Origin of the sequence: Rhizobium favelukesii (genome assembly GCF_000577275.2) — a bacterium.
Taxonomy (GTDB): Bacteria; Pseudomonadota; Alphaproteobacteria; order Rhizobiales; family Rhizobiaceae; genus Rhizobium; species Rhizobium favelukesii.
On the sequence record NZ_HG916852.1, the window covers coordinates 2,301,316 to 2,415,117 of the forward strand.

A 113,802-nucleotide genomic window follows, 5' to 3' on the forward strand; every position below is an offset into this window, starting at 1 on the left:
ATTCTGACCGATGCATGGCCGAACATGCGGTAAGCGGCCATATGGCCCAGCTCGTGCAGCGCTATGACGAGCGTCAGGAAAGTCGAGAGCATAAGGCCACTCGCATTGAGCCCGAAGAACGGCCAGAGCAGCAGAGTCGACAAAACCGCAAGACCGCCCTGGACCAGCGGTCGCTCGAAGTAACCCTGCGGCAGGGATTCGCCCGTCTTCAACCATCCGTCCAGCGCCTGCAATTCACGGCGCAGGAAAAAATAGCGAAACATGAGGAAAGCCAGTCCGCGATAGCGGTCAGTCTGCTCCACCTCCAGCAAGGCACCATCTGATGTCGGTCGAATGATGCGCCGCTCGCGGTAGTCATTCCAGAACGCGGGGTCCAGCGTGCTGTCATCAATGATGCGAGACTGGAACCCGTGGGCGTTCTTCGCGACGTATGGCAGCGGTTCAAGTGCGAGAAGTCTGCGTGACGGCGCGCCGGTCTTGTCGAGATGCCGGTAGGTTTGCTCCACAATGCCCCGGCGATTGGCGAGCGCGCGACTGCTGACGACAGAGTGGTGCCAGGATGCATCGGGACCGGCGGGATTCATCGCCTTCCAGAGTATATCGGGGGAGCATCGATAGATCCGGCGAAGGCAGATGGTTCTACGCCCCAGCGGAGCGCGCATCAAAAGCCAGAGAAGGCCAAGATTTATGATCAGCAAGAGGACCGCCGATTGCAGCGCCGTCATTTGCTACCTCCATCCAGAATCCGACCGGGGAGGCGCAACGATAGGCAATCAGCGGTTAACAAAACCTAACCGCCGCGACTGTTAGCAGCATCGGCGTTCGTCAGGCAAACTCGAGTATCACGGCATCGACAGCTAGGCTCTCTCCCGGCTTGGCGTTTATTTTGCTGACGACGAGATCGCGTTCGGCGCGGAGAACATTCTCCATTTTCATGGCCTCGACGACGGCAAGCGTTTCACCGGCTTTGACTTCCTGCCCCTCGACTACGGCGATGGAAACGACGAGACCGGGCATCGGGCAGAGCAGCAGCTTCGACGTATCCGGTGGAAGCTTGACCGGCATCAATCTCTCGAGCTCGGCATGACGCTGCGTCAGCACCTTGGCTTTCAGGGATATTCCTTGCCAGTCCAGCCGAAGACCGTTGAGAATAGGGCGGATTTGCGCAACCACGCTCTGGCCCGCGACATTGCCGCGCCACACGGCGTCGCCAGGTCTCCAGTCGGTGACGACGTTAAAAGTCTTGCCGCCGATCTCGATGTCCATGTCGAACGGGATCGTCACGAGCCCGTCCACCAAACGTGCATCCACGTAGCTGTCACCGAGCCTGACGGTCCATTCCTCCCGGCTCGCGCCGGACGGGGGGCGCAACCTGTCGGCGAAACGCTCCCTGCGGTTGGCTTCAATGAGAGACGCTGAAAGAGCGACTGCCGCCAGAAGGGCCTCCTGACCCGCATTCGGCGCCACCGGGGCAAAGCCGTCCGGATACTCTTCGGCGATGAAACCGGTCGACAGACGCCCTTCGCGCCAGCGAGGATGCTTCATCAGTGCAGCAAGGAAGGGGACGTTGTGTTCGATTCCATCGACAACGAAGCCGTCGAGTGCCTCGCCCATCGCTTCGATCGCCTCCAGGCGCGTCGGCGCCCAGGTGCAGAGCTTTGCGATCATCGGATCGTAATACATCGAAATCTCGGCACCCTCGAAGACGCCGGTGTCATTGCGCACAATGGCGCTCGCGGATTTGCCTTCAGCGGGCGGCCGGTATCGCGTCAGGCGCCCGATAGACGGCAGGAAATTGCGGTAGGGATCCTCGGCGTACAAACGGCTCTCGACGGCCCAGCCGTTCAGCTTTATGTCGCTTTGCGCAAACGGAAGCCTCTCACCGGCAGCAACGCGGATCATTTGCTCGACCAGATCGATACCGGTGACCAGTTCGGTGACTGGATGCTCGACCTGCAGGCGGGTGTTCATTTCCAGAAAATAGAAATTGCGGTCACGATCGACGATGAACTCCACGGTGCCGGCGCTTTGGTATTCCACAGCGCGGGCGAGTGCGACGGATTGCTCACCCATCGCCGTGCGGGTCTTAGTATCGAGGAAGGGCGAGGGTGCCTCTTCGGCAACTTTCTGGTTGCGGCGCTGGATCGAGCACTCACGCTCACCGAGATAGACCACATTGCCATGTGCGTCCGCGAGTACCTGGATCTCGATGTGACGGGGCTCGACAACATATTTCTCGATGAAGACGCGGTCGTCGCCGAACGAGCTCTTCGCCTCCGAACGAGCCCGATCGAAACCGTCGCGTACTTCCGCCTCGTTCCAGGCAATGCGCATGCCCTTGCCGCCGCCGCCGGCCGACGCCTTGATCATGACGGGATAACCGATCTCGGCTGCGATCTTTTCCGCGTGCGATGCGTCCTCGATCACGCCGAGGTAGCCAGGGACGGTGGAGACCTCGGCGGCGTTGGCAAACTTCTTCGACTCGATCTTGTCGCCCATCGCCATGATGGCCTTCGGCTTTGGACCGATGAAGACAATGCCTTCCTTCTCGAGTGCCTCGCAAAACGATGCCCGTTCGGACAGAAAGCCGTAGCCGGGATGGACGGCTTCCGCACCCGTCTGCTTGCAGGCAGCGATGATCTTATCCGCCACGAGATAGCTTTCGGCGGCCGTCGCAGGACCGATATGAACGGCCTCATCAGCCATTTCCACGTGGAGTGCATCCCGATCCGCATCCGAATAGACCGCGACCGTCGCAATTCCCATGCGGCGCGCGGTCTTGATAACGCGGCAAGCGATCTCGCCGCGATTCGCGATCAGAATTTTCTTGAACATGGAGACTCCACCCAAAACATGCGTTCCGGAGTTTTACGCATAAACACCGGAACGCACAATCAGCCGAAAAAATATCGGCGGGTGTCAGGCGACCGCGGTTTCGTTTCCGAAGCTATCATCCACGATCCTGAGCCAGCGGCTGCGGCGTGGGGGCTCGGCATAGTCAACGAGTTGTAGCGCCGAGAGAATGTCGGCCCAACGCGGGTGATTACCGACGGGCAGCGTCTCCTCTGCGATCTGCATCAGGACGCTCCAGGTGAGGGGCGGTGCCTTGATGACGCCGGCATCGCTTACGCTCCGCAGAACCCGCATCACGTAGTCGATGTCCTGGCGGGTGATGCCCTTTCGATCGATCGCACGAGATAGCGTGTAGCCGCCGATGTTTTCCACCAGGGCAAGACGCAACTGGTCGAGCGCGAAGGCGCGCAGCTCATCCGGCACGTTGGCCGAGATCTCCATTGCGTGCAGAACCAATTCGAGCTCGATCGCCGAATTGACCACGCCGTCGGTTGCGACCATGCGCATGAGCCAGGTCACATTGATCTCATCGAGAGACCCTTGAGGGTAGGTGTGGTTGACAATGAAACCGGCGAGCTGCTCCACAAAGAAGGCGTTCCACTCCGGGCATTTTTCGGGGCAGGAATTATTCAGGGCCAGCATGGCGACCACGTCGTGCGCGGTCCGGATGCCTTCCGGGAAGGTGTGCTTGCGCAGCAGACTTATGTCTTCGGCCGTCAGCCGATGCTTCCCGGCAATCACACATGCCGGAAAAGCAAGACGGAATTCGCTCATCTTTTGTCTCCAAACCTCATCATGAGGCCGAAGGGCCTTCTACCGCGAGCGAATTGATGATCCCTCAAGAAGCAGTGTTAACGGCGCGCTCAATCAGTCACGACGTTTTTAATGATCGCGCCTGCACGCGCTCCCGCCAGATGATGAAGAGACCGGAAGCGACGATGATCAGGATACCGATCCACTTCGAAAAGTTCGGAAAATCGCCGAAGAGCGCGTAGCCGAGCACCGTTGCGGAAATGATTTCGAAATACTGGAAGGGTGCGAGCAGCGACAGCGGTGCCAGCCGGAAAGCTCGTACGATGACCATATGAGCATAGCCCGAAATCGTCCCAAGGATCAGCAGCAAAGCAAGCGCCAACGCAGAGGAAGGCAAGGAGGGATGGAAATCGCCGACGCCGAGCCCATTGCCCACGGTCAATGCGGCGGCCATGAAGGCGGTGCCGCCGATGCCTGCCATCGTCTGCATTGTCAGCGGTGAATCGGCATCGCCGATCGCCCGATTCAGAAAAAGATAAAGCGAGTAGAGGAAGGCACAGAAAACGGGCAGGAGCGCTTTCAGGCCAAAAATCTCGTAGCTCGGCTGGATGACGATCATTGCGCCACCGAAACCGACGGCGATCGCCATCCACCGACGCCAGCCGACCTTGTCGCCGAGGAAGATCGCCGACAGCGCGGTGAGCATGAGCGGCTCGACGAAATAGATCGCGAAGACGTCCGCGAGAGGCATGTATTTCACGGCAACGAAGAAGAGGAGACTGGCTGCTCCGTGGAGGACCCCGCGCAAAAGATTCATCCAGGGCCGCTTTGCATGCAGCGCCTTACGGCCGAAGATCAAGAACAGGAACGGCAGCGTGCAGACGAGCTGGAAAAAGAACCGGTAGAATGTCACCTGGCCGGGCGACATTGCCTCGAAGGTCGCCATGTATTTGGCGATTGCGTCCATCGCCGGCAGCACGAGCATCGCGCCCACCATCAGGGCCATTCCCTGAAGAGGATTTTGGTGTTCCGGAGGATTGCGCATCGCTGAGGTTCTACATTCGGTTCAGGCGGCTATACCGAAAGTCACCCGCTTGGTGAAGGGGCGGAATCAGCCGAAGGGACCGAAGCCGGGTGCATAGTCCCCCTTCGGATGTCGGGTGGAGCCTTCCCGGAGCGACAAAAACAAACGCCTGATGGAGCATCGAAGCATCGGCTTGGTTAGGGCCTCGATGCAAACGGAGGAAAATTCCATGCAAGTCAGTCGAACCATGACACACACTGCGACCGGGAACGAGTTCGACACATATCAGGGGCATCGACTTGTAACGCCCGTTGCAGATAGGTCGGACCCTGCCAGTCTCGAGGATCGACAGCCTCCCTTTCTCGCGGGATTGAAGACGGGCGACCACGTCGCCTGAGCCCGAGGGCGTTTCAAACCACGTCGCCTTTTGCCGCACCTGGGCACTATGCGCTCTCGGGAGACGTCGTTTCCCCTAAATATTCGGCGTGGATTTGCATGCGAGACTGAGTAGCGTGACGTCGCTCACATCGGCGATGCTGCGGCCCGTGACCGCTTCGATACGCTGAAGGCGTTGATAGAGGGTGTTCGGGTGAATGCCCAAAGCCTGAGCGCTACGCGTTACCGACTTTCCCTCCTGAACGTAACGCAAAAGGGTTTCACGAAGGACGCGATGCCTCGGGTCCTGAACGAGGGCTCCTAGGATGTTGTGGACGAAGGCAAGGTCGTCCTGCCGTGCCTGTCCTTTCAGAAGTAGCTCCAGTCCCATTTCGCGGTATCGGAGATGTCCTGCACGGCCACGGGGTGAAAGCCCTTCGGCGGCCTGCGAGGCGAGGTCCCGCGAATTGAAATGATGCTCGTTTGCGTCATAGATCTCACTCGCTCCAATGGAGATCGACAGCCCGGTCGCCACGTTCGCGATCACGTTGAGATTGCGTTCGAGCGCTGCGGTGGTGGACGCGGAGACAAGCATGATCACCTGTTCGTTCTCGTGGAAGATCAGCGCATTCGGTGTGGTCATCGCCTGCTGCAGATCGGATTCCAGCTTGTACAAGGATAAGACGGCGTTGGTCGGATCCGTTATTCGAGGCCGGAGCGACGAAGATCTGGTGGAGGCAGTCAAGCCTGAACCCGAAATGAGTCCCGCGTCCCTCGGACTCCAACCGAGTCGACAGCGCCTCGAAGTGCGCTTTCTTGCGCGCGTTCAAAACGTCCATCCGCGACATGTCCCGCAATCGGGAGCCTCGATTCAACTTTCTCGATCCGTGGGGACACCATGTCGAGCTCTTGGAATACCGGGACGTACAGTTCACGAAATCGACGACTGTCCTCAACGCCTCGGCGTTTGGCCGGAGAGCGACGAGGCGAGGGCACAAATGGCCGCAAAGGGATTCCTTTGATCCACGTGGTAGAGGACGCGGCGACGGCAAGCGCGCCGCGCCCGGTGCTTGTCATTGCCCCGAGGTCAGGGTCGGCTCCCATTTGAAGCGGTCGCCGTCCGACTGGATATGGCCGACGCCTGGGAACGGAAAGTGTGGGGCGAAGATGAGCTCGTTTGTTTGCGCGAGCTTCTTCAACGTATCGATTCGGTTCCTTTCGCCGTCGGCCACGTCGTTGTCAAAGCTGACCGGCCATTCCGGTTTGGCAAGCGAAATGATCGAGCTGTGGACGGTGTCGCCGATGTCGAACAGCTTCTCTTTGCCGGATACGATCTGAAAGCCGACATGGCCCGGCGTATGCCCTTTCAATCCGACCGAGGTAATGCCGGAGGCGACATTGGCGCCCGGCTTGAAGGTCTTCACATGGCCGTCGATTGTCTTGACGATATCTTCGAGCTGGCCGTTCTTCTTGGCGAACGCCCACTCGGCCGACGACATGCGGATGGCGGCCTTGGGAAAGGCAAGCTTGCCGTCCTTGACGAGGCCGCCGATGTGATCGGGATGCGAATGCGTGATCAGCACGTCCGTGACGTCCTCCGGCTTGTAGCCAGCCTGAGCGAGAGACTGTTGAAGCGCACCGCCCACGCCGGTGTCGATGAGGATCAGCCGCTTCGGCCCCTTGACCAACAGCGCGTCGACGCTGAGCGTCACAGTATCCGTGGGCGCACCAGCCGCCTTCAACACTTCTCCGACTTCTTCAGGGCTGTGGCCAACGCCGAATATCTTGCTGTCGTTCGGTCTAACAAACTGAGCGTCATGCAAGGCCACAATGTCGAATGAGCCGAGTTTGAACGCTTTTGCATCTGGCTGCTGCGGAGGCATCTGCGCTGATGCGGTCGTGGCCAGTGCGGTGGTGAGGGCGAAACAAACGGCGAAGGAAGCTCTGGGAGTGAGCATGACCAATTCCTTTTCATCACGTGAGGGTTTTAGGCAGCCGTATTCTTACGCGCAGATTCCGACTGCAGTCACCTCGATTTCTCGTGAAGACAATGTCGTGCGTGAACGGGGTTTCGATGATCCCACGGTGAATGAAGGAGCGGCAGAGATCTGCCCGATAGAAGGGCTGGTCCTTGAACGCCAGAATGTCGTCTCGTAGACACCAGGACCTTCACCATTGCCGAACCGGACGACGTTCACTGACGAGGGGTGGCGGAATTTTCAGTTCCGATGGCGCTCAGGCCGGGGTGGCAACAGACGAAGCCATAGCAACCGTGCGCGCATTCACGGAACGAACCAGTCAGCCCTAAACTGATTTCAGGCCCCCGATCTCAAGAATGAAGTCGAACTCCGGGGCAAGCCCCGGAGAGTAAGCCACGACAGGTCCGCCTTCCGACAAAAGCTGTGTTAACTTCGGCATGGCCACAATCGCTCCCGCCTCTGAGGCGATCAGAGCGCCGGCCAGCATGTCCCAAGCGTTCAGATGCCGTTCGTAAAAGAGGTCTGACGCTCCCTCGGCGACGCGCACGAGGTCGATTGCGGCGGCGCCCATGCGGCGATAGTCCATGCCTCGTTCGTGCAGACGGTTTAGAAGGACGAGATGCTCGTCGAAGCTTGTCTTGCGAGAGTGCCCGAGGACACAGATCGCATTGGTTGGATCGACGGTCGCAGCGGCCTGCAATGAGACGCCTTCACGAAATGCGCCCCTGCCACGGATTGCCGATACGACCGAGTCCTTGGCGGCGTCATACACGACACCTAGCTCCACCCGGCCTTCGAAACAGAAGGCGATCGAGACGCCCCAATGACTGAATCCGCGGATATAGTTGGTGGTGCCGTCGATAGGGTCGACTATCCAGGCTCCGGCCGCGCCAGCTTTCCCGCCAGTTTCTTCTCCGACGAACGTATCGTGCGGAAACAGCGAAAGCAGTTCCTTGTAGATCGTCTGCTCGGCATTGCGATCCGCAATCGTTACAAAATCCTGGAGACCTTTGTTCTCCACATTCAATCGCGGCCCCATTTCTGCGCGAAAACGGGCAGCCTCACGACCCACGCGACGAGCGATTTCTATCGCGGCGGCACCGCGGGCTTCAAGCGTAACTGGATCGAACTTAGAGCTCATCAGGAAGTCTTTCTTTTAATCAACTCGACGGGAGTGAACTCGACACGCGCCGTCATATCGGAATTCGCCATCCGGCTGACCAGCATTTCGACTGTCTGCTCTGCCTGCAGGTCGCAGGGCTGCAGGATCGTCGTCAGTCCATAGGCATCCCATTGCGCCTGCGGAATATCATCATGGCCGACAATGCGAATAGGAGGCACATCAGGGCTGCCGCGATTTGCCGCTAGCCTGTCGATCACACCACAGGCCATGTAGTCATTCACGCAGAAGACCCCGTCCGCCGACAAGGCGCCGAGCTCGGGAGCCGACTCGAAGCCGCATCGATAGTCATTCACTCGAACTGTAATGAGCTGCGCTTCGACACCTCGTTGACGGCTGCGTGAAAGAAACACATCGCTGCGCCGGCGGGCCGTGTAGGACACGCTCGAAGCCGCCATGACTGCCAATCTCTTACAACCAATGTCGATCAGGTGGTCGGCGGCCAGATGGCCTGCGGTGCGGTCATCGGAAATGATACGGTCGACGAAGGGAATATCGTCGCCCTTATTGATCAAGACGATTGGCACGCCCTCTGCGGCGCACTGTTCGCAGATTTCCGTCGGAGGGGCGTCCGACGTCACAATAACCCCCGAAACTGGGTAGTGAAGAAGCTGGCCGATCACGGCTGAAGTGTCCGCTTCCTTTGACGTCGGCAACAGGATCGGCCGAAAGTTGCGTAAAAGCAGCGCCCGCGCCAAATATTCGATCTGGAGACTTCGAAATGGATTGTCTAGGCCGGCAACGACGAGGCCTACGAGATCGGAACGTTGGTTCGTCAAGCTGCGCGCCACATAATTGACACGGTAGCCAAGCTCCTTGGCCGCCTGGTAGATCTTTTCGCGCGTCTTCGGTGAAACACTTGCATCAGGAGTGAAAGCGCGCGAAACCGCCGCGCGTGAAACGCCTGCCACGCGCGCCACGTCGAAGGAGGTCGCTCTGCGCTGTGGCTTATCCTTGTTTGACACTGGATCTTTCCGAACTCTCCACCGTTCGCATCAAGTCCGGCAAATCTGTGCAGATACCGAGAACTGGCAGCTTCATTATATCATCCAGGACCAACCGCCTTTCCTCGTGCCAAAGGACGATTTCGCGGCCTTCGGCAAACGCACGGTCTGTCAGCGCCGGGGTGACGAGATCCTGCGGCTGATCGTTGGCGCGTTCCCAGCAGAGATGCAAGATATCCGCACGCGCCTCGTCACCCTTGGCATGCGGATCGTCGCCGAGGCGGACAAGAACCGAGAGCGGATACTCGCAGCCCGCCTCGCGAAGCTCGCGGACTTGTGCTGTGTCGAATGAACCGATGCAGGCGAAACGCTGATCGTGTTCCCTAAGATGATGCCAGCAGCGTAGACCACTTCCCGGCGCCTTCAGCTCGATATAGAGACCTGTTCCGGTCTCACGCGCGAGAGCTGCGACAGCTTCGAAGGTCGGCACCTCCACGTCCAATGCCGCAAGTTCCGCCGCGGTTATTTCCGAGATCAGGCGGTTCACACCGAAGACGCGCTCGAGGTGGTCGTCATGAGAGACGACGACAACGCCATCTTTCGTGATCTGGGTATCGAGTTCCCACATCTCGGCTCCAAGCTCGGCCGCAAGGCGGAAGGCGGCAAGCGTGTTCTCGCGGACATGCCCGCTCGCGCCGCGGTGTCCGATGCAGAAGGGGATCTGGCCCTTGTCTGTCGGCCAGTGGTAGCGCTCGAAGAAGATCGAGAAATCGCGCCGCATCAGAGCCTCCTTCCGCTTTCATCGAAGACCAGCACGTTGCGACTATCGATAGCCCACGTCACCTCGTCGCCGACCGCGATGTCTTGGCGCACCGGCTGGATAGACCGCAACAGCGGGCCACCTACCAGCCGCACGTCATAGAGATTTTCGCGGCCCTGGGTTTCGGCAAAGTTTATGGTTCCGGTCACATGAACGTCGCCCGTCGGACTATAGTGTTCCGGCCGCACGCCGAGCATCAGCGTTGTACCTTCGCCGGCGTTTACCGAGGCCGGCAACGGAACTTCGATCTGGCTGCCGGGAACAGAGAAGGCGCCGTTAGACGCCACCCCGTGTAGGAATGTGATTGGGGGGTTGCCGAGGAAACCGGCGACGAAGGCAGTGCGCGGATCGTTATACATCTCGGCCGGTGTTGCTATCTGGACGATCTCGCCTTCTTTCATGATAGCGATCCGGTCGCACATGCTCATCGCTTCGACTTGGTCGTGTGTCACCAGGATCGCCGTGATCCCTGTCTCGCGTTGGATGCGGCGGATTTCCGAGCGCATCTCCAGCCGGAGCTTCGCGTCGAGGTTAGCGAGTGGCTCATCGAGAAGCAGGACGTCGGGCTTGCGGATGAGCGCGCGGGCGAGCGCCACGCGCTGCTGCTGGCCGCCGGAAAGCTCGGAAGGGCGGCGGCCCATCAGATTGCCGATTTGTACGAGGCCAGCGATGCTGTCCACTTCCTTTCGGATATCAGCGGAGGCCGTTCCCTTGACCTTCAACGGAAAGCCGATGTTTTCGGCCACCGTCATGTGCGGGTAGAGTGCGTAGGACTGGAAAACCACGCCGACATTGCGCGCCTGGCTCGGAAGATCGGTCACGTCGCGGTCGCCGAAAAGAATGCGGCCCCCGGTCGGGCGATGGATGCCGCACACCGCGAAAAGCGTCGTCGATTTGCCGCAGCCCGAAGGGCCGAGCAGCGCCAGCATCTCGCCATGCGCCACTTCGAGATTCATGTTCTCGATCACCTTTGTGGAGCCGAAGCTTTTCGAGAAGTTGTCGAGGAGGATACGCATCAGCCTTTGTTCCCGCCGCCATAGATGTTCATGAGATATTTGTGGAAGAATCCGTAGAGCAGCAGGACCGGGATCACGTAAAACACGCCGACTGCTTTGAAAGTGCCGAAGTTGAAATTGTTGTCGTCGGCGATTAGCCCCGAAAGATAGACCGACAGCACCTGGACCTGGCTACCTGGGGCAAGCACCTGCGGCAGGATGAACTCGCCCCAGCTCGACAGGAACGAAAAGAGCGCTAGCGCCATGATCGCCGGACGCACCTGTGGAAGCACTAGACTGCGCCATACACGGAACCGCGAAGCACCGTCGACGACACCGGCCATTTCGATCTCCCAGGGGACAGCGTCGTAGAAGCCCTTCATCAGCCAAATGCCGAGCGGCAGATCGATGGCTGCCTTTACCAGGATGACGCCGATGAGAGAATTGTAGAGCCCGACCATCTGCAGCACGATGAAGATCGCAATGATGAGCGTCACCGACGGGAAGGCGTGCAATACCATGACACCGGCGAGGAAGAAACCGCGGGCGGGGACGTTCAGCCGCGAGAGCACGTAGCCCGCCATCGACGAGACAAGCAGCACGACGGCGGTGGTGTTTGCCGTAAAAATCAGCGTGTTCAGCGTCACCAACCAGATGTTGGGCCTGGCGGGCGGCGTCTGCCAGAGGAACGACCAGTGTCGAAATGTGATCGAATCCGGAATCAGCGACGCAGGCTGCTTGTCGGTGATCGTGTCGATGAAGAGATAGGCATACATCAGCACCAGCGGCAGACTGACGATCGCCAGCGCCACGATAACAGGCCAGGTGCGGTAGTTTGCAGAGGGTGGCGATTTTTCCGCCATGGATCAGTCCTCGATGAGCGGCCGCGCAACCAGCGTGGCGTAGTTGAAGACGCGCAGATAGGCGAGCGACAGAATGATGCCGATGACCACGAGGACCAGCGCCATTGCTGCGCCAAGCCCGTATTCCAGGTTGCCGGCGTAGTTGTTGAGTGCTGTGTGATAGGCGGCAAGCGACCAGACTTCGGTCGCCTTGCCCGGTCCGCCGCGCGTCGAAAGCAGGATTTCGTTGAAGGAGGCGAGCAGCGACAGCGTCTGGTAGCAGGTGACGAAGAGGATGGGCCAGCGCATCTGCGGCAGGATGATGTAGCGGATTTGTTGCCAGCGGCTGGCACCATCCACCTCGCTTGCAAAGAACTGGCTCTTGGGAATCCCCCGCAACGCGGACGAAAAGACGAGCATGCCCATGGAGGCGCCGATGAAGCCATTGATCAGCACCACGAAGAACCAGGCGTGGTAGGCGCTATCGAGAAGATAGTTCCTCGGCGGGAAGCCGAACTTGCCCATCAACACCGAAATGAAGCCGGTGTCCCATGCCAGCCACTTCCACATCAGTACGTAGATGACGACAGGCGTGATGCGGGGCAAGAGCCAGATTGACCGGAAGATCGTCGCCGGCATGTCCGGCATGTAGTGCGTCCAGATCGCGAGCGCCATCGCGTAGGTCGTGTTGAACAACACGAGCACAAGGGCGACGTAGAGAAGCGTGTTGAGGAGTATCTGCGCCATATCCGGAGAAGAGGCGATGCGCGAGAAGTTCTCCGTCGTCCAGTTCCAGCCGGTATAGGTTGCCTTTGCCAGGCCCTCCTTCTGCTCCGCCGTCAGCTTGAAGCCGAACTTGTCGAGAGAGGCGAACAGATCGTCCTTGCTCGCAAAACGCAGGTTGGCCGCGGAGCGGTTGAACTGTTCGGAAATCTGCTTGACGTCTCTTGTCGAGGGCCGGTCCTGGAGATCCTTAATCATGCGCTCAGCGTCGCGCCGGGATTGGAAGACCTCGCCGAGATGCTTCTCGCGCAGTTCCCGGGGTATGCCGGGATCAAGTCCGAGGCCTTCAACGCTCTTGATGCCTTCCTCGTCGATCGCGTAGCGCGGCTCTGTCAGTTGTTGCGCGACATCCGGCATTTCGCGCCTAAGCGCATCAAGCGTATTCGGCGCGATCTGAAAGGCGCCGCCCGAAATGCCCGTGGCCGTCGTCATGTTCGTGAAGGAGAAGACGGCAGTCAGGACGACCGGCATCAGGAAAAACAGCACGATCATCACCGCTGCAGGCGCAATCATCACCAGTCCGAGCGTTCTGGACGTTCTCATCGAAAGTCTCCGCAAAGTATCCGGGCGGACTGGCCCGCCCGGAAGTTGCCTGGGTGCTTAGCGGATGACGATCTTGTCGCCGAGCGTGCTCTTCAGCTCGCTCTCGACGTCGTTGACGGCGGCATCTGGGGTCTTGGCGCCCGTCCAGGATGCTTCGAGGCCCTTCCACATGATGTTCCAGTAAGTGCCAAAATCGGCGTTGTTGGGCATCGCGTTGGCGTAGGGCAGCAGACGCTCGGTGGCTTCGCGCGTCCAGCGATCGGAGGAGTAGAGCTCTATCTCGGTTTCGGCTTTCGAAATACCGAGGTGCGCAGACTTGACCGCATGCAGCACATTGATCCGCGGCTCTGAAGCGATCTTGATCAACTGGGCGGCAACGTCGGTCGAATCCTTGTCGTGACCGGAGGTCAGGAGGTAGACGAGCGGATGCGTCAGCGTGTTTGCCTTGCCGCCGTCACCGGCCGGGATCAGCGTGAATACGACGTTGCCAAAGAAGTCCTTCAGGCCTTCCTGGTTCACGTAGCGAGCATAGTGCCATGTGCCGCCGTGCCAGATGCCGGCCTTGCCGGAGGCCACTTCCTTCCACCACTGGTCGCCGGGCATGCCGATATGGTTCTTCTTGGTAACGCCATCCTTCACGGCGTCGGCGAAGAACTGGTAGGTGCGCTGCATCGCCGCCTTGTCGAAGACGAGTTTGCCGCCTTCTTCCATCGTGCCGCCGAAGCTGGTGTAGAACTGCCAGTAATCAGGGCCGTTGGAGTTGCGCGGGTAGAAGCCGTAACCCGCCTGGACGAGGCCCTTGTCCTGCATCTTTTTGGCGTCTTCCAGCACGTTTTTCATCGTGTAGCCGCCGTCCTGAACCTTCTTCGGCAGCGCGTCGAGATCGGCATCGCTGTAGCCGATGGCCTTCATATAGGGCTTCCAGAAGAACATTGGTCGGGATTCGGCATCCTGCGGAATCCCGTAGACCGTGCCATTGAAGGAGGCGATATCCAGCAGGTTCTGATAGATGTCGTTGAGCGGCCAGGAGTCGAGATCGACGTAGTCCTCGATCGGCACGATCAGGCCCGACTGCGCCCATGGGCCGATGTCCTCGTGGCCGGTAACGACGATATTCGGAGCAGTCTTGGCTTCGGCGGCAAGCGTCATCGCCTGCTTGAAGTCCTCCCAACCGCTATAGGCCTTCTTCTCCACCTTGATCTTGAGGTCTTCGCCCTTGATTGCAGCTTCACGCTGAAGCTGCTGGGCGGCGATATCGATTGCATCGAGGCGATAGACGTCGTTGGGACCCGTGCCGCCGGCCCAGACGGTGATGGTGACATCCTTGGCAAAGCACAGGGCGGTGGTCGAGGCCAGGATGGCGGCGGCAATAGTCATGCACTTCAATGTCGGCAGAATAGTCATTTCTTCGTCTCCCTAGAAGAGCGGCGTGAGCCTCTTGGCGGGCCATCACCTGATGATGACCGCTTCGCAAGCTCCGTGAAAAGCGAACGAGCGCCGCTTTAGGGGGACAACGTAACGGCCGAATGACAAAATTGAGCACGTGTGCAAAAATGTGTATGGCGACACAGAAAAGATTGCAACCCACTCTATTGAATACCTTGGACCAGCTCCAGCACGGCGGCCGCGCTCTCTGTGTCCTGCTGCGTGGTGACGTTGCCGCGCTGGAGCCGGCCGTCGGCCTTCTGCGAGGCGAGCTTCTGGGCCGCCCTGGCCCTGAACGGCGCGGGATCGATCTGGTAGGGGACGTCTCCTTGCTTCACGTTTGAACCCTGCTGGAAGATCCGCTCAGCACGATCCCCGTTACCCGTGGCCGGACGTCGGCCATCGTTATCGGCGCGATGCGGCCGGAAGCTTGCTGACGAAAGGCATTGTCTCGGGCCTCACCTCGACGGTCGAAACCTGCGTGGGCGCCGTCTGCCGCGCGGCGGACCTCGGCGCCCGTCGCTGCATGCGGCGAGAAAGATCGCGCCGAAAACTATCGTCCAGCGCGATATGGTTCTTGCCGTCGCGGCGACGGGCGCCGAGACGACAGCATAGCGCTGCTTGAGCACCTCGGCGAACTTGCCTGCATGGTGGCTGAAAGCTTCTGGCGGTCGTCTTCCACCGGCTTGCCGAACTGGGCGTCCTTGCCGTGGTAGACCGCGACCGGCTCTACGATGACCTTGTTGTGCTGTCTCTGGGTTCGCTAGCTGTACGGGCTGAGTCCCGACCTGTCCGTCGCCCGTTCTGGACGTCCGGTAGTGAACCCGGGCAGCAAGGACGCAGACGAGGCCCGCCTTAGCGAATAGCTATGCCGGCGTTTTTCTAACTAACGTCGAGGGTGAAATTGGGTGCCGACTGGGACTCAAAACTGGGCACAAACGATTCGTTGCCATCAAAAATAGCAACCACAATCAATTCCCCTAGGAGGGGTTGGTGCGGTCGAGAAGACTCGAACTTCCACGGGTTGCCCCACAGCGACCTCAACGCTGCGCGTCTACCAATTCCGCCACGACCGCATCGTGGTAGGTGCCGATTTTTGCCGGCGGGGCAGCATGTAGCAAAAGCGTTTGGGGTACACAAGGGCGATGTGACAGATTTTTTCAAAACAAATCACAGCATTTGAATCGCCCGTGAAACGAGGCCATATAGGCCCCAGCGATGCTGTCTCCCGAGCAGCAGCGACAAGGGATAGCCATGCTGCGCACAGATCTTCAATTCTCAATGTTGCCCCGTAAAGGCTCGCGGCCGGTCCGATGGCGCATCGCCGATGGCTTCGTGCCCTATGAGGAGGCTGTGGAAAACATGGAGCGCCAGGTCGCGGCGATTGCAGACGGCGGCGACGAGCTCGTCTGGCTCGTGGAACATCCGCCTCTCTATACGGCCGGAACCAGCGCCGATGCCAAGGATCTGGTGCAACCCGATCGCTTCCCAGTCTTCGCGACGGGACGCGGCGGCGAATATACCTATCACGGGCCGGGCCAGCGCGTCGCTTATGTGATGCTGGACCTGAAGCGCAGGCGCCAGGACGTGCGCGCCTTTGTCGCCGCGCTCGAAGAGGTGGTCATTCGTACGCTTGATTTGATGAACATCCGCGGCGAACGGCGTGAGGACCGTGTTGGCGTCTGGGTGCGCAGGCCGGACAAAGCGGCTTTACCAGATGGCACGATGGCGGAAGACAAGATTGCAGCACTGGGTATCCGGCTGCGGAAATGGGTGACATTTCACGGGCTGTCGCTGAACGTCGAACCGGATCTCGATCACTTCAGCGGGATCATTCCGTGCGGGATTTCGGCATATGGGGTGACAAGCCTTGTCGACCTCGGCCTGCCTGTCATGATGGCCGATGTCGATATTCTCCTTCGACAGGCATTCGAATCGGTCTTCGGCGAGACCGTCGGCGACAGGTGACGCAAAGCCCTCACGAGGAAAAGGGCCGGATGACCGGCCCTCAGCAATCGCTCGCTATTTATCGCCGACGTCGCGGCAAGCGTCCGAATGTGAAGCTCCGCTGTCCCCGCCGGCCGTATGCACCTTGGAGTTCGTCTTCATGTAGTCGCAGTCGGGCAGGGGCTTGATGCTGGCAGTGGTCGTCCTGTCGACGGGCGATGACATCCGGGCCGGCGCGAATCCATCGCTGTCAGTCGTGTAATCGGACGAGTATTCCGGTGCCTTGCGGTTGGCATAGTGAACCGGCTTTTTCGGTGCCATCTGGCCCGGCGCAAACCCGTCACTGTCGTTCGTGTAGTCGTTCGAGTACTGCGGTTGGGCGAAGGCCGCACTTGCAAGGCCGAGGGCGAGAATGGAAGCGGCGGCAGCAAATTTGAAGCGCATGGGAAATATCCTCAATTCTTCGTTGCAAACCAAACCCTCGGCAAGAGTGACTTCGCGCTCAAATTGCGGCAAGAATGTGGGCGAAAAATCACGCAAGCACTGCCGCTTTATCAAATGAAATCACAGATCCGCGACCGGATTTGACAGGGTTGTGATGGAACATTGCCTCCTGTTCGCAAGGCGGGTGGCGGGAACATCTTCACAATCAAAAGATGTGACATTGAGGGCTTAACTTGGGGTGCTACCGTCGGTCCAGGCCGTCGCTAGTCGCGCAACTTCTCCCAGCGTTTGACCAGGCGCTCGCGCTTGAGCCTGGAGAGGCGCTGTATCCAAAAGATACCGTCGAGCTGATCGATCTCGTGCTGGATGCAGACTGCGAGGAAGCCCTGCGCTTCTTTCTCGTGCTCGGCGCCATTCAGATCACTGTATCGAACCCGGATTGCCTTCGGCCTCACGACCTCGTCGGTCACTCCGGGCATGGAGACGCTTCCTTCGACATGGCGAGCCGTTTCGTCGGATGCAAACATGATCTCCGGATTGACGAAATGGCGTGCGCCTTCGTCACGGCTGAGCTCTATCACGACGACGCGAAGGAAGACGCCGATGTGAGCAGCGGTGATGCCGACGCCGGGAGCGGCCCGCACCGTCTCCAGCAAATCATCCGCGAGTTCTCGTAGCCTCTGGTCAAAGACGTCGACGGGCTGGCAGACGGTTCTGAGGCCAACGTCGGGGAAGCGCAATATGGGGCGAACAGCCACGGGCAGGGTCCTGATTTCAGATGCGCGGAACCTATCGCCGCGCACGCGCATTGTCATCCACGCGAGGCGTTTGCGGCTGGACGGGCTTCGAGGTTTCAGCTAGCACGAAGCTACATGTTTCGGCGCTTAGTCGTTGAACTTCAAACGAGATGCGAGGGCGGCAAACCATGACGAACGACGCAGAAGAGCTCGTCCGCCCGCGGTCAGACAGCGGCGATGCCGACATCTATGACGAAAACGGCAACGTCCGAGGCGATTTCCTCGCGCTGGTGGGCGCTGCCATCGCCGATCGCGATACGATCTTCCTGCGCCAGCACGTCGCCCGCCTGCACGAATCCGAAATAGGCGACCTTCTCGAGTCGCTGCAGCCAGACCAACGACTCGCGCTCGTTCGCCTGCTGGGCGACGAATTCGACATGACGGCGCTGACCGAGGTCGACGAAACGATTCGCCGCGAGATCGTCGACCAGCTGCCGAACGAGCAGATTGCAGCTGCAATCGGCGAACTCGATTCGGACGACGCTGTTTACATCCTTGAGGACCTCGACAGCGAGGACCGCGAGGAGATCCTTGCGCAGCTTCCGTTTACCGAACGCGTGCGATTACGGCGTGCGCTCGACTATCCCGAAAGCTCGGCGGGACGCCGCATGCAGACGGAATTCGTCGCGGTGCCACCGTTCTGGACGGTCGGCCAGACAATCGACTACATGCGCGACGAGGAAGACCTGCCATATTCCTTCTCGCAGATCTTCGTCATCGACCCGACATTCAAGCTGTTAGGCGCCGTCGATCTGGACAAGATCCTGCGCACAAAGCGACAGAGCAAGATCGAATCGATCATGCGGGAGACGAACCATCCAATCCCCGCAGAGATGGACCAGGAAGAGGCAGCTCAGCTTTTCGAGCAGTACGACCTTCTCTCCGCCGCCGTCGTCGACGAGAACGACAGGCTGGTGGGCGTGCTGACGATCGATGACGTGGTCGACGTTATTCACGAGGAAGCCGACGAGGACATCAAGCGCCTGGGTGGCGTCGGCGACGAAGAGCTGTCCGACAATGTCTTCTCGACCGTGCGCTCGCGCTTTCTCTGGCTGGTGATTAATCTCGGAACGGCTTTGCTGTCTGCAAGCGTCATTGGACTATTCGACGAATCGATCGAGAAGATGATCGCGCTCGCGGTGCTAATGCCGATCGTGGCGTCCATGGGCGGCAACGCGGGGACACAGACGATGACGGTCACTGTCCGCGCGTTGGCAACGGGCGACATCGACATCTACAACGCCGGGCGTATCATCCGCAGAGAGGCGGGGGTCGGTATTGCCAACGGTCTACTCTTCTCGGTCATCATGGGCATGATTGCCGCAACATGGTTCCACAATTATCAGCTGGGCTTCGTGATCGGCTCGGCAATGATCATCAACCTCTTTGCGGCCGCGCTTGCGGGAATTCTGCTGCCATTGCTGCTGGATAAGGTTGGCGCGGACCCCGCCATTGCGTCATCCGTTTTCGTCACGACCGTGACCGATTGCACGGGCTTCTTTGCCTTTCTCGGCATCGCCACATGGTGGTTCGGAATTTAGACGGCTCGAATTTCCCTGCAGAAATTGACTATTACGTAAAAGTCAATATTATCGGTTCCTTCAATGGTGGGGAACCCATGCCGGTCAGCAAATACTATAGCATAACCGAATTGACGCGCGAGTTTGGAGTATCGACGCGTACGCTCAGGTTCTACGAAGACGAAGGATTGATCCATCCCGAGCGGCGTGGACGCACGCGGCTGTTCCGTCCCGCGGATCGTCGTCTGATCCAGGAAATCCTGCGTGGCCGGCGGATCGGCTTCACCATCGCGGAGATCCGCGAGATCATCCAGGTGTATAAGGAACCGCCGGGCGAATTGGGCCAGTTGAAGCTCCTGATGAAGCGCGTCGATGAGAAGCGCGAGGACCTGCGCCAGAAGCGCAAGGATATCGACGACACTCTGACCGAACTCGACAACATCGAAGAGGCGTGCCTCGGTCGTCTGGCCGACATCGGTGTCGGCACCTGATTATTGCGCGTTCGCGTTGCACTCGCTCGCCAGCGCCATTATCCGCCCGTCATCCGGCTTGAGGGCGCCGGACTGGAATTCCGTGAACAGATTTTCCGTCTGGAGCTTGTCGAGCGTGCATCGGCAGAAGCTGCGGCATAGCGCTTCGCCTTCCTGCATCATGCACGAAGCATTGCATTGCTTCAGGTAGCTTTCGACGGGATCCGGTTTCGCGGGTGGAACGACCGCGGACAGCCCGTAGGCAATGGCGATCAGCACCGGCTGGTGAATCAGGTAGAAGGCGAGGCTATGCCGCCCGGCTTTCGCCGGCAGGCTTGAGCCCGTACCAAGCGCTGCAAGCCTCTCGAGCAGCCGCGTCCTCATGGCAAGCAGGGTCGCCGTCATGCCAAGCAGGAAAGGCACTGCCCAGGGGAAGATTGGAACGTAGTCGTTCGATCGTTGCGGCATTTCCGCTAGGCCGATCCAGGCGAGGTAACGCGGATTGAAGATCGGCGAGCGCAGCAGATTCGGCGCAACCCAGGTATCCACAACCCATGCGGCGGTCACAGCGGCGGTCACAGCGATGGTCACAGGCAACGGCAGGCGGAGGAAGACAAGGCCGAGCAGGCTGACGACAGCGATGCAATGCAGAATACCGAAGAATATCCATTCGCCAGGGAAGACGAAGCGCGTCACCACAGAGATCGCAAGGGCCGCCGCGGCGATCATCGCAAACCGTTTCCAGAACGATTGCCAGCGAATCTCTGGCTTGTTGGCGAGGACCAGACTGATTCCGACGATGAACAGAAAGGTCGACGCGATCGCGCGGGCATAGAGCTTCAGCCAGCCGGTTTCAGCGGTGCCTGGGGCAAGGTAGCCCATGAACTCCATATCCCAAGTGAAATGATAGGTCGCCATCGCCAGCAGAGCGACACCGCGCGCCGTATCCAGCAAGCCGATGCGAGGCGGCTTGACGCTCGCATATGTTTCCGTCGCCGTCGCCGTCATTCACAATCCCTCGGATGAGTCGTTGCCATCGGTCGACGGCTTGGCGCGGGGAATAGGAGAAAGGTGGAGATTTGATGGCAGATGGGCGTCCATGATTGCCAGCCTCGCCTCGGAGAAGAACTGCCGCCTCGTCAGGACGACGATGACGATCGTCGTCGTCAGAATGAAGACATAGGGATTGATGAACCAACCAAGGTAGCCAATCGAGAGGAAGATGGCGCGCAGCCCTTCATTGAAATGACCCGCCGCAATGATATTCATGCGGATGACACGTTCCGCAGCCCGCTCGGCGGCAATCACATCCTGTTCGGTGTCACGCATCATCGGGATCGAGCCGAAAAGGATGGTGCAGTAGTTGAAGAGGCGATACGACCAGCCGAACTTAAAAAAGGCATATCCGAAAAGCGCTGCAAGGCCGCCGACCTTCATTTCGAAGACGGCATGCCCGCTATGAAAGACGAAAGGCAGATCGGCAAAGACGGCGTCAACCTTCTCCGTTGCGCCCAGCAGCGCAAAGCAGCTGCCGATGGCGAAGATCGACGTCGAGGCGAAGAATGCGGTGCCGTTCTGCAAGCCGGCCATGATCTGGGTATCGATCATCTTCAAATCGCGCCGCAACGAATTGTAGATCCACTCGCGCCGGCGCTCCCGCATGGCATGGGTGAGGCTGGTCCTGCCGAAGAAACTCGAGCTTTGCAGCAGGCGCGCGTAGCAAAACCAGATCGCCGCAAAGAACACCAGTGCAATGTAATCCGCTGTAGTCATCATTATATTGAATCAGGTTCCCGTCGACGCGCCACTCTACAGATGCGGACGCATGCTGCAATGACTGGCAAGCCGCCGCGCTTCGTTTTACAGATGTCGCACACGTGAAATGCCATGTCGGTCCATCGCAGGGATCGCGAGAGCCGGTAGCGTAGGTTTGCGCAGCAACTTTACAGGACGCAGTCATGTTCCTTTCCGTTTTCGACGTATTCAAAATCGGCGTCGGGCCTTCCAGCTCTCACACGATGGGTCCGATGACCGCGGCCAATCGCTTCCTCGATCTGATTCTGTCCAACGATTGGCCGCGCCCGACCTCTGGCGCTCAGGTCGCGTCTATGAAGGTTAGCCTGCACGGTTCGCTGGCGCATACCGGGATCGGACATGGAACGGGCCGGGCCGTCATTCTCGGGCTGATGGGAGAGCAGCCTGACAGCGTCGATCCGGACGTGATGGACGGCATCATCGATCAGGTGGAGCGCTCCGGCCGCATCACGCCGCCCGGCCACCCGAGTTATGCCTTTCAACCGAGGAACGACCTGATCTTCGACAAGAAGCAGCCGCTACCCGGCCACGCGAACGGTATGTCCTTCTCCGCCTACGACAATGACGGTCGGATGCTTATCAAGCGTATCTACTATTCCGTCGGCGGCGGCTTCGTCGTGACCGACACCGAACTTGAGCAGATGCGCGCAAAGAAGAAGACGCCCTCCGATTCACTCAAGGTTCCGTATCCTTTTGCCTCAGCCAAGCAGATGCTCGATATGGCTGCGCGCTCCGGCCTCTCGATCGCGCAGATGAAGCGTGCAAACGAGGAAACGCAGCGCAGCCGCGAGGAACTGGACGCCGGTCTCGATCGCATCTGGGAAGCGATGCGCTCGTGCATCGAACGTGGCCTCAAGGTCGACGGCATAATGCCGGGCGGGCTGAATGTACGCCGCCGCGCCCGTGCGATCCACGACAAGCTCCAGGAGGAGTGGCGCAGCAACCGTATCAACCCGCTGCTCGCCAACGACTGGCTCAGCGTCTACGCGATGGCCGTCAACGAAGAGAATGCTGCCGGTGGACGCGTCGTGACTGCCCCGACGAATGGCGCCGCGGGGGTTATCCCCGCAACGATCCGCTACTACGAGCACTTTCACGACGATTGGGACCAGAACGGTATCCGCGACTATCTGCTCACCGCTGGCGCCGTCGGCGGGATTATCAAGCACAATGCCTCTATTTCCGGCGCAGAGGTCGGCTGTCAGGGCGAGGTGGGATCTGCGGCCGCCATGGCAGCTGCCGGCCTTGCCGCGGTCATGGGCGGCACGCCGGAGCAGATCGAGAACGCCGCCGAAATCGCGCTGGAACATCATCTGGGCATGAGCTGCGACCCCGTCGCGGGCCTCGTACAGGTTCCCTGCATCGAACGAAATGCTCTTGGCGCAGTCAAGGCGGTTACGGCCGCTTCGCTGGCGATCAAGGGAGACGGTAAGCACTTCGTTCCCTTGGATGCCTGCATCGAGACCATGCGCCAGACCGGCAACGACATGAGCGAGAAGTACAAGGAGACATCCACCGGCGGGCTTGCCGTCAACGTCGTGGAATGCTGACTTTGTGGACATACGACTTGCCGCTTGACGCTGCCCGATAAAAGGATTTCAACGGCGGCATGGCATTGCATCTCATTAAATTGTGCGTAGGCGCGGACTCGATCGACGATCTGCGCGAATGGGTCGCCGAACGCGCGCTCCGGGCGATCGCGGCCGGGCTTGAGCCTCATTCCGTGCATACGACGAGGATGGTCCCGAAGCGTATCGAGGAATTACTCGACGACGGCTCGCTTTATTGGGTGATCAAAGGGCAGGTTCAGGCGCGCCAGAAACTGCTCGACATCCAGACCTTTACCGATGGCGAAGGAATCTCGCGATGCCATCTTGTCCTGGGGCCCGAGGTCATCGAAACGGCCGTGCAGCCGAAGCGGCCTTTCCAGGGTTGGCGCTATTATCCGCAAGACGACGTGCCGCGCGATCTGAACAGCCTGGGCGAGGGAATTGCGGAAATGCCCGCGGACCTTCGCCGCGAGCTTTCTGAACTCGGCCTGCTCTGATCAGCGTAGACGGAGTGTGACCGGTGCCCGGCCTTCCGGGCAGGTGACGTGAAGATGGATGCTGGCTTCGGCCTGCGAGCAACGCCATGCCCGCGCACCATGGCACAGCAGCAAGTTAATCAGGTCTTTGGTCTTTGCGGATTTTGGCTTCTGCCGCTGCAATCCTACCTCTGCCAGTCGCAAGGCCGCTTCGTGTAGCGGGTGCAAACCGGCTCGCGGATTCTTGCCGGTCACCCGGCCGTGTGGCGGAAACTCCGGAGCATTCTCGTTGATCGCCATTCTCATCCCCGTACGCTTTACAAACCGAGTCTCAGAACTCCGTCGGGATCAAACACAACAGATCACGACGTTTTTGGACTGCCGCCCGTGCATATCAGGCGGCAGACCCGCTGATCACTGGGCGGTGGCCCAGCACTTCACACCAGCCCGTTTCAGGGCGTTGCAGGCGTTCACAGCAGCACGCTGGTCATCAAAACCGCCGAAGCGTGCACGATAGCTTCCGGCGTTTGCGACCGCGAGAGGCTTCGCGGAGCGCAGAGCCTTGCCAGCCTTGTTCTTGGCGTTGTCGAGCAGATCCATTGCGCCTTCCTTGCTGCCGGAAACGCCAATCTGGACAGCCCAGCCAGTCTGCTGCGGCTCCTTCGTCGACGCGGTCGTCAGTTCGTCGACAGACGTGTCGCCCTGTTCCGGCGGCATATAGGCGGGTGCAGGCGTCGGCGTGGCGACAGATGCCTGTTTGACAGCCGGCGTCTTGACCTTCGTCGGCGCCGGTATTTCCTGCTGGAGCAACGGATTGTCGGACGTCGACTTGGCAACATCGGCATAGGCAACCTGCGCGGAGGCCGGCTGATAGCGGGTGTCCGGGGTCGGCGCGGGGCGCGGCGGGCTGACTTCAGGCGCAGCTGAAGCGACGCGCGTTTCGGCGACAGGAGCTGCGGGTCGCGGCGCGGTCTGGGCGATCAGATCGGAGGAGCCGCCACGGCTGGACGCTTTCGGTAGATAGGCTGCGATCAGCTTGCGCATCTGATTGTCGCGGGCAGGGGTCGAGGCGCCGCCGAGAACAACACCGACGATCGACTTGCCATCGACCTGAACGGAGCTCACCAGGTTGAAACCGGCCGCACGCGTATAGCCGGTCTTGATGCCGTCGACGCCGCGCACAGAACCAACGAGACGGTTGTGGCTACGGATAACACGGTTGCCGAACTTAAAGCTCTGCGTGGAGAAATAGCCGTAATACTGCGGAAAATGCTGGCGAAGTGCGATGCCGAGGCGTGCCTGATCGCGCGCGGTCGTCATCTGGGCGGTATTCGGCAAGCCGTTGGCATTGCGATAGGTCGTGCGCGTCATGCCGAGCGCGTGCGCCTTTGCGGTCATCACCTGCGCAAAGCGATCCTCCGTGCCGGCAAGCAATTCACCAAGAGCCGTCGATGCGTCGTTGGCTGAAAGCGTCACAAGGCCGAGGACCGCCTGTTCGACCGTGATCGTGCCGCCTGGACGCACACCGAGCTTGGTCGGGGCCTGGGCGGAAGCGTGTGCGGAGAAGGGAACCGACGTATCCAGACGGATGCGGCCCTGTTCCAAGGCTTCGAAGGTCAGGTAGAGCGTCATCATCTTCGTGAGAGATGCCGGATACTGCAGGCGATCCGCGTTCTCACTGTAGAGAACATTGCCGGTCTTCGTATCGACGACGATGCCCGCATATTTCGAGTTGGCGGCCTCTGCATCGGCATTGACCGAGTCGACCATGACGATACCGACAGCCAAAGAAAGCGCCGCGATCGCCTTTACCAAAGAACTGCGGGATAGCGATGAAAATACGGAGGAGACTGACCTTGACACTATTCTACTCTTCGCTTGCATTTCGGACATTGGAGAGATCGCCCGCCCTCCCGGCACGATCGTTCTCTCGGCAAATTATCTGTCCGGGGTTACCAATCCGTTTATGATTAATCGTTTCTTTCGCCACATCGGATCATTCTAGCGACGTGGCCCAGAAGCGTTCACAAGTCGCGCCTCCACAAAATGGCGAATAGCGGCATCAATATGGTCCCAATCAGGCAGGTGCCGGCTCGAGAACCGGTAAAGCACAGTTAAATCGCGGCCGACTTTGATGTCGCGCTGGCAATCGCCGCTAGTCGCCGCCTGCGGTGTCGACGGCAGGGCGCAACGCACGACGTAGTCAGGGGCACCGGCGCGTGGCGCGGTCAACAGAACCTCGTCGGCATAGCCTGCGTCCGCGCGCAGGCGATGCAGCGTCATTCCATTGGCGAAAGGCACGCCGTCGCCCTCCATCAGATGCGAGTAGATCGGCTCGAGGCGCCCGGACATATCCCGCGACATCGTGCTCTGCGCGATCTGGAGGAAGATCAGTCCTGACGACTGGGCCACATCGTCGAAACGCTCGCGATGCTCCGTGCTGTAGCCCTGCATCTCAGGCCAAGTGAGGTAGAGGTCCGCGCGTTCCGACAGGCCGTCTCTCCGCTGACTGGGGAACCGCAGTGTGTTTTCAGAAAGACGCAGCGTATCGCGGCCGATCGTTAGGGTTATCGCTGCCGTTGAGGCGGTATTGCCAGCGAGCGATATCCGCGCCCCGAACCAGCGACCGCCAAAACTGATGAAAAGCGTCAACGCCGCAAGACAGGCGATGATGACCGTAAGGCGGATGACGAAACCCGTCGAAAGGAGAGGCGTTTCCTGGATCTCGTGGGCAGTGCGCACGGTATGGTTCATGGCGGCTTTCGGATATCAGACCGCCGCGATAGGAACAGGGGTCGCCGGTGTCGATGGTCAATGTGCCGATGATCTGGCCACCATGGTTAACGAACAATTAAGCCTCGCGCTAATGCGCCCCAAAAAACGAACCGCTCCCGGGACAGCGGAAGCGGCTCTATGGCGCCGGTCAGGTACGGGGATGCGGGGGACGACCGGAGCCGTATGGGGTGGTCGCCATTCGATCCGGCGACAGCTTACTTGACGCTGCCGACCGCCACTGCGCGACCGTCCTGCAGCTTGACCCAGCGGGTCGGATCGTCAGCGGACTGGCGCTTCAGGAACGTGTATTCGGTATCGGCCCAAAGCATCACTTTGTTGCGCATGTTGTCGAGAATGAAATCGCCGCGGTCGGTGCGCACGGTCAGCACCGCATGGCCTTCGCCGTTCGGCTGCAGCACGACGGTCATGAGCAGATCGGAAGGTGAAAAACCGGCATCGATCAGCGTTTTCCGCTTCAGGAGCGCATAGTCCTCGCAGTCGCCAACGGTGCGCGGATAGGCCCAGCGCTCTTCGACGCCGTAGATTTCCTTGTCGGTGAGTGGCGTAATGGTCGAGTTGACCTGGTAATTGACCTTGAGGATCGTCTTCCAGCGGTCTTCCGTCAAAAGGAGCTCGCCCTGATCGCCGGCTGCATTGGCGCAATCGGTAGGCAGTTCCTTGCAGAATTGATAGGCGCCGATCGGCGGGCTCGCGTTGCCGAGGACCGTCATGTTGAGGGGGGTCGCTTGTCCCGAACCCACCATCGCGATCAACATCGCACCGGCCGCTAGACCGCCTTTGATGAAAGTTGCTACCGTCATTTATCGTCTCCCCGTTGTGAGGAGAACCTGACACAGACGTTTTTATTCAGCGCAAAATTACGCAGTTAAATTAAAGACTTAGTTGATTCAAACACGCAGAGAAATCGACTAAAAACAGAATCAAATGCACCTAAAATTCGAAGCGCTTTCGCGCTAATTTCTATTAAAATTGTCACGTCCTCGGAAAGACGTCCGGTCGATGATCGCCGCATTTTGGGACAAGTTATTAACGGGGCGGCCAGGTCCGGAATTTTGGGAAGCCTTTATTTACTATCCGAGCTGGCCGCCACGCCGGCGCTCGCTTCGATTGAAACCGAGGAACTGGCTGTGAAATTGGCCGATTGGAACGCCAGTTTTGGTTGCGGTAGCAGAATTATTTTTGAGGAATTTTGCGAAAAGTGTCTGTTGCGTCGACAATTGTGCCTGCCAAACCCTCGTGCGACGCCGAATGGGCGGCATTCTCCACGATAACAAGCCTGCTTTGCGGCCAGGCTTTCGACAATTCCCATGCCGTCACGAGTGGCGCCTCAAGGTCCAGCCGCCCCTGGACAAGCACGCCCGGTATGTCCGCCAGTCTTCCTACATTGCGTAGCAGGACGCCGTCGTCCAGCCAGGCGAGATTGCGGAAGTAATGCGTGATGATCCGAGCCCGCATCAGCAGGTAGCGAGGATCTTGCCAGCGACGAGGAAGCCCCATCGGATCAGCGAGGAGGATAGAAGCCGCTTCCCAATCGTGCCAATTGCAAGCGGCCTCAAGACGGATGCCGAGGTCGGGCGAGTTGAGAAGACGGTGATAGCCCTCAAGTACGCCGAGCTGCCTGACATCCCCGGGAAGCGCGTTCAGCAGACGGTCCCGTTCCATCGGAAAGAGGCTGGCCATTCCATGTGTGAGCCACTCGATTTCCGACCGGCGCGTGGTGGTGACGGCGGCAAGCACGATCTCGCGAATGCACGCTGGATATGTCTGTGCGTAGGCAAGCGCCAACGTCGAACCCCACGAGGTGCCGAGCAGCAACCAATTCGTCACCTGCAGATGACGTCTCAGTTTCTCGATGTCTTCGACGAGATGCCAGGTCGTGTTGGTCCCAAGCTCGGTCGCCATGTCGGCAGCGTTCGGCAGGCTGCGACCGCAATTGCGCTGATCGAAGAGGACGATGCGGTAAACAGACGGGTCAAAATAACGGCGAGCAAATGTTGAACAGCCGGAACCCGGTCCACCATGAAGATACAGTGCCGGCAGGCCATCGGGATTGCCGCAGGTTTCCCAATAGAGTTGCTGCCCGTCGCCCACATCGAGGAAGCCGTGCTCGTAAGGTTCAATTTCCGGATAGATAATCGTCATACGCCACCTGTTGCGGCAGCCTCATGCATTACGCGCGCGACGCGACTGTGACAGCGATCAGAGAAATTCGCGGAGCGTTTCCCGCGATTGGATCGACAGGAACTCGATCGCCACACCTTCCACGAAATGGCGCACAACGCGGCCGCGCATATTGCCGAGACGGAGAGGCGTCCCAATCGGCGGACGCACCTCGACATCGACTGCGGCGCCGGAAAGCGACAAGTCCATGATGCGGCAGTTGTAGCGGGCGCCGTCTTCCAAGGTGATTTCGGTCTTGGTCTCACGCGGCGTCAGGCGGTCGTGGCGGCGGTCTTCCGGAAGGCCGAGCTCATGCTTGTTTGCGAGCCAGGTGAGCTGAGCCGCGAGCTTCTCGCGCTTACGTTCGGTCGCGTGGATCGACATGGAGAAACCACGACCGTCGACCGTCTGCACATAGCCTTCGACGCGCCCGAGGTGGTCGATGTAGGCCACGACACGCTCATTGGCGCGAGGACGCCCCTGGCAAGTCACGTACATGTCACCCGGCGACATGTCGATCACCAGGCACTCAAATTCCTCGTAGTTCGCCAGCATCAGCCGGCCCTGCATGTTAATGGGTACGCGTTGAAAGGCACCTTGTTCGAGGCGAGGCGCAGTCCGTTGCGTCTGAACTTGCTGGAACGCGTGCATCAAAGGGCTTCTTCATAAAATACAACCGGCCGATCATTACCCGCAATCCCTTAACAGAAGGTTGTTCAGGTTCGTCCTCTACGCACGCAAGCGGTTGTGTCGAACCGGAACACCGGGAGCGTCGGCCTCAACAAATAGACTTGACATGACGCGTCGCATTGTATCGGCGATCGAGGGTGGGCGCGCGTACAGCGTGTGCTGGTCGTCGAACTCCGTGTCATTCGGCTCCTCATCGCCGCCAAGCCGTTCGTGCAGCAATCGGCTGCGATCGAGAGCGAGGAACTGGAGCGGCACGACTTCGAGCCAGCTTACCGCGGCCGCGGGAGCGATGGCGCCCAGCAGCTTGTCGCATTCGCCGTCGTCGGCGCGTAGCGGCAGCAGGATAATTTCGAAGCAGGCACGATGACCGGCCGCAGTGAAACCCGTGGCGTTGAGCAACGCGGGGATCGCGTGCGTCATGACGCCGGCCGCTGTGTGTTCGATATCGTCATTCCCATGCGCCCAGAGTTCGGAAAACGGGGCGCCACCGAGATCGCGACCAAAGAGATCGCAAATGCGCGTTCCGGCAAGACGGAACGCGACGCGACCCGTGTCGCTTGTTTCGAGGAGAAACACACTCGACAGAACCTGCCGCAAATCCGTTGGCTCGACCTGCGATCTCAGCGGCGCAAGGTCTTGTCCGCGGAGGCGATTCCAATATTCGAATAGGTCGATCGTGGTTTTGAGACGCATTACGGCACCGGCTGTTTCACTTTGGATCAAAACACAGCCGTCATGGCCGTGCAAACTGATGCCGTGCGTATTTCGTGCCAACGCGCGGCAGTTAAGGTTAAGGAAGGGTTTCGATTGAGCCGCCAGGCGTGCCGTGGCAGTGTTTCCTCATAGCTTCCTGCCTTCGGGAAGTTCAACACGGACTGGCGGGCGCGGGTCTATCCCTAGACGCTCGAAGGCCGTCCGGTCTTTGCCGGACGGCTTTTTTTTTGACCTTTCGTCCTGTAAGGCTGTGCCGCAATCAAGCGAGGACGAAGATGAACGAGCACTCGGTCGAGCCGCAAGCGGCGATGGAGCCTCCGGCGCCGCCGCCATCGCCCATCTTCAATCTTCCGGGCCCGGTGCTCGCAGCACTTGCGCTATTGGGGCTGATATACGCCGTTCAATCACTGTTTCTATCTGGCAACGGTCTCGACTGGCTGTTCTTCAATTTCGGCTTCATTCCGTTGCGGTACATCACGCCGTTGTCGGAGCAGGGCCCGCAACTTCTCTGGACGCCGATCACCTATTCGTTCCTTCACGGCAGCATAGAGCATATCGTTTTCAACGGGCTATGGCTGATGGCCTTTGGCACGCCGGTGGCGCGCCGAATTGGCGCGTTCCGATTTGTCACCTTCTGGGTGCTATCCGCGATCGCGTCGGCCGCTCTCCATGCGGCGTTGAATTGGGGAGAGGCCACGTTGCTGATCGGCGCGTCGGGCGTGGTGTCCGGCCTGATGGGCGCCGCCTGCCGCTTTGCATTCCCACCGGAACAGCGGATTGCCCGGCCGGCGCATCTCAATGCGCGTCTTTCGATGTTCGAAGCGTTTCGCAGCCGCACGGTCGCCGCATTCATTCTCTTCTGGTTCGTGGGCAATCTGCTGATTGCCGTCGGCGTCCCGTTGATCGGCGACGGGTCACAGGCAATCGCCTGGGACGCCCACATCGGAGGGTTCATTTTCGGCTTCGTTCTCTTCGGTCTTTTTGACCGGAAACCGCCCGAGGAGCCGCTAACTTCAGAGACATCGGATATATTGCAATCTTGAGGATTGGAGTGCACCATCCGAACTGATCCGTGATGGGAGGAGAGACCGCCGCGGATGCCTGTGATCAGTTGAAGTGCTTCACTTTCGACATAGGAGGTTCAAAATGTCCAATTCAGTCAAGGCCATACTCGACGCCAAGGGCAGGGATGTCGTAACCGCCGGGCCGAACACGACCGTTTCCGAAGCGGCTGTGATTCTCAGCAAGAAAAAGATCGGCGCTATCGTCATCGTCGGGATGGAGGACAAGATTTCCGGGATTTTCACTGAGCGCGATGTCGTGCACGCGATCGCCAAGGCGGGAGCCGCCTGTCTCGATCAGCCCGTTGCCTCATTGATGACCGCAAAGGTTTACCGGTGCCATGAAGATTCAACCGTGAACGACCTGATGGGGCTGATGACAAGCCGCCGCTTCCGCCACGTTCCGGTTGAAACGAACGGCAAGCTCGCCGGTATCATCTCGATTGGCGACGTCGTGAAGACGCGTATCGCGGAAGTCGAACTGGAAGCCGAGCAGATCAAGGCCTACATCGCCGGCTGAATGCTTCGCCGGTGCCTAGAGGGAGCCGGCGAATAGTTCCTGCATCCGTTTCAACTCGGGAAGCCTCAGCTTGGCTTCATCATAGCCGCGCTCGATCGCTTCTCCAGCGCGATGGAATTCCGACAGGCCGATATCGCCGAGGCGCGGCTGAAGCGATATATCGGGCGGATCGCCCGCAAGGCGCGCACGCGCAATCCTGTCCTGGATGATGTTGAAAGCCTGCACCATCACACCAGTCATGCCGAGCCTGGCATAGGGAACCTCTTCGCGCCGATGCACTTCAGACGGCGAGAGGGTGGCATTGTGCCGGACGACGGCTGACCGACCATAAAGATCGTAGTTCAGGTTGACGGCGACCACGAGCGGTTGCTCATAGGCGCGGCAGACGGAAACAGGAACCGGGTTGACCAGCGCGCCGTCGACGAGCGTCCGCTGATTGCTGCGAATGGGTTCGAAAATGCCGGGCAGGGCATAGGAGGCGCGAAGCGCCGTGATCAATGAGCCGTTGGCGATCCAGACCTCATGCCCGGTGTTTACCTCGGCGGCAACAGCCACGAACGGCCGGTCCAGATCTTCGACATTCAGGCCTTCCAGATGCTCCTGCATGCGTTTCGTCAGCCGCATGCCGCCGAACAAGCCACTGCCGCCGATTGTGAGGTCAAGCAGGCTGGCAATGCGCCGCATCGTCAGCGAACGGGCGAAGGCTTCGAGTTCGTCGAGCTTGCCGGCCAGATAGCATCCACCGACGAGGGCGCCGATTGAGGTTCCGGCGACCATGCCGATCTCGATTCCTTCTTCATCTAAGGCGCGCAGGACGCCTATATGGGCCCAGCCGCGTGCGGCGCCGCCGCCGAGCGCGAGAGCAAGCTTGGTTTTCTTGGGAGTAGGCCCGGGAGTGATGGGGACGCTCATATCTGGCGATGCCGGAGTGCTGGTGTTGGACGTGCCTGCCTCAGCGCTTTGGCGGTACAAACCCCAATTAAGCATGGCTCGCCTCCCTCCCGGCAAACAATCAGGTGAGTATAGTAGTGTCCCGTCTCCCTTTCCAATTCGTATATAGGCGTAGCTTTTGGCCCAATAAGTGGCAATTGCCCGTTCTTACGTTTCTTTTCCGTAAACTTCATTCGGGTCGAACTGGAGCTCGTCATCGACGATATCGAGCATCGGCTTGCCGTCTTCGAGGTTGACGGTTCTATAGAAGCAGGACCGGCGGCCGGTGTGACAGGTGGCATCGTGGCCAGCTACCTCGACCTTCAGCCAGATGGCGTCCTGATCGCAATCCGTCCGGATTTCCTTGACCATCTGGGTGTTGCCCGACGTTTCGCCCTTGATCCAGAGCTTGCCGCGGGAGCGGCTGAAGTAGTGAGCCTTCCCCGTCTGTATGGTCAGGGCGAGGGCCTGTGCATTCATATGCGCCACCATCAGCAACTCGCCATCAGTGGCATCGGTGACGATCGCAGTGATCAGGCCGCGATCGTCGAACCGCGGCGTGAAGTCGCCCGCGTCCTCGAGTTCGGATTTGTCGTCGGACGGTGCATTGAATGCAAAGGGCATCATCGCGGCTTTCTCAATCGAAGCCGTAATCAGCGGCTCCGGACCATGGTCATGAATCGGGCTTGATCAGCCGGCTCAGTTTTGAACGTTCCGGTAAATGTTGTCGTCAATGTGGTCGAGCCCTGCTTTTGCACGCCGCGCATCGCCATGCACATGTGTTCAGCCTCGATCATGACTGCAACACCGCGCGGCGACAGCGTGTCGTCGATCGCCTTCGCAATCTGGGCGGTCATAGTTTCCTGAGTTTGCAGGCGGCGACCGTAGATCTCGACGACGCGGGCGATCTTCGAAAGGCCGAGCACCTTGCCGTCGGGCATGTAGGCGACATGGGCCTTGCCGATGATCGGAACCATGTGGTGTTCGCAATGGGAGAAGAAGGGAATGTCCCTCACCAGGACCATATCGTCATAGCCGGCGACCTCTTCGAAGGTGCGGCCAAGCACGTCTTCCGGGTCCATATCATAGCCGGCGAAAAGTTCGCGATAGGCCTTGGCCACGCGAGCCGGGGTATCCACGAGACCTTCTCGCGACGGATCATCGCCGGCCCAACGCAAGAGCGTGCGGACGGCGTCCTCAGCTTCTTTCCGGCTGGGCCGATCGGCTTCTAGATCAGCGGGGGTCTGCGGAAAATTCTTGATTATGGCGTCCATATGTAACAGTCTCCTGGTCCGCTTTTGCGGACCGTCTTTCGGACTAGCCACTGGCAATTCCACTCAAGGGAATTCATGCACCTTTGGCAGGCTCCGGGGCTTTCAGGGCTGGAATTGCTGCCCTTCCGGCACGGTTTCCCAATCAAACTTAGCCGAGGCCATTGCATTTTTCTGGCCTTCGAACGACATACATATAGGAAAACGGCGTCCTTATGTAAGTCTCCTGGCACGACACGCTGTGTTTTTCTTTTGTGCTACAATGAGTTTTGAGGCGCCGATCCGCATGAATTCTGGAGCGGAATCCACGATGGACGATATCTACAACAGCAAAATCCTCGAATTTGCGGGCAACATTCCGCTGATCGGCAGCCTGCCGGATGCGGACGCCAGCGCCCAGGCGCATTCCAAGCTCTGCGGCTCCAAGGTCAAGATCTGGCTAAAGATGGATGGCGATACGGTGACCGGATTTGCGCATGACGTCAAAGCCTGCGCGCTTGGACAGGCATCCTCTTCGATCATGGCGCGCCATGTCGTCGGCGCGAACGCGACGGAATTGCGCAAGGCGCGCGAGGACATGCTGGTGATGCTGAAGGCGGACGGCGAGGGCCCGGAAGGCCGGTTCGAGGACATGCGCTATCTCCGCCCCGTGAAAGACTACAAGGCACGACATGCTTCCACGATGCTGACCTTCGACGCCGTCGTCGATGCAATCGGCCAGATCGAAGCCAGACGCGCCGAAACCGTCGAGGCCTGAGCGGCAACACCGATGTGCGAGTTCTGCTCCATAAGCCGAGAAGATGACGAAGACGAAGGTGGCGCCGCCGCGCCGCGCCAGCGAACTGTCCTCTACTCCCGTAACTATTCCGGCCCGTTTCGCAAGACGCCCGGCAGATTGCTCGGTATGGGTTTTATCCGCCTTTATCAGTTGACACTCTCCGGCTTTATCGGCAATTCCTGCCGGCACATCCCGACCTGCTCGGAATATGGCTACGAGGCGGTCGCGCGGCATGGGCTGTGGAGCGGTGGATGGATGACATTGTTTCGGGTCGCACGCTGCGGGCCGGGGGGCACGAGCGGGCTCGACCCGGTCCCCGGCCAGCTTTCTGAGCGCTTGCACTGGTGGACGCCGTGGCGCTATTTCGCGCTTGGACGCAAGCGGGCTGAGAGATGACGGCGGGCGCATTTCATGTATTTCGTCGTTGTCATGAAGTCGCCGATCCCTTGGCCAGGCGTGTCGAAGCGACTGCATTCGAACCTGTCCTTGCAAACCTTCCGGACCGAGCAGCGGAGTTCTGGACGGGATGATCTACGTTGCGCTGCTGCACAGTATCGTGCTTGCGCCGGGCCGCCGGGTCGTGATGTCTGACCTTCGCGACATGGTAACCGACGTCGGTTACAGAAATCCAAGAACGCTGGTCTCAACCGGCAACATCGTTTTTGAGGCAGACGTAACACAACTCTGCGATACCGAAACAAGACTGGAAGCAGCGTTCAACGCACGGTACGGCAAGCCGGTCGATATCATTGTGCGCAGAGGTGTCGACTGGTTGAAGCTTGCGGGCTCGAATCCGTTTCCGGACGGCGAGGGCAGCCAACTCATCGTACGGGTGATGCGAAGACCACTCGCCCCTACGGCCATCGAGACGCTTCGACCTTATGCCAATCCGAAGCAGCGCCTCGCGATCACAGATGGCGACCTCTGGATCGATTTTGGCGGCAAACCAAGCGAATGGAAGTTGCTTTCAGCACTGACGACCAAGCGTATGGGCGTCGGTACGCTGCGAAACTGGAACACGGTTCGCGGCCTTGCCGAAATGATCGGCTGAGCTGCCTTTTTCTTTACTCAAGCAGCAAATCTCGGTATCAGGCGGCGGCGCATTCGTGCGGACGAAGCGCTTCATTGCAACCACCCGCATTCGTTGGCGGGACTGGACACGGAGAATTCTAGATGTCCCAATCCATTTCCCTGACATTTCCCGATGGTTCCGTGCGCAACTACGATGTTGGCGCAACCGGTAAGGATGTCGCAGAATCCATTTCCAAGTCGCTTGCCAAGAAGGCAGTCGCGATCGCGATCGACGGTCAGGTTCATGACCTTTCCGATCCGGTGACGGCAGGCACGATTGAAATCATCACCCGCACCGATGGCCGCGCGCTGGAGCTGATCCGGCATGACGCAGCCCATGTCATGGCAGAAGCGGTGCAGGAGCTCTGGCCCGGCACGCAGGTAACGATTGGCCCGGTCATCGAGAACGGTTTCTACTACGACTTCGCCAAGAACGAGCCCTTCACACCGGACGATCTGCCAAAGATCGAAAAGAAGATGAAGGAAATCATCGCTCGCAACGCGCCGTTCACCAAGGAAGTCTGGTCGCGAGAAAAGGCCAAGGAAGTCTTTGCCGCGAAGGGCGAAAGCTACAAGGTCGAGCTTGTCGATGCGATTCCCAAAGGCCAGGATCTGAAGATCTATTATCAGGGCGACTGGTTCGACCTGTGCCGCGGGCCGCATATGGCGTCTACCGGCCAGATCGGCACGGCGTTCAAGCTGATGAAGGTGGCCGGCGCGTACTGGCGTGGCGACAGCAGCAATCCAATGCTGACCCGCATCTACGGCACGGCATTCGCCGAGCAGGCAGATCTCGACAATTACCTCCACGTGCTTGCCGAGGCCGAGAAGCGCGACCATCGTCGGCTCGGCCGCGAGATGGATCTCTTCCACTTCCAGGAGGAGGGTCCAGGCGTCGTCTTCTGGCACGGCAAGGGATGGCGGATGTTCCAGACGCTTGTCGCCTATATGCGCCGCCGCCTCGCTGAAGACTACCAGGAGGTCAACGCGCCGCAGGTGCTTGATAAGTCGCTTTGGGAAACGTCCGGCCACTGGGGCTGGTACCGCGACAACATGTTCAAGGTGACCGTTGCCGGCGACGATACGGATGACGACCGCGTCTTCGCACTGAAGCCGATGAACTGCCCCGGTCACGTGCAGATCTTCAAGCACGGTCTGAAGTCTTACCGCGAACTACCAATTCGCCTTGCGGAATTTGGCACCGTCCACCGCTACGAGCCATCGGGCGCTCTGCATGGCCTGATGCGCGTGCGAGGCTTCACGCAGGACGATGCGCACATCTTCTGCACGGACGAGCAGATGGCAGCCGAGTGCCTGAAGATCAACGATCTGATCCTTTCGGTCTACAAAGACTTCGGCTTCGATGAGATCGCCATCAAGCTTTCAACGCGCCCGGAAAAGCGCGTCGGCTCGGACGAGCTGTGGGATCGCGCCGAAAGCGTGATGACCGAGGTGCTGGAGACAATCCAGCAGCAGTCAAACAACATCAAGACCGGCATTCTGCCGGGCGAGGGCGCGTTCTACGGTCCGAAGTTCGAATATACCCTGAAGGACGCGATCGGCCGCGAATGGCAGTGCGGCACGACGCAGGTCGACTTCAACTTGCCGGAACGCTTCGGTGCCTTCTACATCGACAGCAACTCGGAAAAGACGCAGCCGGTGATGATCCACCGCGCCATCTGCGGCTCGATGGAGCGCTTCCTCGGCATCCTGATCGAGAACTTCGCAGGACACCTGCCGCTGTGGGTATCGCCGCAGCAGGTCGTGGTTGCGACGATCACCTCCGAGGCCGATGGTTATGGCGCCGAAGTTGCGGCAGCTCTGCGCGACGCCGGCCTGACGGTCGAGACAGACTTCCGCAACGAGAAGATCAATTACAAGATCCGCGAACATTCCGTCACGAAAGTTCCCGTCATCATCGTATGCGGCAAAAAGGAAGCGGAAGAGCGCACGGTCAATATCCGCCGTCTCGGCAGCCCGGAGCAGACCGCGATGTCGCTTGACGAGGCGATCGCAAGCCTCGGGCTCGAAGCCACGCCGCCGGATGTCCGTCGCAAGGCGGACGCCAAGAAGGCGAAGGCGGCCTGAGCCACCAACCAGACCTCAATACAAAACCGCCCGGTCTTTGGACAGGACCGGGCGGTTTTCTTTGTTCGCAACACGTTGAAGCAGATTAGTCCGCGTCGTCGCCGGTGCCGCTCTGCAGTTGATCATAAGAGGGCAATGGCGCCTGCGTCCGGGACGATGCGTCACCCGCCGGCGGTTGTTGATCCGGCTGAACCTGCACCGTTTTTGCCGCCTCAGTCGGCTCTTCGGGCTGTACGTCCTTCATCAGGACCTCGACATCGGTGTTCTTGCCGGCCTCCACCTTGAAATCGCGCTGGTAGATCTTGTCCTTGTTTCGGGCAACCGCTGAATATTCGCCTTCGGCAAGCACCATGGTCGGGAAGGCGCTGACGCTCTCGCCGACACTGTCGCCAGCAGCCGTCAGGATCGACCAGGCGGTATCGGCAATCGCTTCTCCACCAGCGTCGGACACGAGTTTGAAGGTGATCTGCGCGGCTTTGTGCTGGATCGTTGCTTCTGTGAGCTTGCCCGCTTCCACTTGGATGTCGGCGCGGATCGAAGCGTTGGTGTCGCCGTATTCGGAGACGATGTGGTACGTCCCCGCATTCAGACGAACCACGGTGTTGGGGGGCACATCAGCCATGACAAGACCGCGCTCCCCGTCTTCGCGCACCTCGGCGGAGTAGATCGAGAAGCTAAGCTGATCCGGCCGGATGCGGACGTCCGAGCCCGATACGGCGTTCAACAGCAATCCCCCGGCCTCCAGCACCATCGTCTGCTTGTCAACCTTACCCTCTTCGGGAACCGTCAGTTTGCGGGTAACACCGGCGCGACCGAAGGAAACGTTGACGAAATAATCTCCGGGCGAAAGCTGGAAGTCCGCAGAGCCACCCTGCGACGATGCAATCAGCGGGAGCTTGCCGTCGGAACCCGTCATGGGGCTAAACACATACCAGGAAAGGCCGTCCTGGACCGCATCGCCATTGGCCGTCAGCTTTGCCTCAAGGGCGACCTCGTGCAGCTTCGTGCCCTGCGGCGCCGTACCCGGCGCAATGAAGGCGTTCAGCTTCGGCATCTTCGCCGTCGTGTCCATCTGCTTGAAGGTCTGGAAGGCCTCCTGCGCCTGACTGCCCAAAGGCAGCAGGGCAGTGAAAGCGAAGGCCAGGCTTATGCGTGCATATGGCGAAATGCCAACCATGTGTCGTACGAACCAATTGACATCTGAAATCACAGAGGCCACTTCAAGACCAACGCGATGGCAAATTCAAGACCCATCCCAAATGCTGTCATGAAAATGGAAGTCTCTCCCGCATGAAATCCGATATCAAGCTGATCGACTATCTTGGCGTGCGCCGTTCTATTCCTGCATTCCAGATGTCAGAGCCGGGGCCTGATAAGGCCGAGATCGAAGAGATTTTGCGCCTGGGCTCACGCGTGCCTGATCACGGCAAGCTCGCGCCATGGCGCTTCATCGTCTATCGCGGCGAAGAGCGTGCCCGGATCAGCGAGGAGCTTCTGAAGCTCGCACTCGAGGCCAAGCCAGACCTTTCCGACGAAATGATACAGGTGGAGCGGACGCGCTTTACCCGCGCTCCCGTCGTCGTTGCCGTCGTCAGCAAGTCCGGCCCGCATATGAAGATTCCCGAGTGGGAGCAGCTGATGTCTGCCGGCGCAGTCTGCCTCAACATCATCTTTGCCGCCAACGCCCACGGATGGGTCGCCAACTGGCTGACGGAATGGTTCGCCTACGACGAGCGGGCCTACGAGCTGCTCGGCGTCAAGCCGGGCGAAAGGATCGCCGGCTTCATTCACATGGGGTCGACGACGTTTCCTGCCGTCGAGCGCCCGCGTCCGGAGTTGACCGAGACGGTTACCTGGTTTGGCGGAGAGGACTGATGTTCTATACCACCGATGCGAACCGGCACGGTCTGGCGCATGATCCCTTCAAGGCGATCGTCGCGCCGCGCCCGATCGGCTGGATCGGCAGCAAGGGAAGGGACGGCTCGATCAATCTCGCGCCGTACTCCTTCTTCAATGCGATTTCCGACCGCCCGAAACTCGTGATGTTTTCTTCCGCCGGCCGCAAGCACAGTCAGAGGAATGCAGTCGAGACGGGCGAGTTCACCTGCAACTTCGTGAGCCGGAACCTGGTCGAGAAGATGAATACCTCATCGGCTGCCGTCGACTACGGTGTCGACGAGTTTGCGCTTGCCGGCCTGACTGCGAGGAAAGGCGAGCTTGTAGATGCGCCCTATGTCGCCGAAGCCTTTGCCGTGCTCGAATGCAAGGTAACGGAGACCCTTGTGCCGAAGTCACCCAGCGGCGAGGATTCCGAGAACGTCATGGTCTTCGGCCAGGTCATCGGCATCCGCATCGACGAAACGATCATTCGCGATGGCCGCCTCGATATGACGATCGCCAGGCCGGTCGCGCGCATGGGTTACATGGACTACAGCGAAGACAGCAACGTGTTCGAAATGTTCCGACCGTAGGTTTGAGGCTCCCGGACCAAGCCTTTAATAGACATGGTGAACCAATCATAAACTTTTTGCGCATACCGTAGTTCCACTGATTGGAATGCGAGAGAATCGCATTCGGGCATGGGGCACACGGGTGATCGTAGAAGCATTTCTTCGTTGGGCGGAAACCGCCAAGGCCGGAGACAGGGCCCGCGCGGCCAATGCCCTGGGGAGAGCCTATCTGCAGTCCGAGATGGCTGCAGCAGAACGCGCAGCCGCCGAGATGGCCCTGACTTTCCTGCTCGACGACCCATCCCCCAAAGTGAGGCTGGCGCTTGCCGAAGCAATCTCGTGGTCGCCGAACGCGCCGCGAGCCATTATTCTCTCGCTCGCAGCGGACCAGCCGGAGATTGCGTGCCACGCCGTCACATGCTCGCCCTTGCTGTCGGATGCCGACCTTGTGGATCTGGCGACCAGCGGCAGCGAGGTTACGCGAATGCTGATTGCAGCGCGTGGCACGATCTCACGGTCGGTTTCTGCCGCGCTTGCCGAAATCGGCGAAGACGAGACCGTCCTGTGCCTTCTCGAAAACAACGGGGCGGTGATCGCACCTTATTCGCTCAAGAGAATTGCCGAGCGTCTCGGCCACCATTGCGAAATCCGCAATCTATTGCTGGCTCGTTGGGACCTGCCGGCACACGCACGCCAGTTGTTGACGCAGCATGTCAGGGTCGCCCTCGTCAATCTGCCATTGGCGCAGGCGACGATCGATCCAAACCGATTGCATCGGATCAGCCGGGAAGCCAACGAAGCCGCCGTCGTCTCGATTGCAGGCGACCTTACGCCGCCCGAGATTTCAGACCTTGTCGAACATTTGCGGGTAAGCGGCCACCTAACGCCGTCCTTCCTGATGCATGCCCTCTGCTCGGGCAAGGTGGAGTTCTTTGCGGCTGCAATTGTCAACCTTACGGGTTGTGACGAGCGACGCGTTCGCTCCATCCTCGCGACCGGGCGCATGCACGCAGTGCGCGCCCTCTACGAATCGGCCGGGCTTGCCCGCGACATCAGCGTGATCTTCGTCGAAGCAACGCTGCTGTGGCGGGAGGCATCGAAAAACCTTGCCGCCACCATGCTCGGCGACGTCTGCGACATGCTGCTTGAGAAGTTCCGTCGGCATGGAACGCGCGATGCTGCCCAAGAACTGCTCGAGACGGTCGAAAGGCTGCACATTGCGGAGCAGCGGCAGCATGCGCGCGCGTACGCGCAGGTAACGTCTCTCGCCGCAGCCTAGGGGTGAAGCCGCTTCGCGACCCAGGAATAGCTTCCCGAGACGAAATGGACGGGCGAAACCAGCACAGTTTTCATATCGCTGCCGGATGGTAAATGGGCACGTACCTGGCCCGCCACCCGGTCAGCGAGAACTGACAAACGACCTTGCGTTTCAGCTGGTGCGGGCAGTTTTGGCTTGTTTTCTACGACAGCCTTTGGTGCGTCCGGGGGCGTAGCAGGCTTCGGTGGCTCGCAAACGGCAATGGCTGTCGGGTAGCTTACATTCGTAAAGTGCTTCAGCTGCCTTTCCGAGTCGGCGTCGCACATCGCAATGGTCTGCCACTGTTTTTCGACCGTGGCGATGTAGTTGCATTGTGTAACCGAGTCGTTGCACCCTAAGATGGTCATTGCAACCAATACCGCTTGCATAATATCGCCTTGTGAATATTGAAACTCTGCCTCTTAGAGACTGTGATTCCAACGGAATGAAGGCGCTCCAGCGTTAACTTTTCGTCGTGGGGAGCGCGCCCAAGACAGGAAAATCCCGTGTCCATTACGATTGCTCTTGAACCACCGCGCCAAGAAGGCGTGCTCCGATTGCTCGACATGTCCGATATCTACGCGCAGTCGCTTTATCCGCCGGAGAGCAACCACCTCGTCGATGTCTCGACGTTGGAAAAGCCGACTGTCAACTTCTTTGTCGCCCGCAACGACAGCGCTATCGTCGGCTGCTGCGCGCTGGTCGAGGTTGGCGACGGAACGGCGGAGATCAAACGCATGTTCGTTGACCCGGCCGCGCGCGGCTTGAAGGTGGCAAGCAAGCTGATGAACGCGCTCGAAGCGGCCGCCGCCGAAAAGAAGCTGCGGGCCGTTCGGCTCGAAACCGGCATCTACCAGCCGGAGGCAATCGCTCTCTACCGCAAATACGGCTATGTCGAAATAGGACCATTCGGCGGCTACCTGCCGGACCCGCTCAGTCTGTTCATGGAAAAGCGGCTCGCCTGATCACTCAGCCGCGCGAGATCCCGGAGGGGCTTGTTCGTCGATCATGACTTGTGGGCCTGCTTCCGCATCGCGAACCTCGTGCATCCACTCGCGCCAGATCGCGACGATGAGGGCCATCAGGACCGGCCCGATGAAGAGGCCGAGGAAGCCCATGGTCTTCACGCCGCCCACGAGGCCGAAGAACGTGGGCAGGAATGGCAATTTAATCGGACCGCCGACGAGCTTCGGCCGCAACGTCTTGTCGACAATGAACAGCTCGACCGTTCCCCAAACAAAAAGACCGACGCCGGCAATGTGCGAGCCACTAGCCAGCAAATAGACGGACACCAGCGTAAAGGAGAGCGGCGCGCCGCCCGGTATCAAGGCCATGATGCCGGTGAGAACGCCGAGCGTCACGGGCGAGGGGACACCGGCGATCCAATAGGCGACGCCAAGCACGATGCCTTCGCCGATCGCGATCAACGTCATGCCCATGACAGTCGAGCTGATGGTTGCCGGTACGACCCGCGAAATCCGCTCCCAGCGGTTCGGGAGAATACGCTCGCCAAGCATGTCGATCTGCCGCGAGAAAGCGGAACCATCGCGGTAAACGAAGAACAGCGCAATCAGCATGAAGAGCAGCGTCAGCAGCAGGTGGAAGGCGCCGCCGCCTGCTGCCAGAATCGCCCGATAGATATTGCCGATGTTGGCGCCGCTGACAGCCTGGATCACCTCACCCATGGAGCCGGGGCTACCGATATATTTGGTCCATAACTCGTCGAGATAGGGGCCGGCAAAGGGCAGGGCGATGATCCACTGCGGTGTCGGCGCACCCGACCTGTTTGCATGGACCGCCCAGGCCACCCACTCTCGCACCTCGCCTGTCGTATAGGTGACAGCGAAGACGATCGGTAAGACCAGGAACGTGACGATCAGCACAATGGCGACGGTGGCAGCGATCGTGGTGTTTCCACCGACACGTTCGAGCAGCCGGCGGTAAAGCGGCCAGCTTGCAAAACCGATGACAAGCGCCGCAAGCACCGGGACGGCAAAGCCATAGAAGAAGTAGACGCCAGCCGCGACAACAAGGACCAGCAGCCAGCGCGCCGCAGAGATCGAGGGAATTAATGGCGTGCGGGCAGGACCCGAAGGGCCGAGCCATCGCGACTCTCGCTGGATATTGCTGTTCGGAAGGCTCACGTCGCTCTTTTCCCCCTATTTTGACTATGGATATGGGCCATGTATCTCTCGGGCGCAAGCACAATGACCGGTTAATGCTGCCAACAGGTGCTTCCGAGATCCGCAGCGATTACACTACGCTCCTTAACCCCACTCTCCTCAATCAATATGACAGAATCCTGCAACAATATTGTCAAAATCCGCTTGATCGGCTACTTTGGATCCATGGATTCAAATGTGATCACGGTGGCGCTTCGGCGCGAAATTGAAGGCGGCAACCTGCTGCCGGGTACAGTATTGAAGCAGGAGCTTCTGGCGGAGCGATTTGGCGTGAGCCGCCAGCCGGTGCGCCAAGCCCTTGATCAGCTGCTGGCCACGGGCCTGCTCGACCGGCGGCCAGACCGAAGCCTTGCTGTCGCCGGTTTGACGCAAGAGCAGGCACGTGAGCTCGCCGAGATCCGCGCGGCGTTGGAGAACATGGCGCTGCGAGGATCGCTGCCGATCCTCGGCGATAGCGACCTGCGTAAGGCGCACCGTCTCAACGAAGATCTGGTTGAAGAGGAAAACCCTGCTACCCTGGAAGAGCTGGATGTCGCTTTTCATCGAACGCTCTATGGGCGATGCGGCAATGCCCGCCTTCTTTTCATGATCGATGAACTGCGACGTGAATCGCGCCGCGCCTATCTGAGACAGCCGAAGGGCTCCGATGAGCGCGTCAACCTCCACGCCGAGCATTGCGCCATCATCGAAGCTTGTGCACGTCGCGACGAAGCCGCGGCGCTGCAGGCGTTGTCAGCCCATTTGCAGATGACAACAGCGCGCCTGACGCGCGAAGGAGAATGACAGGATGACGACGTTTTCCGCAGAGGTCGCGTGGGAGCGGGGCGCGGCAAGCTTTATCGACGGACGCTACAGCCGCGGACATATATGGAACTTCGATGGCGGTGCTTCCGTTGCTGCCTCCGCTTCGCCGCATAATGTGCCGTTGCCCTATGCGCTTACTGAAAATGTGGATCCGGAAGAGGCGTACGTTGCGGCGTTGTCCAGCTGCCACATGCTGTTCTACCTCTGGCTAGCTTCAAGGAAACGCATCATGATCGACAGCTATGTCGATGCAGCGACCGGCCTGATGGAAACCGTGGATGGCAAGACAATGGTTAGCCGCGTAGAGCTTCGTCCGCGGGTCATCTATGCCGGCGACAGGCCGAACCGCGAGATCGAACAGAGACTACATCACGAGGCGCATGAACTGTGCTTCCTCGCCAACTCCGTGAAGACGGAAATTACAGTGCATCTCGACTAACCGTTTCAGATATCAAGGTTTTCCGCAAAGGCAGCCCGATCCTGAATGAACCGGAAGCGAGCTTCCGGCTTCGTTCCCATCAGGTCGTCGACCGCCGTGCGCGTACCCTCGAAATCCACCTCGTCAATGACCACGCGCAACAGCGTGCGCTTGCTTGGGTCCATTGTGGTTTCCTTGAGCTGCGCCGGCAGCATCTCGCCGAGACCTTTGAATCGGCTGATTTCGACTTTTGCCTTGCCCTTGAACTCGGTCTCCATCAACTCGGTCCGGTGCGCGTCATCGCGGGCGTAGGCAGACTTCGCGCCCTGGGTGATCTTGTAAAGCGGCGGCACGGCAAGGAAGAGGTGACCGCCACGGACCAACTCGGGCATCTCCTGATAGAAGAACGTGATCAGCAACGACGCAATGTGAGCGCCGTCGACGTCGGCGTCGGTCATCACGATGATGCGTTCGTAGCGAAGGTCTTCCTCGCGATACTTCGAGCGTGTGCCGCAGCCAAGCGCCTGGACGAGATCAGCGAGCTGCTGGTTGGCGCCAAGCTTCTCGCGACCGGCGCTTGCGACGTTGAGGATCTTGCCGCGCAGTGGGAGGATGGCCTGGTTGGCGCGGTTACGCGCCTGCTTGGCGGAGCCGCCTGCCGAGTCACCTTCGACGATGAAGAGTTCGGCACCCTGGGCGGTGTTCTGTGCGCAATCGGCAAGCTTGCCGGGTAGACGCAGCTTGCGCACGGCCGTCTTGCGGTTGACTTCCTTTTCCTTGCGACGGCGCAGGCGCTCTTCCGCGCGCTCTATAACCCAGTCGAGCAGCTTGGCTGCTTCGTTCGGATTGTCGGCAAGATAGTGGTCGAACGGGTCGCGAAGTGCGTTTTCAACGATGCGCTGGGCTTCGACGGTCGCAAGCTTGTCCTTCGTCTGGCCGACGAATTCAGGCTCGCGAATGAAGACCGACAGCATGCCGACTGCGGAGATCATCACGTCATCGGTGGTGATCTGGGCGGCGCGCTTGTTCTGCGTCAGATCAGCGTAGTTCTTCAGGCCCTTGGTCAGCGCGATGCGCAGGCCTGCCTCGTGTGTACCGCCTTCGGTCGTCGGGATGGTATTGCAGTAGGAATGGACCTGAGGATCGCCGCCGTACCAGGTGATTGCCCACTCTAGCGAGCCGTGACCGCTGGTCTTCTCCGTCTTGCCTGCGAAGATCTCGCGGGTGACGGTGAATTCCTTGCCCATCGTCGCCTGCAGGTAATCCTTCAGACCGCCGGGGAAGTGGAAGACCGCCTTGTCAGGTATCTCGGAGCCTTGCGGCAGCACACCTTCCTCGCAGCTCCAGCGGATTTCCACGCCGCCAAAGAGGTAAGCCTTGGAGCGAGCCATGCGGAACACGCGCCCCGCATCGAACTTTGCGTGCTCGCCAAAAATCTGCGGATCGGGGTGAAAGCGGACACGCGTGCCACGACGATTATGGACGTCGCCGAGTTCCTCCAGTTCGCCCTGTGGCAAACCTCGGGAGAAACGCTGGCGATACAGCTTCCGATTACGCGCAACCTCGACTTCCAGCACGTCGGAAAGCGCGTTGACGACAGAAACGCCAACGCCGTGTAGGCCGCCGGATGTCTCGTATGCCTTGCCGTCGAACTTGCCGCCGGCGTGCAGCTTGGTCATGATGACTTCGAGCGTCGACTTGCCTGGAACCTGCGGATGGTTTTCGACGGGTATCCCGCGTCCGTTGTCGCTGACCGTCAGATAGCCTTCGCGGTCGAGATAGACCTCGATGAAGTTGGCGTGGCCGGCGACCGCTTCGTCCATCGAGTTGTCGATGACCTCGGCGAACAGATGGTGCAGCGCCTTTTCGTCGGTGCCGCCGATATACATGCCCGGACGCATGCGAACGGGCTCGAGTCCCTCGAGCACGCGGATCGAGGACGCGCCGTAGTCGTCCGATGTCGAGCTCACGGGCGCCGGACGCGAGGCCGGAGCAGCGGCCTCGGCGGGCGCAGCCTTTGGCGGCTCGGCAGGCTTTGGAGCCTCCTCCTGCTTCGGTGTCAGGGGCAGTCCGGAAAAGAGGTCGTTGCTATCGTCCATGGGGCCGTTCAGATCTTCATCCTGTCGGGGGCAGGCGGCCTATGCCAAGCCTGACCCAAAATCACCGCATTTGATGTCACGTTTGCGAATCAGGCAGATTCTGCCAGAAAGCGCCTTGTTACGCGACGCCGCCCGATCTGGCGGACTTTCTCAGGAAATGGTTTGCGTTGACGGGCGTGGAATGGCAAGCGGTCACAAGGCTCAGGGAACCATGCGCATGCGAATGTCCACAAGTCATTGCACCATTATCGCCGCAATTGCGGCCTTTTTCCTAGCGGCGTCAGCAAGCGGCCAGGCCGCTGAGCGGCTGCCGCCCTACAAAGACGATCTCTTTTCCACACAAAATGTGCTGCAGACAAGCGATAAAGGCGCGCTGGACGTCATCGAATACGACGAGATGCGCGACATCAACGGCCGCGATCAGATACCGCAGAAACGCGCGCAACAAAAATATGTGTCTCTCGGCATCAGAAAGCAGCAGTCGGACGAGACGTTGCAGCTTGGTGCCCAAAGGCTCGATGTCACCCGGGTGGGACAAAGCTCGGGAGCCGCATTTGCGGTCATCTTCATTCACGGACGCAACGGCGACCGGCGTCTCGGCGCCAACGACTATAGCTTCGGCGGAAACTTCAATCGCCTTAAGAACCTGGTGGCCGGCAACGGCGGCGTCTACTACTCGCCGTCGGTCAAAGGCTTCGACAGCGATGGAGTGGCTGCGATTGAGGGTCTGATCCGTTACGTTTCCAAACAATCGCCCGGCAAGCCGATCATCCTGACCTGTGCGTCGATGGGCAGCCAGCTCTGCTGGGGCGTGAGCCGCGATCCGGACAGCGTGAAGCGCCTCAAGGGGATGGTGATCCTGAGCGGCGTTGCCGATCCGGATTTTGCCAAGAGCTCCTTCTTCAAGGCCAAGCTGCCGCTTTGGTTCGCCCATGGCAGCCGCGATCCGATCTATGCGGCGACCGACCAGCAGACGCTGTTCGAAAAGCTGCTGAAGACGGGCTACCCTACGCATTTCACGCTCTACCAGACCGGCAACCACGGAACGCCAATCCGGATGATCGATTGGCGCCGTACGCTGAACTGGCTATTGGGCTCCTGACGATCGCTAGGAGGACAGAAGGCCAGATGGCGTGCATGGCGCTCCGGTCTATGATTTTCAGCAACATCGGCCCAAAATTCTAAGCATTTGCGCGACAAAAAGCCGTTATTTCCCTTACGCAAGGGGACGAAACCTTTTCATTGATCCCTGCTTTTGCTAAGGCCGCTCGATACATGGAAGATTGGAAGGTTGGCATGACACCTGACGTGCGCCCGCTCGTGGCGGGAAACTGGAAAATGAACGGCACGCGTGCCTCCCTCGACCAGATCAAGGCGATCGCAGAAGGTGTTCAGACGCCACTTTCCGTCAAGGTGGAGGCGCTGATCTGCCCTCCGGCGACGCTACTTTATGTGGCTACAGCGCTCTGCACGGATAGCCCGCTTGCGATCGGCGCGCAGGATTGCCACCAGAATCCATCGGGCGCCCACACCGGCGATCTCTCGGCCGAGATGATTGCCGATTGCTTCGGCACTTACGTCATCGTCGGCCATTCGGAACGTCGCACCGACCATGCCGAGACCGACCATCTTGTGCGCGCCAAGGCAGAAGCTGCCTTCGCAGCGGAACTGACCGCGATCGTCTGCATCGGTGAAACGGCTGACGAGCGCAAGGCTGGCCAGGCCCTCGACATCATCAAGCGTCAGCTTTCCGCCTCGGTGCCGGACAGCGCGACACCCGAGAACGCGGTCATAGCCTACGAGCCCGTCTGGGCGATCGGTACCGGTGTCACGCCGACCGTAGAAGACGTCGAGAAGGCGCACGCCTTCATGCGTTCCGAGCTCGTTGCGCGCTTTGGCGATGCCGGCAAGAAGATCCGCATCCTCTATGGAGGCTCGGTCAAGCCAAGCAATGCGAAGGAACTGATGGGCGTCGCGAATGTCGATGGCGCACTGATCGGCGGCGCAAGCTTGAAAGCAACCGATTTCCTCGCCATCTACGGCGCATACGACGCGTTGCTTTCCTAGAGCCGTGTATATTCCGAGCCGAAGGGCTTGGAATAGCGGATCACCTCATGTAAAGAGCGCCAGAATTTTACTTTATGCCCGCCGTGCGTGTGGGCAGGACTGGACCCATGCAGACCGTTTTGATTGTCATCCATCTCATGATCGTGCTGGCGCTTGTCGGCGTTGTCCTCATCCAGCGCTCGGAAGGCGGCGGCCTCGGCATCGGCGGCGGTTCGGGCTTCATGTCCGCCCGCGGCACGGCCAACGCGCTGACGCGCACGACCGCGATCCTGGCGACGCTGTTCTTCATTACCTCGCTCGGTCTCGGTATCCTCAACCGCTATGAGAGCCGTCCGACGGATATTCTGAACCGTATTCCGGCGACGAGCGGACAGGGCAACGGTATTCTTGATTCGCTCGGCGGCCAGAATGGTAACTCCGCTCCGGCTGCACCGGCCCCGCAGAGCAATAACGGCGTTCCGACCGGCGGCGAGTCCGCTCCAGCAGCAACGGCGCCCGCCGCTACCGCTCCGGCGGCAACGGCACCCGCGGCCCCGGCTGCATCGGCACCAGCGTCTACTCAAACTGCTCCGGCAGCACCACAGGCTCCGGCGCCAGCAACCGTCCCAAGCGGACAGTAAGCGGCACACTGCATAAACTGCCGGCAGGCCCTCGGGTCTGCCGGTTTTCTTTTGTTCAGATTTCGCGCTGGCACCAAAAGTTCAGGAAATGAATTTTGGGGCTGGTGGAATCGTTTTTGAAAAGGTATCCGGTGACTCCCATGGCGCGATACGTATTCATCACTGGCGGCGTGGTTTCCTCTCTCGGTAAAGGAATTGCGGCCGCCGCTCTCGGAGCGTTGCTGCAGGCCCGTGGTTATCGGGTGCGGCTTCGCAAACTCGACCCCTATCTCAACGTGGACCCGGGCACCATGAGCCCGACCCAGCATGGCGAAGTCTTCGTCACCGACGACGGTGCCGAAACCGACCTCGATCTTGGCCACTACGAGCGCTTTACCGGGCGTTCGGCGACCAAGACCGACAACATCACCACTGGCCGCATCTACAAGAACATCATCGATAAGGAACGCCGTGGCGACTTTCTCGGCGCGACAGTACAGGTCATCCCGCACGTCACCAACGAGATCAAGGATTTCGTGACGGAGGGCAATGACGACTACGACTTCGTCATCTGCGAGATCGGCGGGACGGTCGGCGATATCGAGGCGATGCCCTTCATGGAGGCGATCCGCCAGCTCGGCAACGACCTGCCGCGCGGCACTGCGATCTACGTCCACCTGACGCTAATGCCCTATATTCCGGCAGCCGGCGAGTTGAAGACCAAGCCGACGCAACACTCCGTCAAGGAACTGCAGGCGCTCGGCATTCATCCCGACATCCTGCTTGTTCGCGCCGACCGCGAAATCCCGGAGGCCGAACGCCGCAAGCTCTCGCTCTTCTGCAACGTCCGTCCGTCCGCTGTCATCCAGGCGCTCGACGTCGCCAACATCTACGACGTGCCGATCGCCTACCACAAGGAAGGCCTCGACAACGAAGTGCTGGCAGCATTCGGGATCGAGCCGGCGCCGAAGCCGCGCCTCGATCCCTGGGAAGAGGTCTGCAATCGTATCCGCACGCCGGAAGGCGAAGTCACGATCGCGATCGTTGGCAAGTACACCGGCCTCAAGGATGCGTATAAGTCGCTGATCGAAGCGCTGCATCACGGCGGCATTGCCAATCGCGTCAAGGTCAAGCTCGAATGGATCGAATCCGAGGTCTTCGAAAAGGAGGATCCGGCGCCGTACCTTGAGAAGGTCCACGGTATCCTCGTTCCCGGGGGCTTCGGCGAGCGCGGCTCAGAAGGCAAGATCCACGCGGCTCGTTTCGCTCGCGAGCGCAAGGTGCCGTATTTCGGCATCTGCTTCGGCATGCAGATGGCCGTCATCGAGGCAGCCCGTAATCTTGCCGGCGTGGAAAGCGCCTCGTCGACCGAGTTCGGCCCGACGAAGAATCCGGTCGTCGGCCTGATGACGGAGTGGGTGAAAGGCAACGAGCTGCAGAAGCGCACGGCATCGGGCGATCTCGGCGGCACGATGCGCCTTGGCGCCTACAAGGCTGCGCTGAAGAAGGACACCAAGATCTCCGAGATCTACGGCTCGACCGATATTTCCGAGCGCCATCGCCACCGTTACGAAGTCAACGTCGATTACAAGGATCGTTTGGAAAACTGCGGTCTCGTCTTCTCGGGAATGTCGCCGGATGGTGTATTGCCGGAGACGATCGAATATCCGGATCATCCGTGGTTCATCGGCGTCCAGTACCATCCGGAACTTAAGAGCCGCCCCCTCGACCCACATCCGCTGTTCGCAAGCTTCATCGAAGCGGCGACCGAGCAGAGCCGCCTAGTCTGATCAACAATAGGCCGCCTCGCCATATCGGCGCGGCGGTCTTTTCAATCGGTACGCGGCCGCTGTCTTTCGTCGGACGAGCCAAAACCGCAGCACGACTGTCTCCCACGTCATTCACGCACCGCCAAGCGCGGTCTATGCCGCGTTCCTCAATGCAGACGCCGGTTGCCACATGGCTGCCGCCAGGCGACATGCGCGGCATCGTGCATGAGTTCGAGGGCAGGGTGCCTTCAGCATGTCGCTCGTCTATCCTGACAGAGAGACCAACATGGTGGGCAAGACCTCGGAGAAGACCGACCGGTTCCTCGGGAAAATTGCACAGCTCATCCCGAACCCCCTCGTGGTCTGGAAGACGGTATTCGGTTCCGCCGATCCCGGTTTTGCCAGCGAAATGACGATCCTCACACATTTGCGGCCGACCCCGGACGGCACAGAGGTTGCCATGGTTACCAAGCATATTCCTGCCGGGATACGCCTGGAAGACAACGAAATGGGTTGCCGACAGACGCTTGAGCAACTCGCTGCATACGTGGTCGCGTAGATGCAAAACTCGCCCCTAGGAGTCGAGGGGTTCACACACGCAGCCCAAAATGGTACTAAATCGGCCATTCGCCGGATTGAGCCGGCGCAAAGCGACCCATGGGGAGAGCGTTTGATGAGAACCAACGGCACCGGAAACCACCGCTGAACAGCAGTGCCGTTAGGGGCTGCCTGGCCGGTCCATCATCAAATGACATTATCCTGCCCCATGGGGGGCCTCCATGTTTCGTCGCTTTGAAAAGCTGATCGATCCATTCCAATCCTACACCTGCAACACGCCGCCCGTTGAGGTCTGGCCATTTATCTTTAATGCGCTGACGCCGCTGCGTTGGGTCGTTACGGCGAGTCTCTTGCTGACCGCCGTCGGCGCGATCCTCGAAGTCTGGCTGATCGGCTACTCAGGTCGGCTCGTCGATACGCTTGCGGCCACTCGCCCGGGCGAGCTTTGGGCGGGCCATGGCGCCGAGCTTCTTGTTGCCGCGCTCCTTCTATTGGTCGTCCGGCCATTGGTTTCCGCGGCGCGCGAGTCGCTCGATGACATCGCCTTTCGGCCGAATGCAGTCGCGATGATCCGCTGGCGCGCACTGCGCCATGTACAGCGCCAGTCGGTCGGCTGGTTTCAGAACGACTTTTCCGGACGTATCGCCTACCGCGTGCAGGAACTCGGCAACACCGCGACGGGAGCTGCGTACTCGGTCATTCACACCATCTCCTACGTGGCAATCCGGGTCCATCTGGCTCATGGCCTCGGCAGACCTGCGCCTGGTTATTCCGATGGCCATTTGGGTCGGGTTGTATTTCGTGTTGATGGGCTTCGTGATTCCGCGCGTGAGGAACGCCTCGCAGCGAGTTCAGGAGGCCGACTCGGCGCTCTCCGGAATGCTGGTCGACACCTTCTCGAATATGGACACGATCAAGCTCTTTTCCCGCCAGCGGGACGAGGACCGGGACAGCCGCGACCATCTCGACACCGCTCGGCGGGCGTTTATCTCGGTGCAAAAACTCGAAGTCACGGTCAACAGCAGTATGGTTTTCCTCAGCAGCCTTCTGATGGTCAGCCTCATCGGCTACTCGATCATCCTGTGGCAATCGGGAGCAGCACCGCTCGGAATGGTCGCTGCCGCCCTTGCGCTTGGCTTCCGCATCACTGCGATGGCCGAATGGCTGCTCGACGCGGTCGCCGCGCTGTTCAACTATGTCGGGGCGGCACGTGACCAGCTCAGCACTATCGCCCAGCCGGTCGATATTCCGGACCGTCGCGATGCCACCGAACTGAAACTCAATGGCGGCGCGCTGTCATTCGAGAAAGTCTGTCACCACTACGGCAAGGGCAGCGGTGGGCTTGATGGCGTCAGCTTGCGCGTTGAAGCCGGTGAGAAGGTGGGAGTGGTCGGTCGTTCGGGCGCGGGAAAATCGACTCTCGTCAATCTCGCCCTGCGCTTCTTCGAAGCCGAAGGAGGGCAGATCCTGGTAGACGGTCAGGACCTCCGCTCGGTGACACAGGAAAGCCTTCGCGGCCGCTTCAGCATGGTTGCGCAGAATGCCGCCCTGCTGCATCGCTCGGTGCGAGACAACATCGCCTATGGCCGAGTTGACCTGCCGCAGTCGATGATCGAGGCCGCCGCCGCCAAGGCCCACGCGGACGGCTTCATTCCAGGCCTGCGCGACCAGCAGGGGCGGAGCGGCTATGAGGCACATGTGGGCGAACGCGGCGTGAAGCTTTCGGGCGGCCAGCGCCAGCGCATCGCGCTTGCCCGCGCCATCCTGAAAGACGCACCGATCCTGATCCTGGACGAGGCGACGTCCGCCCTCGATTCCGAGGTCGAAGCTGCCATCCAAGACACGCTCTACGACTTCATGGATGGCAAGACCGTCATCGCCATCGCCCACCGCCTTTCAACCATCGCACGGATGGATCGGGTCGTCGTGCTCGACAAGGGCCGGATTGCGCAGGAGGGGCGCCATGACGACCTCCTACGGGAGGACGGCATCTATGCGCGGCTGTGGGCTCGCCAATCCGGCGGCTTTCTCGGTGTCGAGGCCGGGGATTGAAAAGATAGCCCGGCGGCCCTCGCCGCCGGGCTATCTGCCGATTGTCACGCCGCTTTTGGCAACGGCCCGACATAGACCGAGCGTGGCCGGATTAGCCGGCCCTCCAGCGCCTGCTCGCGGGCATGTGCAATCCAGCCCACGGTCCGGCCGATGGCGAACACACCGGTGAAGGAACCGCGCGGAAAGCCCAGCGCATCGAGCAGCAAGGCGGTGTAGAACTCGACGTTGACATCGAGTGGACGGTCCGGCTTGCGCTCCTTGAGGATGGCGAGCGCCGCACGCTCGACTGCCTCTGCAAGTTCGATCCGCTGGCGATCGACCTGACCGGCTGAAACCAGCGGTCGCAGGGCTTGCTTGAGGGCGTCGGCGCGCGGATCACGCACCCGGTAGATGCGATGGCCGAAGCCCATCAGGCGTTCGCCGCGGTCCAGCGCCTGGCCGAGCCAGCCGCGTGCATTCCCTTCGGTTCCGATCGCGTCGAACATATCGAGCACAGGGCCGGGGGCACCGCCATGCAGCGGTCCCTTGAGCGCGCTTATCGCCGCGAGCACCGATGAGGTGAGCCCGGCTTGCGTCGAGGCGATGACGCGCGATGCGAAGGTCGAGGCGTTCAGTCCGTGGTCGCAGATGGTGACAAGATAGGCGTCAAGTGCAGCTGTCTGCTCCGCACTCGGCAACTCGCCGGTCAGCATGTGCAGGATGTCGGTCGCCTGAGAAAGGGAGCCGTCCGGCGCTACGGGGTCGTTCCCAGCCTGCAGACGGAGAATCGCCGGCAGGAAGACGGCAGGCGCGGCCAGCAATCGAAGGGCGGCCTCGAAATCCTCGCCATCCGGCAAGCGAGCAATGAGAGCCCGCATGACATCGACAGGCGGCAATGCTAGCAGCTGCGAATCGAGTGCCGTCACGTGAGCGAACAGACGTTCCCGCATTTCGCCCAACCACGGGCGGAGTTCTGCGGGAGCAAACTGCCGCTCCGTCAATCCGTCGAGCAACAGAGCGGCAACACTTTCATAGGTTGCCGTCGAAACGAGATGATCGAGCGACACGCCGCGGATGATCAGGCGACCCGCTTCGCCGTCCACATCGGAGAGCTGCGTCTCAGCTGCGATGACATCTTCCAAACCGTTCTTCATGGTGTTTCTCCTTTACGCAGAGCAGGATCGAGCCTAGGTTGATTGACGTCAATCTTGACGTAATTGATCAATGTAAGAGGACAGGATGCCCTGGCTGTCCGCCGAGCAGGCGCTTGAGAAACTCGGTACGAAGCCGCAAACGCTTTACGCCAATGTGAGCCGCGGCCGCATCCGGGCAAAACCCGATGCCACCGACCCGCGGCGACGTCTTTACAGCGCAGCAGACGTGATGCGGTTGGCCGAGCGACACGCGGGCCGCCGAAAGACTGAGACGGTTGCGGCCGACACCATGCAATGGGGCGATCCGGTACTGCCGTCTGCCATTTCCGCCATTTTGGATGGTCGGCTCTACTATCGTGACCAGGATGCTGCCACCTGGGCTGAACATGCGACGCTGGAGGAGACCGCAGCGCTTCTGTGGAACTCCGGCCAGATTGCGGCGGCACCGGGTGAGGCTCTGGAAGCAGCACCCTCGCTGGAGCGGGCATTTGTCCTGCTAGCGCAGCGCGTTACCCACGACCTGCCGACCCTCGGACGGTCGCCGAAGGTGCTGAAGGCCGAAGCGCAAAGTATCCTGTCGACCGTGGCTGCTGCCTTAGCACCAGATACCACCGCTTCGCCATTGCATCTGCGCCTCGCCATGAGTTGGTGCAGGCCTGAAGCTGCCAACTGCATCAGACGCGCGCTTGTGCTCCTCGCAGATCACGAGCTCAACGCATCGACCTTCGCCACACGGGTGGCAGCCTCGTCAGGCGCAACGCTGTCGGCCGCAGTACTGTCGGGTCTCTCGACCTTGACCGGACCACTCCACGGCGGCGCGTGGCAGGGCGTCGCCTCATTGATCGAAGACGTCGACGCCCTCGGGGCCGGCGCGACCATACGACAGGCGCTGACGCAGGGAAGGTCGCTCCCCGCGTTCGGCCACCCCCTCTATCCTGACGGAGACATCAGAGCAAAAGCGCTGATGTCGCAGTTCGCCTTACCGCCGAGCTATGCCAAACTGGCGGCGGTGGGGCAGGAAATCATCGGAGAAAGCGTCAACATCGATTTCGCTCTAACGGCGATGACTGCTGTTTTTAATCTTCCTGACAATGCCCCACTTGTGATCTTCGCGCTCGCTCGAACCGTCGGGTGGCTCGCTCATGCCATGGAGCAGGTCGAGAGCGGCCATCTCATTCGTCCAAGAGCGCGCTATACTGGTCCAGCAATCGAAACACCGCTCAAAGCATAGACTAGTGTCCGTCCACAAACGGTAAACCGCTGAAATTATTGGAGGAATCGCGATATTGCCGCGGGCAAAGCCCGGCGGTTTCAGGTACACTTTAGATCAAGCCATTGATTCTAAAGACAAACCCGCAACCGCCGGAGCCGACAATGCGCCAAGAACGCACCGTCCAATCCAATATATTCGATCTTTTCGCCGAACACGAGATCGGCCGCGAGCTGAAAGCCATGTCGCAATGGCTGGATGAGCATCGTGATCTGCTCGGGCTGGTAGCGCAGGACCTGCGCCGCCACGGCGTCAAGGAGACCGGCCGCGAGGGCCTGCCGGCGGAGGCCGTGCTGCGTTGCGCCCTGCTCAAACAACACCGTCAGTTGAGTTATGAGGAGCTGGCCTTTCATCTGGAAGATTCCGCCTCGTTCCGGGCTTTTGCCCGGCTGCCATGGGGGTGCAGCCCGAAGAAGTCGGTCTTGCACAAGACGATCAGCGCGATCCGGGCCGGGACCTTTGAAGCGATCAATCGCGTGCTGTTGACAAGCGCCCGGCAGGACAAGGTGGAACGCGGCAAGGTCGTGCGCATCGACAGCACCGTCACTTCGGCGCTGATGCACGAACCGAGCGACAGCAGTCTTTTGTGGGACTGCGTGCGGGTGATGGTGCGGCTGTTGCAGCAGGCGGCTTCCTTGGGCAGCGCCATCTTATGGCACGATCACTGCCGCGCGGCGAAGAAGCGATCCCGGGCGATCCAATTTACCCGCGGTCGTCCGAAACGAGTTCAGCACTATCGCGCGCTGCTCAGGATCACGCGCACCACCTTGAGCTATCTCGAACAGGCGGCGGCGCAGCTGCCCTTGGCGGCGGGCCCGGCGGTCGAACGCTGGCAGGCCCAAGTCCGCCACTATAAGCCGCTGATCGAACGGATCATCGCCCAGACCGAGCGGCGGGTCCTGGCCGGCGAGGCGGTGCCGGCTGGCGACAAGCTGGTCAGTTTGTTCGAGCCGCATGCCGACATTATCGTCAAAGGCAGCCGCGACGTCGAGTATGGCCATAAGATCAATTTGACCACCGGCACAAGCGGGCTGATCCTCGACCTCGTCGTCGAAGCCGGCAACCCGGCCGACAGCGAGCGCTTGCTGCCGATGCTGGAGCGTCACATTGGCATCTGGGGCGAGCCGCCACGGCAGGCCGCCGCCGACGGCGGCTATGCCAGCCGCGAAAATCTGAGCGGAGCCAAGGCCTGGGGCGTGCGAGACATGGCCTTCCACAAGAAGTGCGGCCTCAAGATCGAAGACATGGTCAAAAGCCGTTGGGTCTATCGCAAGCTACGCAACTTCCGCGCCGGCATCGAGGCCGGCATCTCCTGCCTCAAACGCGCCTACGGCTTGGGGCGCTGCACCTGGCGTGGGCTCGACCACTTCAAGACTTATGTCTGGTCCTCGGTGGTCGCTTACAATCTCGCCCTCTTCGCCCGCCTCAGATCGAACTGACATCCCATGTCGCCAGCCAAAACCGGACCGGCGGAACGCCGGCAGTTCCCAATGCGCGCATTTCCACCAGAAATCCTGGCCGCCGCAATTAGCACCCATGAGCCACACCGCATGGCTTCAAAGCGGCCACCAAGCGGAACCCAAACGCGCTGCAAGCACAAGAAAACCAGCCGTTTATGGACGGAAACTAGACTACGTCGGATAGCCGTTGACGTTTCGGCATGCGTGCTGCAGCAATCAGCGTATGATGGCCGCCGCACACCGGGGTCGTCCGATCGTCAGAGGGGACGGATATGTTTGTAAACTCCAGAATGCTTTTGGCGCTGTTCGTGTCTGTTGGCGCTGCCTGTCTGTTCGCCTCGGATGCAGCGTTTGCACAAGCCAGCGGATGCACCATGGAGCGCGTGGCGGGGACCTCGCGGCAAGTCATGCGATGCGCGGAGGGTGTGACGATCATTGCCGAGGGTGGGGCCCGCTTCAATGTCATCGACCGTAACCGCGACGGGCGACTGGACGCGGTGTCATTGCGCAACAAGGCCGTGCTCGTGGATGTCGACCGCGCCCAGCGACCAGACGGGTTCGAAGTGGTCACGCCACAGGCGATCGCGGCCGTGCGCGGCACGCGCTGGGCTGTCGATGTCAAGAGCGGCACGACGTCCGTCTTTGTCGTACGCGGCCGCGTCGCGGTCGGTCGTCCCTCGGCGGGACGGCGGGTCACGTTGAATGTAGGCGAGGGTGTTGACGTCACGCGAGGCAGCGGCCCGCTGACCGTGCGCCGCTGGCCAGCGGCCCGCGCCGCGGCCCTGCTTGCCCGCCTTGGCCAATAGCGCCGATGCAGGGCAGACGGCTCCTGATCACGATCGCGCTGCTGCTCTCCGCACTCTGGGGCGGGCTTCTCGGCTATATGCATCTTTCGGGCAGTATGAGTTTCCTCGACCGCCTCGAGGCTTCGCTCACCGATCTGCGAAGCACTGTGATCGGCGCGCGAGTGCCTCCGCCAGTCACCAGCATCGTCGCAATCGACGATCAGACCGCCGCCGACAACGGCTATCCGCTCAATCGGGCGACGCTCGCCCGCGTAGTGGCCGCCGTCAGCGCCTTGAAGCCGAAAGTCATAGCACTCGATCTCTTGCTGGTTGATCCCGGATCGGACGAGGGCGATGCTGCGCTGGCTTTGGCCCTGCAGCAGACGCCCAGTGTCATCGCCGCCGCCGGCGTTTTCCCAAAAGACGTACAAGTGGTCGGTCACGACGCCAACGATCCGCTGGCGGCGATACCGACGGCCAGCCAGATGCTGTTGCCACTTAGCCGTTTTTCCGACATTGCGGCCGTTGGCGTCGTCAACGTCGCCACCGATGAGTCCGGCACGCCGCGCTTCATTCCGCTGATCTCTCGCTGGATCGAGCGTGTCGATGCGTCGTTTCCGCTGCGGGTCGCGTCGCTGGCACTCGGTATCAATCCTGCGTTCTCGCCGGGCGGGCTTGCACTCGGTGATCGGCATTTGCCGACCGATAACGGGCAGAGACTGCCCATTACCTTCTACGGCCCGCGCGGCACCATTCCGACCTTCAGCGCTGTGGATGCACTGGCCGGCAGGCTTCCCGCCAAAGCGATTGAGGACAGGATCGTCGTGATCGGCTCCACGGTGACCGCCGGCGGCGACGTCTTCCCGACGCCATTCGATCCGGTATTGCCGGGCGTAGAAGTGATGGCGACTGCAGCGACACATCTGATTGCCGGCGACAGCATCATCAGAGACCGCAATGTGCGTTTGCTCGATTCGCTCATAGCCGTGGTTCTGCCACTGCTTCTGATCAGCCTGCTTGCGTGGCGGCGCAGTGCCATTGGCTATGCCATCATTGCCTCCGCGGCGGTCGCATGGGCCGCCTTGAACATTGCCGCCTTCGCGCATGGCTACTGGTTTAGCGCAGCACTGCCCATCGCAGCAGCTCTGCCGCCGGTGCTGCTCTTCGGCGCCGCGGAGATCTGGATGGATCGTCGTCAGGCTGCACACTTCGCGGCGCAAAGCCATCTCCTGCAGCGCATCGAGGCACCGGGCCTGGGCGAGTGGCTCGCGCGCGATCCGAACTTTCTCGCAAAACCGATCCGACAGGACGCTGCGGTCATCTTCATCGACCTCTCCGGCTTCACGGGCTTGAGCGAGGCAATCGGCGCGACGAATGTCCGCGAAGTTCTCAGCGATTTCTTCGAGCTGGTCGACGAGGAGGCGCGCTCGCATGGCGGGGCGGTCACCAGCTTCATGGGCGATGGCGCGATGATTCTCTTCGGTTTGCCGCAACCGGCCGACGACGACGCTACGCGGGCCGCCGCCTGCGCAGTCAGCCTGTGTGAGCGGATGCGGCCCTGGCTCGTCGCCAATCCGGCCCTTCGCGGCCGAAAGACCGGTTTCAAGGTCGGGGCTCATTGCGGTCCGGTCGTCGCCTCGCGGCTCGGGAGCGGCAATCGCCAGCAAATTACCGCGACCGGTGACACCGTGAACGTCGCGAGCCGCCTGATGGAGGTGGCAGCAGCACGGGGCGTTGAACTGGCCTTGAGCGCGGCATTGATCAAAGCGGCTGGGGCGGATAGCGTGCCGCTTCGCTCTGGCCGGCTCGAAGGCCCCGCACAAGCGCGCATTCGAGGCCGAAGTGAAGGCATCGATGTATGGCTCTGGCAAGGACATCTGCTTTGACATTTGCCGTCTGACGAAGTAGGAACGGCCCAACTTCTCTGCTGGCAACTGCCGGCCAGAGCGCAACATGCGCGTGAGACTTCCGAAAGATAGACAACATGACAAATTTTAACGGCGTCGTTCCGGCGATCGCCAAGGCGTTGGTGAAGCGCGGCTATACCGAGCTGACGCCAGTCCAAAAGGCCATGCTCGACCCGGCGCTTGCCGCGTCGGACGCCCTCGTTTCGGCCCAGACGGGCTCCGGCAAGACCGTCGCCTTCGGTCTCGCGCTGGCGCCCACGTTGCTTGAAAACGAGGACCGTTTTGGGCCTGCAGCCGAACCGCTCGCCCTCGTGATCGCGCCGACGCGAGAGCTCGCACTTCAGGTCAAGCGCGAACTTGAATGGCTTTACGAAGCAACAGGCGCGCTGATTGTCAGTTGCGTCGGCGGCATGGACATCCGCAGCGAGCGCCGTGCGCTGGAGCGTGGCTCCCATATCGTTGTCGGCACACCGGGTCGCCTCTGTGACCATATCCGCCGCCGCGCGCTCGATATTTCGGCGCTTAAGGCTGTCGTGCTTGATGAAGCCGATGAAATGCTCGATCTCGGATTCCGCGAAGATCTCGAGTTCATTTTGGATTCCTCGCCCGATGGTCGTCGGACGCTGATGTTCTCAGCGACGGTTCCGGCGGCGATCGCGAAACTTGCGAAGAGCTATCAGAAGAACGCGGTCCGAATTGCGACGGCAGCCGAAGAAAAGCAGCACGGGGACATCGAGTATCGGGCTCTTGTCGTGTCACCAAGCGATCGCGAAAACGCGATCATCAATGTCCTGCGCTACTATGAAGCGACCAACGCCATCGTGTTCTGTTCAACGCGCGCCGCGGTTAATCATCTGACTGCTCGCTTTCACAACCGCAACTTCAACGTCGTCGCGCTGTCTGGCGAGCTAACGCAGAACGAACGCAGCCATGCGCTGCAGGCGATGCGTGATGGACGCGCCCGCGTTTGCATCGCCACGGACGTTGCAGCCCGCGGGATCGACCTGCCGGGCCTCGACCTCGTCATCCACGCCGACCTGCCGACCAATCCGGAGACCCTGCTTCATCGCAGCGGCCGAACGGGCCGGGCCGGCCGCAAGGGTGTCAGCGCACTGATCGTACCAGTGAACGTTCGCCGCAAGGCCGAACGCCTTCTGGACAATGCCGGCATCTCCGCCGCCTGGGCACGTCCGCCGTCGGCGGAAGAGGTCACAGCACGCGACGAAGCGCGTCTGCTTGCAGACCCCATCTTCGAGGAAGCACCGAGCGAGGAAGCTCAGGACCTGGTCAAGCGGCTTCTCGATGCACACGGGGCGGAAAAGCTCGCCGCCGCCTTCGTCAACCTTTACCGTTCCAACCAATCTGCACCGGAGGATCTAATCGAGGTCTCCGTCCAGGACAGCCGCGGCGGCAAGCGCCGCGAACACGCCGACGGGCCACGCGAACCGTATCAGAAAGGGCCGCGCGATGATTTCGGGCCTAGCGTCTGGTTTTCGATTTCCGTCGGCCGGAAACAGAACGCAGAGCCACGGTGGTTGATCCCGATGCTTTGCCGAAACGGCAATCTGACGAAGCGGGAGATCGGCGCAATCAAGATGCAGACCGACGAAACCTACGTCGAGATTTCCGCGGAGAGCGCCGACACCTTCCTGCACGCGATCGGTCAGAACAAGACGATGGAGCGCGGCATCCGCGTCACCGCTTTGAACGGCACGCCAGATTTCAACAAGCCCGCCGCCTCGAAGCCCTATGCCGGCAAGAAAGCCTTTGGCGAGCGCCGTGAATTCAGCGACGATCGCCAGAAGGATAAGTTCCGTAAGGAAGCCCGCAGCGAGGGCGAACGGGACGAGCGGCGCGATGCAACACCCTGGGGCAAGAAGCCCGGAAAGCCGAAGTTCGAGGGCAAGGGCAGCGGTGACCCGAAGCCCAAGTTCTCGAAGAAGAAGGGATGACATCTCGCCGGTGCTACAGCTTTTGTATCGCCGGCAGAGATCGCGGAGAGGACAATGGCAGATACGGTCGTATTGACGGTTCCCGTTTTCAGCACTCTTTGCAACGAAGCGTTCAAGCTGCGGCGCGCGGTCTTCATTCTGGAGCATCCAGATATCGTTCTCGATCGCCGCGTCCTCGATAATGTGTCTGGCAATCAGGGTTCCGCCGGCCCAGCCATAGGCCCAGTACGGCGGTGGATCCTCCGCGTCGTTGGTCTCGGCGCAGGTTCCGGCGTCGTCGGGATCGTGGCTCGAAAATGCGGAGCATCCCGGGTGATCGCAGCGGAGATCGACAGGAACGCTACCTCGGCAATCGGTCTCAACGCGGAAGCGAACGGTGTGACAGTCGAAGTAACAAGCACCGATGTTCTCTCCCGCGCTCCACCCGACGTGGATGTCATTCTTGCGGGGGACGTCTTCTATAGTGCACCGCTTGCAGCGAGAGTTTTGCCGTTCCTTACTGCCTGTCGCAAAGCAGGCATCGAGGTCCTCATAGGGGATCCACGTAGACGGTCGCTGCCGCTCGCGGCTCTAAGGCTTATCGCTGAATATGCTGTCCCCGATTTCGGCGATGGTTCGACCGGCCAGGCGGCGATTGGCGGCGTCTTCACCCTGGGGGCGGACGGGTGATCAAGGAAGACGCTCAGTTGGACGACGCTTCCTGAGAGATTCCTTCGCGCTCGCGAAACCAAGGCAGCGTATCGGGAACCGCAAGCCGAGCTACATCCTCGTCGGGCATCACGCAGAATACGAACTCGCCATTCATGAGGGTCGGCGTCATGCCGGACAGCCTGGCATGCATGTCCCAGACGGTCTCCTTCGTCATCTCAATCCTGCTTTCGGTTGGTTGAGCAAATACCCAGAACCACAAATGAAACGGCAGACTAGACGGTTTCAGCCAAGAAGGTCGGGTCTTAGCATCATCACAGGGCAGGGACTTCCTGCGGGCAGTTCGGGCGCATGGGGTGGCCGAATGATCAAGCAGTCGGCCCGAGCGAATATCTTCATCATCGACGAGTCCTGCTTGCCGAACGGCTCTGCGCACAGGGCACCTGACGGCAGTCGCGACAGCGTGGCGCGCACATAGTCCTGTCGCTGGTCATTGGCACGCAGCGTTACCGCCGTCTCCACCTCTGCGTCGCGTCTGACCGGCGCAAGTGAGGCAAGCTTGCGAATCAACGGCTCCAGGAACAGCAGCCCGCAGACCAGACTCGATACCGGGTTGCCGGGCAAACCAATAACATGCGTGTCCCCGAGGCTGCCCACCATCAACGGTTTGCCCGGGCGCATGGCAATCCGCCAGAAATCAAGATTCATGCCCGCGGCGAGCAGCGTAGCCTGCACCAGATCGTGGTCGCCCACTGACGCCCCGCCGAGCGTCACGATGACATCGACCTCGGCCTGCCGGGCGCGCTCGACCGCCGCCGAAATCGCGGCGATGTCGTCGGGCACGATCCCGAGATCGAGAACCTCGGCTCCAGCCTTGCGGGCCAGCGCGGCAATACCGAAGGTGCTCGACGCAATGATCTGCGCGGGCGCAGGCGAGCTTCCGGGCGGCAGCAATTCGTCACCGGTGGCGAGCAACGCGACGACTGGCTTGCGCCAGACCTCGAGCGCTGCATGGTTCATGCCGGCGGCCACGGTCAGGCGGGAAAAGTCAAGCGCAGTGCCCGCCTTGAGCACGGCTTCGCCTTCAACAAAATCCTGGCCGCGGGGCCGAATGTGCTGGCCAAGCCGAACGGCAAATGTCGCGCGGATGCCGCCTTCGATTTTCTCAGCATCCTCTTGGAGCAGCACGCTGTCTGCGCCTGATGGAACCGGGGCGCCCGTAAAGATGCGGACCGTCTCTCCCGTGCCGACGACACCGTCGAACCCGCGACCGGCTGACGATGTGCCGATGAGCTTCAGTTCGGCGCCGGGCTCTGGAACATCCTCGCGGCGCAGTGCATATCCATCCATCGCGGACGTGTCGAAAGGCGGCTGGGTCAGCTTGGCCTCAACGTCAGCTGCTAGCACACGGCCCTCGGCCTCCGGCAGAGAAACGGTTTCTCTCGTCTGAACCGGCTTTGCGCGCGACAGCAGACGATCTTGCGCCTCGGCAACGGGGAGCATGCTCATTTGCCGTACTCCGGATGACGAAAGTCTCCAGACTTGCCGCCAAATTTTTCGAGCAGCCTAATTCCCCCGATTTCCATGGCCTTATCGGCAGCCTTGGCCATGTCGTATATCGTCAGGCAGGCAACGGAAACGGCGGTCAACGCTTCCATTTCGACCCCGGTTTTGCCCGTCAGCTTCGCGGTCGCACTGACGCGCAGGCCGGGTAGATCGGCATCCGCCGTGATGTCGACAGAAACCTTCGTAAGCATTAGGGGATGGCAGAGCGGGATCAGATTGCTCGTCTGCTTGGCCGCCATGATGCCGGCAAGGCGGGCTGTGCCGATAACATCGCCCTTCTTCGCATTGCCTGCGCGAATAAGATCGAGTGTCGCCGCTGCCATGCGCACGTAACCTTCGGCTGTAGCAGCCCTTGTGGTCTCGACCTTGTCGCCGACATCGACCATGTGCGCCTCGCCGGAGGCATCAATGTGGGTCAATCCGGGTTGGGGCCCGCTCATGTCACTCAGCCGCCAGCACGGCTTCGCCGAAGAGCAGCGCACGCGTGGCGGCCGCAACGTCTTCCTGGCGCATGAGGCTCTCACCAACCAGAAACGTGTCGATGCCAACCGCTTGGAGACGCTTGCAATCAGCATTCGTGAAGATGCCGCTTTCGCCTACCAACAGGCGATCCTCGGGAACCATTGGCGCGAGTTTCTCGCTGACCGCAAGGCTGACTTCGAATGTCCGGAGGTTGCGATTGTTGATGCCAACGAGCGGGGACGTGAGTTTCAGCGCGCGCTCCATCTCCTCGGCATCGTGGACTTCCACCAGCACATCTATGCCAAGCCCGAAGGCCTCATCTTCAAGGCGCTTTGCATCGTCATCCGAAAGTGAGGCCATGATCAGCAGGATGCAATCTGCACCCCAGGCACGCGCTTCCTGCACCTGGTAGGTCTCGAACATGAAATCCTTGCGCAGTGCCGGCAGCGAACACGCCGCACGTGCCGTCATCAAAAATTCTGGCGCGCCCTGAAAGCTTGGCGTGTCGGTCAACACCGAAAGGCAGGCCGCACCTCCGAGTTCATAGGCCTTGGCCAGAGATGGCGGATCGAAATCGGGCCTGATCAGACCCTTTGACGGACTGGCCTTCTTGATCTCAGCGATCAGGCCGTACTGGCCAGCCTCCGACTTCGCAACCAACGAACGGTGAAAGCCGCGCGGTGCCGATTGATCCGCTTGCATCGCCTTCAGATCGGCCAACGACACTTTCGCCTTTGCGGCGGCGATTTCTTCCCGCTTGTAGCGTTCGATCTTCTTCAGGATGTCGGTCATGGCTCTATCCTAGTCGATGTCGTTCGACACGGCGATGAGTTTATCAAGGGCCGCGGCCGTCGCACCGCTGTCCAGGGACTGCGCAGCAAGCCGCATGCCGTCCTGAAGCATCTCAGTCTTGCCTGATATCACCAACGACGCAGCTGCGTTGGCAAGCGCGATATCGCGATACGCGTTCTTTGCGCCGCTCAAAACGTCGCGCAGGGCGGCGGCGTTCACCACACCGTCTCCGCCTTTGATGGCCTCCAGCCGGCAAGGCTCGACGCCGAAATCCGTGGGAGACAGTTCGAATGTGCGGATCTTGCCATCCTCGAGTGCTGCAACACTCGTCTTTCCGGTGGTCGTGATCTCGTCGAGGCCGTTGCCGTGGACGACCCATACGCTTTCGGAACCGAGATCGCGCATGACCTCCGCAATCGGCACGACCCACTGCGGCGCATACACGCCAAGCAACTGGCGCCGCACACCGGCCGGATTGGACAGCGGGCCAAGCAGATTGAAGATGGTCCGCGTGCCGAGTTCGACGCGCGTCGGACCCACATGACGCATCGCCGAGTGATGCTGCTGGGCGAACATGAAGCCCACACCAGCCTCGCGAATGCACCGGGAGATCACCTCGGGGCTTACATCCAGCCTGACGCCAAGAGCGGCGAGGCTATCTGCTGCACCCGATTTCGAGCTCAGGGCCCGGTTGCCATGCTTGGCCACAGGTACACCGGCACCGGCGACGATGAGGGCGGCCAGCGTTGAGATATTGTAGGTCCCGCTCGCGTCGCCACCGGTTCCGACGATGTCGATTGCGTCGGCAGGCGCATCAACCGTCAGCATCTTGGAGCGCATCGTCGTCACGGCGCCGACAATCTCGTCGACCGTTTCGCCACGGACGCGCAACGCCATCAGGAAGCCGCCGATCTGCGAAGGAGTCGCCTGACCGGACATCAGAATGTCGAAGGCCTCGCGGGCCTCCTCACGTGTCAGCGGCTCGCGGCTCGCAGCCTTCGCCAAAAGCGGCTTCAGATCTGTCATGCGCTTATGTTCCCCCCTTAGCGGACTGCCGCCTGATCGGCGAGAGACTGATTGATCGATGCGCCGTACTGCGTCTGCAGCAGGTTGACCATCTGATCGAGAATGTCATCGCCGGCAGCGTTTGCCGTTGCTGTGATCTGCTGGTCCTGGTTGTTGAGCACGTCACTCGTCGGTTCCGTATTCACTTCAGTCACCTTGAGAAGAATTTGCGTCGTCGGGTCGCCGCCGACGGCATTGGCAACCGTGTCCATCGGGCCGGAGAACGCAGCGGTAACACCGCCACGACCGAGAACCGCATCATCGGTCCCGCGGGCAATGCCGGTCTTGCTTTCGACGGTTATGCCAAGCGGCGCAGCGATATCAGCCAGCGATGTGCCCTTCTGGGCTTGCTGCTTCAGTTCTTCGGCCTTCTTGGCAAGTTCAAGCTTCTGCTGCTCAGCAGTCCAGTCAGCGACGGCCTTGTCCTGGACCTCGCTCAGGGGGCGGTCGCGCTGCGGCGTAACGTCGCGGACGTCGAACCAGAGATAACCGTCAGTACCGATCGATAGGGAAGGAGCGTCGGCGCCCGCATCCGTCCTGAAGGCCGCGCCAAGAACCTGCTGCTTGGCCGGAATATCCTTGACCTCGTTGCCATTCTTGTCGAGACCGGTGGCATCGACGGCGTCGACCACAACAGCCTTGAGCTTGAGCTGCTCTGCAATCTGTTCCAGCGTCGAACCGGAGCCGCGCAGATCCTCGATCTGATCGTGTACGTTAATGAGTTCCTGCGAAGCGTTGGAAACGGCGAGCTGCTTGCGGATCTCGTCCTTGACATCGTCAAGGCTCTTGACACTCTCGGGCTTGATGTTGCTGACGCGGAGGACAACCGGGCCGAAGGTGCCATCGACAACAGGCGTCGTTCCACCGTCTTTTGAGACTGCAAAGGCCGCATCCGCAATAGCTTGATCCGGAACCTTGTCCTTGGAGAACTCGCCCAAGAATACGTCGGTTGACGTCTTGCCCTGATCGGTCACCAGCTGATCGAAAGTCGTGCCGGTTTTCAGCGCGGCCTCGGCGGCATTGGCGAGATCCTTGTTCTGGAAGGTCAGTTGCTCGATCGTGCGGGTCTCTGGTGTGCGGAAGCTCTCCTTCCGCTTGTCGAAGTCCTCGCGGATCTGATCATCCGTGACGGAGGCGGCATCGGCGATATCCTCCGGCTGAAGCTTGAGGAAAGCGACCTTGCGGTATTCCGGTGCGCGATAGCGCGTCTTGGCACCTTCGAACCACTTGGCAAGCACATCCTCGGCAGGCGCCTTGATCGGCTCGATATGGGCATTGGTCAGCAACAGGTAATCGACGCCGCGGCTTTCCTGGCGATAGAGCTTGAGCGCATCGACTAGTGTCTTCGGCGCCGTGAAGCCGTTCGAGACAGCATCGACAATCTGGCTGCGAACGGCAACCTTGCTGCGCTCCTTGATGTAGTCATCCTCGCGGATGCCGGCATTGCGCAGTCGCGACGTAAAGAGGGTGCGATCGAACTGACCGTTGACGGCCTTGAAGGCCGGATCGTCGCCGATCAGCTGCGCAAGCCGATCCTGCGATAGGCCGAGGTTCATGTCTTCGGCCAACTGATCTAGCGACGCGCCGGCAACCAGCTGCGCCAATACCTGCTGTTCGACGCCAAAGGCGCGGGCCTGATCGGGCGTCAGCCGCATACCGAACTGCTGGCTGAGATTTGCGACCTGCCGCTGGTAGGCCAAACGGAATTCGTTGACCTCCACGTGCTGGTCTCCGACACTGACGACCGTCGTGCTATTGCCGCCTGATATGAGCGAGCGTGACACACCCCAGATGCCGAAAGAGGCGACCAGAAGCAGCATGAGGAGCTTAGCAACCCAGGTGTGAGCAGCTCTTCTCAGAAGATCGAACATCGAAACGCAAACCTCGCATTATATTCGCCCGTTCGCGGGCAAAGCATTCGACGTTCCTTAGAACAAAGCCGGCAGGAAATGAAGGGTTATCGCGCGAAAACATCTGCGCTATATCTGCAATCACGCAGAAGCGCTTGGCGCAGCAAAAGACACCGGATATCGGAACCTTTCCCAGGGATAATTCGTTGAACAGCATCCGGAAAAAGAGGAGCAGACCATGGCCGATATGAAAACCGCCTCCGCCCAGTCCGCAACCGCGCGTGTGAAGGCGGAGATCGCGGCAGACGATCTTTCCGCACAGGTCGCAGCATTGCGCGAAGACCTTGCACGCCTGTCCGAAAGCGTTGTGGCGCTTGGACACGGCGCCAAGACCGCCGTCGCCGATGAAGCTTCGGTCATGACGGAACGCGTGCGCGACAAGGTAAGGGAGGAGCCTATCTTCGCGCTCGCCGTGACAGCCGGCGTCGCTTATCTTTTCGGATTGATGAGCCGTCGATAAAATCGATCGGCATTTGACGAGTCGAGGGCCGGGCGTGCTGACGCCCGGCTTTTTGATTTTGCGTTACTGCCTAGCGGCGAATGATCCGGCCAACAGCGATGAGCAGGCATGCGCCGACAAAGCCGGCGATCAGATAGCCGAGCCAGCCAGCGAGCGCGATGCCCAATCCTGAGAGTACGGCATTTGCGACGATCGCGCCCACGATGCCGAGAATGATATTCATCAACAGCCCCATGTTGCTGTTCATGAACTTTTCCGCGAGCCACCCGGCAATGCCCCCGATAATGATAGCGGCTACCCAACCTACGCCTGCGTCTTCCATATGATTTTCCCTCCAGAGAACAACGAAGTCAGCGCTCGAGGCAGAAATTGAGGTCCTGCTATGATAGCCAGGCGGTGCGCGGCACGAGAGACATGTGATTTGGCAATATAGGATAGGTTCGCAGCGCAAATGGTGGCGTAAATGTCTATGCCGGCACTCAGACTCAATTCTCCTGCAAGAAAGATAGGCGATCCATTTGGTTACGCAACGCAAATGTGTTCGCCCGAAGATAACGAGACGGCAGAGAAACCCATCCCGCCTGCCTCAAGTCCACCTCAAACTTCTCCCACCCCAATGATGCTGGACGACGACGCTCCCCTCCGTATGACGAAAAACACAACTACTGGACGTTTTTCTCAAAACACTCGACGCTGTGTCGAGTGCGCCGTGAGAAGTCCTGAGGAGTTCCCGTGGGACGGATGCAATGCCTCCCTAGGCACGCATTTTGCGAGGCATACATCTTCAACTGCATGTGCGAGATGAACATTGCGTCGAGCAGGTCATCATATTTTAAGATCGCGTCGAAATGCATACCAATTGTCATAGTTTGCGCCTTATCAGCTGTGTAATAATAATACCAATATGCGATCAGTTTTGTGCCTGGAGACGAGTGCTCGGGCCGTCGTCGGCACGCGGCTCGCAAGATAGACGACGCTCTGGTGACGGATTTGATGGTTGATTATGCCGTGAATCGTTTTGCCGACGCCGCTTATGTAATCGAAAAAGCTCATTCTCAACGAAATTTCGGCTTTCCTTAAGCATTTGCTTGCTCAACCTGCAATCTATGTCATGGTAGCTTCCTTCACATGAGAGGGGTTCCAGCTATGATCAATCTACAGTCGGTTCGTGATGACGCCACCCATGATCAACGTCTGCTCGATTGCCGTGCCGATGTTGAACCCGCACTCCATCAGATCATCCGCGATGCGCAGCAAAAGGGGTGGGCGCCTGCGGAAGTGGCGATGGCAATAGCGGATGCGGCGGATGACTACATTCTGTTGCTGGCCAGCCGGAAGGCGACGTCACATTGATAATGCGTCACATTCATTGGGGCAAGGACACGAAACAATCTGCGGACAGGTAGCCATAGGGAAACCAGCACGTGCCCGCAGAGAAGACCGCCATACCTGCAGCCGCCACGGCCGGTGCAATAAATAGCGTTCAAACACGCCAGAACGAGCTTGATGTTCGTGGAGCGTCGGGTTCGAACGACGGCCTACCGATTAAGATCAGGTGAGATTCGTTTTATCGCATTTCACATCTTTGAAGTGCGGATTTATCCATAGACCCACCATTGCCTACGCCAGACGCGCGCCGGCCGGTGAAGCCGATGCCGCCCTGGCTGATCGCCGAGCAAAAAGGCGGTACGTGGCAAAGGCGCTACAGTGACGCATAATATTTACGGCGCTCCTTCGACAAAACAAAATTGGTTTGCGGGCATCACGCGACCACGGTAGGCGGGCAAATTACAGGTGCCTTCCCTCCGACCTTAATGGATTTCCGCACAAAATGAGTTCAAAGTTACTTTATCGATTCTTCGATTGCTTTAGCGCATCCAAATCTAAGTATCGTAATCACGTCGTACCGTTCCCGATAGATTCGCAAATCATAATATCGCCGAACGCCCACGGGAAAATTGTCGGCTTTTATACTTCCAATACGTTCTATGAGCATGAAGCCGCGCGGATGGTAGCATCCGCCAAGCGCCTTGGGTTGCTCGTTCACACCACTGTGGTGGACAGTACCGGCAGTTGGGTGCGCAACGCAGCGCTCAAGCCCACGTTTCTCCTAGAGGCGCGAAGGGCGCATCGCGGCCCATTGCTTTATGTGGATGTGGATGCTGTTTTTCACCGAGATCCTTGGCCGGTTATGACGACATTCAGCTGTGATCTAGCGGTTTATCGGGAGGAGGACCGGCTGATTTCAGCAACTATCCTACTGCATGACACGCCGGCGACACTGCGCCTATTGGAAGTATGGAAACAACGGTGCGACCAGGATCCTGAGATCTGGGATCAAATTGTCCTCCAAGAAATTCTTGATGAGGATCGCGCAAGCGAGAGCCCGCAATATCAGGTTGGCGAACTTCCCCCTTCGTTTTGTTGGATCTTCGATCGGCTTTCAAACGCAAAGTCCGATGCAGTCTACATCGAGCAACTGCAGGCAAGCCGGCAGGCCAAGGCCCACGAGAAGCGCGGTCGCAATAAGAGGCTCGAGCGACGCAAGGAGCGTATCGACACGATCGAACAGATCCTCGCGCCTTTGATGAATGCAAATATCGACGATCGGCCGAAGCTATAATGCGACCCCTGGACGTTGCCGAGAAAAACCGAGCAACGGCGAAAGGGTCCCGACGCTGGAAGCGTTCGAGCCTTCTTGTGCTGGCGCCTAGAAGCTTGAAGCCACGCGCAACAACCTGTCAGAGTGACAACATCACCCAAATCTGCAGAAAGTTCCCTTCGTTTAGGGAGTAGACCCGGCGGAGGGGAAGGGGTCTCGACGCCTGACCAACGCCAGGTGTCGGCGCGAATGCCGGCGGCTTTTCTCACCCAATGCCAAAGAAACGCAAAAAGACCGACCCATCTCACCGTCGGTGTGGCGACACGACACGGAAGCCAAACCTGAAATCTATCGTAAGTCATTGATTTTATTGGTGAGAGCGTCGGGGTTCGAACCCGAGACCTACTGATTAAAAGTCAGTTGCTCTACCGGCTGAGCTACGCTCTCCCTGTCGCCGAGCGGTTCGCCCGGCTGGAAGTGCGCGGAACATATGCAGGCGCCCCATTGCGGTCAACCAAAAAATCGTCGTTCCCTGTGCATCAGGCACATTTCTTGCGCCTAGGCCTGAAAAGGCAGCCCGCCAGCCTATGCCGGCTTCATTTCCATCGACCAACTGCGGCTATCATCATGATCGCGCGAGCCCAGCATTTTGCAATTGTGCAAGGACCATAAAAGAAAAGCGCCCGAAAGCGCTTTGTCAAAGTTGGGGGAAACGAGATCATGAACCGGACGGGCGAAAGCTCGAGTGCCGCTTCGTTGGCCACCCGGGGAAAGCGGAAAAATCCGGGCATTCTTTCGCGCCGCCGCGTCCGCGGCTCACAATCTCGCCTTATAAATGCGCGAGGGGGCAGAAGGTTCCCAAAAAAAATTAATTGAATCAAGCCTTTCGGATGACCGCTCAACACCTTCACAAAGTCACGCGACGCTCTAGCTAGCCCCTTGTGCAACCAAGGAGAATGCGAATGACCAGCGTGACTACATCGACGCCGACGACCCGAAAAGTGTTGCGCGGGCGGCCTTATAGTCTCGGTGAGTTTGCCAGGAAATATCGCCTGGAGGAAACCGAAGCAAAGCGGCTCTATGAAAAATTCGGGCCATCTGCCACAGAACTCGATCTGCTGATGGCCGCCAAGCGTCGCATGCCGGCTCACTGATGACTTTATCAACGCGCATCCGGAGTGGAGGCTGCCTTTGCGGCGCGGCGCGCTACACGGCTAGAGGCGAACCACTCCGCGTCGGACTGTGCCACTGTAGCGACTGCTGCAAGTCGAGCGGATCCGTTTTCGTCGCCTTTGCAGTTTGGCCGAGATCATCATTCTATCAAGCAGGGGAAACATCCACCTACGCGGGTCGCAGCTTCTGTCCGCGATGTGGCGAACGTCTCTTCTGCCTTAGCGATAGATTTGCAGAGGTCCGAATTGGTTCGCTGGACGACGCTCCGAACGATCTCCAGCCGATTGAAGAGATTTGGATCAAGCGACGCGAAACCTGGCTGCATCCGATAGAGGGCGCCGGGCAATACGAAGCGGATGCCTTCGATGCCATGGATCCTACGAAAAACTGAACTCTCATTACCAAGATTTCATTTCATTCCATCGCCATTTCGTGCCAATCCGGGCCGATGCTAATCCGCCGTTCAGCTTCGACATGCTCAATTTGCTGACGGCTGCATTGGCAGCATGTTGCGAGGCCGGAATGAACGACGTCAAGGATATGCACGAAACCAAGTCGACAAAGGCGAGCGCCGACCTGGCTGCCGTCCTTGCGGCCTCACGCAAACAGTCCAAAGGCCGTTGGCGTGGTCGCCTGTTGGTATTGCTTCTGGTGATTCTTGCCGCTGGTGCCGCCGCCTACTTTTATTCGCGGCGAGAAGAAAACCCATACAGCTATGCCACGCAGCCGATCAAGCGCGGCGAATTAACCGTGCTGGTGACGGCAACGGGATCGGTGCAGCCGACAGAACAGGTGGATATATCAAGCGAGCTGTCCGGCACGGTTCGCGACGTCAACGTCGACTATAACAGCGAAGTCAAGGCCGGCGAGGTTCTTGCTGCTCTCGATACGAACAAGCTCGAGGCTGACGTAAAGAGTTCGCGGGCGAAGCTCGATTCGGCCAAAGCGAACGTGGTGAAGGCAACGGCCGACCTTGAGTCGGCCCAGAGTTCGTTCCAACGCTTTCGTAACCTGGTTCAAAGCAACGTTTCGACACAGCAGAGCCTCGAAGATGCGCGCTACAAGTTCGATTCCGCGGTCGCCGCGAAGGACATCAACGTCGCCGCCGTGCTCTCGGCGGAAGCCGATCTACAACTCGCCGAGGTCAACCTCGCCAAGGCGAAGATCGTCTCGCCGATCAACGGCGTGATTCTCACGCGTTCGGTCGATCCGGGCGCCACGGTCGCAGCGTCGCTTTCGGCGCCGGTGCTGTTCGTCATTGCTGGCGATTTGAGGAAGATGGAGCTTCAGGTCGACGTCGACGAGGCCGATGTCGGCCAGATCGCGGTCGGCCAGAAGGCCACATTCACGGTCGACGCCTATCCCAATCGGACCTTTCCGGCTGAGATCAAGCAGATCCGATTTGCGTCAGAGACAACGAACAACGTCGTAACCTACAAGGCGATTCTCTCCGTCGACAATGCCGACTTGTTGTTGCGTCCCGGCATGACTGCCACGGCCGACGTCACCGTGGAGGCGGTCAAGAATACCCTGATGCTTCCCAATTCGGCGCTGCGCTATGCACCCCCTGCTGCCGAATCTCCCCGTGGCCGCGGCATCTTCGGCCTCTTAAGACCACCGCGGATGGGGCCGCGGACCGGCAACCAGGGCGAAGCCCTGACTGGAGCGAAGCGGCGCGTATGGGTGCTGAAGGCTGGCAAACCGGCAGCGGTGGTCATCCAAGTGGGGTCCTCCGACGGGCAATTCACTCAGATTGTTTCCGGTGACCTGAAGGAAAAGGATGCCGTGATTACCGACGCTACCGCGCAGGCGAAGTAGGCGAGGCTCAAGATGACGAGCCCGCCACTCATCGAATTCAAGCAGGTCTCCAAGATCTACGGTCAGGGGGAGGCGGCAATCCGCGCCCTCGATCGGGTTGATCTGGCGATCCGGGAGCATGAATTCGTCGCGATCATGGGACCCTCCGGTTCGGGCAAATCAACGGCGATGAACATTCTTGGCTGTCTCGATGTGCCGAGCGCCGGCGATTACAGTTTCCAAGGCATGTCAACACAAGGCTTCGACCGCAGCTAACTGACGTTGCTGCGCCGCCATATGCTCGGTTTCGTGTTCCAGGGGTTCAACCTGCTGTCGCGCACCTCGGCTTTGGAAAATGTCGAGCTGCCGCTGATCTACCGCGGCATGCATGCGAGCGAGCGTCACCGCAAAGCCAAGGAGGCGCTCGGACTTGTGGGTCTTTCAGGGCGCGAGCATCACAAGACGCAGGAGCTGTCCGGCGGCCAGCAGCAACGCGTCGCCATTGCCCGGGCGATTGTGACGGAACCCTCGCTACTTCTGGCGGACGAACCAACCGGCAATCTCGATACCAAGACCAGCGTTGAGATCATGGACTTGATGACGCGATTGAATCGCGAACAGGGCATTACGATCGTCATGGTCACGCATGAGCCTGATATTGCTGCCTACGCCCAGCGCCTGCTGCGCTTTATCGACGGCAGGCTCGAGACGGACGTCGAGCATCGCGGGAGGGCGGACCATGTTCTTTGAGACGCTGAAACTTGCGCTGCGCGCAATCAGCCGAAACATGCTCCGGTCGTTCCTCACGGTGCTCGGCGTCGCGGCCGTCATCGCGTTGGTAACGATCGGAAACGGCACGACCGCCCAGGTCTCGGCGGAGCTTTCACGGCTCGGCACCAACATGCTATTTGCACGTCCGGGTCAGTTTGGCCCCGGCCGTGCGAGTTCGGAGGCCCGCCGCTTTACAATCAAGGACGTCGACGCCATCCACGAGCAGGTTAACGGCCTTCGTGCCACTGCGCCGCTCAATCAGACGACAGCAACGGCCATCTACGGCGGGCAGAGCCATTCGACGACCGTGATGGGGACGACCAACGACTATTTCATCGCCCAGGACTGGGACATGGCAATCGGTCGCACCTTCGACGCGGCAGAGGAACGTGGGCGCCCGCGCTGCATCCTCGGCGAGACCGTGCGTTCGCAGCTCTTCGGCGGTGCAGACCCCAGCGGCCAGCAGATTCGTGTCGGCAAGGTTTCGTGTAGCGTCATCGGCGTTCTCGCCAAGCGCGGCCAGTCCGGCATGGGCAACGATCAGGACGACGTCATCATCATGCCCGTCAAGGTTTATCAGCGCCGGGTCGGCGGCAAAGCGAACGCCAATGTCCAGATGATCGTGATTTCGGCGCGCGACGGTGTCTCGACGACGAAAGTTCAGGACGAAACCGAAAACCTGCTCCGTGAGCGGCGCAAGATCATCCCCGGCCGCGAAGATGACTTCAGCGTCAATGACATGACGCAGATTGCCGAAGCGATGACGGGCACCACCACGCTGCTGACCAGCCTGCTGGGAGCGGTCGCCGCGATCAGCCTGCTCGTCGGCGGGATCGGGATCATGAACATCATGCTGGTGTCAGTGACGGAGCGCACCCGGGAGATCGGCATACGCCTGGCGATCGGCGCGTTAGAAAACCAGGTGCTGCTGCAGTTCCTTGTCGAGGCGGTGGCACTATCGGTATTCGGTGGCGTGGCCGGGATCCTGCTGGGGATCGGCCTCGGCTATGGGGCAGTGACCGTCCTCAAGGTGCCTTTCGTGGTCAGCCCCATGATGATCGCGGTGGCGTTCGCGTTCTCTGCCGCAATCGGGATGGTCTTCGGCTACTTCCCGGCACGCCGTGCGGCACAACTCAACCCGATCGAGGCGCTGAGACACGAGTGAGCAGCCGCCTCGCGGCTAGGCTCCCGACATTTAACGAATCGAAGAGCATCGTGGGGCAGGGAGTGGAGGTGTTGGCGCGTTCTTGCCTGACCGCTCCTGCGCAGCCAAGCCATTTCCGTTTGCCGTTTCTGAAGGATTGGAACGCCCTGAGCGGGAGAACCATCGCCCTCGAATGATCCACGCTCGGCGCCAGCTTGCCGTTCGAGAGCACACTGATATATCATCGACGTTATAGTCGCCTTCGCGACCCGCCGACATTTTCCGAAGCCACGGATATGCGAATGCAGAATTCACTTAGTCACCTTGCCTATCTCACCCTGGAACATGCGATCGTGACGCTGACGTTGCAGCCGGGCGCCTTGGTCACCGAGAAGCACCTGATCGACCTTGCGGGCCACGGGCGTACGCCGGTACGCGAGGCAATCCAGAAGCTGGCGTGGCAAGGGCTGATCGTGGTGAAACCGCGTGTCGGGTTGCAGGTGGCCGAGATCAAGCCGACTGACCATGAGAATGTGATGCAGGTTCGCCGAGAGCTCGAGCCGATCGCGGCCGCACTGGCTGCCGACTTTGCCACATCAGAGCAGCGCAAAGAGCTGGGCGAATGCGCAGAGGCGATGGAAGTTTGCGCCGCAACCGGCGACCTGGCGGCATTCTTCGCCGCGGACAAGGCCTTTGACGAAATTCTCGAAGAAGCCTGCCCCAACGCCTTCATCACGTCAGCCCTTGGACCGGTTCAGACCCATTCGCGTCGGCTCTGGTCAGCGTCCACCAGTCCCGACCGAATGGATCAAACCATCTCGCTGCACGTGGCAGTCATGCGGGCCATCCAGCAGGGCAAGTCAAAGGGCGCCGGCCAAGCGATGAGCGCACTGATCAAGTATCTCAGCAGCCATGATTGAAAACGGCCCCATTGAGGGGCCGTAAACTAAGTGTGTCGTGGCGGGCTTTAACCGACGAATGCACGTTCGATGACGAACTCCGCCGGCTTGCTGTTTGCGCCCTCGTTGAGGCCGGCCTTTTCCAGCAGATCCTTGGTGTCCTTCAGCATTGCAGAGGAACCGCAGATCATGCCGCGATCGATTGACGGATCGAGCGGCGGAACACCGAGATCCGCGAAAAGCTTGCCTGATGCAATAAGATCGGTGATGCGGCCGCGATAATCGAAATCCTCGCGGGTGACCGTCGCATAGTGGCGAAGCTTGTCGCCGACGACTTCCTGCAGAAGTTCGTCGCTCTTGATCTCGTCGACGAGATCGAAGCCGTACTTCAGCTCCGCAACGTCGCGGGTCGTATGGGTGAGGATGACTTCCTCATACGTCTCATAGGTTTCGGGATCGCGGATCAGGCTCGCGAAGGGGGCGATTCCGGTTCCGGTCGAGAACATATAGAGGCGACGGCCGGGTGTGAGCGCGTCGAGCACTAGCGTGCCCGTGGGCTTCTTGCGCATCAGGACCTGGTCGCCGGGCTTGATCGCCTGCAGATGCGAGGTCAGCGGGCCGTCCGGCACCTTGATCGAGAAGAATTCGAGCTCTTCAGCCCAGGCGGGGCTTGCGATCGAATAGGCGCGGAAAATCGGCTTGCCTTCGACCATAAGGCCGATCATCGCGAATTCGCCGGACCGGAAACGGAAACCCAGCGGGCGCGTCATCGTGAACCGGAACAAGCGATCCGTATAATGTGTCACGCTAAGCACGGTCTCGGCATAGACTCCAGCCGGAATCGGGGAGGCGAAGTCTTCGGTCTTTGCAGGGGCGTTCATTTCGGTATCGGGTCCCGTATTCGTCGCGCAATGTTTTCTATGCCAGCGAGATATTACAAATAGTGCTGCGATTAAAGGTATTCCATTCTTTCTCAAGCAACTTGCACGAAATATGCGTGTCATCATCAGGATTCCGGCGCCTTGCGACGCTTCGTCGCTTTTGCGCTGGCGAAGCGAAGCAAAGGATGCATATTAGGCAAAAACCGCGCCTGCCGGGCGTGGACGCCATAGGCTGCTCGGGGAAACATGAAGATTTTCAATTACAAGCGCGTACCTTACGCAGAGATGCGCGCATTTTCGGTCCATATTCTGACGGCGTCCGGCTCCTTCCTAGCGTTTCTCGGCGTGGTCGCTGCTGGCGAACATCGTTTCATCGACATGTTCTGGTGGCTCGGCCTTGCACTTCTCGTTGACGGCATTGATGGACCGATCGCCCGCAAGGTCAGTGTCAAGGAAGTGCTGCCAAACTGGTCGGGTGATACACTCGACAATATCATAGACTATGTGACCTATGTCCTGCTGCCAGCCTTTGCGCTCTATCAGAGCGGCATGATCGGCGAACCATGGTCCTTCGCGGCGGCAGGCATGATCGTCGTATCGAGCGCAATCTACTACGCTGATACCGGCATGAAAACGGACGAGTACTTCTTCTCGGGCTTCCCGGTGGTCTGGAACATGATCGTCTTTACGCTCTTCGTGATCGATGCCAGCGCGATCACAGCACTTGCCGTCGTCATCGTTTCCGTCATCCTCACCTTCCTTCCGATCAATTTTCTCCACCCCGTCCGGGTCGAGCGCCTGCGGCCGCTCAACCTCGGCGTCTTCTTCGTATGGTCGGCGCTCGGAATGTATGCGCTTCTGATGCATTTCGCCGTCCCGCAATGGGCGCTTGTCCTCTTTATCCTCAGCGGTATCTACCTCTACTGCATCGGCGCCGTGCTGCAGTTCTTCCCGGCGCTTGGACGCCGCGATTAGGAGAAGGCGATGGCAAAGACGCAGGCGGTCTCATTCAGCAAGACCGGCGGACCCGAAGTTCTCGAATATATCGATATCAACCTGCCGCCACCCGGTGCAGGAGAAGTCCAGATCAAACACGCTGCCATCGGCCTCAATTTCATCGATGTCTACTTCCGGACCGGCCTCTACGAGGCGCCGCATCTGCCTTTCGTGACGGGCAAGGAAGCGGCCGGCACCGTAACCGCGGTCGGACCTGGCGTTGAAGATTTCAAGATTGGCGATCGCGTCGCCTACGCGGGCTCGGACGGCGCCTACAGCGTCGAGCGAAACATCGAAACGAAGCACGTCGTCAAGGTCCCGGACGGAATTCCGCTAGAAACTGCAGCCTCGATGATGCTGAAGGGGATGACCGCGCAATATCTGCTCACCCGGACGTACAAGGTTGGACCGGGTACTGCGGTTCTATTCCACGCGGCAGCCGGCGGCGTCGGTCTCATTGCCGGCCAATGGGCCAAAGCGCTCGGCGCAACCGTGATCGGCACCGCGGGGTCGGACAGCAAGGTGCGTTTTGCACTCGAGCATGGCTACGATCACGTCATCAACTACAATACCGAGAATTTCGCAGAGCGTGTGCGCGAAATCACCGGTGGCGCTGGCGTCCACGTCGTCTATGACTCGATCGGCCGCGACACGTTTCCGCAATCGCTGGATTGCCTGAGACGGCTCGGTATGTTCGTCTCATTCGGCCAGTCCTCGGGGCCGATCGAGAACTTCACGCTCGCCATGCTCGCACAGAAAGGATCGCTCTTTGCAACGCGGCCCACACTTTTCACATACATCGCCACACGCGAAGAGCTAACCAATTGTGCAAACGCGTTATTTGATGTTGTTTTGAGCAACAAAGTGCGTATCAGTATCAACCAAACCTATCCATTGCGTGACGTCGGGCGGGCTCACATGGATCTCGAATCCAGAAAAACTACCGGAACTACGCTGCTGATCCCATAATGACCCGAACGGGCACGGTCGGCAGAGAGAAATGAGGGGAACGTGTCGTTATCTGATGTGCCGGGTTCCGGTGCGTTACTGTCGGTCCAGCAACTGACGAAACTTTTCGGCAGCTTTGCTGCCTGCGACCACATCGACCTCGATATCGCCCCCGGCGAAATCCATGCTCTCCTTGGTGAAAACGGCGCCGGCAAATCGACGCTCGTCAAGATGCTGTTCGGCGTGCTCGAGCCGACCGAGGGCAACATCCTGTGGGAAGGCCAACCGGTTTCGATCGGTTCGCCAGGCGACGCCCGCATGCTCGGCATCGGCATGGTCTTTCAGCATTTCTCGCTCTTCGAGGCGTTGACGGTCGCTGAAAACATCGCGCTTTCGCTCGATGACAGCATTCCGATCGGCAGGATCGCGGAAGAGGCAAGGGCGCTCGCGCGCGCCTATGGCCTGCCGCTCGACCCCCATGTCCACGTCGCTGATCTTTCCGTCGGCGAACGCCAACGCATCGAGATTGTGCGCGCGCTGCTGCAAAATCCCAAGCTCATCATCCTCGACGAGCCGACATCGGTGCTGACGCCGCAGGAGGCCGACAGACTTTTCGAAACACTTTTCAAGCTGAAGGCGGAGGGCAAATCGGTCCTCTACATCAGCCATCGGCTGGAGGAGGTGCAGCGCATCTGTGATCGCGCGACCGTGCTGCGCAACGGCAGGGTCACGGGCGCTTGCGATCCACGCCAGGAGACGCCGGCTTCTCTTGCCCGCATGATGGTTGGCAGCGACGTCGCGACGGTTACGCATCCCGACCGCGGCAACAAGGGCGATGTGCAGCTTTCGGTCACCAATCTTTCCGTTGCTGCACGCACTCCCTTCGCAATGCCACTCAGGGAGGTGTCTCTGGCCGTCCGTTCCGGCGAGATCCTGGCGATCGCGGGTGTTGCCGGCAATGGACAGGGCGAACTCTTCGACGCTCTTTCGGGAGAATATCCAGTGAGTTCGCCGGACGCGATCACGATCCGCAAGAAAGCCGTCGGTACCCAGGGCATCACAGCTCGGCGCCTCCTTGGCGCCGGCTTTGTGCCGGAAGAACGCCACGGCCACGCGGCCGTCTCGGCCATGAAGCTCTCCGACAATCTCGTGCTGGCACGCAGCCAATCCGACCGCAGAACCTTTCTTGGCGGCGCTTTTCTCAAGGTGATCCGCCGCGGCGCGGTCAAGACCGCGACCAAGCGGATCGCCGACGCGATGGATGTGCGCAAGAGCGGCGAGGACCCGGCGGCAGGCTCGCTTTCCGGGGGAAACCTGCAGAAGTTCATCGTTGGCCGCGAGCTTGACCGCCAACCAGCGGTTCTCGTCGTCAATCAACCGACATGGGGCGTCGACGCGGGAGCGGCGAGCCGCATTCGTCAGGCACTAGTCGATCTGGCGCGCAACGGCTCGGCAGTCGTCGTCATCAGCCAGGACCTTGACGAAATATTCGAGGTCGCAACGGAGATTGCCGTGATTTCTGAGGGGCGGCTTTCGCAACCTTTCCCGGCGGGAGAACTGTCACGTGAGAAGATTGGTCTTTTGATGGGCGGTCTGCACGAAAGCAAGACCGCGTCGGAGACCGCCAATGCGCATTGAACTAGAAAAGCGGCCGCAAGCATCGAAGCTCTATGGCTTCGTGTCGCCTTTGCTGGCATTGCTGCTGACGCTGCTCGCCGGGGCGATCATGTTTGCCATTCTAGGCAAGGACCCGATCGAGGCACTGGACGCGTTTTTCCTTGAGCCGTTGCTGGAAGTCTGGTCGCTGCACGAACTTGCGGTGAAGGCAGCGCCGCTGATCATGATTGGCGTCGGGCTGGCCGTCTGCTATCGCTCCAACAACTGGAATATCGGCGCCGAGGGACAGTTTACGATCGGCGCGATCACGGGCTCCATTCTGCCGATCCTGTTCACCGAGTGGCATTCGCCGATGGTGCTGCCCTTGATGCTCATCATGGGCGCGATCGGCGGCGCTTTGTTTGCGGCCATTCCAGCGCTGCTGAAGGCGCATTTCAATACCAACGAAATACTGACGAGCCTGATGCTCGTTTATATCGCACAGCTCTTCCTCGATTGGCTGATCCGCGGCGCCTGGCGCAATCCTCAGGGCTTCAACTTTCCAGAAAGCGTGCCGTTTGCGCCGGAAGCTACGCTGCCGGCGATCTGGGAAGAATCCGGCCGCGCCCATTGGGCCTTCGTTTTTGCGATTGTCGCGGCGATTCTCGTTTGGTTCATGCTCAAGTATACGCTGAGAGGGTTTGAGATCGTCGTTCTCGGACAGTCCGAACGGGCAGGACGCTTCGCCGGCTTTTCGTCGAAGAAGATGATCTGGTTCAGCTTTCTATTCTCGGGGACGCTTGCCGGACTTGCCGGCATTTCGGAAGTCTCCGGATCGATCGGACATCTACAGCCTGCGATTTCTCCCGGCTATGGCTTCACGGCGATCATCGTCGCGTTTCTCGGACGGCTGAATCCACTCGGTATCGTCGCATCCGGCCTTGTGCTCGCGCTGACCTACCTCGGCGGCGAGGCTGCGCAGCTGTCGCTCGGCGTGTCCGATAAGGTGACCCGCGTCTTCCAGGGATTGCTGCTCTTCTTCGTGCTCTCGTGTGACACCCTCATCTATTACAAGATCCGCATCATCTGGTCGCGAGTCCGGGGCGGCGTTGCATGAGCATCTTCGAAGCGATTCTGCTGACCGTCATTACTGCGTCCACGCCGCTGGTCATTGCCGCGCTTGGCGAACTCGTCGCCGAGCGGTCCGGCGTTCTCAATCTCGGCGTCGAAGGCATGATGATCATGGGGGCTGTTGCAGCCTTCGCGAGCGCGCAAATGACCGGCTCTCCCTATATCGGGCTGCTGGGCGGAATTGTCGCCGGCGCGCTGTTCTCGCTGCTCTTCGGCTTTCTCACTCTGACGCTGGTTGCCAACCAAGTCGCAACCGGCTTGGCGCTAACCATCCTCGGACTTGGCGTTTCGGGAATGCTGGGGGAAGGCTTTGTGAGCGTACCTGGCGTTCGCCTAGCGCCAATCGTCGTCCCTTACCTTTCCGACATTCCGCTCATCGGATCTGTGCTTTTCCGTCAGGACCTGACCTTTTATCTGTCGCTCGCATTGATGTTTGGCGTGAGCTGGTTCCTGTTCCGCAGCCGCACCGGCCTGAAGCTGCGCGCAATCGGCGATAGTCACGGCTCGGCCCATGCTCTCGGCATCAGTGTTATCCGTACGCGCTACCTCGCGGTCATGTTCGGTGGCGCCTGCGCGGGACTAGCGGGAGCGCAGCTTTCTCTCGTCTACACGCCGCAATGGGTGGAGAACATGTCTTCCGGCCGCGGTTGGATCACGCTCGCACTCGTCGTCTTCGCATCCTGGCGTCCATGGCGGGTTTTTGCCGGCGGCTATCTGTTTGGCGCTGTGACGATCCTGCAGCTTCACGCCCAGGCTTTCGGCGTCGGTATCCCGGCTCAGTTCCTGTCAATGCTGCCCTATGCAGCGACTATTGTGGTTCTTGTCATCATTTCTCATAATCGGCGCACGACGTTGATCAACACGCCCGCGTCGCTGGGAAAACCGTTCGTGCCGGAGCGCTAAACAAAAGAATGAGACGCGTTTCCGGAAGCTTCAAACCAACAGGGGTTATCATGAAAAAACTAGCACTTGCACTTGCCGCATCGGCTGCCGCCGTCCTGAGCCTCGGCTCCGTGGCGCAGGCTGCGGACAAGACCAAAGTCTGCTTCGTCTATGTCGGATCACACACCGACGGCGGCTATTCGCAGGCTCACGATCTCGGTCGCCAGCAGATCCAGAAGGAATTCGGCGACAAGATCGACACGCCTTACCTTGAGAACGTGCCGGAAGGCCCCGACGCCGAGCGTGCCATCGAGCGTCTCGCCCGTTCGGGCTGCAAGCTGATCTTCACGACGTCCTTCGGCTTCATGGACGCCACCGTAAAGGTCGCAGCGAAGTTCCCGAACGTGAAGTTCGAGCATGGTACCGGCTACAAATCCGGCCCGAATCTCGCGACCTACAACTCGCGCTTCTATGAAGGCCGTTACATCCTCGGTCAGATCGCAGCCAAGACATCGAAGAACCACGGCGCCGCCTACATCGCCTCCTTCCCGATTCCGGAAGTTGTCATGGGCATCAACGCCTTCGAGCAGGGCGCCCGCTCAATCGATCCCGACTTCAAGCTGAAGGTCATCTGGGTGAACACCTGGTTCGACCCGGGCAAGGAAGCCGATGCCGCAAAAGCCATGGTCGACCAGGGCGTCGACGTACTGACGCAGCACACGGATACCACCGCTCCGATGCAGGTTGCTGAGGAACGCGGCATTCATGCGTTCGGTCAGGCCTCCGACATGATCGCAGCCGGTCCGAAGGCCCAGCTGACGGCAATTGTCGACACCTGGGGCAACTACTACTCCAAGCGCGTTCACGCGCTGCTTGACGGCACCTGGAAGTCCGAGCAGAGCTGGGATGGTCTGAAGGACGGCATCCTCAAGATGGCCGACTACACCAATATGCCTGATGACGTGAAGAAGATGGCTCAGGAAACCGAAGCCAAGATCAAGTCGGGCGAATTGCATCCCTTCACCGGCCCGATCAACAAGCAGGACGGTACTCCCTGGCTCAAGGCCGGCGAGAAGGCTGACGACGGCACGCTGCTTGGCATGAACTTCTACGTCGAAGGCGTAGACGACAAGCTGCCGAAGTGATTTCGGCCAGCAATTAGCACATGCGAAAAGGCGCTCCGTTTCGAGCGCCTTTTTTGCTGCATCGCATACTAAAAAGTGCATTTACAAAAGTAATACTATATGATTTTTTCCTATGCGTGCCGCGAGAGGCGGCTTTGGGAGGGAATCATGAAATTGAAGACCGCACTCTTGGGTGCCACGGTTCTGGCTGCCTGCATGTTCGGCTCGGCATCGGCTGCAGAGCTCGTTGTGGGCTTTTCGCAGATCGGCTCCGAATCTGGCTGGCGCGCTGCCGAAACCACCGTCACGAAGGAACAGGCCAAGAAGCGTGGCGTGGACCTGAAGTTTGCTGACGCGCAGCAGAAGCAGGAAAACCAGATCAAGGCGATCCGCTCCTTCATCGCGCAGGGCGTCAACGCCATCTTCCTGGCGCCGGTCGTAGAAACCGGCTGGGACGCCGTTCTAAAAGAAGCGAAGGAGTCCGAAATCCCGGTGATCCTGCTCGACCGAACGATCAAGGCGCCTGAAGACCTCTACCTGACCGCTGTCACCTCGGATCAGGTTCATGAGGGCAAGGTTGCCGGCGACTGGCTTGTAAAGACCGTTGGCGACAAGGCTTGCAACATCGTCGAGCTTCAGGGCACGACCGGTTCTTCGCCGGCCATCGCCCGCAAGAAGGGCTTCGAGGAAGCCATCGCGGGCAAGGCAAACTTCAAGATCGTTCGCAGCCAGACCGGCGACTTCACCCGCACTAAGGGCAAGGAAGTCATGGAAAGCTTCCTGAAAGCTGAAAACGGCGGCAAGGATATCTGCGCCCTCTACGCTCACAACGACGACATGGCCGTGGGCGGCATTCAGGCGATCAAGGAAGCCGGTCTGAAGCCGGGCAAGGACATTCTCGTCGTCTCTATCGACGCGGTTCCTGATATCTTCAAGGCCATGGCAGCCGGAGAGGCGAACGCGACCGTGGAGCTGACGCCGAACATGGCAGGTCCCGCATTCGACGTGCTCGATGCATACCTGAAAGACAAGAAGGGCCCGCCGAAGTGGATCCAGACGGAATCGAAGCTCTATACGCCGGCTGACGATCCGATGAAGGTCTACGAGTCGAAGAAGAACCTCGGCTACTGATTTTGACGCTGGAACCGCACCGGTCCATCATGGGCCGGTGCGGAACTGCCGAATGCCAGTCGGGACTTCATGTCCGTCCACGGCGCGGCATTGTCGGTCCACATCAGGAAAAGCCGCTTTCATGATTCACGATTTCGAGAACGTTCTAACCGCCTCCGGGATATCGAAATTCTTCCCGGGCGCCATTGCGCTCGACAAGGTCGATTTCTCGCTGCGCAAGGGCGAGGTGCATGCGCTTCTGGGCGAAAACGGTGCCGGAAAATCAACGCTCATCAAATGCATTACGGGTGCCTATCACCGCGATCAGGGCAGGCTTGCTCTCGATGGCGCCGAAATCAATCCGTCCGATACGCTCGCGGCCCAGAAGCTCGGCATCGGCACGGTGTATCAGGAGGTCAATCTCCTCCCCAATCTGAGCATCGCCGAGAACCTATCCCTCGGGCGCCAGCCGAAGCGGTTCGGCATGATCGATGTACGGGCGATGAACCGGCAGGCGCGGGCACTGCTTGAGCAATACGGGATGGACGTCGATGTGACCGCGCAACTCGACCGGTTTTCGGTCGCAGTGCAGCAGGTCGTGGCGATCGCGCGCGCTGTCGATTTATCGGGTAAAGTCCTCATTCTCGACGAGCCGACTGCAAGCCTTGACACGCAGGAAGTCGCGATGCTCTTTCGTATCATGCGGGACTTGAAAGAACGCGGCCTTGGCATTGTCTTTATTACTCATTTCCTGGAGCAGGTTTATGAGGTCAGTGATCGCATCACAGTGCTGAGAAATGGCAAGTTGGTCGGCACTCGCGAAACATCCGAGCTGTCTCGCCAGAGCCTGATCTCGATGATGCTCGGTCATGAATTGGCGAATGCCGAAGCAACAGCGCGGGCGCATTCGGTTACGGCCGGTCCGGTCAAATACAGGTTCGAAGGCTACGGCAAGCGTGGCAAGGTGAAGCCGTTCAACCTTGAGGTCCGCGTCGGCGAGGTGGTGGGCGTTGCAGGCTTGCTCGGGTCCGGCCGCACGGAGACTGCCGAGTTGCTTTTCGGGATCGAGCAGGCTGACAGTGGAACGGCACAAGTCGACGGTAAGCAGGTTGCGCTCTCGAATCCGCGTGCGGCCATCCGCAGCGGCTTCGGTTTCTGTCCGGAGGATCGCAAGACGGACGGGATCATCGGCGACCTTTCCATTCGCGAGAACATTGCCCTGGCGCTGCAAGCACGGCGAGGCTGGGCCCGGCCGATTTCTCGCGCCGATCAAAACGCCCTGGCCGACCGCTACATCAGTGCGCTCGACATCCGGACGACAGACAGGGAGAAGCCGATACGTCTGCTGTCAGGCGGCAATCAGCAGAAAGCGATTCTTGCGCGCTGGCTGGCCACCAATCCGGACTTCCTGATCCTCGACGAGCCGACCCGCGGCATCGACGTCGGCGCACATGCCGAGATTATCCGCTTGATCGAAGATCTCTGCGCGAAGGGCATGTCACTGATCGTTATTTCTTCGGAATTGGAAGAACTTATCGCCTATAGCTCACGTATCTTGGTCCTTCGCGATCGCGAGCATGTCGCGGAACTGACGGGAGACAATGTCAACACCGCGCGCATCGTCGACGCCATCGCTGCCGCCCAAAAGAAGACGGAGGACGCATGAGGTCGTCGCTCAACGCACTGCTGATCCGGTTGGCGCCGCAACTCATCGCGCTTGCGGTCATTCTCATATTAAATTTCATTATGTTCCCGCAGTTTTTTAATGTTGTTGTTCAGAACGATCGGTTTTATGGCAGCCTGATAGATGTGCTAAACCGCGGCGCGCCTGTTGCCTTGTTGGCAGTCGGCATGACGCTCGTGATTGCGACCAAGGGGATCGATCTGTCGGTCGGCGCGGTGATCGCGATCTGCGGCGCCGTTGCCGCTTCATCCATCGTGTCCGGCCATTCGCTGGTCATGACGCTGCTGGTAACGGTGGGAGTCGGGCTGCTTTGCGGGGTATGGAACGGCCTTCTAGTCGCCATACTCAACATCCAGCCGATCATCGCCACGCTTGTGCTGATGGTTGCCGGACGCGGGATTGCTCAGCTCATCACCGAGGGTGTCATCATGACCTTCAACGATGAAGGGTTGATCGCGCTTGGCAGCGGCTCCTTCGCATTCCTGCCCATGCCTGTCATCATATGGCTGGTCATGGGCGCCCTGGTGATTCTGCTCGTGAGGCGCACGGCGCTTGGCATGCTGATCGAAGCAACCGGCATTAATCGACGTGCAAGCATGCTTTCCGGCGTGCGAACGCCCGTACTGCTGATGGCCGTTTATATGTTGAGCAGCCTTTGCGCCTCGATCGCCGGAATCATCGTCGCAGCCGATATCAAGGGCGCCGATGCAAACAATGCTGGGCTCTGGTTGGAACTCGACGCGATTTTGGCCGTCGTCGTGGGCGGCAACTCTCTGCTGGGCGGACGCTTCAGCATCCTCGGCTCACTGATCGGCGCAATGATCATTCAGGCTGTGAACACCGGCATTTTGCTCTCAGGATTTCCGCCGGAGTTCAACCTGATCATCAAGGCGGTGATCGTCATCGTGATCCTCGTCATTCAGTCGCCGGCAATTCAATCGGCGGCCGTGGTTCTAGGCCGGCGATCGAGCAGCGTCGGGGAAGGGCAGATTCAATGAACTCGAAATATCTTCCGCTGCTGGCAACGGTCGTGATCTTCGTTCTCTCCTATGCAATCTGCACGTTGCAGTATCCTAACATCCTGTCTACCCGCGTGATCGGCAACCTATTGACTGACAATGCCTTTCTCGGCATCGCAGCGGTCGGCATGACGTTTGTCATCATCTCGGGCGGCATTGACCTATCGATCGGCTCGATCATCGCTTTCACCGGCGTGTTCCTGGCCGTCATCCTGCAGAACACCACAATCCATCCGCTTGTTGCGTTTGTCCTGGTGCTAATCATCACGACCGCCTTCGGTGCGGCAATGGGCGCGATCATTCACTATCTGGAAATGCCGGCTTTCATCGTGACACTCGCGGGCATGTTCCTGGCACGCGGCATGGCGTTCGTGCTGTCGATCGACAGCATTCCGATCAATCACGACTACTACACGACGCTGACAAGCCTCTATTACAGGATGCCGGGCGGTGGTCGGCTGACGCTAATCGGCGGCGTCATGCTTCTCGTCTTTGTCGCCGGCATATTCCTGGCGCATCGCACGCGCTTCGGTACCAATGTCTACGCGCTCGGCGGCGGCCCACAGACGGCGCAGCTCATGGGCGTTCCCGTGGGGCGAACCACGATCCAGATCTATGCATTGTCCGGCTTTCTTGCTGGTCTATCCGGAATCGTTTTTTCACTCTATACGTCGGCCGGTTATTCTCTGGCAGCAGTCGGCGTCGAGCTGGATGCGATCGCAGCAGTCGTCATTGGGGGGACGCTGTTGACCGGAGGGGCGGGATTCGTGGCAGGCACCTTCATCGGTATCCTGATACAGGGCCTCATTCAGACCTACATCACCTTCGACGGGACGCTCTCGAGTTGGTGGACGAAGATCTTGATCGGCCTTTTGCTTTTTGCATTCATTCTAATGCAGAAGGTTATTCTCTTCCTTTCCAGTATGAATAAGAGGTATGCCTGAGCGGGGAGGTATTCGTTGCGTAACAGATTGCTTGAGACCGGAAAAACAGCGCGCAAATCGCGAACGAGCCACGCACAAGTCGTGGATGAGCTCGGCAGGGCGATCGTTGCCGGAACCTATCCTGTTGGAAGCATCCTGCCCGGCGACGCCGAACTCGCACAGCGTTTCAAGGTCTCACGCACCGTCCTTCGCGAAACGATGAAAACGCTTGCCGCAAAAGGCATGATCGTCGCCAAGGCCCGCGTCGGCACGCGCGTGACGGAGAAGAACCTCTGGAACATGTTCGACAGCGAGATCATAGCCTGGCATTTCGACAGCGGCGTGACGGAAGAATTCCTGCTGCAGCTTTACGACATCCGGCTAGCCTTCGAGCCATTTGCCGCCGGTCTCGCCGCCGAGCGGGCGAGCAAGGACGACATCGAGCATCTGCGAGCTCTGGCAACGGAAATGGCCGCTCTGGGCCACACCAGCGAAAGCCTTGCGCTGGCCGACCTGCATTTTCACCTCGCAATAGCCGATGCATCTCACAACCCCTTCATGCGAACGCTTGGCAGCCTGATCGAAGCCGCGCTGGTCGGCATGTTCCGCATTAGTACACCGCCATCGCAGAACGGCTTCTCGAACATTGCGGACACGCATATGCGCATCGTCGAGGCGATCGTCGCCGGGGACGTCGATGGCGCCCGAAAAGCCATGGAGATCGTGATCATCGATGGCCGCGATCACGTCCGCGACGCCTATGCGGCGATAACCAAGGCATCCGCCTGATCCATTTTGATCTTTGTCCCGCCCTTGTCTTGCTGCTATGAGGCAGCAAAGGCTGCACCCAATGGATTCTCGGAGCACATCATGGAACGGACTTGCCTCGCCATCATTCTCGCTGCGGGGGACAGCACGCGAATGAAGTCGTCGAAATCGAAGGTGCTGCACCCGATCGCGAACCGCCCGATGATCGCGCATGTCGTGGATGCCGTGGCAAAGAGCGACATTTCATCGGTCGCGCTCGTCGTGGGCCGCGACGCCGACGAAGTGGCGAAGGCTGCCCAAGTCGGAAACGTCGAGATCGAAACATATCTGCAGAAGGAGCGGCTTGGCACCGGTCATGCGGTGCTGGCAGCACGCGAAGCCATCGCGCGCGGATATGACGATATCATCGTGACCTACGGCGATGTACCGTTGCAGACCGAGGGACCGCTCAAGGCCGCACGTCAAGGCCTTGCCGAGGGCAGCGATGTGGTCGTCATCGGCTTCCACACCGACAGGCCGACCGGCTACGGCCGCGTGCTCGTCAAGGATGGCGAACTGATCGCCATCCGCGAGGAAAGGGATGCGACAGATGCCGAGCGTGCCGTGAAATGGTGCAACAGCGGCCTGATGGCAATCAACGGCCGCAAGGCTCTCGATCTGCTATCCCGCATCGGCAACGCCAATGCCAAAGGCGAGTACTATTTGACGGACCTAGTGGAGATCGCCCGCTCCATCGGCGGCCGCGTCACGGCTGTCGACGCACCCGAAATCGAAATGACCGGCTGCAACAATCGGGCGGAACTCGCCGTGATCGAGCGGCTCTGGCAAGAGCGCCGGCGCCACGAGATGATGATCGCCGGGGTCACGATGATCGCTCCTGAGACCGTGTTTCTTTCCTACGATACCGCGATTGGGCAGGACGCCCTAATCGAACCGAACGTCGTGTTCGGCCCCGGTGCGACAATCGATGGCGGCGCGATCATTCATGCGTTCTCGCACATTGAGGGTGCGCATGTCAGCACCGCCGCGGCCGTCGGCCCGTTCGCTCGCCTGCGGCCGGGCGCCGATCTCGGCAACGGCTCGAAAGTCGGCAATTTCTGCGAGGTCAAGAACGCGAAGATCGGCGAGGGAGCCAAGGTCAATCACCTGACCTACATCGGCGACGCGAAGGTCGGAGCGGGGGCAAACATTGGAGCAGGCACGATTACCTGCAACTATGACGGCGTCAACAAGCACGAGACGCTGATCGGGGCGAATACCTTCATCGGATCGAACTCATCGCTCGTAGCGCCGGTCAGCATTGGCGACAATGCCTATATTGCCTCCGGCAGTGTCATCACCGCGGATGTACCCGCCGATGCGCTCGCCTTTGGCAGGGCGCGCCAGGAACTGAAGCCGGGCCGAGCCGCCGTGCTGCGCGAACGCGCACTGGCTATCAAGGCTGCAAACAAGTCCAAGGCATAGGGCTCTGCGTAACGCGCGGAAACCGAAAGTGACCGCCGAGGCCATTGAGAAAAAAGACAAAATCGTTACGAGTGGCCTTCGGAACGGAAGGCTTTGGGGACTTTCATGTGTGGTATTGTTGGAATCGTAGGAAGCAGCCCGGTTGCGGGGCGCCTTGTTGACGCACTGAAGCGGCTTGAGTACCGCGGCTATGACTCGGCGGGAGTCGCCACGATACATAACGGCGAAATGGCTCGGCGTCGCGCCGAGGGCAAGCTCTTCAATCTCGAAAAGCGCCTCGACGGCGAACCTCTGCCGGGAACAATCGGCATTGCGCACACGCGCTGGGCTACTCATGGCGTTCCCAACGAGATCAACGCGCATCCGCACTTTGTCGAGGGGGTTGCGGTCGTCCACAACGGCATCATCGAAAACTTCTCCGAGCTGCGAGACGAGTTGATTGCCGAAGGCGCCGTTTTCGAGACGCAGACGGATACCGAAGTCGTCGCCCATCTCATGGCGAAGTATCTTCGTCACGGCATCGAGCCGCGTGCCGCGATGCTCAAAATGCTGAACCGGGTAACCGGCGCCTATGCGCTTGCAATCATGCTCCAGAACGACCCCAGCATGATCATGGCGGCGCGCTCCGGACCGCCACTTGCCGTGGGCTACGGCTCGGGCGAAATGTTCCTCGGCTCGGATGCCATCGCGCTTTCTCCCTTTACCAACGAGATCACCTACCTGGTCGACGGCGATTGGGCCGTGCTGACGCGAGACGGTGCGACAATCCTCGACTTTTCGGGCAACGAGGTGCATCGCCCTCGGCAGATATCGCAGACGACTGCGTATGTAGTGGACAAGGGCAATCACCGCCACTTCATGGAAAAGGAGATTTACGAGCAGCCGGAGGTCATCTCGCATGCCCTCAGCCGCTACATGGACTTTGCCAGCAATACGATCAGTGACAACATCAACGCGATCGACTTCAAGGCTACAAGCAGCCTGGCAATTTCCGCATGCGGAACCGCATATCTCGCAGGCCTCGTCGGCAAATACTGGTTCGAGCGCTACGCGCGTCTACCTGTCGAAATCGATGTCGCATCCGAATTCCGCTATCGCGAAATGCCTCTGTCGCCCTCGCAGGCCGCCCTTTTCATTTCGCAGTCCGGGGAGACCGCCGACACACTGGCGTCGCTGCGTTACTGCAAGGACAAGGGGCTGAAGATCGGCGCTGTGGTCAACGTCAGGGAATCGACGATTGCCCGTGAGTCGGATGCAATCTTCCCGATCATGGCGGGCCCAGAGATCGGCGTTGCGTCCACCAAGGCATTCACCTGCCAGTTGGCCGTCCTGGCGGCGCTGGCACTCGGCGCCGGCAAGGCGAGGGGAACGATCAGCGCGGAGCAGGAAAGGGAGCTGGTGCGCCATCTCGCTGAAATGCCGCGCATTATGAGCCGCGTACTGAATCTCATCCAGCCGCAGATGGAAAGCTTGTCGCGCGAATTGTCGAAGTGCCGCGATGTTCTCTATCTCGGTCGCGGCACGAGCTTCCCGCTTGCGATGGAAGGGGCCCTCAAGCTCAAGGAAATTTCTTACATCCATGCCGAGGGTTACGCAGCGGGCGAACTGAAGCACGGGCCGATAGCATTGATCGACGAAAACATGCCCGTCATCGTGATCGCGCCGTTTGATCGTTTCTTCGACAAGACAGTGTCGAACATGCAGGAGGTTGCAGCGCGTGGCGGCCGCATCATCTTTATCACCGACGAGGCAGGCGCGGCCGCATCGAAGCTGCCAACAATGGCGACGATCGTGTTGCCTGATGTCAACGAGATCATCGCGCCGATGATCTTCTCACTGCCGATCCAGCTGCTTGCCTATCACACGGCCGTCTTCATGGGCACGGATGTCGATCAGCCGCGCAATCTGGCAAAGTCGGTCACGGTGGAGTGACCGGCTGGTCGCCCCCTGAAGACTTGTGCGACTTGGCAATTTCTGGCAGCTTTTCAATCAGGAAAGCATGGGGGAGCTGATTTCCGATAGCCGGTCTGCTCAACGGAGTTCATCAGCACGCGATGACGGAAAAACTGCCCCGATTGCCGATAGCCACTCGCATCAGGAACAACTTCCTGGCGGGCCTTATCATTTGCGCGCCCATCGCGATTACGCTGTGGCTGACATGGTCGGTCGTGCGATGGGCAGACAGCTGGGTGAAGCCGTACCTGCCGGCGCGCTATGACCCGGACAACTATCTGAATTTCGCTGTGCCCGGTTCCGGCCTGCTGATCGCGCTTATCGCGATCACGCTTATCGGCTTCCTCGGCAAAAACCTGATCGGCCAGAGCATCGTTCATTTCAGCGAATCGCTTGTGCAGCGCGTACCGCTCGTGCGCAGTATCTATCAGAGCGTAAAGCAGATTTTCGAGACGGTGCTGAAGGACAAAACAAACTCCTTCAAGAAGGTCGGCCTAATCGAATATCCCAGCCCCGGTCTCTGGGCGCTCGTCTTCATTTCGACGGATGCCAAGGGGGAGATTGCGTCGAAGTTCAAAGCGATGGGCCAGGACATGGTCTGCGTGTTCCTGCCGCCGACGCCGGTGCCGACGGCCGGATTTCTGATCTTTACGCCGCGCGAGAAGATTGTTCCGCTCGATATGTCACCGGAGGATGCAGCAAAGCTCTTGATCTCCGGCGGCCTTGTCACACCGGAAGAGCTTGCCGGGCGCATCGCGAAACAAGAACGAACGCGCAAGCCGCTGCCGGCGCCTATCGAGATGTAGTTTTGGTCGCGCGACTCACCCGGCATGTAGGAAGCGGATCGCCTCATCGCGACGGAACAGGTAGAGCAGGGTGCGGACGGCCTTGCCGCGGTCGCTGGTGAGGTCCGGATCACGCTCTATCAGATACGCAGCATCGCGGCGGGCGATTTCCAGAAGATCGGCATGAGCCTCCAGGCTCGCGATACGAAAGCCCGGTGTTCCCGATTGCCGTGTGCCGAGCAGTTCGCCTTCGCCGCGCAGTTTCAGGTCTTCCTCTGCAATGCGGAAGCCGTCTTCGGTTTCACGCATGATCGACAGGCGCGCATGGCCGGTCTCGCCAAGCGGTCCCTTATAGAGCAGGATGCAGGTCGAGGCCGCGTCGCCGCGGCCGACACGGCCGCGAAGCTGATGCAACTGCGCCAGGCCGAAGCGCTCGGCATGCTCGATCACCATGATCGTAGCATCAGGAATATCCACGCCGACTTCCACCACGGTCGTGGCGACCAACAGGCGGATTTCGCCGTTCTTGAACGCCATCATCACGGCGTCCTTTTCGGCGCCGCTCATGCGGCCGTGGATCAAACCGATGCCTGGGCCGAGCGACGAGACGAGCGTTGCATGGCGCTCTTCGACCGACATCAGATCGCTCTCCTCGGATTCCTCGACGAGCGGGCAGATCCAATAGGCCTTCTTGCCCTCTCCGACCGCGCTCTTCAGCCGTCCAACGATCTCGCCAATGCGTTCGGTCGGCACGGTAATCGTCTGGATCGGCTTTCGGCCGGCCGGCTTTTCCGTCAGCTTCGAGACGTCCATGTCGCCGAAGGCGGCAAGCACCAGGGTTCGCGGGATCGGCGTCGCCGTCATCACAAGCATGTGCGGCGTGATGCCCTTGGCGGTCAGTCGCAGGCGCTGGTGGACGCCGAAACGATGCTGCTCGTCAACGACAGCCAGCATCAGGTTGCGATAGTTGACGGTGTCTTGGAACAGGGCGTGTGTGCCGATAACGATCTGCGCCTCTCCCGACGCGATCCTCTCGAGGATGTCTTCGCGCTCACGACCCTTGGTACGGCCTGTGAGGACTTCGAGGCGCAGACCGGCCGAAGCGGCGAATCTCGAGATCGTCGCGTAGTGTTGACGCGCGAGGATCTCCGTGGGGGCCATCAGGACGGCCTGGCCGCCGCTTTCGATGACAGCGGCCATCGCTATCAGTGCGACCAACGTCTTGCCGGAACCGACATCGCCCTGCAGCAGCCGCAGCATGCGGTCCTCGCCGGCCATATCCTTGAGGATATCTGCAACCGCGGCGTTCTGGCTGCCGGTCGGAGAGAACGGCAGGGTCTGCAGGATTTGCCGACTGATGATGCCGGTGGCATGCACCGGTTGGCCGGCGACCTTGCGCAGGCGCTGGCGCACTAGACTGAGGGAGAGCTGGCCCGCCATGAATTCGTCATAGGCGAGGCGGCGACGGGCGGGGGCTTGCGTATCGATATCCGCGGGATCACATGGTTCGTGCAGGGCGTGGAAAGCGTCCGCTGTCGAGGGCAGCCCCTGTTTCTGTGCGAGGGTCAGGTCGATCCATTCCGGAAGTTCGGGCGTGCGCGGCAGCGCGGCTTCGATGATCTTGCGCAGTGTCTTTGGCGAAAGACCTGCGGTGAGGGGGTAAATCGGCTCGACGAGGGGCAGATTCTCGGCTTCGCTGGCCTTCACAATATAGTCTGGATGCACCATCGAAGCGCGGCCATTGAACCAGTCGATCTTGCCGCTGACGGTCACCTCTTCGTCGAGCGGTAATTGCTTTTCCAGCCATGCCGGCTGGCCGCGGAAGAAAACGAGTGTCAGTTCGCCGGACTCGTCATGCAGGACGACGCGGTAAGGGATGTTGCTTTTGCCGCGCGGCGGCACCTGGTGGCGATCCACGCGAGCCGTGACGGTGACGATGGCGCCTTGCGGCGCGCGGGCGATACCGGGCTGGTTTCGACGGTCGATCAGGGAGTGCGGCGCATGAAACAGCAGATCGACGACGCGCGTATCGTCAGGCGTCTCGCGCCCAAGCAGCTTTACCAGCAGCTCGGCGATCTTTGGGCCGACGCCGGGCAGGGCGGAAACGGGCGAAAACAGCGGATCGAGAATAGCGGGGCGCATGGCGGCAAAATGCGATGAACAATGCGGCCTTGGCAAGGCTGACAAGCCGCTTTCGAGGGTCTATAGAGGCGCATCAACAGGAAGGTAACGCCATGACGGGTGTGTCACTCTCGAGCGCCGATCTTGATCCGCGCCGCCGCCGAATCCTCTTTCGCTGCTGGCATCGCGGCATTCGCGAGATGGATCTGGTCTTCGGGCAGTTCGCCGAAAAGGAGATCGCGACCCTGTCAGAGACCGAACTCGACGAGTTCGAAACCGTCATGGCCGAAGAGGACAACGATCTTGTGCGCTGGATCATGGGAACATGGCCGGTGCCCGAGCGTTTTCAGACGCCGATGTTCGAGCGCCTTGCCGCCTACAAGCCCGATTTCGAGTATCCAGCCGACGCCCTGCCCAGGAACGCGTAATGATCCCAGGTTTTAACGTAAAGAAGCTGTCAGCGGTCGCCGAGCCGCTGACCATCGGCAACGTGCCCACAGGTGTGGAGGCTTTGTTGCTGGCCGATCTGGCGCGCGCCGGCGAGCCGGTCGCTTACGTGCTTTCCGATGGCCAGCGGATGGCCGACTTGGAGCAGATTCTCGGCTTCGTCGCGCCCGAGATCCCGGTCCTGACACTGCCGGCCTGGGACTGTCTTCCTTACGACCGCGTTTCGCCGAGCGCGGATACCTCAGCACGCCGGCTCGCGGCGCTGGGCGGCCTGATCGCGCATCGCAAGAAACCGCATGCGGCCATCGTGCTGGTGACCGTCAATGCAATGCTGCAGAAGGTTGCCCCGCAGGAGGTCATCGAGAGCCTGGCGTTTTCCGCACGTCCGGGAAACACTGTGCGCATGGACAACATTGCCGGGCGGTTGGAACGCAATGGTTTCGACCGCGTCGCAACGGTGCGCGAGGTCGGCGAATATGCGGTGCGCGGCGGCATTCTGGATGTCTTTGTGCCCGGTTCCGAGGAGCCTGTTCGCCTCGATTTCTTCGGCGACACGCTGGAAAGCATCCGCAGCTTCGATCCGGCAAGCCAGCGCACGACAGGGCAGCTCCGTTCACTCGACCTTAACCCGATGAGCGAGGTCACGCTGACGCCCGATACCATCAGCCGTTTCCGCAAGAACTACCTCTCCTCGTTCGGCGCGGCAACGCGCGACGATGCGCTTTATCTCGCCATATCGGAGGGGCGGCGCTATCCGGGCATGGAGCATTGGCTGCCGCTTTTCTACGAGAAGCTGGAGACGGTATTCGACTATCTCACAGGCTTCCGACTGGTGACCGATCACGCGGTACGCCAGGCTGCCGAGGAGCGCTCCAAGCTTGTGTTCGACTATTATGACGCGCGCCTGAATTCCGGACAGCCCGGCAAAGGTCAGATGGCGCAAGGAACGCCCTATAAACCCGTGACGCCCGGCCAGCTCTATTTGGACGGAAAGACTTTCGCCAACACGCTCGACGCGTTCGACGCGATGCGGATTTCGCCCTTCAACGAGCACGAGGGAGAGGCGCGGCGCGTCATCAATCTCGATGCTCGACAGGGCGAGCGGTGGGCACGCTCGAACGCGGAGGGGGGTGGCAATGCCGAACGCGTGAATGTCTTCGACGCCGTCGTGAAACATATTGCCGACAAACGCTCATCCGGCGCCAAGGTGTTGATCACCGCCTGGACGGAAGGTTCGCTAGACCGTCTGCTGCAGGTGCTGAACGAACACGGCCTGGAGCGCGTGAAACCGATCGGCGCCCTGAAAGAGATCGACAGCCTTGCCAAAGGCGAGGCAGCAGCCGCTGTGCTCAGTCTCGAATCCGGATTTGAAGCCGGCAATCTGGTGGTCATCGGCGAGCAGGACATTCTCGGCGACCGCATGGTGCGGCGCTCGAAGCGGCGCAAACGCGCTGCGGATTTCATCTCTGAGGTCGCCGGTCTCGATGAAGGTTCGGTCGTCGTCCACGCGCAGCACGGCATCGGCCGGTTCGTGGGCCTGCGGACGATCGAAGCGGCGGGCGCGCCGCATGCCTGCCTTGAACTGCAGTATGCCGACGATGCGAAGCTCTTCCTACCGGTCGAGAATATCGATCTGCTGTCGCGCTACGGCGGCGAGGGGACGGAAGCTCCGCTCGACAAGCTCGGCGGTGGCGCATGGCAGATGCGCAAGGCCAAGCTCAAGAAGCGACTGCTCGATATGGCGGATGCGCTGATCCGTATTGCCGCCGAACGCCTGACGCGACACGCGCCCGTGCTGACGACGCCGGAAGGTCTCTATGATGAGTTCTCCGCCCGCTTCCCCTACGACGAGACGGAAGACCAGGACAACGCCATCGAGGCCGTGCGCTCCGATCTTGGGGCCGGCCGGCCGATGGATCGTCTCGTCTGCGGCGACGTCGGCTTCGGCAAGACAGAGGTGGCGCTTCGTGCTGCCTTCGTGGCGGCGATGAATGGTATTCAAGTTGCCGTGGTCGTGCCGACCACGCTGCTGGCCCGCCAGCACTTCAAGACCTTCTCCGAGCGGTTCCGCGGCCTGCCTGTGCGCATCCAGCAGGCCTCGCGCCTCGTCGGTTCGAAGGAGCTGGCACTGACGAAGAAGGAAGTGGCCGAGGGCAAGACTGACATCGTCGTCGGTACCCACGCGCTTCTCGGTGCGGGCATCCAGTTCGCCAATCTCGGGCTGCTGATCATCGACGAAGAACAGCACTTCGGCGTCAAGCACAAGGAGCGTCTGAAGGAGTTGAAGAGCGACGTACACGTTCTGACTCTTTCTGCAACACCGATCCCCCGCACGCTCCAGCTCGCGATGACGGGTGTGCGCGAGCTGTCGCTGATCACGACGCCGCCGGTCGACCGCATGGCGGTGCGCACCTTCATTTCGCCGTTCGATTCGCTCGTCATCCGCGAAACGCTGATGCGCGAGCACTATCGCGGCGGTCAAAGCTTCTATGTCTGCCCGCGGCTTGCCGATCTCGAGGATGTGCATGCGTTCCTGCGCTCCGACGTGCCGGAACTGAAAGTCGCTGTCGCGCACGGTCAGATGCCGGCTGGCGAACTCGAAGACATCATGAATGCCTTCTACGAAGGGCGCTACGACGTGCTGCTGTCGACGACGATCGTAGAATCGGGTCTCGACGTGCCGACCGCCAACACGCTGATCGTCCACCGCGCCGATATGTTCGGCCTCGCTCAGCTTTATCAGCTACGCGGCCGCGTCGGACGCTCGAAGGTCCGCGCCTTCGCGCTCTTCACGCTGCCGGTCAACAAGGTGCTGACGGCGACGGCCGAACGTCGCCTCAAGGTGCTGCAGTCGCTCGACACGCTTGGTGCGGGCTTCCAGCTTGCCAGTCACGATCTCGACATTCGCGGAGCAGGTAATCTGCTTGGCGAGGAGCAGTCCGGCCATATCAAGGAAGTCGGCTTCGAGCTCTATCAGCAGATGCTGGAAGAGGCCGTTGCCGAGGTGAAGGGCGTCGATGAGATCCAGGATAGCGGCTGGTCGCCTCAGATCTCGGTCGGAACTTCGGTGATGATCCCGGATGGCTACGTGCCCGATCTGCACCTGCGCATGGCACTCTATCGCCGTCTCGGGGAGATCGCGGAACTGAAGGAAATCGACGGCTTCGGCGCTGAAATGATCGACCGCTTCGGCCCGATGCCGATCGAGGTCCAGCACCTCCTGAAGATCGTCTACGTGAAATCGCTCTGCCGCGTCGCCAACGTGGAGAAGCTGGATGCGGGGCCCAAGGGCGTTGTCATCCAATTCCGCAACAAGGAGTTTCCGAATCCGGCAAGCCTGGTTGGCTACATCGCCAAGCAGGGCTCCATGGCGAAGATTCGGCCTGACCAAAGTGTATTCCTCACCCGCGACCTGCCGACACCGGAAAAGCGGCTGCAGGGTGCAGCCGTTATCATGACGCAGCTCGCGGAAATGGCGAAGGCGTAAGCACGCTCAGTTCATGCCGGCGCGCGCTTCGGCCTTCGCCTTGGCGATATCGCGAAGGGCGTTTGCCAACACATCCGGTGTCTGAGCGCCGCTGACGGCATACTGCTGGTCGAAGATGAAGAACGGCACGCCGTTGACGCCCATCTTCTGCGCGGCTTCGATCTCGGCGATCACGAGATCCTTGTCGGCGTCGGACGCGAGCAGGGAGGAGACGACCGCTCGGTCCATACCGGCGTTCTGTGCGATATTGAGCAGAACGGCATGGTCGCCGACGTTGCGCCCTTCCTCGAAATTGGCCTTGAAGAGGGCATTGACGACACGGTCCTGCTTCTCGCGATCCTCGACCATTGCCCAATGGATCAGGCGGTGTGCATCCAGCGTGTTCGGGCCGATCTTGATCGCGTCGAAATCGAAGTTGATGCCGACTTCGCGACCAAGCTCGCTCAGCATCTTGTGCCCTTGAGCGACACGCTCGGCGCCGCCGAGCTTCTGCTCCAGCGCTTTCTTCTGGTCGACGCCTTCGGGCGGATAGTCGGGGTTGAGGCGGTACGGGCGCCAGTTGATGTCCACACCGACCTCGTCCTGGACTTCGGCGATCGCAAGCTCCAGCCGCGCCTTGCCGAGATAGCACCACGGGCAGACGACATCAGAGACAACGTCGATGGTAATGCGTTCCATGGGCTTTCCTTTTTCTCAAACCGAAACGTTCCCGCCATCTAGGCCTTGCGGCGGGAGACTTCAACCAGGCAGGAAAAAGGATTCTATTGGACGCTCTGATCCCACCATGCCGGCAGCTGGTAGCCGTAGAGCGGAACCGTCTCGGGGTGGCCGATGCGCTTGCTGCGCGCGACCCATTGCTGATCGACGTGGTAGAGCGGCAGAACATAGTGCCCCGACAGGAGCATACGGTCGTGAGAGCGCACCGCCGCTGTAAAGTCTTCTGCCGAACGAGCCATGAGGATGTGCTGGATCAACGTATCGACACCGGGATCGGCGACGCCGGCGAAATTGTCGGTGCCTTCACGATCCTTGGCCGCGGAAGACCAGCGCCCCAGCTGTTCGATGCCCGGAGACAGAGACGACGTGTAGGACTTCACGATGACATCGTAGTCGAAGCTATTCGTGCGGCTCTGATACTGCGAATCGTCGACCGTGCGGATCGTCGCGGCAATGCCGAGCAGCTGGAGCGAACGCTGGTAGGAGACCGCGAGCTTCTCCTGATCGGTGTTCTGCGTCATGATCTCGAAGGCAAGCGGCCGACCGTTGGCGTCGCTCATCTTGCCGTTCTTGATCGTATAGCCTGCTTCCTTGAGGAGCGCCGCCGCCTGCCTCAGGACGTTGCGATCGCGGCCTGAGCCATCCGTTACGGGAAGCTTGTAGGTGCCGTTCAGAATCGCCGGATCGATACGATCCTTGATGGGGCCGAGCAGTTTCAGCTCGCGCTCGTCGGCAGGCACCCCGAAGCTCGACAGATCCGAGTTCTGCCAGAAGCTTTGGGTGCGGATGTAGGCGTTCGAGAAGAGGTTCTTGTTCGCCCATTCGAAATCGAAGATCAACGACAGCCCCTCGCGGAGCTTCGCGTTGTTGAAGACCGGCCGCCGGGTGTTGAAGACGAAGCCGAACATGCCGCTCGGAAGCTTTGGTTCAAAGGTGTCCTTCACGACGTTGCCGGATGTTGCTGCCGGGAAATTGTAAGCGCTCGCCCAATGGCCGGGACTGCCGTCCGGGTAGATGTCGATATCGCCCTTCTTGAAGGACTCGAAGAGAGTGGTGTCCTGCAGAAAATACTGGACCGTGATCTGGTCGTAGTTGTCGAGGCCTACTTTCGCAGGAACATCCTTGCCCCAGTAGTTGGGATCGCGTTCGAAGGTTATGCTTTCGCCAGGCTTCAGCGACTTGATCTTGTAGGGACCGGATCCGACAGGAGGCGTGAGCGATGACCGATCGAATGTCTCGGGGTCGATGGCGTGCTTTGGCAGGATCGGTGTGGAGCCAGCGAGGATCAGCGGAAACTCGCGATCGGCCTTGTCGTTGAAGGTGAAGCGAACGCTGTGGTCTCCGACCTTCTCCATCTTCGCCACGGCGTTCAGTCGCGTGTTGAAGGGAACGCGGCCCTTTTCCTTCAAAAGGTTGAAGGTGAAGATCACGTCATCCGGCGTCACCGGCTGGCCGTCCGACCACTTGGCAGCCGGATTGAGATTGAACTGGATATAGCTGCGATCCTCATCCCATTCGACGGACTGGGCAAGCAGGCCATAGAGCGTGAAGGGTTCGTCGCGCGAGCGAAGCATCAGCGTCTCAAAGACGAGGTTCCCGTATTCGGGGTCCCACATGCCGCGCGCCGTCGTGCGCATGCTTTTCAGGATAAAGGGATTGAGGCTGTCAAAGGTCCCGACGACCCCATAATTGATCTTCCCGCCCTTCTTCACATCGGGATTGACGTAGGGAAGATGCTTGAAATCGGCGGGCAGGGCCGGTGCACCATGCATTGCGATGCCATGCACCGGCTCGGCGAGAGCTGCGCTGCCAACCAGGGTGAAGATGACGGGAAGAACGATCCGGAGCATCGTTGAGGTCCTTTCCGGGAACGGCACGATTCGGCGCAAGACTATCACGCAGCCACCGCAGTTCGCCATCGGCGCCGAATTCTTTCGGATGACCCTGAAAAGGTCAAAGAAATACTGGATATCTGACCCGACGCAATGTAACAGGGGAACCCGAAAGTCGGGGGTCATGCATTTGCCTCATTGTTTTAAGAGGTGGAGTGCGAACAACCCCGTTGGTGAGGATGGCACGTTGTCGTCCCTAAGGGATTTCAGGAGACGGAATTCGTTATGATGTTCAAGGCTGAAAACAAAACGCGGGCAGCCCTGTCCGTTCTGGCAGTGATGCTCGGTGCTGCAGCGGCTCCGGTATCGTCCTTCGCGCAAGATGCAGCGGCCCCCGCCGACGCTCCCGCCACTGCTGCCGGCGCCCCGCGTCTCGGCTGGTACAAGACCTGCAGCAAGCAGGAAGACAATGACGTCTGCGTCGTCCAGAACGTCGTTCTTGCAGGCGGCGGCCAGCTCGTTACGGGCGTTGGCCTCATCACCATCTCCGGCAAGATCAACAACAAGAGCCTCCAGGTTTCGGTGCCGCCGGCTCGTCTGATCCCGCCGGGCGTTTCCCTGCAGATCGACGGCGGCAAAGGCCAGAAGATCGACTACCTGATGTGTATGCCCGATCGCTGCGTCGCCCAGATCCAGCTGACCGACGCCATGGTCGCTAGCCTGAAGAAGGGCACCGATCTGGTTCTGACCTCGATCAACTTCCGCCGCGCGCCGAACCCGATCAAGATCTCGCTTGAAGGCTTCACCGGCGCATTCGACGGCGAACCGGTTTCCGCTTCCAAGCTGGCAGAAAGCCAGAAGAGCTTGCAGGACAGCATGCAGAAGAAGGCTGACGAAGCCCGCAAGAAGCTCGAAGAAGCACAAAAGGCAGCAAAGGCTCAGTAAGCCAGAGTGCCAAAAGAATACCGAAAACCCTGCCTTGAGCCGGGTTTTTTGTTGCTGTAGAGCAAAGAAAAGCCCCGCCAAGGACGGGGCTTTCGCATGTTGGCATCAAACCTTAATGGGTGAAGTTCATCTTGGGCTTGAACTGACCCGAGGGTGCCATATCGAAAATCTGATAGACCTGCTCATTGCGAAGCGGGACGCCGCTTTCGTCATTTATCAGATTCTGCTCGGATACGTAGGCGACGTATTCGTTTTCATCGTTTTCGGCGAGCAAGTGGTAGAAGGGCTGGTCCTTGCTGGGGCGTACTTCGGCTGGAATGGAGTTCCACCATTCTTCCGTGTTCGCAAATTCCGGATCTACGTCAAATATGACGCCACGGAACGGAAATACCTTGTGCCGAACCACTTCGCCGATACTGAACTTTGCTACTCTTTCTTTCATGGTACGACTTCCTTTCATCACCTGATTTGGTGATTGGCCCTACTCAAATCAAGATTTGTGCAGGATCTCGTCACATGAGTGTCACATCCGCCGCTTGGCCGCGTGACATCGGTACGGGAAGCCCCGGCCTAGCCGAGGCTTCCCTTTCTTGATCGTCAAGCCGAGTAGTACATGTCGTACTCGACCGGATGCGGCGTCATCTCGAAGCGCATCACTTCGGCCATCTTCAACTCGATGAAGGAGTCGATCTGGTCGTCATCGAAGACACCGCCGGCCGTCAGGAACTTGCGGTCCTTGTCGAGGCTTTCGAGCGCTTCGCGCAGCGAGCCGCAGACCGTCGGGATCTTCTTCAGCTCCTTCGGCGGCAGGTCGTAGAGATCCTTGTCCATGGCCTTGCCAGGATGGATCTTGTTCTTGATGCCGTCGAGACCAGCCATCAGCATCGCGGCGAAGGCGAGGTAGGGGTTCGCCATCGGGTCCGGGAAGCGGACTTCGACGCGCTTTGCCTTCGGGTTGGTGCCGAACGGAATACGGCACGAGGCGGAGCGGTTGCGAGCCGAGTAGGCGAGCAGCACCGGGGCCTCATAGCCCGGGACGAGACGCTTGTAGGAATTCGTCGACGGGTTCGTAAAAGCGTTGATCGCCTTGGCATGCTTGATGATGCCGCCGATGTAGTAGAGGCATGTTTCAGAAAGACCTGCATATTCGTCGCCGGCGAAGGTCGGCTTGCCGCCCTTCCAGATCGACTGGTGAACGTGCATGCCCGAGCCGTTGTCGCCGAAGATCGGCTTCGGCATGAAGGTGGCCGTCTTGCCGTAGGCGTTGGCGACCTGGTGCACGACGTACTTGTAGATCTGCATCTTGTCGGCGTTGCGGACGAGCGTATCGAACTTGATGCCGAGCTCGTGCTGGGCGGCCGCCACTTCGTGATGATGCTTCTCGACGACGACGCCCATTTCGGACAGAACCGTCAGCATTTCCGAACGCATGTCCTGGCAGCTGTCGATCGGCGGAACTGGGAAGTAGCCGCCCTTGACGCGCGGACGGTGGCCGAGGTTGCCGGTTTCGTATTCCGTGTCGTCGTTCGACGGAAGTTCCGTGGAATCGAGCTTGAATCCGGTATTGTAAGGATCAGCCTTGTAGCGAACGTCGTCGAAGACGAAGAATTCTGCTTCCGGGCCAACGAAGACCGTGTCGCCGATGCCGGATGCCTTCAGGTAAGCCTCAGCCTTCTTGGCAGTGCCGCGCGGATCGCGATTGTAGGCTTCGCCGGAAACTGGATCGAGAATGTCGCAGAGAATGACCATGGTGGACTGGGCGAAGAAAGGGTCCATGTGAACCGTTTCCGCGTCCGGCATCAGTACCATGTCGGATTCGTTAATGGCCTTCCAGCCAGCGATCGAGGAACCGTCGAACATGACGCCGTCGGCGAACATGTCCTCGTCGACGCAGACCACGTCCATCGTGACATGCTGCAGCTTGCCCTTCGGGTCGGTGAAGCGCAGGTCGACGAACTTGACGTCGTTTTCCTTGATCTGCTTAAGAATTTCGCTTGCGGTCGCCATTAAATAGTTCCTTTATTTGAGATGACGATACTTTGGTTCGCCGGAAGGCGATAAAGACTAGATGGCATCGATACCTGTTTCGCCGGTGCGGATGCGGATGACTTCTTCGATATTTGACACGAAAATCTTACCGTCGCCGATGCGGCCGGTTTGCGCGGCCTTGCGGATCGCGTCGATGACGGCCTCCGCGTTCTCGTCCGCAAGGACGACTTCCACCTTCACCTTCGGCAGGAAGTCGACGACATATTCCGCGCCACGGTAGAGTTCCGTATGGCCCTTCTGGCGACCGAAGCCCTTCGCTTCCGTAACTGTAATACCCTGCAGGCCAACTTCCTGAAGGGCTTCCTTCACTTCGTCGAGCTTGAAGGGCTTAATGATCGCTTCGATCTTTTTCATGAGAAAATGACTCTCCGCTTCTCCCGTTAAAAGCAGGCTCAGACCTGCTTTGCGTCATGATGCAGTTATCGTGCCAGTTGGGAAGCCGATTCTTCGAAAAACACCACCAACCGTTCGAAAAAGTGCGCAGAATCAGTAATTTTCGGGTTTTTTTGGATAAAAACATTCGAGATTCGACGTACTGGAGGCAAATCCAGGCCAATTTCTGGAATATTTGCCCGCACTAATAATTCCCGACAAAGCACAGCGATGGCCTTTCTTTTATGCAATTGCATATTTGTTGATCTGCGCAATGATCAATCGGCCGGTTGTTATTTAGGCGATTTCTGTTTGAATGCGGCGATGATCGACGGAATCTCTGAGTTGCTCCTTACCCCGGAAGACATGACCGCTGTCGATGCGGCGGCAGCCGCGTCAGGTATCGATAGCTATTCCCTTATGGAACGGGCAGGTGCCGCGGCAGCAGCCATTTTGCTGCGCGATTTTCCGGCCGCCCTTCGCGCGGCCGTGCTGTGTGGACCCGGCAACAACGGTGGCGACGGCTATGTTGCCGCACGTCGACTGGCTGAGAGCGGCGTTACTGTGGATATATTCCAGATGGGAGAACCGGAGAGGCTCAAGGGAGATGCCGCCCGAGCAAGGGACAGTTTGGCGCCGACGGCCGCACAGCCCCTTGAGACATATCAGCCGCGCAACGGCGATGTGGTTATCGACGCCCTGTTCGGGTCCGGCCTTGCCCGCGATGTTCCGGAGAACGTCTGCAAAGTGATTGAACGGGTGAAGGAGGCGCTGGTGCCGGTGATTGCTGTCGACCTGCCATCCGGCGTCGACGGTCGCACCGGAGCCGTTCGAGGAGCGGCTTTTGTGGCGGATCGGACCGTGACCTTCATGACGCGGAAACCCGGTCACCTGTTGATGCCGGGGCGAGAGCTCTGCGGCGAACTGGAAGTATTCGATATCGGCATACCCGCCCGCATCATCCGCGCTGAGAAGAAGCAACAGATCGCAGAGAACAGGCCGGAACGATGGCGCCATGTGCTGCCGTCGAGCGGACTGGACACACACAAATACAAGCGTGGCCACCTTGTCGTCTTCTCCGGCGAAGAGAGCAAGACTGGCGCTGCGCGGATGTCGGCGATGGCGGGTTTGAAGGCCGGGGCAGGGCTTGTGACAATCGCCGCGCCGGAAGACGCATTGGGCACCAATGCGTCACACCTTACGGCGATCATGCTGCATGCGATCGGCGACGAGGTCGCGCTCCGCGATTGGCTGCGCGACGAGCGGCTACAGACGTTCGTTCTTGGCCCCGGTTTCGGCGTCGGCGACAAGGCACGCCGGTTCGTGGCAGCGCTTGCCAAGAGCCATCTGGTGCTTGACGCCGATGGGCTCACTTCGTTCAAAGATGCTCCAGATGAGCTCTTCTCGCAGTTCGCCGGCAAGCCGCGGCTAGTCATGACACCACATGAGGGCGAGTTCGGCCGACTATTTCCCGATATCGCCGCCGACGTGGCCATGGGGAAGGTCGAAAAGGCGCGGGCGGCGGCGGCACGTGCCAACGCCGCAATCGTCTACAAGGGCGCAGATACCGTCATCGCTTCGCCGGATGGTAGAGCCTATATCAACACGAACGCACCGGTGTGGCTCGCGACAGCCGGATCCGGTGATGTCCTTGCCGGGATCATCGGAGCCCTGCTGGCCCAAGGCTTTCCGGTTTTCGAAGCGGCTGCTGCCGGCGTCTACATGCATGGAGAGGCTGGCGAGCGGGCGGGCAAAGGGCTGACGGCGGAAGAATTGGCAACGCATGTCCGCCCGCTCTGAAAACGACCCTATCGTGCCGTCTCTTCCTGTAATGCCATTGCACCGAAGGGCGCATTGACTTTGCCCTCGTGGATCATGAAGGCAAAGACGTCGCGCGGCTCGGTTGCTACCTTGCGGCTGGCGTCGATCAAGGGCAGATCGTCGGGCATCTTGCCCTCCGCCCAGGTCTCGAGGCGCTTGGCCCAAGCCTTCAGATCGCTTGGCGAATAACACATCCTGATGTCGTCCGAGCCCTTTTGGAGGCGGGCATAGACGAAGTCGGCCGTCACATCCGCGATCATCGGGTAATCGAAATGCTCGGCGCAAACAGGCGCAACCCCATACTTCGCAAGCAGCGCCACGAATTCCGGCACCTTGAACGAGTCATGGCGCACTTCGACAACATGCTTCAGAGGCAAGCCATCCTGCTTCTCAGGCAACAACTTGAGAAAGCCTTCGAAGTCATCAGCGTCGAACTTCTTCGTCGGCGCGAATTGCCAGAGGATCGGACCCAGGTGAGCGCCGAGTTCTGTCAGGCCCTGGTTCAGAAACCGTTCCATCGACTCGCCGGCTTCTGCCAATATCCGGCGATTGGTCACGAAACGACTGGCCTTGAGCGAAAATATGAACCCATCCGGCACGTCCGCGGCCCATTTGGCGAAGGTTTCCGGCTTCTGCGAGCTGTAATAAGTGCCGTTGATCTCAATGACCTTCAGCTTGCGGCTTGCATAATGCAGTTCATCCTTCTGCTTCAGGTCTCCGGGGTAGAAATGATCCCGCCACGCCTCGAACGTCCAACCGCCGATGCCAACGCGAATGTTGCCGGATTTCGTCATTCCTTCCTCCTCTGACTATATCTGTCCGCCGACTTGCTTTGCCATGTCAACGATCACCCATCCTGGCCGATACGGATGCTCGCGGCGACCCGTTTCCTGAAAACCGAACGCCAGATAAAGCGCAATATTCCGCTCCATTCGTGCATTCGTATAGAGACGGACGTCCGGAAGCCTCCATTCGCGCGCCATCTCCTCCACCCGTCTCAGGATTGCAAGACCATGGCCGGTACCCTGAAATCTTGGTGCAACAGCAATGCTGAAGAGCATTACATGGTCGGGGTGCCGTTCGATAACGGCGAGGCCCGCGAGCTCGCCTTGCACCTCCCGCAGCCAGATTTCGCCACGACGGATGCGCGGCGCATAATCCTCGTCGACGGGGGTCGGCGGACGCCCAAGGAGCTGCGTGTAAGGCGCATAGGCCTCCGCGGTCAGCGCTTCGACCGCCTGCAGATCATCGAGCGAGGCCGCTCTCAGCATCACTCGGCTGCCGCTACGGCTTTTCGAGCAGGGCGCCGCTCAAGCAACTCCTTCAGGAACTGTCCGGTATAGGACCGTTTCTCCTTGACGATCGCTTCCGGCGTGCCGACGGCAACGATCTCACCGCCGCCATCGCCGCCTTCCGGACCGAAATCAAGAATCCAGTCCGCGGTCTTGATGACCTCGAGATTGTGCTCGATGACGACCACCGAATTACCCTGATTGACCAGCTCTTGCAGCATTTCCAAGAGCTTGGCAACGTCGTGGAAATGCAGGCCGGTTGTCGGTTCGTCCAGGATGTAGAGCGTGCGTCCTGTCGACCGTTTCGACAGCTCCTTCGCGAGCTTGACGCGCTGCGCCTCGCCGCCTGACAGAGTATTCGCCTGCTGACCGACCTTGATGTAACCGAGGCCGACATCCTTCAACGCCTGCAGTTTGTCCCGCACAGCAGGCACGGCGGCGAAGAAATCAACGCCTTCCTCGACGGTCATGTCGAGTACGTCGGCAATGGACTTGTGCTTGAACGTAACGTCGAGCGTCTCCCTGTTGTAACGCTTACCATGGCAGACATCGCAGGTGACATAGACATCCGGCAGAAAATGCATCTCGATCTTGATGACACCGTCGCCCTGGCAGGCTTCGCAGCGCCCACCCTTGACGTTGAACGAGAAGCGCCCGGGCTGATAGCCACGCGCCTTGGCTTCCGGCAGACCGGCAAACCAGTCACGGATCGGTGTGAACGCGCCCGTATAGGTCGCCGGGTTGGAACGCGGCGTGCGGCCGATCGGCGATTGATCGATATCGATGACCTTGTCGATATGCTCGAACCCGTCGATGCGATCATGATCGGCCGGGATTTCGCGCGCACCCATGACCCGCCGGGCAGCCGACTTGTAGAGAGTCTCGACCAAAAACGTAGATTTTCCGCCCCCCGACACGCCGGTGACTGCCGTAAAGACGCCAAGCGGGATGGAGGCGGTGACATTCTTCAGATTGTTGCCGCGGGCACCGATTACCTTGATCTCTTTGCCCTTCTTCGGCTTGCGGCGCTCATCTGGAACCGGCACGCCAAGCTCGCCGGAAAGGTACTTACCGGTCAGCGACTTCGGGTTCGCCATTATCTCCTGCGGCGTTCCGTGGGCGATCACCTGACCGCCGTGGATGCCGGCCGCGGGGCCGATGTCAACGACGTCATCGGCCGTCAGGATCGCATCCTCGTCATGCTCGACCACGATCACGGTATTGCCGATATCGCGAAGGTGCTTCAGCGTGTCGAGCAGGCGGGCATTGTCGCGCTGGTGGAGACCGATCGACGGTTCGTCGAGGACATACAATACACCGGTCAACCCGGAACCGATCTGCGACGCCAACCGGATACGCTGGCTTTCGCCACCCGACAGAGTGCCGGAGTTTCGCGACAGGCTCAGGTAATCCAGGCCGACATCATTGAGAAAGCGTAGACGGTCGCGGATCTCCTTGAGAATGCGAACAGCAATCTCATTCTGCTTGGCGCTAAGCGACTGCGGCAGGACCTCGAACCAGTCACGAGCAACGCGGATCGACATATCGGTCACCTGACCGATATGCAGCGCGTTGATCTTGACGGCGAGTGCCTCCGGCTTCAGGCGGAAACCGCCGCAAGACGGGCAGGGGGCTGCCGACATATAGCGCTCGATCTCCTCGCGCGCCCAGGCGGAATCCGTCTCTTTCCAGCGGCGCTCGAGATTGGTGATGATGCCCTCGAAATTCTTCTGCGTCGTGTAGGACCGCGCACCGTCGGCATAGTGAAATTCGATCTTCTCGTCTGTGCCGTTCAGAATGACGTCCCTGGCTCTTTCCGACAGATCGCTCCAACGGGCGCCGAGCTTGAAGCCGTAATGCTTGCCGAGAGCCTCGAGCGTCTGGTTGTAGTAAGGCGACGTCGACTTGGCCCAAGGCGCGACGGCGCCATCGCGCAGCGTGCGCTCGGGCTCTGGCACGATCAGGTTGGCGTCGATCTTCTGCTGCGCCCCAAGACCGTCGCAGGTCGGGCAGGCGCCGGCAGGATTGTTGAATGAAAAGAGCCGGGGCTCGATTTCGGGAATGGTGAAGCCCGACACCGGGCAGGCGAACTTCTCCGAGAAGAGGACTCGCTCATGCGTTTCGTTGAGCGACTTGTTGGCGGAGCCGCCGGCAGCCGTTTCTTCCGGCGGCAGCGGCTTGTCGGCGAATTCCGCAACAGCCAGGCCGTCGGCAAGCTTGAGCGAGGTCTCGAAGCTGTCGGCAAGCCGCGATGCCATATCCGGCCGCACGACGATGCGGTCGACCACGACGTCGATGTCATGCTTGTACTTCTTGTCGAGAGCCGGCACATCCGCGATCTCGTAGAACTGGCCGTCGACCTTGACGCGCTGGAAGCCCTTTTTCATAAGGTCTGCCAACTCTTTCTTATACTCGCCCTTACGCCCGCGCACGATCGGCGCGAGAATATAGAGGCGCGTGCCTTCTTCGAAATCGAGGACGCGGTCGACCATCTGGCTGACAGTCTGGCTCTCGATCGGCAGGCCCGTCGCCGGCGAGTAAGGCACGCCGACGCGCGCAAAAAGCAGGCGCATGTAGTCGTAGATCTCGGTCACCGTTCCGACTGTGGAGCGCGGATTGCGCGAGGTCGTCTTCTGCTCGATCGAAATCGCCGGCGACAGGCCATCGATCTGGTCGACGTCGGGCTTCTGCATCATTTCCAGGAACTGGCGCGCATAGGCCGAAAGGCTCTCGACATAACGCCGCTGTCCCTCGGCATAAATGGTGTCGAAGGCAAGGGAGGATTTGCCGGAGCCAGAAAGGCCGGTCATGACGATAAGTTTGTTTCGCGGCAGATCGAGATCGATCCCCTTCAAATTATGCTCACGCGCGCCGCGGATGGAAATCGTCTTCAGTTCGCTCATCGTCTTCTGCTTCTGTGCTGGAACAAGCCCCTTATTTAGTGATGCCGGCTGGCGAGTCGAGGCTGAATGTCCGTCCGCCGCAAGGTTTTCGATTCGGTTGACAGGATCATAGGGATAAACTAGAACAAATAAAGAACAAAATTCCTTGTGGATGAACCGGCGATGGACGCCCATCGCTGGCGCTCTATGGTTTAAGGTGCACCGATTGGTTCAAGCGCCGCCGGGCAGGGCGGCAGGTAAGGTGAAAGCATGGCTGGCAGCGTAAACAAGGTAATTCTGATCGGAAACGTGGGCGCTGATCCCGAAATCCGGCGGACCCAGGATGGCCGGCCGATCGCCAACCTTCGCATCGCAACGTCCGAGACCTGGCGTGACCGCAACTCCGGCGAACGCCGCGAGAAGACGGAATGGCATACGGTCGTGGTCTTCAATGAGGGCCTCTGCAAGGTCGTCGAGCAGTATGTGAAGAAGGGCGCCAAGCTCTACATCGAAGGCGCGCTGCAGACCCGCAAGTGGCAGGACCAGCAGGGCCAAGACCGCTATTCGACGGAAGTAGTGCTGCAGGGCTTCGGCTCGACCCTGACAATGCTTGACGGTCGCGGTGAAGGCGGCGGCTCGGGCTTCGCCGGCGGTCGTGGCGGCAATGCCGGCGGCGGTGATTTCGGCGGCGGCGACGATTACGGTGCGCCCTCGCAATCGTCTGGCCGCAGCAGCGGCGGTGGTAGCGGTGGAAACTTTTCGCGCGATCTCGACGACGATATCCCGTTCTGACCGCAAAGCATCCTTTACGACATCAGCTAGACGGCGTGCCGCAAGGTGCGCCGTCTTCCGCGCCCCCCGCGGGAC

General features: G+C 59.9%; 107 protein-coding genes, 2 tRNA genes and 2 pseudogenes (1 of these 111 only partly in view). 59 read left to right on the plus strand and 52 right to left on the minus strand.

Annotated elements, in window-relative coordinates; translation table 11 throughout:
• The 6 genes from LPU83_RS49980 to LPU83_RS50005 form a co-directional block, all read right to left on the minus strand.
• A protein-coding gene (locus tag LPU83_RS49980) for a zinc metalloprotease (RefSeq protein WP_024319005.1) crosses the window boundary here: on the minus strand, window positions 1-725 show its 5' portion. The gene continues 544 nt to the left of window position 1, outside the view; only the first 725 of its 1,269 coding nucleotides appear in the window; its start codon is at window positions 723-725; its stop codon lies off the left edge, out of view.
• 100 nt (window positions 726-825) lie between these two features.
• Window positions 826-2,835, minus strand: coding sequence for an acetyl-CoA carboxylase biotin carboxylase subunit (locus tag LPU83_RS49985; RefSeq protein WP_024319006.1), 2,010 nt, complete (start codon window positions 2,833-2,835; stop codon window positions 826-828).
• 84 nt (window positions 2,836-2,919) lie between these two features.
• Window positions 2,920-3,627: a hypothetical protein gene (locus tag LPU83_RS49990; RefSeq protein ID WP_024319007.1), complete on the minus strand. Its 708-nt coding sequence runs from the start codon at window positions 3,625-3,627 to the stop codon at window positions 2,920-2,922.
• 97 nt (window positions 3,628-3,724) lie between these two features.
• Window positions 3,725-4,603 (minus strand): DMT family transporter, encoded by an 879-nt coding sequence (locus LPU83_RS49995; RefSeq protein WP_037070306.1) that lies wholly within the window; start codon window positions 4,601-4,603, stop codon window positions 3,725-3,727.
• A gap of 499 nt (window positions 4,604-5,102) precedes the next feature.
• Window positions 5,103-5,648 carry a PucR family transcriptional regulator gene (locus LPU83_RS50000; RefSeq protein ID WP_141652638.1) on the minus strand — a complete coding sequence of 182 codons (546 nt, stop codon included), beginning with the start codon at window positions 5,646-5,648 and terminating at the stop codon, window positions 5,103-5,105.
• Between the two features lie 430 nt (window positions 5,649-6,078).
• Entirely contained in the window at window positions 6,079-6,963 is an 885-nt protein-coding gene (locus tag LPU83_RS50005) for an MBL fold metallo-hydrolase (RefSeq protein WP_037069779.1), read from the minus strand.
• Here LPU83_RS50005 and LPU83_RS50010 point away from each other — a divergent pair.
• Window positions 6,962-7,162, plus strand: a complete 201-nt coding sequence (locus LPU83_RS50010) for a hypothetical protein (protein ID WP_024314778.1) — start codon at window positions 6,962-6,964, stop codon at window positions 7,160-7,162. The two genes, LPU83_RS50005 and LPU83_RS50010, sit on opposite strands and share 2 nt — an antisense overlap.
• 147 nt (window positions 7,163-7,309) lie before the next feature.
• Here LPU83_RS50010 and LPU83_RS50015 read toward each other — a convergent pair whose 3' ends face one another.
• The 9 genes from LPU83_RS50015 to LPU83_RS50055 all read right to left on the minus strand — a co-directional run bounded on the left by LPU83_RS50015 (window position 7,310) and on the right by LPU83_RS50055 (window position 15,592).
• Complete coding sequence (locus tag LPU83_RS50015) at window positions 7,310-8,125, minus strand: inositol monophosphatase family protein (protein WP_024314779.1); 816 nt, start codon at window positions 8,123-8,125, stop codon at window positions 7,310-7,312.
• Complete coding sequence (locus LPU83_RS50020) at window positions 8,125-9,129, minus strand: LacI family DNA-binding transcriptional regulator (RefSeq protein WP_024314780.1); 1,005 nt, start codon at window positions 9,127-9,129, stop codon at window positions 8,125-8,127. The genes LPU83_RS50015 and LPU83_RS50020 overlap by 1 nt, the downstream gene beginning before the upstream one ends.
• Entirely contained in the window at window positions 9,113-9,889 is a 777-nt protein-coding gene (locus LPU83_RS50025) for a glycerophosphodiester phosphodiesterase (protein WP_024314781.1), read from the minus strand. Before LPU83_RS50025 ends, LPU83_RS50020 begins: the two co-directional genes overlap by 17 nt.
• Window positions 9,889-10,944 carry an ABC transporter ATP-binding protein gene (locus LPU83_RS50030; RefSeq protein WP_024314782.1) on the minus strand — a complete coding sequence of 352 codons (1,056 nt, stop codon included), beginning with the start codon at window positions 10,942-10,944 and terminating at the stop codon, window positions 9,889-9,891. Before LPU83_RS50030 ends, LPU83_RS50025 begins: the two co-directional genes overlap by 1 nt.
• The gene (locus tag LPU83_RS50035; RefSeq protein ID WP_024314783.1) at window positions 10,944-11,786 is read right to left on the minus strand and encodes a carbohydrate ABC transporter permease; all 843 of its coding nucleotides are present in this window, start codon (window positions 11,784-11,786) and stop codon (window positions 10,944-10,946) included. Before LPU83_RS50035 ends, LPU83_RS50030 begins: the two co-directional genes overlap by 1 nt.
• A gap of 3 nt (window positions 11,787-11,789) precedes the next feature.
• Entirely contained in the window at window positions 11,790-13,091 is a 1,302-nt protein-coding gene (locus LPU83_RS50040; protein ID WP_024314784.1) for a carbohydrate ABC transporter permease, read from the minus strand.
• Between the two features lie 57 nt (window positions 13,092-13,148).
• Window positions 13,149-14,495 (minus strand): extracellular solute-binding protein, encoded by a 1,347-nt coding sequence (locus LPU83_RS50045; protein ID WP_024314785.1) that lies wholly within the window; start codon window positions 14,493-14,495, stop codon window positions 13,149-13,151.
• Between the two features lie 185 nt (window positions 14,496-14,680).
• The gene (locus LPU83_RS50050; protein ID WP_157997355.1) at window positions 14,681-14,854 is read right to left on the minus strand and encodes a hypothetical protein; all 174 of its coding nucleotides are present in this window, start codon (window positions 14,852-14,854) and stop codon (window positions 14,681-14,683) included.
• 653 nt (window positions 14,855-15,507) lie between these two features.
• A tRNA-Leu gene (locus tag LPU83_RS50055) sits at window positions 15,508-15,592 on the minus strand.
• A 172-nt stretch (window positions 15,593-15,764) separates the two neighbouring features.
• Between LPU83_RS50055 and lipB the strand changes: the two genes are divergently transcribed.
• A complete protein-coding gene (gene lipB, locus LPU83_RS50060; RefSeq protein WP_024314786.1) occupies window positions 15,765-16,484 on the plus strand; it encodes a lipoyl(octanoyl) transferase LipB in 720 nt (239 codons plus the stop codon).
• Window positions 16,485-16,538: 54 nt separating this feature from the next.
• On the opposite strand, the gene LPU83_RS50065 is transcribed toward lipB, so the two are convergent.
• Both LPU83_RS50065 and LPU83_RS50070 read right to left on the minus strand, forming a co-directional pair.
• Complete coding sequence (locus tag LPU83_RS50065) at window positions 16,539-16,907, minus strand: hypothetical protein (protein WP_024314787.1); 369 nt, start codon at window positions 16,905-16,907, stop codon at window positions 16,539-16,541.
• Window positions 16,908-17,170: 263 nt separating this feature from the next.
• Complete coding sequence (locus tag LPU83_RS50070; RefSeq protein WP_024314788.1) at window positions 17,171-17,665, minus strand: peptide deformylase; 495 nt, start codon at window positions 17,663-17,665, stop codon at window positions 17,171-17,173.
• 167 nt (window positions 17,666-17,832) lie between these two features.
• Between LPU83_RS50070 and mgtE the strand changes: the two genes are divergently transcribed.
• Together mgtE and LPU83_RS50080 are read left to right on the plus strand one after the other, a co-directional pair.
• Entirely contained in the window at window positions 17,833-19,245 is a 1,413-nt protein-coding gene (gene mgtE, locus LPU83_RS50075) for a magnesium transporter (protein WP_024314789.1), read from the plus strand.
• 77 nt (window positions 19,246-19,322) lie between these two features.
• Window positions 19,323-19,715, plus strand: coding sequence for a MerR family transcriptional regulator (locus LPU83_RS50080; RefSeq protein ID WP_007793852.1), 393 nt, complete (start codon window positions 19,323-19,325; stop codon window positions 19,713-19,715).
• Here the strand turns inward: LPU83_RS50080 and LPU83_RS50085 are convergent, their stop codons facing one another.
• Window positions 19,716-20,702 (minus strand): heparan-alpha-glucosaminide N-acetyltransferase, encoded by a 987-nt coding sequence (locus tag LPU83_RS50085; protein WP_024314790.1) that lies wholly within the window; start codon window positions 20,700-20,702, stop codon window positions 19,716-19,718.
• Window positions 20,703-21,467 carry a DUF599 domain-containing protein gene (locus tag LPU83_RS50090; RefSeq protein WP_024314791.1) on the minus strand — a complete coding sequence of 255 codons (765 nt, stop codon included), beginning with the start codon at window positions 21,465-21,467 and terminating at the stop codon, window positions 20,703-20,705. It abuts the gene before it with no gap.
• Between the two features lie 185 nt (window positions 21,468-21,652).
• Between LPU83_RS50090 and LPU83_RS50095 the strand changes: the two genes are divergently transcribed.
• On the plus strand, window positions 21,653-23,059 hold the full coding sequence (locus tag LPU83_RS50095) for an L-serine ammonia-lyase (protein ID WP_024314792.1): 1,407 nt from the start codon (window positions 21,653-21,655) through the stop codon (window positions 23,057-23,059).
• Between the two features lie 59 nt (window positions 23,060-23,118).
• Window positions 23,119-23,556, plus strand: coding sequence for a DUF1489 family protein (locus LPU83_RS50100; RefSeq protein WP_024314793.1), 438 nt, complete (start codon window positions 23,119-23,121; stop codon window positions 23,554-23,556).
• Here the strand turns inward: LPU83_RS50100 and LPU83_RS50105 are convergent, their stop codons facing one another.
• A complete protein-coding gene (locus LPU83_RS50105) occupies window positions 23,557-23,835 on the minus strand; it encodes a hypothetical protein (protein WP_024314794.1) in 279 nt (92 codons plus the stop codon).
• A 114-nt stretch (window positions 23,836-23,949) separates the two neighbouring features.
• Entirely contained in the window at window positions 23,950-25,419 is a 1,470-nt protein-coding gene (locus LPU83_RS50110) for a D-alanyl-D-alanine carboxypeptidase (protein ID WP_024314795.1), read from the minus strand.
• Between LPU83_RS50110 and LPU83_RS50115 the strand changes: the two genes are divergently transcribed.
• On the plus strand, window positions 25,304-25,540 hold the full coding sequence (locus LPU83_RS50115) for a hypothetical protein (protein ID WP_029710013.1): 237 nt from the start codon (window positions 25,304-25,306) through the stop codon (window positions 25,538-25,540). The genes LPU83_RS50110 and LPU83_RS50115 overlap by 116 nt on opposite strands.
• Here the strand turns inward: LPU83_RS50115 and LPU83_RS50120 are convergent.
• The 5 genes from LPU83_RS50120 to LPU83_RS50140 form a co-directional block, all read right to left on the minus strand.
• Window positions 25,537-26,289: a hypothetical protein gene (locus tag LPU83_RS50120; RefSeq protein ID WP_024314796.1), complete on the minus strand. Its 753-nt coding sequence runs from the start codon at window positions 26,287-26,289 to the stop codon at window positions 25,537-25,539. The genes LPU83_RS50115 and LPU83_RS50120 overlap by 4 nt on opposite strands.
• A 236-nt stretch (window positions 26,290-26,525) precedes the next feature.
• Window positions 26,526-27,131 (minus strand): transglutaminase-like cysteine peptidase, encoded by a 606-nt coding sequence (locus LPU83_RS50125; RefSeq protein ID WP_024314797.1) that lies wholly within the window; start codon window positions 27,129-27,131, stop codon window positions 26,526-26,528.
• Window positions 27,132-27,504: 373 nt separating this feature from the next.
• Window positions 27,505-28,473, minus strand: a complete 969-nt coding sequence (gene pip, locus LPU83_RS50130) for a prolyl aminopeptidase (RefSeq protein ID WP_024314798.1) — start codon at window positions 28,471-28,473, stop codon at window positions 27,505-27,507.
• 57 nt (window positions 28,474-28,530) lie between these two features.
• Window positions 28,531-29,142 carry a PilZ domain-containing protein gene (locus tag LPU83_RS50135; RefSeq protein ID WP_024314799.1) on the minus strand — a complete coding sequence of 204 codons (612 nt, stop codon included), beginning with the start codon at window positions 29,140-29,142 and terminating at the stop codon, window positions 28,531-28,533.
• Between the two features lie 78 nt (window positions 29,143-29,220).
• The gene (locus tag LPU83_RS50140) at window positions 29,221-29,874 is read right to left on the minus strand and encodes a PAS domain-containing protein (protein ID WP_024314800.1); all 654 of its coding nucleotides are present in this window, start codon (window positions 29,872-29,874) and stop codon (window positions 29,221-29,223) included.
• Between the two features lie 296 nt (window positions 29,875-30,170).
• On the opposite strand from LPU83_RS50140, the gene LPU83_RS50145 reads away from it, so the two are divergent.
• Both LPU83_RS50145 and LPU83_RS50150 read left to right on the plus strand, forming a co-directional pair.
• Window positions 30,171-30,938 carry a rhomboid family intramembrane serine protease gene (locus tag LPU83_RS50145; protein ID WP_024314801.1) on the plus strand — a complete coding sequence of 256 codons (768 nt, stop codon included), beginning with the start codon at window positions 30,171-30,173 and terminating at the stop codon, window positions 30,936-30,938.
• Between the two features lie 103 nt (window positions 30,939-31,041).
• Window positions 31,042-31,476, plus strand: coding sequence for a CBS domain-containing protein (locus LPU83_RS50150; RefSeq protein WP_024314802.1), 435 nt, complete (start codon window positions 31,042-31,044; stop codon window positions 31,474-31,476).
• A gap of 15 nt (window positions 31,477-31,491) precedes the next feature.
• Here LPU83_RS50150 and LPU83_RS50155 read toward each other — a convergent pair whose 3' ends face one another.
• The 3 genes from LPU83_RS50155 to folE form a co-directional block, all read right to left on the minus strand.
• On the minus strand, window positions 31,492-32,463 hold the full coding sequence (locus tag LPU83_RS50155) for a patatin-like phospholipase family protein (protein WP_024314803.1): 972 nt from the start codon (window positions 32,461-32,463) through the stop codon (window positions 31,492-31,494).
• A gap of 111 nt (window positions 32,464-32,574) precedes the next feature.
• Window positions 32,575-33,033, minus strand: a complete 459-nt coding sequence (hisI, locus tag LPU83_RS50160) for a phosphoribosyl-AMP cyclohydrolase (protein ID WP_024314804.1) — start codon at window positions 33,031-33,033, stop codon at window positions 32,575-32,577.
• 26 nt (window positions 33,034-33,059) lie between these two features.
• Window positions 33,060-33,680, minus strand: a complete 621-nt coding sequence (folE, locus tag LPU83_RS50165) for a GTP cyclohydrolase I FolE (protein ID WP_024314805.1) — start codon at window positions 33,678-33,680, stop codon at window positions 33,060-33,062.
• Between the two features lie 307 nt (window positions 33,681-33,987).
• Here folE and LPU83_RS50170 point away from each other — a divergent pair, with 307 nt between their 5' ends.
• The 4 genes from LPU83_RS50170 to thrS all read left to right on the plus strand — a co-directional run bounded on the left by LPU83_RS50170 (window position 33,988) and on the right by thrS (window position 37,614).
• A complete protein-coding gene (locus LPU83_RS50170) occupies window positions 33,988-34,434 on the plus strand; it encodes an iron-sulfur cluster assembly scaffold protein (RefSeq protein WP_024314806.1) in 447 nt (148 codons plus the stop codon).
• A gap of 12 nt (window positions 34,435-34,446) precedes the next feature.
• Window positions 34,447-34,851, plus strand: coding sequence for a membrane protein insertion efficiency factor YidD (gene yidD, locus LPU83_RS50175; protein WP_024314807.1), 405 nt, complete (start codon window positions 34,447-34,449; stop codon window positions 34,849-34,851).
• A 130-nt stretch (window positions 34,852-34,981) separates the two neighbouring features.
• Complete coding sequence (locus LPU83_RS50180; RefSeq protein ID WP_024314808.1) at window positions 34,982-35,506, plus strand: DUF1697 domain-containing protein; 525 nt, start codon at window positions 34,982-34,984, stop codon at window positions 35,504-35,506.
• Between the two features lie 122 nt (window positions 35,507-35,628).
• Window positions 35,629-37,614 (plus strand): threonine--tRNA ligase, encoded by a 1,986-nt coding sequence (thrS, locus tag LPU83_RS50185; RefSeq protein WP_024314809.1) that lies wholly within the window; start codon window positions 35,629-35,631, stop codon window positions 37,612-37,614.
• Window positions 37,615-37,699: 85 nt separating this feature from the next.
• Here the strand turns inward: thrS and LPU83_RS50190 are convergent, their stop codons facing one another.
• A complete protein-coding gene (locus LPU83_RS50190) occupies window positions 37,700-38,791 on the minus strand; it encodes a hypothetical protein (RefSeq protein WP_024314810.1) in 1,092 nt (363 codons plus the stop codon).
• 113 nt (window positions 38,792-38,904) lie between these two features.
• On the opposite strand from LPU83_RS50190, the gene LPU83_RS50195 reads away from it, so the two are divergent.
• From LPU83_RS50195 to LPU83_RS50205, 3 genes are all read left to right on the plus strand, one after another.
• Window positions 38,905-39,489, plus strand: a complete 585-nt coding sequence (locus LPU83_RS50195) for a nitroreductase family protein (RefSeq protein WP_024314811.1) — start codon at window positions 38,905-38,907, stop codon at window positions 39,487-39,489.
• Window positions 39,489-40,085, plus strand: a complete 597-nt coding sequence (locus tag LPU83_RS50200) for a flavin reductase family protein (RefSeq protein ID WP_037069789.1) — start codon at window positions 39,489-39,491, stop codon at window positions 40,083-40,085. The genes LPU83_RS50195 and LPU83_RS50200 overlap by 1 nt, the downstream gene beginning before the upstream one ends.
• Window positions 40,086-40,170: 85 nt before the next feature.
• On the plus strand, window positions 40,171-41,343 hold the full coding sequence (locus LPU83_RS50205; RefSeq protein WP_029710008.1) for a DUF2336 domain-containing protein: 1,173 nt from the start codon (window positions 40,171-40,173) through the stop codon (window positions 41,341-41,343).
• Here LPU83_RS50205 and LPU83_RS50210 read toward each other — a convergent pair.
• On the minus strand, window positions 41,340-41,750 hold the full coding sequence (locus LPU83_RS50210; RefSeq protein WP_024314813.1) for a hypothetical protein: 411 nt from the start codon (window positions 41,748-41,750) through the stop codon (window positions 41,340-41,342). The genes LPU83_RS50205 and LPU83_RS50210 overlap by 4 nt on opposite strands.
• A gap of 117 nt (window positions 41,751-41,867) precedes the next feature.
• Between LPU83_RS50210 and LPU83_RS50215 the strand changes: the two genes are divergently transcribed.
• A complete protein-coding gene (locus LPU83_RS50215; protein WP_024314814.1) occupies window positions 41,868-42,326 on the plus strand; it encodes a GNAT family N-acetyltransferase in 459 nt (152 codons plus the stop codon).
• On the opposite strand, the gene LPU83_RS50220 is transcribed toward LPU83_RS50215, so the two are convergent.
• A complete protein-coding gene (locus LPU83_RS50220; RefSeq protein ID WP_024314815.1) occupies window positions 42,327-43,505 on the minus strand; it encodes an AI-2E family transporter in 1,179 nt (392 codons plus the stop codon).
• A 204-nt stretch (window positions 43,506-43,709) separates the two neighbouring features.
• On the opposite strand from LPU83_RS50220, the gene LPU83_RS50225 reads away from it, so the two are divergent.
• Together LPU83_RS50225 and LPU83_RS50230 are read left to right on the plus strand one after the other, a co-directional pair.
• A complete protein-coding gene (locus LPU83_RS50225; protein ID WP_024314816.1) occupies window positions 43,710-44,327 on the plus strand; it encodes a GntR family transcriptional regulator in 618 nt (205 codons plus the stop codon).
• A 4-nt stretch (window positions 44,328-44,331) separates the two neighbouring features.
• Entirely contained in the window at window positions 44,332-44,787 is a 456-nt protein-coding gene (locus LPU83_RS50230; protein ID WP_024314817.1) for an OsmC family protein, read from the plus strand.
• Between the two features lie 5 nt (window positions 44,788-44,792).
• On the opposite strand, the gene parE is transcribed toward LPU83_RS50230, so the two are convergent.
• Complete coding sequence (gene parE, locus LPU83_RS50235) at window positions 44,793-46,865, minus strand: DNA topoisomerase IV subunit B (RefSeq protein WP_024314818.1); 2,073 nt, start codon at window positions 46,863-46,865, stop codon at window positions 44,793-44,795.
• A gap of 217 nt (window positions 46,866-47,082) precedes the next feature.
• Here parE and LPU83_RS50240 point away from each other — a divergent pair, with 217 nt between their 5' ends.
• The 6 genes and pseudogenes from LPU83_RS50240 (at window position 47,083) to LPU83_RS50265 (ending at window position 53,910) form a co-directional block, all read left to right on the plus strand.
• Entirely contained in the window at window positions 47,083-47,967 is an 885-nt protein-coding gene (locus tag LPU83_RS50240; RefSeq protein WP_024314819.1) for a dienelactone hydrolase family protein, read from the plus strand.
• A gap of 194 nt (window positions 47,968-48,161) precedes the next feature.
• Complete coding sequence (gene tpiA, locus LPU83_RS50245) at window positions 48,162-48,932, plus strand: triose-phosphate isomerase (protein WP_024314820.1); 771 nt, start codon at window positions 48,162-48,164, stop codon at window positions 48,930-48,932.
• Window positions 48,933-49,039: 107 nt separating this feature from the next.
• The gene (secG, locus tag LPU83_RS50250; RefSeq protein ID WP_024314821.1) at window positions 49,040-49,552 is read left to right on the plus strand and encodes a preprotein translocase subunit SecG; all 513 of its coding nucleotides are present in this window, start codon (window positions 49,040-49,042) and stop codon (window positions 49,550-49,552) included.
• 140 nt (window positions 49,553-49,692) lie between these two features.
• Window positions 49,693-51,321: a CTP synthase gene (locus LPU83_RS50255; RefSeq protein ID WP_024314822.1), complete on the plus strand. Its 1,629-nt coding sequence runs from the start codon at window positions 49,693-49,695 to the stop codon at window positions 51,319-51,321.
• A 109-nt stretch (window positions 51,322-51,430) separates the two neighbouring features.
• A pseudogene (locus LPU83_RS50260) lies at window positions 51,431-51,859 on the plus strand (SRPBCC domain-containing protein).
• Between the two features lie 773 nt (window positions 51,860-52,632).
• Window positions 52,633-53,910, plus strand: a complete 1,278-nt coding sequence (locus LPU83_RS50265) for an ABC transporter ATP-binding protein (RefSeq protein WP_231052289.1) — start codon at window positions 52,633-52,635, stop codon at window positions 53,908-53,910.
• A 44-nt stretch (window positions 53,911-53,954) separates the two neighbouring features.
• Here the strand turns inward: LPU83_RS50265 and LPU83_RS50270 are convergent, their stop codons facing one another.
• The gene (locus tag LPU83_RS50270; RefSeq protein WP_024314823.1) at window positions 53,955-55,043 is read right to left on the minus strand and encodes a citrate synthase/methylcitrate synthase; all 1,089 of its coding nucleotides are present in this window, start codon (window positions 55,041-55,043) and stop codon (window positions 53,955-53,957) included.
• Window positions 55,044-55,128: 85 nt separating this feature from the next.
• On the opposite strand from LPU83_RS50270, the gene LPU83_RS50275 reads away from it, so the two are divergent.
• The 6 genes from LPU83_RS50275 (at window position 55,129) to LPU83_RS50300 (ending at window position 63,086) form a co-directional block, all read left to right on the plus strand.
• A complete protein-coding gene (locus tag LPU83_RS50275; protein WP_024314824.1) occupies window positions 55,129-56,274 on the plus strand; it encodes a citrate synthase family protein in 1,146 nt (381 codons plus the stop codon).
• Window positions 56,275-56,417: 143 nt separating this feature from the next.
• Complete coding sequence (locus LPU83_RS50280) at window positions 56,418-57,752, plus strand: ISNCY family transposase (RefSeq protein WP_037069090.1); 1,335 nt, start codon at window positions 56,418-56,420, stop codon at window positions 57,750-57,752.
• 293 nt (window positions 57,753-58,045) lie between these two features.
• The gene (locus LPU83_RS50285; protein WP_024314825.1) at window positions 58,046-58,579 is read left to right on the plus strand and encodes a FecR domain-containing protein; all 534 of its coding nucleotides are present in this window, start codon (window positions 58,046-58,048) and stop codon (window positions 58,577-58,579) included.
• 5 nt (window positions 58,580-58,584) lie between these two features.
• The gene (locus tag LPU83_RS50290) at window positions 58,585-60,444 is read left to right on the plus strand and encodes a CHASE2 domain-containing protein (RefSeq protein ID WP_024314826.1); all 1,860 of its coding nucleotides are present in this window, start codon (window positions 58,585-58,587) and stop codon (window positions 60,442-60,444) included.
• A gap of 98 nt (window positions 60,445-60,542) precedes the next feature.
• Window positions 60,543-62,417, plus strand: a complete 1,875-nt coding sequence (locus LPU83_RS50295) for a DEAD/DEAH box helicase (RefSeq protein WP_024314827.1) — start codon at window positions 60,543-60,545, stop codon at window positions 62,415-62,417.
• A 54-nt stretch (window positions 62,418-62,471) separates the two neighbouring features.
• Window positions 62,472-63,086 carry a class I SAM-dependent methyltransferase gene (locus LPU83_RS50300; protein WP_024314828.1) on the plus strand — a complete coding sequence of 205 codons (615 nt, stop codon included), beginning with the start codon at window positions 62,472-62,474 and terminating at the stop codon, window positions 63,084-63,086.
• Window positions 63,087-63,099: 13 nt separating this feature from the next.
• On the opposite strand, the gene LPU83_RS50305 is transcribed toward LPU83_RS50300, so the two are convergent.
• From LPU83_RS50305 to LPU83_RS50330, 6 genes are all read right to left on the minus strand, one after another.
• Window positions 63,100-63,282: an ACT domain-containing protein gene (locus tag LPU83_RS50305; protein ID WP_029710010.1), complete on the minus strand. Its 183-nt coding sequence runs from the start codon at window positions 63,280-63,282 to the stop codon at window positions 63,100-63,102.
• Between the two features lie 68 nt (window positions 63,283-63,350).
• Window positions 63,351-64,574, minus strand: a complete 1,224-nt coding sequence (locus LPU83_RS50310; protein ID WP_024314829.1) for a molybdopterin molybdotransferase MoeA — start codon at window positions 64,572-64,574, stop codon at window positions 63,351-63,353.
• Entirely contained in the window at window positions 64,571-65,071 is a 501-nt protein-coding gene (gene moaC, locus LPU83_RS50315) for a cyclic pyranopterin monophosphate synthase MoaC (RefSeq protein ID WP_024314830.1), read from the minus strand. Before moaC ends, LPU83_RS50310 begins: the two co-directional genes overlap by 4 nt.
• 1 nt (window position 65,072) lies before the next feature.
• Window positions 65,073-65,885, minus strand: coding sequence for an indole-3-glycerol phosphate synthase TrpC (gene trpC / locus LPU83_RS50320; protein WP_024314831.1), 813 nt, complete (start codon window positions 65,883-65,885; stop codon window positions 65,073-65,075).
• 9 nt (window positions 65,886-65,894) lie between these two features.
• Window positions 65,895-66,911, minus strand: a complete 1,017-nt coding sequence (gene trpD / locus LPU83_RS50325) for an anthranilate phosphoribosyltransferase (protein WP_024314832.1) — start codon at window positions 66,909-66,911, stop codon at window positions 65,895-65,897.
• Between the two features lie 17 nt (window positions 66,912-66,928).
• Window positions 66,929-68,821 carry a peptidylprolyl isomerase gene (locus LPU83_RS50330; protein WP_024314833.1) on the minus strand — a complete coding sequence of 631 codons (1,893 nt, stop codon included), beginning with the start codon at window positions 68,819-68,821 and terminating at the stop codon, window positions 66,929-66,931.
• 217 nt (window positions 68,822-69,038) lie between these two features.
• Here LPU83_RS50330 and LPU83_RS50335 point away from each other — a divergent pair, with 217 nt between their 5' ends.
• Window positions 69,039-69,320 (plus strand): hypothetical protein, encoded by a 282-nt coding sequence (locus LPU83_RS50335; protein ID WP_024314834.1) that lies wholly within the window; start codon window positions 69,039-69,041, stop codon window positions 69,318-69,320.
• A 70-nt stretch (window positions 69,321-69,390) separates the two neighbouring features.
• On the opposite strand, the gene LPU83_RS50340 is transcribed toward LPU83_RS50335, so the two are convergent.
• Window positions 69,391-69,642, minus strand: a complete 252-nt coding sequence (locus LPU83_RS50340; protein WP_024314835.1) for a GlsB/YeaQ/YmgE family stress response membrane protein — start codon at window positions 69,640-69,642, stop codon at window positions 69,391-69,393.
• 824 nt (window positions 69,643-70,466) lie between these two features.
• On the opposite strand from LPU83_RS50340, the gene LPU83_RS50345 reads away from it, so the two are divergent.
• Together LPU83_RS50345 and LPU83_RS50350 are read left to right on the plus strand one after the other, a co-directional pair.
• Window positions 70,467-70,673, plus strand: a complete 207-nt coding sequence (locus LPU83_RS50345) for a hypothetical protein (protein ID WP_024314837.1) — start codon at window positions 70,467-70,469, stop codon at window positions 70,671-70,673.
• Between the two features lie 478 nt (window positions 70,674-71,151).
• Entirely contained in the window at window positions 71,152-71,943 is a 792-nt protein-coding gene (locus LPU83_RS50350; protein ID WP_024314838.1) for a putative nucleotide-diphospho-sugar transferase, read from the plus strand.
• 350 nt (window positions 71,944-72,293) lie between these two features.
• Here the strand turns inward: LPU83_RS50350 and LPU83_RS50355 are convergent.
• A tRNA-Lys gene (locus tag LPU83_RS50355) sits at window positions 72,294-72,369 on the minus strand.
• A gap of 515 nt (window positions 72,370-72,884) precedes the next feature.
• Here LPU83_RS50355 and LPU83_RS50360 point away from each other — a divergent pair.
• From LPU83_RS50360 to LPU83_RS50385, 6 genes and pseudogenes are all read left to right on the plus strand, one after another.
• Complete coding sequence (locus LPU83_RS50360; RefSeq protein ID WP_024314839.1) at window positions 72,885-73,076, plus strand: hypothetical protein; 192 nt, start codon at window positions 72,885-72,887, stop codon at window positions 73,074-73,076.
• Entirely contained in the window at window positions 73,076-73,486 is a 411-nt protein-coding gene (locus LPU83_RS50365) for a GFA family protein (protein WP_082321202.1), read from the plus strand. Before LPU83_RS50360 ends, LPU83_RS50365 begins: the two co-directional genes overlap by 1 nt.
• A 131-nt stretch (window positions 73,487-73,617) precedes the next feature.
• Window positions 73,618-74,913, plus strand: coding sequence for an efflux RND transporter periplasmic adaptor subunit (locus LPU83_RS50370; protein ID WP_024314840.1), 1,296 nt, complete (start codon window positions 73,618-73,620; stop codon window positions 74,911-74,913).
• Window positions 74,914-74,925: 12 nt separating this feature from the next.
• Window positions 74,926-75,642, plus strand: a pseudogene (locus LPU83_RS50375) (ABC transporter ATP-binding protein).
• Entirely contained in the window at window positions 75,632-76,828 is a 1,197-nt protein-coding gene (locus LPU83_RS50380) for an ABC transporter permease (RefSeq protein WP_024314841.1), read from the plus strand. Before LPU83_RS50375 ends, LPU83_RS50380 begins: the two are co-directional and overlap by 11 nt.
• Before the next feature lie 281 nt (window positions 76,829-77,109).
• Window positions 77,110-77,727 (plus strand): GntR family transcriptional regulator, encoded by a 618-nt coding sequence (locus tag LPU83_RS50385; RefSeq protein WP_024314842.1) that lies wholly within the window; start codon window positions 77,110-77,112, stop codon window positions 77,725-77,727.
• 47 nt (window positions 77,728-77,774) lie between these two features.
• Here LPU83_RS50385 and LPU83_RS50390 read toward each other — a convergent pair whose 3' ends face one another.
• Window positions 77,775-78,587, minus strand: coding sequence for a ferredoxin--NADP reductase (locus tag LPU83_RS50390; RefSeq protein WP_024314843.1), 813 nt, complete (start codon window positions 78,585-78,587; stop codon window positions 77,775-77,777).
• A gap of 246 nt (window positions 78,588-78,833) precedes the next feature.
• Here LPU83_RS50390 and pcsA point away from each other — a divergent pair, with 246 nt between their 5' ends.
• The 14 genes from pcsA to LPU83_RS50460 all read left to right on the plus strand — a co-directional run bounded on the left by pcsA (window position 78,834) and on the right by LPU83_RS50460 (window position 94,991).
• The gene (gene pcsA, locus LPU83_RS50395) at window positions 78,834-79,562 is read left to right on the plus strand and encodes a phosphatidylcholine synthase (protein ID WP_024314844.1); all 729 of its coding nucleotides are present in this window, start codon (window positions 78,834-78,836) and stop codon (window positions 79,560-79,562) included.
• Window positions 79,563-79,571: 9 nt separating this feature from the next.
• Complete coding sequence (locus LPU83_RS50400) at window positions 79,572-80,552, plus strand: quinone oxidoreductase family protein (protein ID WP_024314845.1); 981 nt, start codon at window positions 79,572-79,574, stop codon at window positions 80,550-80,552.
• 42 nt (window positions 80,553-80,594) lie between these two features.
• Window positions 80,595-82,169 (plus strand): ABC transporter ATP-binding protein, encoded by a 1,575-nt coding sequence (locus tag LPU83_RS50405; RefSeq protein WP_024314846.1) that lies wholly within the window; start codon window positions 80,595-80,597, stop codon window positions 82,167-82,169.
• Window positions 82,159-83,244, plus strand: coding sequence for an ABC transporter permease (locus LPU83_RS50410; protein WP_024314847.1), 1,086 nt, complete (start codon window positions 82,159-82,161; stop codon window positions 83,242-83,244). The genes LPU83_RS50405 and LPU83_RS50410 overlap by 11 nt, the downstream gene beginning before the upstream one ends.
• A complete protein-coding gene (locus LPU83_RS50415; protein ID WP_024314848.1) occupies window positions 83,241-84,161 on the plus strand; it encodes an ABC transporter permease in 921 nt (306 codons plus the stop codon). The genes LPU83_RS50410 and LPU83_RS50415 overlap by 4 nt, the downstream gene beginning before the upstream one ends.
• A gap of 50 nt (window positions 84,162-84,211) precedes the next feature.
• The gene (locus LPU83_RS50420; RefSeq protein WP_024314849.1) at window positions 84,212-85,285 is read left to right on the plus strand and encodes a BMP family ABC transporter substrate-binding protein; all 1,074 of its coding nucleotides are present in this window, start codon (window positions 84,212-84,214) and stop codon (window positions 85,283-85,285) included.
• Window positions 85,286-85,432: 147 nt separating this feature from the next.
• A complete protein-coding gene (gene ytfQ, locus LPU83_RS50425) occupies window positions 85,433-86,395 on the plus strand; it encodes a galactofuranose ABC transporter, galactofuranose-binding protein YtfQ (RefSeq protein WP_024314850.1) in 963 nt (320 codons plus the stop codon).
• A 121-nt stretch (window positions 86,396-86,516) separates the two neighbouring features.
• Window positions 86,517-88,040: a galactofuranose ABC transporter, ATP-binding protein YtfR gene (gene ytfR / locus LPU83_RS50430; protein ID WP_024314851.1), complete on the plus strand. Its 1,524-nt coding sequence runs from the start codon at window positions 86,517-86,519 to the stop codon at window positions 88,038-88,040.
• Window positions 88,037-89,056 (plus strand): ABC transporter permease, encoded by a 1,020-nt coding sequence (locus LPU83_RS50435; RefSeq protein WP_024314852.1) that lies wholly within the window; start codon window positions 88,037-88,039, stop codon window positions 89,054-89,056. Before ytfR ends, LPU83_RS50435 begins: the two co-directional genes overlap by 4 nt.
• Window positions 89,053-90,021, plus strand: coding sequence for a galactofuranose ABC transporter, permease protein YjfF (yjfF, locus tag LPU83_RS50440; RefSeq protein ID WP_024314853.1), 969 nt, complete (start codon window positions 89,053-89,055; stop codon window positions 90,019-90,021). Before LPU83_RS50435 ends, yjfF begins: the two co-directional genes overlap by 4 nt.
• 15 nt (window positions 90,022-90,036) lie before the next feature.
• A complete protein-coding gene (locus LPU83_RS50445) occupies window positions 90,037-90,789 on the plus strand; it encodes a FadR/GntR family transcriptional regulator (protein ID WP_024314854.1) in 753 nt (250 codons plus the stop codon).
• An 81-nt stretch (window positions 90,790-90,870) separates the two neighbouring features.
• The gene (gene glmU / locus LPU83_RS50450; protein ID WP_024314855.1) at window positions 90,871-92,232 is read left to right on the plus strand and encodes a bifunctional UDP-N-acetylglucosamine diphosphorylase/glucosamine-1-phosphate N-acetyltransferase GlmU; all 1,362 of its coding nucleotides are present in this window, start codon (window positions 90,871-90,873) and stop codon (window positions 92,230-92,232) included.
• A gap of 105 nt (window positions 92,233-92,337) precedes the next feature.
• On the plus strand, window positions 92,338-94,164 hold the full coding sequence (gene glmS, locus LPU83_RS50455) for a glutamine--fructose-6-phosphate transaminase (isomerizing) (protein ID WP_024314856.1): 1,827 nt from the start codon (window positions 92,338-92,340) through the stop codon (window positions 94,162-94,164).
• A gap of 122 nt (window positions 94,165-94,286) precedes the next feature.
• Window positions 94,287-94,991 (plus strand): DUF502 domain-containing protein, encoded by a 705-nt coding sequence (locus LPU83_RS50460; protein ID WP_024314857.1) that lies wholly within the window; start codon window positions 94,287-94,289, stop codon window positions 94,989-94,991.
• A gap of 15 nt (window positions 94,992-95,006) precedes the next feature.
• Here LPU83_RS50460 and recG read toward each other — a convergent pair whose 3' ends face one another.
• The gene (recG, locus tag LPU83_RS50465) at window positions 95,007-97,112 is read right to left on the minus strand and encodes an ATP-dependent DNA helicase RecG (RefSeq protein ID WP_024314858.1); all 2,106 of its coding nucleotides are present in this window, start codon (window positions 97,110-97,112) and stop codon (window positions 95,007-95,009) included.
• A 92-nt stretch (window positions 97,113-97,204) separates the two neighbouring features.
• Between recG and LPU83_RS50470 the strand changes: the two genes are divergently transcribed.
• The gene (locus LPU83_RS50470; protein ID WP_024314859.1) at window positions 97,205-97,519 is read left to right on the plus strand and encodes an FAD assembly factor SdhE; all 315 of its coding nucleotides are present in this window, start codon (window positions 97,205-97,207) and stop codon (window positions 97,517-97,519) included.
• Window positions 97,519-101,025: a transcription-repair coupling factor gene (gene mfd / locus LPU83_RS50475; protein ID WP_024314860.1), complete on the plus strand. Its 3,507-nt coding sequence runs from the start codon at window positions 97,519-97,521 to the stop codon at window positions 101,023-101,025. Before LPU83_RS50470 ends, mfd begins: the two co-directional genes overlap by 1 nt.
• Before the next feature lie 6 nt (window positions 101,026-101,031).
• Here the strand turns inward: mfd and LPU83_RS50480 are convergent, their stop codons facing one another.
• Window positions 101,032-101,703 (minus strand): DsbA family oxidoreductase, encoded by a 672-nt coding sequence (locus LPU83_RS50480; protein WP_024314861.1) that lies wholly within the window; start codon window positions 101,701-101,703, stop codon window positions 101,032-101,034.
• Window positions 101,704-101,786: 83 nt separating this feature from the next.
• Window positions 101,787-103,592, minus strand: coding sequence for an extracellular solute-binding protein (locus LPU83_RS50485; RefSeq protein WP_024314862.1), 1,806 nt, complete (start codon window positions 103,590-103,592; stop codon window positions 101,787-101,789).
• Between the two features lie 267 nt (window positions 103,593-103,859).
• Here LPU83_RS50485 and LPU83_RS50490 point away from each other — a divergent pair, with 267 nt between their 5' ends.
• Window positions 103,860-104,519, plus strand: coding sequence for an invasion associated locus B family protein (locus tag LPU83_RS50490; protein ID WP_024314863.1), 660 nt, complete (start codon window positions 103,860-103,862; stop codon window positions 104,517-104,519).
• A gap of 112 nt (window positions 104,520-104,631) precedes the next feature.
• Here LPU83_RS50490 and hspQ read toward each other — a convergent pair whose 3' ends face one another.
• The 3 genes from hspQ to LPU83_RS50505 form a co-directional block, all read right to left on the minus strand.
• The gene (hspQ, locus tag LPU83_RS50495) at window positions 104,632-104,961 is read right to left on the minus strand and encodes a heat shock protein HspQ (RefSeq protein ID WP_024314864.1); all 330 of its coding nucleotides are present in this window, start codon (window positions 104,959-104,961) and stop codon (window positions 104,632-104,634) included.
• Window positions 104,962-105,116: 155 nt separating this feature from the next.
• The gene (gene glnA / locus LPU83_RS50500; RefSeq protein WP_024314865.1) at window positions 105,117-106,526 is read right to left on the minus strand and encodes a type I glutamate--ammonia ligase; all 1,410 of its coding nucleotides are present in this window, start codon (window positions 106,524-106,526) and stop codon (window positions 105,117-105,119) included.
• A 57-nt stretch (window positions 106,527-106,583) separates the two neighbouring features.
• Entirely contained in the window at window positions 106,584-106,922 is a 339-nt protein-coding gene (locus LPU83_RS50505; protein ID WP_003579240.1) for a P-II family nitrogen regulator, read from the minus strand.
• Window positions 106,923-107,264: 342 nt separating this feature from the next.
• Between LPU83_RS50505 and LPU83_RS50510 the strand changes: the two genes are divergently transcribed.
• A complete protein-coding gene (locus LPU83_RS50510; RefSeq protein ID WP_024314866.1) occupies window positions 107,265-108,740 on the plus strand; it encodes a bifunctional ADP-dependent NAD(P)H-hydrate dehydratase/NAD(P)H-hydrate epimerase in 1,476 nt (491 codons plus the stop codon).
• 8 nt (window positions 108,741-108,748) lie between these two features.
• Here LPU83_RS50510 and LPU83_RS50515 read toward each other — a convergent pair whose 3' ends face one another.
• Genes LPU83_RS50515 through uvrA form a run of 3 tightly spaced genes read right to left on the minus strand, consistent with a single transcriptional unit; the run spans window position 108,749 to window position 112,956 of the window.
• A complete protein-coding gene (locus LPU83_RS50515) occupies window positions 108,749-109,555 on the minus strand; it encodes a DUF72 domain-containing protein (RefSeq protein WP_024314867.1) in 807 nt (268 codons plus the stop codon).
• Between the two features lie 15 nt (window positions 109,556-109,570).
• Window positions 109,571-110,035 carry a GNAT family N-acetyltransferase gene (locus LPU83_RS50520; protein ID WP_024314868.1) on the minus strand — a complete coding sequence of 155 codons (465 nt, stop codon included), beginning with the start codon at window positions 110,033-110,035 and terminating at the stop codon, window positions 109,571-109,573.
• Window positions 110,032-112,956: an excinuclease ABC subunit UvrA gene (gene uvrA, locus LPU83_RS50525; protein ID WP_024314869.1), complete on the minus strand. Its 2,925-nt coding sequence runs from the start codon at window positions 112,954-112,956 to the stop codon at window positions 110,032-110,034. Before uvrA ends, LPU83_RS50520 begins: the two co-directional genes overlap by 4 nt.
• Window positions 112,957-113,205: 249 nt before the next feature.
• On the opposite strand from uvrA, the gene LPU83_RS50530 reads away from it, so the two are divergent.
• The gene (locus LPU83_RS50530; protein WP_024314870.1) at window positions 113,206-113,727 is read left to right on the plus strand and encodes a single-stranded DNA-binding protein; all 522 of its coding nucleotides are present in this window, start codon (window positions 113,206-113,208) and stop codon (window positions 113,725-113,727) included.
• Window positions 113,728-113,802 lie beyond the last annotated feature (75 nt).

Bases quoted from the DNA above. Each gene is read 5' to 3' on its own strand.
- LPU83_RS49985 (WP_024319006.1), bottom strand. From the start codon at position 2,835: ATGTTCAAGAAAATTCTGATCGCGAATCGCGGCGAGATCGCTTGCCGC.
- LPU83_RS49990 (WP_024319007.1), bottom strand. From the start codon at position 3,627: ATGAGCGAATTCCGTCTTGCTTTTCCGGCATGTGTGATTGCCGGGAAG.
- LPU83_RS49995 (WP_037070306.1), bottom strand. From the start codon at position 4,603: ATGGTGGGCGCGATGCTCGTGCTGCCGGCGATGGACGCAATCGCCAAA.
- LPU83_RS50000 (WP_141652638.1), bottom strand. From the start codon at position 5,648: ATGACCACACCGAATGCGCTGATCTTCCACGAGAACGAACAGGTGATC.
- LPU83_RS50010 (WP_024314778.1), top strand. From the start codon at position 6,962: ATGACCAATTCCTTTTCATCACGTGAGGGTTTTAGGCAGCCGTATTCT.
- LPU83_RS50005 (WP_037069779.1), bottom strand. From the start codon at position 6,963: ATGCTCACTCCCAGAGCTTCCTTCGCCGTTTGTTTCGCCCTCACCACC.
- LPU83_RS50015 (WP_024314779.1), bottom strand. From the start codon at position 8,125: ATGAGCTCTAAGTTCGATCCAGTTACGCTTGAAGCCCGCGGTGCCGCC.
- LPU83_RS50025 (WP_024314781.1), bottom strand. From the start codon at position 9,889: ATGCGGCGCGATTTCTCGATCTTCTTCGAGCGCTACCACTGGCCGACA.
- LPU83_RS50030 (WP_024314782.1), bottom strand. From the start codon at position 10,944: ATGCGTATCCTCCTCGACAACTTCTCGAAAAGCTTCGGCTCCACAAAG.
- LPU83_RS50035 (WP_024314783.1), bottom strand. From the start codon at position 11,786: ATGGCGGAAAAATCGCCACCCTCTGCAAACTACCGCACCTGGCCTGTT.
- LPU83_RS50040 (WP_024314784.1), bottom strand. From the start codon at position 13,091: ATGAGAACGTCCAGAACGCTCGGACTGGTGATGATTGCGCCTGCAGCG.
- LPU83_RS50045 (WP_024314785.1), bottom strand. From the start codon at position 14,495: ATGACTATTCTGCCGACATTGAAGTGCATGACTATTGCCGCCGCCATC.
- LPU83_RS50065 (WP_024314787.1), bottom strand. From the start codon at position 16,907: ATGCGCTTCAAATTTGCTGCCGCCGCTTCCATTCTCGCCCTCGGCCTT.
- mgtE (WP_024314789.1), top strand. From the start codon at position 17,833: ATGACGAACGACGCAGAAGAGCTCGTCCGCCCGCGGTCAGACAGCGGC.
- LPU83_RS50080 (WP_007793852.1), top strand. From the start codon at position 19,323: ATGCCGGTCAGCAAATACTATAGCATAACCGAATTGACGCGCGAGTTT.
- LPU83_RS50085 (WP_024314790.1), bottom strand. From the start codon at position 20,702: ATGACGGCGACGGCGACGGAAACATATGCGAGCGTCAAGCCGCCTCGC.
- LPU83_RS50090 (WP_024314791.1), bottom strand. From the start codon at position 21,467: ATGACTACAGCGGATTACATTGCACTGGTGTTCTTTGCGGCGATCTGG.
- LPU83_RS50095 (WP_024314792.1), top strand. From the start codon at position 21,653: ATGTTCCTTTCCGTTTTCGACGTATTCAAAATCGGCGTCGGGCCTTCC.
- LPU83_RS50100 (WP_024314793.1), top strand. From the start codon at position 23,119: ATGGCATTGCATCTCATTAAATTGTGCGTAGGCGCGGACTCGATCGAC.
- LPU83_RS50105 (WP_024314794.1), bottom strand. From the start codon at position 23,835: ATGGCGATCAACGAGAATGCTCCGGAGTTTCCGCCACACGGCCGGGTG.
- LPU83_RS50115 (WP_029710013.1), top strand. From the start codon at position 25,304: ATGACGATACCGACAGCCAAAGAAAGCGCCGCGATCGCCTTTACCAAA.
- LPU83_RS50110 (WP_024314795.1), bottom strand. From the start codon at position 25,419: ATGCAAGCGAAGAGTAGAATAGTGTCAAGGTCAGTCTCCTCCGTATTT.
- LPU83_RS50120 (WP_024314796.1), bottom strand. From the start codon at position 26,289: ATGAACCATACCGTGCGCACTGCCCACGAGATCCAGGAAACGCCTCTC.
- LPU83_RS50125 (WP_024314797.1), bottom strand. From the start codon at position 27,131: ATGACGGTAGCAACTTTCATCAAAGGCGGTCTAGCGGCCGGTGCGATG.
- pip (WP_024314798.1), bottom strand. From the start codon at position 28,473: ATGACGATTATCTATCCGGAAATTGAACCTTACGAGCACGGCTTCCTC.
- LPU83_RS50135 (WP_024314799.1), bottom strand. From the start codon at position 29,142: ATGCACGCGTTCCAGCAAGTTCAGACGCAACGGACTGCGCCTCGCCTC.
- LPU83_RS50140 (WP_024314800.1), bottom strand. From the start codon at position 29,874: ATGCGTCTCAAAACCACGATCGACCTATTCGAATATTGGAATCGCCTC.
- LPU83_RS50145 (WP_024314801.1), top strand. From the start codon at position 30,171: ATGAACGAGCACTCGGTCGAGCCGCAAGCGGCGATGGAGCCTCCGGCG.
- LPU83_RS50150 (WP_024314802.1), top strand. From the start codon at position 31,042: ATGTCCAATTCAGTCAAGGCCATACTCGACGCCAAGGGCAGGGATGTC.
- LPU83_RS50155 (WP_024314803.1), bottom strand. From the start codon at position 32,463: ATGCTTAATTGGGGTTTGTACCGCCAAAGCGCTGAGGCAGGCACGTCC.
- hisI (WP_024314804.1), bottom strand. From the start codon at position 33,033: ATGATGCCCTTTGCATTCAATGCACCGTCCGACGACAAATCCGAACTC.
- folE (WP_024314805.1), bottom strand. From the start codon at position 33,680: ATGGACGCCATAATCAAGAATTTTCCGCAGACCCCCGCTGATCTAGAA.
- LPU83_RS50170 (WP_024314806.1), top strand. From the start codon at position 33,988: ATGGACGATATCTACAACAGCAAAATCCTCGAATTTGCGGGCAACATT.
- yidD (WP_024314807.1), top strand. From the start codon at position 34,447: ATGTGCGAGTTCTGCTCCATAAGCCGAGAAGATGACGAAGACGAAGGT.
- LPU83_RS50180 (WP_024314808.1), top strand. From the start codon at position 34,982: ATGATCTACGTTGCGCTGCTGCACAGTATCGTGCTTGCGCCGGGCCGC.
- thrS (WP_024314809.1), top strand. From the start codon at position 35,629: ATGTCCCAATCCATTTCCCTGACATTTCCCGATGGTTCCGTGCGCAAC.
- LPU83_RS50190 (WP_024314810.1), bottom strand. From the start codon at position 38,791: ATGGTTGGCATTTCGCCATATGCACGCATAAGCCTGGCCTTCGCTTTC.
- LPU83_RS50195 (WP_024314811.1), top strand. From the start codon at position 38,905: ATGAAATCCGATATCAAGCTGATCGACTATCTTGGCGTGCGCCGTTCT.
- LPU83_RS50200 (WP_037069789.1), top strand. From the start codon at position 39,489: ATGTTCTATACCACCGATGCGAACCGGCACGGTCTGGCGCATGATCCC.
- LPU83_RS50205 (WP_029710008.1), top strand. From the start codon at position 40,171: ATGCGAGAGAATCGCATTCGGGCATGGGGCACACGGGTGATCGTAGAA.
- LPU83_RS50210 (WP_024314813.1), bottom strand. From the start codon at position 41,750: ATGCAAGCGGTATTGGTTGCAATGACCATCTTAGGGTGCAACGACTCG.
- LPU83_RS50225 (WP_024314816.1), top strand. From the start codon at position 43,710: ATGGATTCAAATGTGATCACGGTGGCGCTTCGGCGCGAAATTGAAGGC.
- LPU83_RS50230 (WP_024314817.1), top strand. From the start codon at position 44,332: ATGACGACGTTTTCCGCAGAGGTCGCGTGGGAGCGGGGCGCGGCAAGC.
- parE (WP_024314818.1), bottom strand. From the start codon at position 46,865: ATGGACGATAGCAACGACCTCTTTTCCGGACTGCCCCTGACACCGAAG.
- LPU83_RS50240 (WP_024314819.1), top strand. From the start codon at position 47,083: ATGCGAATGTCCACAAGTCATTGCACCATTATCGCCGCAATTGCGGCC.
- tpiA (WP_024314820.1), top strand. From the start codon at position 48,162: ATGACACCTGACGTGCGCCCGCTCGTGGCGGGAAACTGGAAAATGAAC.
- secG (WP_024314821.1), top strand. From the start codon at position 49,040: ATGCAGACCGTTTTGATTGTCATCCATCTCATGATCGTGCTGGCGCTT.
- LPU83_RS50255 (WP_024314822.1), top strand. From the start codon at position 49,693: ATGGCGCGATACGTATTCATCACTGGCGGCGTGGTTTCCTCTCTCGGT.
- LPU83_RS50265 (WP_231052289.1), top strand. From the start codon at position 52,633: ATGGCCATTTGGGTCGGGTTGTATTTCGTGTTGATGGGCTTCGTGATT.
- LPU83_RS50270 (WP_024314823.1), bottom strand. From the start codon at position 55,043: ATGAAGAACGGTTTGGAAGATGTCATCGCAGCTGAGACGCAGCTCTCC.
- LPU83_RS50275 (WP_024314824.1), top strand. From the start codon at position 55,129: ATGCCCTGGCTGTCCGCCGAGCAGGCGCTTGAGAAACTCGGTACGAAG.
- LPU83_RS50280 (WP_037069090.1), top strand. From the start codon at position 56,418: ATGCGCCAAGAACGCACCGTCCAATCCAATATATTCGATCTTTTCGCC.
- LPU83_RS50285 (WP_024314825.1), top strand. From the start codon at position 58,046: ATGTTTGTAAACTCCAGAATGCTTTTGGCGCTGTTCGTGTCTGTTGGC.
- LPU83_RS50290 (WP_024314826.1), top strand. From the start codon at position 58,585: ATGCAGGGCAGACGGCTCCTGATCACGATCGCGCTGCTGCTCTCCGCA.
- LPU83_RS50295 (WP_024314827.1), top strand. From the start codon at position 60,543: ATGACAAATTTTAACGGCGTCGTTCCGGCGATCGCCAAGGCGTTGGTG.
- LPU83_RS50300 (WP_024314828.1), top strand. From the start codon at position 62,472: ATGGCAGATACGGTCGTATTGACGGTTCCCGTTTTCAGCACTCTTTGC.
- LPU83_RS50305 (WP_029710010.1), bottom strand. From the start codon at position 63,282: ATGACGAAGGAGACCGTCTGGGACATGCATGCCAGGCTGTCCGGCATG.
- LPU83_RS50310 (WP_024314829.1), bottom strand. From the start codon at position 64,574: ATGAGCATGCTCCCCGTTGCCGAGGCGCAAGATCGTCTGCTGTCGCGC.
- moaC (WP_024314830.1), bottom strand. From the start codon at position 65,071: ATGAGCGGGCCCCAACCCGGATTGACCCACATTGATGCCTCCGGCGAG.
- trpC (WP_024314831.1), bottom strand. From the start codon at position 65,885: ATGACCGACATCCTGAAGAAGATCGAACGCTACAAGCGGGAAGAAATC.
- trpD (WP_024314832.1), bottom strand. From the start codon at position 66,911: ATGACAGATCTGAAGCCGCTTTTGGCGAAGGCTGCGAGCCGCGAGCCG.
- LPU83_RS50330 (WP_024314833.1), bottom strand. From the start codon at position 68,821: ATGTTCGATCTTCTGAGAAGAGCTGCTCACACCTGGGTTGCTAAGCTC.
- LPU83_RS50335 (WP_024314834.1), top strand. From the start codon at position 69,039: ATGGCCGATATGAAAACCGCCTCCGCCCAGTCCGCAACCGCGCGTGTG.
- LPU83_RS50340 (WP_024314835.1), bottom strand. From the start codon at position 69,642: ATGGAAGACGCAGGCGTAGGTTGGGTAGCCGCTATCATTATCGGGGGC.
- LPU83_RS50345 (WP_024314837.1), top strand. From the start codon at position 70,467: ATGATCAATCTACAGTCGGTTCGTGATGACGCCACCCATGATCAACGT.
- LPU83_RS50350 (WP_024314838.1), top strand. From the start codon at position 71,152: ATGAGTTCAAAGTTACTTTATCGATTCTTCGATTGCTTTAGCGCATCC.
- LPU83_RS50360 (WP_024314839.1), top strand. From the start codon at position 72,885: ATGACCAGCGTGACTACATCGACGCCGACGACCCGAAAAGTGTTGCGC.
- LPU83_RS50365 (WP_082321202.1), top strand. From the start codon at position 73,076: ATGACTTTATCAACGCGCATCCGGAGTGGAGGCTGCCTTTGCGGCGCG.
- LPU83_RS50370 (WP_024314840.1), top strand. From the start codon at position 73,618: ATGAACGACGTCAAGGATATGCACGAAACCAAGTCGACAAAGGCGAGC.
- LPU83_RS50380 (WP_024314841.1), top strand. From the start codon at position 75,632: ATGTTCTTTGAGACGCTGAAACTTGCGCTGCGCGCAATCAGCCGAAAC.
- LPU83_RS50385 (WP_024314842.1), top strand. From the start codon at position 77,110: ATGCAGAATTCACTTAGTCACCTTGCCTATCTCACCCTGGAACATGCG.
- LPU83_RS50390 (WP_024314843.1), bottom strand. From the start codon at position 78,587: ATGAACGCCCCTGCAAAGACCGAAGACTTCGCCTCCCCGATTCCGGCT.
- pcsA (WP_024314844.1), top strand. From the start codon at position 78,834: ATGAAGATTTTCAATTACAAGCGCGTACCTTACGCAGAGATGCGCGCA.
- LPU83_RS50400 (WP_024314845.1), top strand. From the start codon at position 79,572: ATGGCAAAGACGCAGGCGGTCTCATTCAGCAAGACCGGCGGACCCGAA.
- LPU83_RS50410 (WP_024314847.1), top strand. From the start codon at position 82,159: ATGCGCATTGAACTAGAAAAGCGGCCGCAAGCATCGAAGCTCTATGGC.
- LPU83_RS50415 (WP_024314848.1), top strand. From the start codon at position 83,241: ATGAGCATCTTCGAAGCGATTCTGCTGACCGTCATTACTGCGTCCACG.
- LPU83_RS50420 (WP_024314849.1), top strand. From the start codon at position 84,212: ATGAAAAAACTAGCACTTGCACTTGCCGCATCGGCTGCCGCCGTCCTG.
- ytfQ (WP_024314850.1), top strand. From the start codon at position 85,433: ATGAAATTGAAGACCGCACTCTTGGGTGCCACGGTTCTGGCTGCCTGC.
- ytfR (WP_024314851.1), top strand. From the start codon at position 86,517: ATGATTCACGATTTCGAGAACGTTCTAACCGCCTCCGGGATATCGAAA.
- LPU83_RS50435 (WP_024314852.1), top strand. From the start codon at position 88,037: ATGAGGTCGTCGCTCAACGCACTGCTGATCCGGTTGGCGCCGCAACTC.
- yjfF (WP_024314853.1), top strand. From the start codon at position 89,053: ATGAACTCGAAATATCTTCCGCTGCTGGCAACGGTCGTGATCTTCGTT.
- glmU (WP_024314855.1), top strand. From the start codon at position 90,871: ATGGAACGGACTTGCCTCGCCATCATTCTCGCTGCGGGGGACAGCACG.
- glmS (WP_024314856.1), top strand. From the start codon at position 92,338: ATGTGTGGTATTGTTGGAATCGTAGGAAGCAGCCCGGTTGCGGGGCGC.
- LPU83_RS50460 (WP_024314857.1), top strand. From the start codon at position 94,287: ATGACGGAAAAACTGCCCCGATTGCCGATAGCCACTCGCATCAGGAAC.
- recG (WP_024314858.1), bottom strand. From the start codon at position 97,112: ATGCGCCCCGCTATTCTCGATCCGCTGTTTTCGCCCGTTTCCGCCCTG.
- LPU83_RS50470 (WP_024314859.1), top strand. From the start codon at position 97,205: ATGACGGGTGTGTCACTCTCGAGCGCCGATCTTGATCCGCGCCGCCGC.
- mfd (WP_024314860.1), top strand. From the start codon at position 97,519: ATGATCCCAGGTTTTAACGTAAAGAAGCTGTCAGCGGTCGCCGAGCCG.
- LPU83_RS50480 (WP_024314861.1), bottom strand. From the start codon at position 101,703: ATGGAACGCATTACCATCGACGTTGTCTCTGATGTCGTCTGCCCGTGG.
- LPU83_RS50485 (WP_024314862.1), bottom strand. From the start codon at position 103,592: ATGCTCCGGATCGTTCTTCCCGTCATCTTCACCCTGGTTGGCAGCGCA.
- LPU83_RS50490 (WP_024314863.1), top strand. From the start codon at position 103,860: ATGATGTTCAAGGCTGAAAACAAAACGCGGGCAGCCCTGTCCGTTCTG.
- hspQ (WP_024314864.1), bottom strand. From the start codon at position 104,961: ATGAAAGAAAGAGTAGCAAAGTTCAGTATCGGCGAAGTGGTTCGGCAC.
- glnA (WP_024314865.1), bottom strand. From the start codon at position 106,526: ATGGCGACCGCAAGCGAAATTCTTAAGCAGATCAAGGAAAACGACGTC.
- LPU83_RS50505 (WP_003579240.1), bottom strand. From the start codon at position 106,922: ATGAAAAAGATCGAAGCGATCATTAAGCCCTTCAAGCTCGACGAAGTG.
- LPU83_RS50510 (WP_024314866.1), top strand. From the start codon at position 107,265: ATGATCGACGGAATCTCTGAGTTGCTCCTTACCCCGGAAGACATGACC.
- LPU83_RS50515 (WP_024314867.1), bottom strand. From the start codon at position 109,555: ATGACGAAATCCGGCAACATTCGCGTTGGCATCGGCGGTTGGACGTTC.
- uvrA (WP_024314869.1), bottom strand. From the start codon at position 112,956: ATGAGCGAACTGAAGACGATTTCCATCCGCGGCGCGCGTGAGCATAAT.
- LPU83_RS50530 (WP_024314870.1), top strand. From the start codon at position 113,206: ATGGCTGGCAGCGTAAACAAGGTAATTCTGATCGGAAACGTGGGCGCT.